Annotated in this window: 110 protein-coding genes and 1 pseudogene (1 of these 111 cut by a window edge); 55 read left to right on the top strand and 56 right to left on the bottom strand. The window is 69.2% G+C overall.

From position 1 onward, the window contains the following. Together hisH and hisB are read right to left on the bottom strand one after the other, a co-directional pair. Nucleotides 1-348: the 5' portion of an imidazole glycerol phosphate synthase subunit HisH gene (gene hisH, locus FFK22_RS09830; RefSeq protein ID WP_138885798.1), read on the bottom strand. 291 nt of this gene lie to the left of the window's left edge; only the first 348 of its 639 coding nucleotides appear in the window; it begins with the start codon at nt 346-348; the stop codon falls past the left edge of the window. 16 nt (nt 349-364) lie between these two features. Beyond that, nucleotides 365-1,024: an imidazoleglycerol-phosphate dehydratase HisB gene (gene hisB, locus FFK22_RS09825; RefSeq protein ID WP_138885799.1), complete on the bottom strand. Its 660-nt coding sequence runs from the start codon at nt 1,022-1,024 to the stop codon at nt 365-367. A 162-nt stretch (nt 1,025-1,186) separates the two neighbouring features. Here hisB and hslV point away from each other — a divergent pair, with 162 nt between their 5' ends. Genes hslV through FFK22_RS09810 form a run of 3 tightly spaced genes read left to right on the top strand, consistent with a single transcriptional unit; the run spans nt 1,187 to nt 3,941 of the window. After that, complete coding sequence (hslV, locus tag FFK22_RS09820; RefSeq protein WP_138885800.1) at nt 1,187-1,735, top strand: ATP-dependent protease subunit HslV; 549 nt, start codon at nt 1,187-1,189, stop codon at nt 1,733-1,735. Nucleotides 1,736-1,781: 46 nt separating this feature from the next. After that, nucleotides 1,782-3,098: an ATP-dependent protease ATPase subunit HslU gene (gene hslU, locus FFK22_RS09815; RefSeq protein WP_138885801.1), complete on the top strand. Its 1,317-nt coding sequence runs from the start codon at nt 1,782-1,784 to the stop codon at nt 3,096-3,098. Nucleotides 3,099-3,119: 21 nt separating this feature from the next. Next, entirely contained in the window at nt 3,120-3,941 is an 822-nt protein-coding gene (locus FFK22_RS09810) for an MBL fold metallo-hydrolase (protein WP_221938500.1), read from the top strand. A gap of 36 nt (nt 3,942-3,977) precedes the next feature. Here the strand turns inward: FFK22_RS09810 and FFK22_RS09805 are convergent, their stop codons facing one another. The 3 genes from FFK22_RS09805 to FFK22_RS09795 form a co-directional block, all read right to left on the bottom strand. Further along, nucleotides 3,978-5,360 carry an esterase-like activity of phytase family protein gene (locus FFK22_RS09805; RefSeq protein WP_138885803.1) on the bottom strand — a complete coding sequence of 461 codons (1,383 nt, stop codon included), beginning with the start codon at nt 5,358-5,360 and terminating at the stop codon, nt 3,978-3,980. An 89-nt stretch (nt 5,361-5,449) separates the two neighbouring features. Then, nucleotides 5,450-5,773, bottom strand: a complete 324-nt coding sequence (locus tag FFK22_RS09800) for a hypothetical protein (RefSeq protein ID WP_138885804.1) — start codon at nt 5,771-5,773, stop codon at nt 5,450-5,452. Between the two features lie 56 nt (nt 5,774-5,829). Beyond that, nucleotides 5,830-6,486 (bottom strand): FMN-dependent NADH-azoreductase, encoded by a 657-nt coding sequence (locus FFK22_RS09795; RefSeq protein ID WP_138885805.1) that lies wholly within the window; start codon nt 6,484-6,486, stop codon nt 5,830-5,832. Between the two features lie 109 nt (nt 6,487-6,595). On the opposite strand from FFK22_RS09795, the gene FFK22_RS09790 reads away from it, so the two are divergent. Both FFK22_RS09790 and FFK22_RS09785 read left to right on the top strand, forming a co-directional pair. Next, nucleotides 6,596-7,486, top strand: coding sequence for a LysR substrate-binding domain-containing protein (locus tag FFK22_RS09790; RefSeq protein WP_138885806.1), 891 nt, complete (start codon nt 6,596-6,598; stop codon nt 7,484-7,486). 65 nt (nt 7,487-7,551) lie between these two features. Beyond that, on the top strand, nt 7,552-7,803 hold the full coding sequence (locus tag FFK22_RS09785; protein WP_138885807.1) for an AbrB/MazE/SpoVT family DNA-binding domain-containing protein: 252 nt from the start codon (nt 7,552-7,554) through the stop codon (nt 7,801-7,803). A 175-nt stretch (nt 7,804-7,978) separates the two neighbouring features. On the opposite strand, the gene FFK22_RS09780 is transcribed toward FFK22_RS09785, so the two are convergent. Further along, nucleotides 7,979-8,353 carry a Smr/MutS family protein gene (locus tag FFK22_RS09780; protein WP_186002396.1) on the bottom strand — a complete coding sequence of 125 codons (375 nt, stop codon included), beginning with the start codon at nt 8,351-8,353 and terminating at the stop codon, nt 7,979-7,981. A 274-nt stretch (nt 8,354-8,627) separates the two neighbouring features. Further along, entirely contained in the window at nt 8,628-9,293 is a 666-nt protein-coding gene (locus FFK22_RS09775; RefSeq protein WP_138885809.1) for a Tim44/TimA family putative adaptor protein, read from the bottom strand. Between the two features lie 202 nt (nt 9,294-9,495). On the opposite strand from FFK22_RS09775, the gene FFK22_RS09770 reads away from it, so the two are divergent. After that, complete coding sequence (locus FFK22_RS09770; protein WP_138885810.1) at nt 9,496-10,020, top strand: FxsA family protein; 525 nt, start codon at nt 9,496-9,498, stop codon at nt 10,018-10,020. 98 nt (nt 10,021-10,118) lie between these two features. Continuing rightward, nucleotides 10,119-10,616: a protein-export chaperone SecB gene (gene secB, locus FFK22_RS09765; RefSeq protein ID WP_138885811.1), complete on the top strand. Its 498-nt coding sequence runs from the start codon at nt 10,119-10,121 to the stop codon at nt 10,614-10,616. Between the two features lie 124 nt (nt 10,617-10,740). Here the strand turns inward: secB and dnaQ are convergent, their stop codons facing one another. The 5 genes from dnaQ to FFK22_RS09740 are packed head-to-tail and all read right to left on the bottom strand — an operon-like array spanning nt 10,741 to nt 14,315. Then, a complete protein-coding gene (gene dnaQ, locus FFK22_RS09760; RefSeq protein WP_138885812.1) occupies nt 10,741-11,418 on the bottom strand; it encodes a DNA polymerase III subunit epsilon in 678 nt (225 codons plus the stop codon). Next, complete coding sequence (gene coaE, locus FFK22_RS09755; RefSeq protein ID WP_138885813.1) at nt 11,418-12,044, bottom strand: dephospho-CoA kinase; 627 nt, start codon at nt 12,042-12,044, stop codon at nt 11,418-11,420. The genes dnaQ and coaE overlap by 1 nt, the downstream gene beginning before the upstream one ends. A 2-nt stretch (nt 12,045-12,046) precedes the next feature. Then, nucleotides 12,047-12,886, bottom strand: a complete 840-nt coding sequence (locus tag FFK22_RS09750) for a shikimate dehydrogenase (RefSeq protein ID WP_138885814.1) — start codon at nt 12,884-12,886, stop codon at nt 12,047-12,049. Next, nucleotides 12,883-13,479: a nucleoside triphosphate pyrophosphatase gene (locus tag FFK22_RS09745; protein ID WP_138885815.1), complete on the bottom strand. Its 597-nt coding sequence runs from the start codon at nt 13,477-13,479 to the stop codon at nt 12,883-12,885. Before FFK22_RS09745 ends, FFK22_RS09750 begins: the two co-directional genes overlap by 4 nt. Next, on the bottom strand, nt 13,476-14,315 hold the full coding sequence (locus FFK22_RS09740) for a pyruvate, water dikinase regulatory protein (protein WP_138885816.1): 840 nt from the start codon (nt 14,313-14,315) through the stop codon (nt 13,476-13,478). The genes FFK22_RS09745 and FFK22_RS09740 overlap by 4 nt, the downstream gene beginning before the upstream one ends. Nucleotides 14,316-14,679: 364 nt before the next feature. Here FFK22_RS09740 and hemE point away from each other — a divergent pair, with 364 nt between their 5' ends. Genes hemE through hemJ form a run of 3 tightly spaced genes read left to right on the top strand, consistent with a single transcriptional unit; the run spans nt 14,680 to nt 17,242 of the window. Next, nucleotides 14,680-15,753, top strand: coding sequence for a uroporphyrinogen decarboxylase (hemE, locus tag FFK22_RS09735; protein WP_138885817.1), 1,074 nt, complete (start codon nt 14,680-14,682; stop codon nt 15,751-15,753). Then, the gene (hemH, locus tag FFK22_RS09730) at nt 15,750-16,787 is read left to right on the top strand and encodes a ferrochelatase (protein ID WP_138885818.1); all 1,038 of its coding nucleotides are present in this window, start codon (nt 15,750-15,752) and stop codon (nt 16,785-16,787) included. Before hemE ends, hemH begins: the two co-directional genes overlap by 4 nt. Before the next feature lie 17 nt (nt 16,788-16,804). Continuing rightward, a complete protein-coding gene (gene hemJ, locus FFK22_RS09725; protein ID WP_138885819.1) occupies nt 16,805-17,242 on the top strand; it encodes a protoporphyrinogen oxidase HemJ in 438 nt (145 codons plus the stop codon). 6 nt (nt 17,243-17,248) lie between these two features. Here hemJ and FFK22_RS09720 read toward each other — a convergent pair whose 3' ends face one another. Continuing rightward, on the bottom strand, nt 17,249-17,554 hold the full coding sequence (locus tag FFK22_RS09720; RefSeq protein ID WP_138885820.1) for a hypothetical protein: 306 nt from the start codon (nt 17,552-17,554) through the stop codon (nt 17,249-17,251). A 400-nt stretch (nt 17,555-17,954) separates the two neighbouring features. Between FFK22_RS09720 and rho the strand changes: the two genes are divergently transcribed. Next, nucleotides 17,955-19,211 carry a transcription termination factor Rho gene (gene rho, locus FFK22_RS09715; protein ID WP_138885821.1) on the top strand — a complete coding sequence of 419 codons (1,257 nt, stop codon included), beginning with the start codon at nt 17,955-17,957 and terminating at the stop codon, nt 19,209-19,211. A gap of 146 nt (nt 19,212-19,357) precedes the next feature. Next, nucleotides 19,358-19,723 (top strand): hypothetical protein, encoded by a 366-nt coding sequence (locus FFK22_RS09710; RefSeq protein WP_138885822.1) that lies wholly within the window; start codon nt 19,358-19,360, stop codon nt 19,721-19,723. 15 nt (nt 19,724-19,738) lie between these two features. On the opposite strand, the gene FFK22_RS09705 is transcribed toward FFK22_RS09710, so the two are convergent. Continuing rightward, nucleotides 19,739-21,340, bottom strand: coding sequence for a DHA2 family efflux MFS transporter permease subunit (locus FFK22_RS09705; RefSeq protein WP_221938499.1), 1,602 nt, complete (start codon nt 21,338-21,340; stop codon nt 19,739-19,741). Next, entirely contained in the window at nt 21,337-22,425 is a 1,089-nt protein-coding gene (locus tag FFK22_RS09700; RefSeq protein WP_138885823.1) for an HlyD family secretion protein, read from the bottom strand. The genes FFK22_RS09705 and FFK22_RS09700 overlap by 4 nt, the downstream gene beginning before the upstream one ends. Nucleotides 22,426-22,571: 146 nt before the next feature. On the opposite strand from FFK22_RS09700, the gene FFK22_RS09695 reads away from it, so the two are divergent. Continuing rightward, nucleotides 22,572-23,225, top strand: coding sequence for a TetR/AcrR family transcriptional regulator (locus FFK22_RS09695; protein ID WP_138885824.1), 654 nt, complete (start codon nt 22,572-22,574; stop codon nt 23,223-23,225). 75 nt (nt 23,226-23,300) lie between these two features. Here the strand turns inward: FFK22_RS09695 and FFK22_RS09690 are convergent, their stop codons facing one another. The 6 genes from FFK22_RS09690 to FFK22_RS09665 form a co-directional block, all read right to left on the bottom strand. Next, a complete protein-coding gene (locus tag FFK22_RS09690; protein WP_138885825.1) occupies nt 23,301-24,578 on the bottom strand; it encodes a hypothetical protein in 1,278 nt (425 codons plus the stop codon). A gap of 53 nt (nt 24,579-24,631) precedes the next feature. Beyond that, nucleotides 24,632-25,738, bottom strand: a complete 1,107-nt coding sequence (locus FFK22_RS09685; protein WP_138885826.1) for a calcium-binding protein — start codon at nt 25,736-25,738, stop codon at nt 24,632-24,634. Nucleotides 25,739-26,005: 267 nt separating this feature from the next. Beyond that, nucleotides 26,006-26,980, bottom strand: a complete 975-nt coding sequence (locus tag FFK22_RS09680) for a quinone oxidoreductase (protein WP_138885827.1) — start codon at nt 26,978-26,980, stop codon at nt 26,006-26,008. Nucleotides 26,981-26,989: 9 nt separating this feature from the next. After that, the gene (locus tag FFK22_RS09675) at nt 26,990-27,685 is read right to left on the bottom strand and encodes a dienelactone hydrolase family protein (protein ID WP_138885828.1); all 696 of its coding nucleotides are present in this window, start codon (nt 27,683-27,685) and stop codon (nt 26,990-26,992) included. Between the two features lie 126 nt (nt 27,686-27,811). Continuing rightward, the gene (locus FFK22_RS09670) at nt 27,812-28,309 is read right to left on the bottom strand and encodes a methylated-DNA--[protein]-cysteine S-methyltransferase (protein WP_138885829.1); all 498 of its coding nucleotides are present in this window, start codon (nt 28,307-28,309) and stop codon (nt 27,812-27,814) included. Then, nucleotides 28,306-30,318 (bottom strand): thioredoxin domain-containing protein, encoded by a 2,013-nt coding sequence (locus tag FFK22_RS09665; protein WP_138885830.1) that lies wholly within the window; start codon nt 30,316-30,318, stop codon nt 28,306-28,308. Before FFK22_RS09665 ends, FFK22_RS09670 begins: the two co-directional genes overlap by 4 nt. 79 nt (nt 30,319-30,397) lie before the next feature. Here FFK22_RS09665 and FFK22_RS09660 point away from each other — a divergent pair, with 79 nt between their 5' ends. Beyond that, a complete protein-coding gene (locus tag FFK22_RS09660) occupies nt 30,398-30,643 on the top strand; it encodes a DUF6489 family protein (protein ID WP_138885831.1) in 246 nt (81 codons plus the stop codon). 49 nt (nt 30,644-30,692) lie between these two features. After that, entirely contained in the window at nt 30,693-32,012 is a 1,320-nt protein-coding gene (gene mnmE / locus FFK22_RS09655) for a tRNA uridine-5-carboxymethylaminomethyl(34) synthesis GTPase MnmE (RefSeq protein WP_138885832.1), read from the top strand. Nucleotides 32,013-32,034: 22 nt separating this feature from the next. Here the strand turns inward: mnmE and FFK22_RS09650 are convergent, their stop codons facing one another. Next, on the bottom strand, nt 32,035-32,556 hold the full coding sequence (locus FFK22_RS09650; protein ID WP_138885833.1) for a hypothetical protein: 522 nt from the start codon (nt 32,554-32,556) through the stop codon (nt 32,035-32,037). A 99-nt stretch (nt 32,557-32,655) separates the two neighbouring features. Here FFK22_RS09650 and mnmG point away from each other — a divergent pair, with 99 nt between their 5' ends. From mnmG to FFK22_RS09630, 4 genes are read left to right on the top strand one after another with little or no spacing between them, the layout of a single operon-like run. Further along, nucleotides 32,656-34,527 (top strand): tRNA uridine-5-carboxymethylaminomethyl(34) synthesis enzyme MnmG, encoded by a 1,872-nt coding sequence (gene mnmG / locus FFK22_RS09645; protein ID WP_138885834.1) that lies wholly within the window; start codon nt 32,656-32,658, stop codon nt 34,525-34,527. Then, nucleotides 34,514-35,113: a 16S rRNA (guanine(527)-N(7))-methyltransferase RsmG gene (gene rsmG, locus FFK22_RS09640; RefSeq protein WP_138885835.1), complete on the top strand. Its 600-nt coding sequence runs from the start codon at nt 34,514-34,516 to the stop codon at nt 35,111-35,113. The genes mnmG and rsmG overlap by 14 nt, the downstream gene beginning before the upstream one ends. 19 nt (nt 35,114-35,132) lie before the next feature. Then, nucleotides 35,133-35,939: a ParA family protein gene (locus FFK22_RS09635; RefSeq protein WP_138885919.1), complete on the top strand. Its 807-nt coding sequence runs from the start codon at nt 35,133-35,135 to the stop codon at nt 35,937-35,939. Beyond that, nucleotides 35,936-36,844 carry a ParB/RepB/Spo0J family partition protein gene (locus tag FFK22_RS09630; RefSeq protein WP_138885836.1) on the top strand — a complete coding sequence of 303 codons (909 nt, stop codon included), beginning with the start codon at nt 35,936-35,938 and terminating at the stop codon, nt 36,842-36,844. The genes FFK22_RS09635 and FFK22_RS09630 overlap by 4 nt, the downstream gene beginning before the upstream one ends. A gap of 153 nt (nt 36,845-36,997) precedes the next feature. Here FFK22_RS09630 and holA read toward each other — a convergent pair whose 3' ends face one another. From holA to FFK22_RS09605, 5 genes are all read right to left on the bottom strand, one after another. After that, entirely contained in the window at nt 36,998-38,023 is a 1,026-nt protein-coding gene (gene holA / locus FFK22_RS09625; protein WP_138885837.1) for a DNA polymerase III subunit delta, read from the bottom strand. Beyond that, nucleotides 38,020-38,523: an LPS assembly lipoprotein LptE gene (gene lptE / locus FFK22_RS09620; RefSeq protein ID WP_138885838.1), complete on the bottom strand. Its 504-nt coding sequence runs from the start codon at nt 38,521-38,523 to the stop codon at nt 38,020-38,022. Before lptE ends, holA begins: the two co-directional genes overlap by 4 nt. Further along, a complete protein-coding gene (leuS, locus tag FFK22_RS09615) occupies nt 38,510-41,089 on the bottom strand; it encodes a leucine--tRNA ligase (RefSeq protein WP_138885839.1) in 2,580 nt (859 codons plus the stop codon). The genes lptE and leuS overlap by 14 nt, the downstream gene beginning before the upstream one ends. Before the next feature lie 103 nt (nt 41,090-41,192). Continuing rightward, nucleotides 41,193-41,735, bottom strand: coding sequence for a DUF3576 domain-containing protein (locus FFK22_RS09610; protein ID WP_138885840.1), 543 nt, complete (start codon nt 41,733-41,735; stop codon nt 41,193-41,195). A 75-nt stretch (nt 41,736-41,810) separates the two neighbouring features. After that, nucleotides 41,811-42,983 (bottom strand): porin, encoded by a 1,173-nt coding sequence (locus FFK22_RS09605; RefSeq protein ID WP_138885841.1) that lies wholly within the window; start codon nt 42,981-42,983, stop codon nt 41,811-41,813. A gap of 483 nt (nt 42,984-43,466) precedes the next feature. Here FFK22_RS09605 and FFK22_RS09600 point away from each other — a divergent pair, with 483 nt between their 5' ends. Next, complete coding sequence (locus FFK22_RS09600; protein ID WP_138885842.1) at nt 43,467-44,165, top strand: YggS family pyridoxal phosphate-dependent enzyme; 699 nt, start codon at nt 43,467-43,469, stop codon at nt 44,163-44,165. Here the strand turns inward: FFK22_RS09600 and FFK22_RS09595 are convergent. After that, nucleotides 44,152-44,652: a L,D-transpeptidase gene (locus tag FFK22_RS09595; protein WP_138885843.1), complete on the bottom strand. Its 501-nt coding sequence runs from the start codon at nt 44,650-44,652 to the stop codon at nt 44,152-44,154. The genes FFK22_RS09600 and FFK22_RS09595 overlap by 14 nt on opposite strands. Nucleotides 44,653-44,706: 54 nt before the next feature. Between FFK22_RS09595 and FFK22_RS09590 the strand changes: the two genes are divergently transcribed. From FFK22_RS09590 to FFK22_RS09580, 3 genes are all read left to right on the top strand, one after another. Beyond that, nucleotides 44,707-45,435 carry a response regulator transcription factor gene (locus FFK22_RS09590; protein ID WP_186002395.1) on the top strand — a complete coding sequence of 243 codons (729 nt, stop codon included), beginning with the start codon at nt 44,707-44,709 and terminating at the stop codon, nt 45,433-45,435. 207 nt (nt 45,436-45,642) lie between these two features. Further along, on the top strand, nt 45,643-46,455 hold the full coding sequence (locus FFK22_RS09585; protein WP_221938498.1) for an MBL fold metallo-hydrolase: 813 nt from the start codon (nt 45,643-45,645) through the stop codon (nt 46,453-46,455). After that, nucleotides 46,452-47,348: a class I SAM-dependent methyltransferase gene (locus tag FFK22_RS09580; protein WP_138885846.1), complete on the top strand. Its 897-nt coding sequence runs from the start codon at nt 46,452-46,454 to the stop codon at nt 47,346-47,348. Before FFK22_RS09585 ends, FFK22_RS09580 begins: the two co-directional genes overlap by 4 nt. A gap of 169 nt (nt 47,349-47,517) precedes the next feature. On the opposite strand, the gene FFK22_RS09575 is transcribed toward FFK22_RS09580, so the two are convergent. The 12 genes from FFK22_RS09575 to FFK22_RS09520 form a co-directional block, all read right to left on the bottom strand. Continuing rightward, nucleotides 47,518-47,817, bottom strand: a complete 300-nt coding sequence (locus FFK22_RS09575) for a DUF1778 domain-containing protein (RefSeq protein ID WP_138885847.1) — start codon at nt 47,815-47,817, stop codon at nt 47,518-47,520. A gap of 69 nt (nt 47,818-47,886) precedes the next feature. Then, nucleotides 47,887-49,059, bottom strand: coding sequence for an ABC transporter permease (locus tag FFK22_RS09570; protein WP_138885848.1), 1,173 nt, complete (start codon nt 49,057-49,059; stop codon nt 47,887-47,889). Next, nucleotides 49,056-50,054 (bottom strand): ABC transporter permease, encoded by a 999-nt coding sequence (locus FFK22_RS09565; protein ID WP_138885849.1) that lies wholly within the window; start codon nt 50,052-50,054, stop codon nt 49,056-49,058. Before FFK22_RS09565 ends, FFK22_RS09570 begins: the two co-directional genes overlap by 4 nt. Nucleotides 50,055-50,091: 37 nt before the next feature. Next, the gene (locus FFK22_RS09560; protein WP_138885850.1) at nt 50,092-51,984 is read right to left on the bottom strand and encodes an ABC transporter substrate-binding protein; all 1,893 of its coding nucleotides are present in this window, start codon (nt 51,982-51,984) and stop codon (nt 50,092-50,094) included. After that, nucleotides 51,981-53,870 (bottom strand): ABC transporter ATP-binding protein, encoded by a 1,890-nt coding sequence (locus tag FFK22_RS09555; RefSeq protein ID WP_221938497.1) that lies wholly within the window; start codon nt 53,868-53,870, stop codon nt 51,981-51,983. Before FFK22_RS09555 ends, FFK22_RS09560 begins: the two co-directional genes overlap by 4 nt. Before the next feature lie 13 nt (nt 53,871-53,883). Further along, nucleotides 53,884-54,435, bottom strand: a complete 552-nt coding sequence (locus FFK22_RS09550) for a hypothetical protein (protein WP_186002394.1) — start codon at nt 54,433-54,435, stop codon at nt 53,884-53,886. Then, complete coding sequence (locus tag FFK22_RS09545; protein WP_138885852.1) at nt 54,432-55,217, bottom strand: polysaccharide deacetylase family protein; 786 nt, start codon at nt 55,215-55,217, stop codon at nt 54,432-54,434. Before FFK22_RS09545 ends, FFK22_RS09550 begins: the two co-directional genes overlap by 4 nt. Before the next feature lie 89 nt (nt 55,218-55,306). After that, nucleotides 55,307-56,458 carry a glycosyltransferase family protein gene (locus FFK22_RS09540; RefSeq protein WP_138885853.1) on the bottom strand — a complete coding sequence of 384 codons (1,152 nt, stop codon included), beginning with the start codon at nt 56,456-56,458 and terminating at the stop codon, nt 55,307-55,309. Beyond that, on the bottom strand, nt 56,455-57,039 hold the full coding sequence (locus tag FFK22_RS09535; protein ID WP_138885854.1) for a histidine phosphatase family protein: 585 nt from the start codon (nt 57,037-57,039) through the stop codon (nt 56,455-56,457). The genes FFK22_RS09540 and FFK22_RS09535 overlap by 4 nt, the downstream gene beginning before the upstream one ends. Further along, nucleotides 57,036-58,142 carry a glycosyltransferase family 4 protein gene (locus FFK22_RS09530; protein ID WP_138885855.1) on the bottom strand — a complete coding sequence of 369 codons (1,107 nt, stop codon included), beginning with the start codon at nt 58,140-58,142 and terminating at the stop codon, nt 57,036-57,038. The genes FFK22_RS09535 and FFK22_RS09530 overlap by 4 nt, the downstream gene beginning before the upstream one ends. After that, on the bottom strand, nt 58,139-59,401 hold the full coding sequence (locus FFK22_RS09525; RefSeq protein WP_138885856.1) for a glycosyltransferase family 4 protein: 1,263 nt from the start codon (nt 59,399-59,401) through the stop codon (nt 58,139-58,141). The genes FFK22_RS09530 and FFK22_RS09525 overlap by 4 nt, the downstream gene beginning before the upstream one ends. Before the next feature lie 7 nt (nt 59,402-59,408). Beyond that, nucleotides 59,409-60,614 (bottom strand): glycosyltransferase family protein, encoded by a 1,206-nt coding sequence (locus FFK22_RS09520; protein ID WP_138885857.1) that lies wholly within the window; start codon nt 60,612-60,614, stop codon nt 59,409-59,411. Between the two features lie 292 nt (nt 60,615-60,906). Between FFK22_RS09520 and FFK22_RS09515 the strand changes: the two genes are divergently transcribed. The 8 genes from FFK22_RS09515 to FFK22_RS09480 all read left to right on the top strand — a co-directional run bounded on the left by FFK22_RS09515 (nt 60,907) and on the right by FFK22_RS09480 (nt 70,373). After that, nucleotides 60,907-63,270: a type VI secretion system Vgr family protein gene (locus FFK22_RS09515; protein WP_138885858.1), complete on the top strand. Its 2,364-nt coding sequence runs from the start codon at nt 60,907-60,909 to the stop codon at nt 63,268-63,270. 3 nt (nt 63,271-63,273) lie between these two features. Next, nucleotides 63,274-64,305 (top strand): DUF4123 domain-containing protein, encoded by a 1,032-nt coding sequence (locus FFK22_RS09510; protein WP_138885859.1) that lies wholly within the window; start codon nt 63,274-63,276, stop codon nt 64,303-64,305. Further along, entirely contained in the window at nt 64,302-65,102 is an 801-nt protein-coding gene (locus tag FFK22_RS42830) for a hypothetical protein (RefSeq protein WP_186002393.1), read from the top strand. The genes FFK22_RS09510 and FFK22_RS42830 overlap by 4 nt, the downstream gene beginning before the upstream one ends. Before the next feature lie 10 nt (nt 65,103-65,112). Next, nucleotides 65,113-65,718 carry a hypothetical protein gene (locus FFK22_RS09500; protein WP_138885860.1) on the top strand — a complete coding sequence of 202 codons (606 nt, stop codon included), beginning with the start codon at nt 65,113-65,115 and terminating at the stop codon, nt 65,716-65,718. A 270-nt stretch (nt 65,719-65,988) separates the two neighbouring features. After that, nucleotides 65,989-66,360 carry a hypothetical protein gene (locus FFK22_RS09495; protein ID WP_138885861.1) on the top strand — a complete coding sequence of 124 codons (372 nt, stop codon included), beginning with the start codon at nt 65,989-65,991 and terminating at the stop codon, nt 66,358-66,360. Between the two features lie 376 nt (nt 66,361-66,736). Continuing rightward, entirely contained in the window at nt 66,737-69,391 is a 2,655-nt protein-coding gene (locus FFK22_RS09490) for an ABC transporter transmembrane domain-containing protein (RefSeq protein ID WP_138885862.1), read from the top strand. Nucleotides 69,392-69,421: 30 nt separating this feature from the next. Continuing rightward, entirely contained in the window at nt 69,422-69,871 is a 450-nt protein-coding gene (locus FFK22_RS09485) for a cyclic nucleotide-binding domain-containing protein (protein ID WP_026873225.1), read from the top strand. 7 nt (nt 69,872-69,878) lie between these two features. Continuing rightward, nucleotides 69,879-70,373 (top strand): class I SAM-dependent methyltransferase, encoded by a 495-nt coding sequence (locus tag FFK22_RS09480; protein WP_138885863.1) that lies wholly within the window; start codon nt 69,879-69,881, stop codon nt 70,371-70,373. Between the two features lie 12 nt (nt 70,374-70,385). Here FFK22_RS09480 and FFK22_RS09475 read toward each other — a convergent pair whose 3' ends face one another. Both FFK22_RS09475 and FFK22_RS09470 read right to left on the bottom strand, forming a co-directional pair. Beyond that, a complete protein-coding gene (locus FFK22_RS09475; protein WP_138885864.1) occupies nt 70,386-71,180 on the bottom strand; it encodes an exodeoxyribonuclease III in 795 nt (264 codons plus the stop codon). A gap of 55 nt (nt 71,181-71,235) precedes the next feature. Beyond that, a complete protein-coding gene (locus FFK22_RS09470; protein WP_138885865.1) occupies nt 71,236-72,531 on the bottom strand; it encodes an MFS transporter in 1,296 nt (431 codons plus the stop codon). Between the two features lie 325 nt (nt 72,532-72,856). Here FFK22_RS09470 and FFK22_RS09465 point away from each other — a divergent pair, with 325 nt between their 5' ends. The 8 genes from FFK22_RS09465 to FFK22_RS09430 all read left to right on the top strand — a co-directional run bounded on the left by FFK22_RS09465 (nt 72,857) and on the right by FFK22_RS09430 (nt 78,658). After that, the gene (locus FFK22_RS09465) at nt 72,857-73,093 is read left to right on the top strand and encodes an AtpZ/AtpI family protein (RefSeq protein ID WP_138885866.1); all 237 of its coding nucleotides are present in this window, start codon (nt 72,857-72,859) and stop codon (nt 73,091-73,093) included. Between the two features lie 3 nt (nt 73,094-73,096). Next, the gene (locus FFK22_RS09460; RefSeq protein WP_138885867.1) at nt 73,097-73,819 is read left to right on the top strand and encodes a F0F1 ATP synthase subunit A; all 723 of its coding nucleotides are present in this window, start codon (nt 73,097-73,099) and stop codon (nt 73,817-73,819) included. 65 nt (nt 73,820-73,884) lie between these two features. Then, entirely contained in the window at nt 73,885-74,109 is a 225-nt protein-coding gene (locus tag FFK22_RS09455; RefSeq protein WP_138885868.1) for a F0F1 ATP synthase subunit C, read from the top strand. 67 nt (nt 74,110-74,176) lie between these two features. Continuing rightward, a complete protein-coding gene (locus tag FFK22_RS09450) occupies nt 74,177-74,668 on the top strand; it encodes a F0F1 ATP synthase subunit B' (protein ID WP_138885869.1) in 492 nt (163 codons plus the stop codon). Then, nucleotides 74,665-75,285 (top strand): F0F1 ATP synthase subunit B, encoded by a 621-nt coding sequence (locus tag FFK22_RS09445; protein ID WP_138885870.1) that lies wholly within the window; start codon nt 74,665-74,667, stop codon nt 75,283-75,285. The genes FFK22_RS09450 and FFK22_RS09445 overlap by 4 nt, the downstream gene beginning before the upstream one ends. Nucleotides 75,286-75,391: 106 nt before the next feature. After that, nucleotides 75,392-77,200 carry a translation elongation factor 4 gene (lepA, locus tag FFK22_RS09440; protein WP_138885871.1) on the top strand — a complete coding sequence of 603 codons (1,809 nt, stop codon included), beginning with the start codon at nt 75,392-75,394 and terminating at the stop codon, nt 77,198-77,200. Between the two features lie 87 nt (nt 77,201-77,287). Beyond that, nucleotides 77,288-77,599 (top strand): hypothetical protein, encoded by a 312-nt coding sequence (locus tag FFK22_RS09435; RefSeq protein WP_138885872.1) that lies wholly within the window; start codon nt 77,288-77,290, stop codon nt 77,597-77,599. Nucleotides 77,600-77,689: 90 nt separating this feature from the next. Beyond that, complete coding sequence (locus FFK22_RS09430; protein ID WP_138885873.1) at nt 77,690-78,658, top strand: MBL fold metallo-hydrolase; 969 nt, start codon at nt 77,690-77,692, stop codon at nt 78,656-78,658. A 176-nt stretch (nt 78,659-78,834) separates the two neighbouring features. Here FFK22_RS09430 and FFK22_RS09425 read toward each other — a convergent pair whose 3' ends face one another. After that, on the bottom strand, nt 78,835-79,257 hold the full coding sequence (locus FFK22_RS09425; RefSeq protein ID WP_138885874.1) for an ester cyclase: 423 nt from the start codon (nt 79,255-79,257) through the stop codon (nt 78,835-78,837). A gap of 233 nt (nt 79,258-79,490) precedes the next feature. Here FFK22_RS09425 and FFK22_RS09420 point away from each other — a divergent pair, with 233 nt between their 5' ends. Then, the gene (locus FFK22_RS09420; protein ID WP_221938496.1) at nt 79,491-80,912 is read left to right on the top strand and encodes an MFS transporter; all 1,422 of its coding nucleotides are present in this window, start codon (nt 79,491-79,493) and stop codon (nt 80,910-80,912) included. Between the two features lie 4 nt (nt 80,913-80,916). Here the strand turns inward: FFK22_RS09420 and FFK22_RS09415 are convergent, their stop codons facing one another. The 4 genes from FFK22_RS09415 to FFK22_RS09400 are packed head-to-tail and all read right to left on the bottom strand — an operon-like array spanning nt 80,917 to nt 84,707. Continuing rightward, nucleotides 80,917-81,987 (bottom strand): sulfate/molybdate ABC transporter ATP-binding protein, encoded by a 1,071-nt coding sequence (locus tag FFK22_RS09415; protein ID WP_138885875.1) that lies wholly within the window; start codon nt 81,985-81,987, stop codon nt 80,917-80,919. Further along, nucleotides 81,987-82,877, bottom strand: a complete 891-nt coding sequence (gene cysW / locus FFK22_RS09410; RefSeq protein ID WP_138885876.1) for a sulfate ABC transporter permease subunit CysW — start codon at nt 82,875-82,877, stop codon at nt 81,987-81,989. The genes FFK22_RS09415 and cysW overlap by 1 nt, the downstream gene beginning before the upstream one ends. Beyond that, nucleotides 82,865-83,668, bottom strand: coding sequence for a sulfate ABC transporter permease subunit CysT (gene cysT / locus FFK22_RS09405; RefSeq protein ID WP_221938495.1), 804 nt, complete (start codon nt 83,666-83,668; stop codon nt 82,865-82,867). Before cysT ends, cysW begins: the two co-directional genes overlap by 13 nt. A 34-nt stretch (nt 83,669-83,702) precedes the next feature. Further along, the gene (locus tag FFK22_RS09400) at nt 83,703-84,707 is read right to left on the bottom strand and encodes a sulfate ABC transporter substrate-binding protein (protein ID WP_306770089.1); all 1,005 of its coding nucleotides are present in this window, start codon (nt 84,705-84,707) and stop codon (nt 83,703-83,705) included. Between the two features lie 296 nt (nt 84,708-85,003). Here FFK22_RS09400 and glpD point away from each other — a divergent pair, with 296 nt between their 5' ends. The 7 genes from glpD (at nt 85,004) to FFK22_RS09365 (ending at nt 92,521) form a co-directional block, all read left to right on the top strand. After that, the gene (gene glpD, locus FFK22_RS09395) at nt 85,004-86,527 is read left to right on the top strand and encodes a glycerol-3-phosphate dehydrogenase (RefSeq protein WP_221938494.1); all 1,524 of its coding nucleotides are present in this window, start codon (nt 85,004-85,006) and stop codon (nt 86,525-86,527) included. After that, on the top strand, nt 86,524-87,606 hold the full coding sequence (locus FFK22_RS09390) for an ABC transporter ATP-binding protein (protein WP_138885879.1): 1,083 nt from the start codon (nt 86,524-86,526) through the stop codon (nt 87,604-87,606). Before glpD ends, FFK22_RS09390 begins: the two co-directional genes overlap by 4 nt. A gap of 4 nt (nt 87,607-87,610) precedes the next feature. Next, entirely contained in the window at nt 87,611-88,696 is a 1,086-nt protein-coding gene (locus tag FFK22_RS09385) for an ABC transporter ATP-binding protein (RefSeq protein WP_138885880.1), read from the top strand. A gap of 3 nt (nt 88,697-88,699) precedes the next feature. Then, entirely contained in the window at nt 88,700-89,572 is an 873-nt protein-coding gene (locus tag FFK22_RS09380) for a carbohydrate ABC transporter permease (RefSeq protein WP_138885881.1), read from the top strand. Next, nucleotides 89,569-90,372, top strand: coding sequence for a carbohydrate ABC transporter permease (locus FFK22_RS09375; protein ID WP_138885882.1), 804 nt, complete (start codon nt 89,569-89,571; stop codon nt 90,370-90,372). The genes FFK22_RS09380 and FFK22_RS09375 overlap by 4 nt, the downstream gene beginning before the upstream one ends. A gap of 10 nt (nt 90,373-90,382) precedes the next feature. Then, the gene (locus tag FFK22_RS09370; RefSeq protein ID WP_138885883.1) at nt 90,383-90,661 is read left to right on the top strand and encodes a DUF2160 domain-containing protein; all 279 of its coding nucleotides are present in this window, start codon (nt 90,383-90,385) and stop codon (nt 90,659-90,661) included. 72 nt (nt 90,662-90,733) lie between these two features. Next, nucleotides 90,734-92,521, top strand: coding sequence for an extracellular solute-binding protein (locus FFK22_RS09365; RefSeq protein ID WP_221938493.1), 1,788 nt, complete (start codon nt 90,734-90,736; stop codon nt 92,519-92,521). A gap of 126 nt (nt 92,522-92,647) precedes the next feature. Here the strand turns inward: FFK22_RS09365 and FFK22_RS09360 are convergent, their stop codons facing one another. Continuing rightward, entirely contained in the window at nt 92,648-94,024 is a 1,377-nt protein-coding gene (locus FFK22_RS09360) for an FAD/NAD(P)-binding protein (protein WP_138885884.1), read from the bottom strand. 152 nt (nt 94,025-94,176) lie between these two features. Between FFK22_RS09360 and FFK22_RS09355 the strand changes: the two genes are divergently transcribed. The 4 genes from FFK22_RS09355 (at nt 94,177) to FFK22_RS09340 (ending at nt 97,538) form a co-directional block, all read left to right on the top strand. Further along, on the top strand, nt 94,177-94,680 hold the full coding sequence (locus tag FFK22_RS09355; RefSeq protein WP_186002392.1) for an OmpA family protein: 504 nt from the start codon (nt 94,177-94,179) through the stop codon (nt 94,678-94,680). A gap of 44 nt (nt 94,681-94,724) precedes the next feature. Beyond that, nucleotides 94,725-95,117: a Co2+/Mg2+ efflux protein ApaG gene (gene apaG, locus FFK22_RS09350; protein ID WP_138885886.1), complete on the top strand. Its 393-nt coding sequence runs from the start codon at nt 94,725-94,727 to the stop codon at nt 95,115-95,117. 91 nt (nt 95,118-95,208) lie between these two features. Next, a complete protein-coding gene (gene folE, locus FFK22_RS09345) occupies nt 95,209-95,847 on the top strand; it encodes a GTP cyclohydrolase I FolE (protein WP_138885887.1) in 639 nt (212 codons plus the stop codon). Nucleotides 95,848-95,930: 83 nt separating this feature from the next. Beyond that, on the top strand, nt 95,931-97,538 hold the full coding sequence (locus FFK22_RS09340) for a site-specific integrase (RefSeq protein WP_138885888.1): 1,608 nt from the start codon (nt 95,931-95,933) through the stop codon (nt 97,536-97,538). A gap of 156 nt (nt 97,539-97,694) precedes the next feature. On the opposite strand, the gene FFK22_RS09335 is transcribed toward FFK22_RS09340, so the two are convergent. The 5 genes from FFK22_RS09335 to FFK22_RS09315 all read right to left on the bottom strand — a co-directional run bounded on the left by FFK22_RS09335 (nt 97,695) and on the right by FFK22_RS09315 (nt 102,272). Beyond that, entirely contained in the window at nt 97,695-98,537 is an 843-nt protein-coding gene (locus tag FFK22_RS09335; protein WP_138885889.1) for a hypothetical protein, read from the bottom strand. A 96-nt stretch (nt 98,538-98,633) separates the two neighbouring features. Then, on the bottom strand, nt 98,634-98,855 hold the full coding sequence (locus tag FFK22_RS09330; protein ID WP_138885890.1) for a hypothetical protein: 222 nt from the start codon (nt 98,853-98,855) through the stop codon (nt 98,634-98,636). 189 nt (nt 98,856-99,044) lie between these two features. Continuing rightward, nucleotides 99,045-99,404 carry a hypothetical protein gene (locus FFK22_RS09325; protein WP_138885891.1) on the bottom strand — a complete coding sequence of 120 codons (360 nt, stop codon included), beginning with the start codon at nt 99,402-99,404 and terminating at the stop codon, nt 99,045-99,047. A 284-nt stretch (nt 99,405-99,688) separates the two neighbouring features. Continuing rightward, nucleotides 99,689-101,032 carry a hypothetical protein gene (locus FFK22_RS09320; RefSeq protein ID WP_138885892.1) on the bottom strand — a complete coding sequence of 448 codons (1,344 nt, stop codon included), beginning with the start codon at nt 101,030-101,032 and terminating at the stop codon, nt 99,689-99,691. 652 nt (nt 101,033-101,684) lie between these two features. Next, a complete protein-coding gene (locus tag FFK22_RS09315) occupies nt 101,685-102,272 on the bottom strand; it encodes a recombinase family protein (protein ID WP_138885893.1) in 588 nt (195 codons plus the stop codon). Nucleotides 102,273-103,345: 1,073 nt separating this feature from the next. On the opposite strand from FFK22_RS09315, the gene FFK22_RS09310 reads away from it, so the two are divergent. Continuing rightward, nucleotides 103,346-103,816 carry a hypothetical protein gene (locus FFK22_RS09310; RefSeq protein WP_138885894.1) on the top strand — a complete coding sequence of 157 codons (471 nt, stop codon included), beginning with the start codon at nt 103,346-103,348 and terminating at the stop codon, nt 103,814-103,816. Between the two features lie 24 nt (nt 103,817-103,840). On the opposite strand, the gene FFK22_RS09305 is transcribed toward FFK22_RS09310, so the two are convergent. Then, nucleotides 103,841-104,293: a hypothetical protein gene (locus FFK22_RS09305; protein ID WP_138885895.1), complete on the bottom strand. Its 453-nt coding sequence runs from the start codon at nt 104,291-104,293 to the stop codon at nt 103,841-103,843. Between the two features lie 588 nt (nt 104,294-104,881). On the opposite strand from FFK22_RS09305, the gene FFK22_RS09300 reads away from it, so the two are divergent. After that, complete coding sequence (locus FFK22_RS09300) at nt 104,882-105,418, top strand: hypothetical protein (protein WP_138885896.1); 537 nt, start codon at nt 104,882-104,884, stop codon at nt 105,416-105,418. Nucleotides 105,419-105,627: 209 nt separating this feature from the next. On the opposite strand, the gene FFK22_RS09295 is transcribed toward FFK22_RS09300, so the two are convergent. Next, a complete protein-coding gene (locus FFK22_RS09295; RefSeq protein WP_138885897.1) occupies nt 105,628-105,825 on the bottom strand; it encodes a hypothetical protein in 198 nt (65 codons plus the stop codon). 324 nt (nt 105,826-106,149) lie between these two features. Between FFK22_RS09295 and FFK22_RS09290 the strand changes: the two genes are divergently transcribed. Continuing rightward, entirely contained in the window at nt 106,150-107,448 is a 1,299-nt protein-coding gene (locus FFK22_RS09290; protein WP_138885898.1) for a hemolysin family protein, read from the top strand. Between the two features lie 154 nt (nt 107,449-107,602). Further along, nucleotides 107,603-107,836 (top strand): type II toxin-antitoxin system Phd/YefM family antitoxin, encoded by a 234-nt coding sequence (locus FFK22_RS09285; protein WP_138885899.1) that lies wholly within the window; start codon nt 107,603-107,605, stop codon nt 107,834-107,836. Nucleotides 107,837-108,003: 167 nt separating this feature from the next. Here FFK22_RS09285 and FFK22_RS09280 read toward each other — a convergent pair. After that, nucleotides 108,004-109,354, bottom strand: a pseudogene (locus FFK22_RS09280) (hypothetical protein); the annotation flags it as partial.

Below are 109,354 nucleotides of genomic sequence, written 5' to 3'. Positions count from 1 at the left end.
CGGCACCACCGCGCCATGGATCCAGTCGAGGCCGAGGAAGTCGCCATGCTCATGGCCGACGCCGGCCATCACCTGCATGCCGACGCAGATGCCGAGGAACGGCACGCCGTCCTGCTTCACCCGCTGGTCCAGCACCTCGCGCAGACCCGGAATCGCGCCCAGCGCCTGGCTGCAGTCGCCGAAGGCGCCGACGCCCGGCAGCACCAGCCGGTCGGCCCGGCGCACCACCTCGGCATCGGCGGTGACGATGATCTCCTGCGCCGCCCCGCGCTCCGCCGCGGCGCGTTCCAGCGCCTTGGCGGCCGAGCGGAGATTGCCGGAGCCGTAGTCGATCACGGCGATGGCCATGGAAAAGGTCCCGGAGCTAGAGGGAACCGCCGAGCGTGCCCTTGGTCGAGGGCACGGCGTCCGGGCGGCGGCTGTCGATGGCGGTGGCGGCCCGCAGGGCCCGCGCCAGCGCCTTGAAGCAGCTTTCGACGATGTGGTGGTTGTTCTCGCCATACAGGTTGGCGACGTGCAGCGTCAGCCCGGCATTCTGGGCGAAGGCGTGGAACCATTCGCGGAACAGCTCGGTGTCCATCTCGCCCAGCTTGTCGCGGGTGAAGCGGACGTCCCACACCAGATAGGGCCGGGCCGAGATGTCGACGGCGACGCGCGACAGCGCCTCGTCCATCGGCACATGCGCCTCGCCGTAGCGCTGGATGCCGCGGCGGTCGCCCAGCGCCTTGGCGAAGGCCTGGCCGAGGGTGATGCCGACATCCTCGGTGGTGTGGTGGAAGTCGATATGGAGGTCGCCCTCGGCCCGCACCGTCAGGTCGAACAGCCCGTGCCGGGCCAGCTGGTCCAGCATGTGGTCGAGGAAGCCGACACCGGTCTGGATGTCGGAGCGGCCGGTGCCGTCGAGATCGACCGTGGCGCTGATCCGCGTCTCGCGGGTGGCGCGATCGACGGTCGCAGAGCGCGGGGGTGCCGAGCGGGCAGGGGCCGGGCTCGTCTGGCTGGGTTTGGCAGGGGTTCCGTCCATGGCCCAGGTGTCTTATCAGGAAGCCCGACGCATCGCCAGCGAAGGAGCCATGCCCGGAGGGCAGGGAACGGTCGCCGAGACTTGATCCCCCCGCCGGATGGCCCAATCTAGGCGGTGCGGGCCGGACGGCCCGTCACAACCCCAGCGTTTCCGGATTCCCGAATGTCGTCTTCCGAGAGTGCCGCCTGGCACGGCACCACCATCCTCGCCGTGCGCAAGAACGGCCATGTCGTCATCGCCGGCGACGGTCAGGTCACCGCCGGCAACACCGTGATGAAGGGCACCGCCCGCAAGGTGCGCCGCCTGGGCGACGGCAGCGTCATCGCCGGCTTCGCCGGGGCGACCGCCGACGCCATGGCCCTGTTCGAGCGGCTCGAGGCCAAGCTGGAGAAGCATCCGGGCCAGTTGGCCCGCGCCTGCGTCGAGCTGGCCAAGGACTGGCGCACCGACCGCTATCTGCGCCGGCTGGAGGCGATGATGGCAGTGTGCGACCGGCAGGTGTCGCTGATCCTGACCGGCACCGGCGACGTGCTGGAGCCGGATGACGGGCTGATCGGCATCGGCTCCGGCGGGCCCTTCGCCCTGGCCGCCGCCCGCGCCTATATGGAGCATCCAGAGCTGGACGCCGAGACCATCGCCCGCAAGGCGATGACGATCGCCGGCGACATCTGCATCTACACCAACCACAACGTCACGCTGGAAAGCCTGTGATCGCGGCCCTGCCGATCACCCGACCCGAGGCCGCGAAGGACCCGACATGACCGACACCGCCAATTTCAGCCCGCGCGAGATCGTCTCCGAGCTCGACCGCTTCATCGTCGGCCAGCACGACGCCAAGCGCGCCGTCGCCATCGCGCTCCGCAACCGCTGGCGCCGCCAGCAGCTGCCCGAGGCGCTGCGCGAGGAGGTGCTGCCGAAGAACATCCTGATGATCGGCCCGACCGGCGTCGGCAAGACCGAGATCGCGCGCCGCCTGGCGAAGCTGGCCAATGCGCCGTTCCTGAAGGTCGAGGCCACCAAGTTCACCGAGGTCGGCTATGTCGGCCGCGATGTCGAGCAGATCATCCGCGACCTGCTGGAGATCGCGATCAAGATGACCCGCGAGACCCTGCGCAAGGAGGTCGCGGCCAAGGCCGAGATCCGCGCCGAAGAGCGGGTGCTGGACGCGCTGGTCGGCGACAACGCCTCGGCCGAGACCCGGCAGAAGTTCCGCAAGATGCTGCGCGAGGGCGCGCTGAACGACCGCGAGATCGAGATCCAGGTCGCCGACACCGGCGGCGGGCTGCCGACCTTCGACATTCCGGGCATGCCGGGCGCCCAGATGGGCATGCTCAACCTCAACGACATGTTCGGCAAGGCCTTCGGCAACCGCACCAAGCCGCGCCGCCTCAGCGTGTCGGAAAGCCACGCCGTGCTGCTGGCCGAGGAATCGGACAAGCTTCTGGACCAGGAGAAGGTGACCGCCGAGGCGATCCACCTGGTCGAGCAGCACGGCATCGTGTTCCTGGACGAGATCGACAAGATCACGGCGCGGTCGGAGCGCGGCGGCGCCGATGTCAGCCGCGAGGGCGTGCAGCGCGACCTGCTGCCGCTGATCGAGGGCACCCAGGTGGCGACCAAATACGGCACGGTGCGCACCGACTACATCCTGTTCATCGCCTCGGGCGCATTCCAGCTGGCCAAGCCGTCCGACCTGCTGCCGGAGCTGCAGGGCCGGCTGCCGATCCGGGTCGAGCTGCAGGCCCTGTCGCGCGACGATTTCCGCCGCATCCTGACCGAGCCGGAGCACAGCCTGGTCAAGCAGTACACGGCGCTGCTGGGCACGGAAGAGGTGACGCTGGACTTCACCGAGGACGCGATCGACGCCCTGGCCGACCTGGCGGCGGAGGTCAACCGCGCGGTCGAGAACATCGGCGCCCGGCGGCTGCACACGGTGTTGGAACGCCTGCTGGACGAGGTCAGCTTCACCGCGTCCGACCGCTCCGGCGAGACGGTGCGGATCGACGCGGCCTATGTCCACGACAAGGTCGGCGCCCTGACGAAGAATGCCGATCTGAGCAAGTTCATCCTATAGCCGCCGCCGAGAGGAATCGACATGTCCGCGAGGCGCTTCGGCCGTTATGACCTGACCGTGCTCCTCGACGGCATCTTCGAGGCCCCCAAATCCGTGCTGATCCATGCCGCCGGCGAAGACGCGCGCCGGCGGCTGATCGACGGCTGGCCCGGCGACAAGATCAGCATCGACGTCAATTGCTACCTGCTGCGGGGCGAGAACGGCGTCTCGCTGATCGATGCCGGGACGGGCGACCATTGGGGGCCGGCTTTGGGCAAGGCGCGCGCGGCCCTGGCAGCGGCCGGGGTGCGCCCGGAAGAGGTCGACCGCGTGCTGCTGACCCATCCGCACGGCGACCACGCCCTCGGCCTGCTCGACGGCGACCAGGCCTGGCTGCCGCGAGCCGAGATCCTGTTCCCGGAAGGGGATTTCGCCTTCTTCAGCGACCCGGCCATCGCCGAGACCTTTCCGCCGGCCCGGCGCGGCAACTTCAAAACCGTCGCCACCCTGGCCCGGGCCTATGACGGCCGTCTTCGCACCATCGCGCCGGGACCGGTCGAGGGCATGCCGGGCGTCGAGGCGGTGCCGCTGCCCGGCCATACGCCCGGGCACAGCGGCTATCTGATCGGCGAAGGCCGGGACGCCTTGCTGATCTGGGCGGATGCCTTCCACCTCGGCGCCGTGCAGGTCGAAGACCCGGATGCCGGCCTCGAATACGACCTCGATCCGGCGCTGGCGGTGCAGAGCCGGCGCTTCCTGCTGAAGCGGGCGGCCGGGCAAGGCTGGCGGGTCACCGGCAGCCATGTCAGCCCGATCGGCCGGATCGAAGCCGGCGACCGGGGCTGGCGCTTCGTCGAGGGCTGAGGCCCCCGCAGGACCACCCGGCGGGGGCCGCCCCTGCTACTTCGCGTTCAGCAGCTCGGTGACCTTGAGCAGCACGAACTCCTCGTCGTCCTGCCGGTCGACCGCGCGGCCGGAGGAGAAGGGCAGGTTGTTGTCGTTGGCGACGATGATGTGGTCGGCATCGACCCGCGCCACGTTCTCGATGGTGACGAAGGGGAAGCTCAGCACCCCGTCATGCCCGCCCTGGCGCGCCTTGTGCTGCGGGTCCTGGAGCGCCAGCAGGTCGATCGAGCCGATCTTGCGCAGCACGCCGTCGGCATCGGCATCCGCCAGGTCGACCAGGAACACCCGCTTCAGCTTGGCCGGGGTGGCGAAGCAGTCCGGCTTCGGCGCGCCCTGGCAGGCCTTGGCCGCGTCGCCCTCGCCCTGGTCGCGCTCGATGATCAGGCCGCGGGTGCCGCCGATCAGGTTGAAATCGCCGATCGAGTTGCCGTTGGCCTCGAGCCGGTACTTCCAGGACTTGCCGGTGAATTTTTTCGATGCGACGTCGAATTCCAGCACCCGGAGTACCTCATGACCCTGGGTGTCGGCCTCCGGCGCGGCCTTGGCCGGGTCCCACAGCCCGCCTTCGAGCAGCGGGTACAGGGTCTTGCCGTCCTCGGACGCCGCCATGCCCTCGAAGCCCTTGCTGCGGCGCGATTCGAAGGCGACCGGGCCGGGGGCGCCGGGCATGGTGATGTAGGGGTTGTCGGGCGAGCGCACCGGCTTGCCGTCGACCACCGTGTCGACCACGGTCAGCACCCGGCCGGTGGCGTCGGTCTCGATCAGGAACGGGCCCAGCTCGTCGCCGAACCAGTAGTGGTCGCCGACCAGCTGCACCGATTCGATGTCGAAATCGGCGCCGGTCAGGTAGCGCTCCTTGGTCGCCTCGGTGACGATGCGGAACGGCACCTTCCGGTCCGGATCGCTCAGGAACAGCGTGTTCAGCACCGACACGCGACCGGCCTGCCAGTCCGGCTTCACCCGGTGCACCATCAGCATCGCGTCCGGCGAGTTCGCCTTGGCGCCGAAGCCGTTGTCGGTGATGACGACGTATTCGCCGTTGCCGACCGGCCGGATCCCGCTGAAGCCCTGCACCGCCTGGCCGACGAAGGGGAACAGCACCCCGGTCTCGCGCACGGCGTCCTTGGCTCCGGTGGCGCCCATGACGCTGAACGGCCGGTCGATCCGGGCCAGCGTCGGGCCGGCGAACTTGGCCGAGGTGGCGAACATCGCCGGCGCATCGGCCGGCGGCGCGGCGAAGGTCATCGCCGGCAGCACGGCATGGCCTTCCAGCACCGCCGGATAGGTCTGCGGCGCCGGGTCGTCGCCCGCCAGGGCGCCGGCGGCGGACAGGGTCAGGACAAGCAAGGAAACGGCGACACTGCGGAACGGAAGCATGGGACCCCCTCTCGGACGAAACGCGGCGGGAGAGTGGGGACGGCCGATGACGGCCGGATGACGGCTGTGTGAAAGTCTCGGGTCGTCCGCTATGGGCCGGCTACCGCCGCGACAAGGGCGCTGAGATGCGCCTCGAGGTAGCTCGAAGCGGCGTCCAGCGTGGGCGCCGGGCCGGGCAAAGCGGGCACGAGGCGCTCGACCGCCATCCACTCCTCGGCATCGGCGGGCCGGGCCTGCAGGAACACCTGTCCCCGGTCCCGGACAATGCGCAGGCAGGCTATCGGCGAAAAGGCATCGACATACCCGTCGCCGAAGCTCTGCGGATCGTCCCGCCCCGCCACCCAACGGAATCCGGCGCCTTCCAGCACGGTGCCGAGACGGTGTCGGGCCTCGGTGCTGAAAGATGCTGTCATCGATGTCCGGGCGGATGAGGGCGGCGCTTCAGCTCAGCGCCCCCGGGCCCGTGTCGTCAAGCTGCGACGGCCTCGTCGGTCATTCGCGCCACCAGCCGGTCGATCTCGGCTTCCGCCGCCTGCAGCGACTGTCGGATCCGTTCATCGGCAAATTCGTCGTATTCCGCCGCGATCGACACCGCGTCGGTGATGCCGATGTAGCGGAACACGGTCTGTAGATGCGGCTCGACATGGTTGATCCCGGCCAGCCTTTCGCCTGGCTCGTAGCCCCAGTCGCCGCGGGCGCCGAGCGTCACCAGCCGCTTGCCGGACAGCATCGGCCAGTAGGGCTCACCTTGCCGGCTGCGGTCGAAGCCGAAGGTGCGGCCGACCCGGACGATGTTGTCGACCCAGGCCTTCATCTGCGCCGGCAGGCCGAAATTGTACATCGGCACCCCGGCGACGATCAGGTCGGCGCGCTCCAGCTCGTCCACCAGCGCGTCGCTGACCGTCAGCGTGGCGCGCATCTCCGGCGTCCGCCGTTCCGGCCGGGTGAAGGCGGCGGCGATCCAGTCCTCGGTCACCGGCGGCGGCGGTTCGAGGCCGACATCGCGGCGGATCACCGTGTCATGCGGCCGGCGGGCCAGCCAGGCCTCGACGAAGCGGGCCGACAGGCGGCGGGTGTGCGAGCGGCCGAGGCGGGCGCTGGAATCGATGTGCAGGATCGTCGTCATGGCTGAGCTCCAGAAGGTCTCTGGCCCAGGAGATGTGCGCTTTCCGGCTGGCCGACAAAGGCAAATCCCTCATCTTATGGCTGAGGTGAACTCATCCGTCTGGACCGCCATGCGCCGCCTGCCCCCGCTCGCCGCCCTGCGCGCCTTCGAGGCCGCCGCCCGCCATCTCAGCTTCAAGCGCGCCGCCGAGGAGCTGCTGGTGACCCCGACGGCCGTGAGCCATCAGATCCGCCTGCTGGAGGAGACGATGGGGCTGCGGCTGTTCGAGCGGCGGACCCGGCAGGTGGTGATGACCGAGGCGGCGCAGCGCCTGTACCCGGTGCTGCGCGACGGCTTCGACGCCTTCGCCCGCAGCATCGACGGGCTGTCGGCCAAGGCCCGGCCGAGCATCGTGACCCTCACGGCCACCCGCGCCTTCACCGCCCGCCTGCTGGTGCCTCGCGTCGCATCGTTCCAGGAACGGCGGCCGGACGTCACCCTGCGCCTGCTGGCGGCGGACGAGCCGGTGGATCTGGCCGCTGGCACCGCCGACCTGGCCGTCCGCTATGGCGGCGGCGTGTATCCCGGGCTGCGGTCCGAGCCGCTGGGCACCGACCGGCTGGCACCGGTGGCGCATCCCGCGCTGGGGCTGACGGCGCCGGAGCAGCTGGCACAGCATCGCCTAGTGCATTTCGAGTGGCGCGTGCCGCATCCGGAGAAGCCGTCCTGGCCGCGCTGGTTCGCTGCCGCCGGCCTGCCGGAGCGCAGCGCCTCGGCCCTGCATTGCACCGATGAGAGCCACGCCATCCAGGCGGTCGCGGCCGGCGCCGGCGTCGGCCTGCTGAGCCTGACCCTGGTGGCGGCGGAGTTGGCGGCCGGGACGCTGGTCCAACCCTTCGGCCCGGCGATCGAAGGCATGGGCTTCCACCTCGTCCGCCGCCCTGGCCTCGAGGACGAGGCGGTAACGGCGGTTCGGGAGTGGATCCTGGCGGAGTTCGGGACGATCAGTCGTCCAGGCTGAGCGTCGGCTTGCCGCCGAACACGACCAGCGCGATGCTTTCCGCCACAGTCGTTCGGGTAGGCGCCATGAAGTCGGCCAAAGCCAAAGTGTCCGCATCCGGCCAGATGACTATCCCGCTGGAACTGCGGAACGCTGTCGGCCTCGAGCACGGCGGCGATGTCCTGCTTGAACTCGACGGCCGTGACATCCGGATCCGGACGGTCGCGGAGGCAGTCGCTCAGGCTCAGGCTCTCACCCGGCGGCTGCTCGGCGATCGGGCGGGAGCGTCTGTGGATGACTTCCTGGCCGAGCGACGGAGCGAAGCCGAGCGGGAATGACACCAGTGGCCTTTGAGATCGGCTCTTCGGTTCTGTTTTCTGTCATGGCGAGCCCCGAAGGGGCGTGGCCATCCAGCGACACCGGCCCTGGCACGGCGCTGCGCGCCTCGCCATGACGGGTTAATGTTTCAGGCCGCTGACATGATATCGGCTCGTACCCGCCGATACGAGCCGCCTACCCCTCGCGCCGGCGCTTGAGCACAACATAGAGCGCGCCGGAGCCGCCGTCGCGGGGATGGGCCGGGGTGATCGCCAGGATCTTGTCGCGCAGCGGCGGCTCGTTCAGCCACAGCGGCACATTGGCGCGCAGCACGCTGTCGCCGTTCGAGAAGCTGCCCTTGCCGGTGATCACCAGGAGCGTCTTCTTGCCCGCCCGCTGGGCCGAGGCGACGAAGCCGATCAGCGCATCATGCGCCTCGACCTGGCGCATGCCGTGCAGGTCGAGCCGGCCCTCGATCTCCTGCTTGCCGCGGCGCAGCCGGTCGGCGCGGTGGCCATCGATGCCGGTCAGGTCGCCGGAGTGCAGGCGCTTCGGCGCGGCCGCCGGCACGGTCGGCTTCGGCGTCGCGGCAGGCCGCTGGCCCGGCGGGGCCGGGCGCGGCGGGGGAGGGGAGGGGGCTTCAGGCGGAGGCGGGGGGGATGATGCCGCGTCGGTCGGCCGCAACGGCGCGACATCCTGCGTCACGAGACGCCAGAGGCGGCGCTCTTCCTCGCTCGGTTTGCGGGTCTTGGCCATGCCGGATCAGCGGTCGGCATCCTCGGCCGAACGGCCGCGGCCCGGACAGGGCCGGGCCGGACGGGTCAGGAGCGACGGCATCGGCGGGTCAGTGGGATTCGCGGGTCTCGACCAGCGCCCAGTTCGGGTCGGTGGCGCGAGTGTTGCGGGCGAAGGTCCAGATGTCGGTGACCTCGACCGTCTGGTCCGGGCTGCCCTCGATCACCTTGCCCTCGGCGTCGCGCAGCGCGCTCTTCTGCCGCGAGGCGAGGCGGACGGTGACATAGGCGGTGCGGCCGTCCATCCGGGCGTCGATGATCTCGGCGCGGTCGACCGACTCCACCGTCTCCTCCAGCGTGTGGCCGGCGGCCAGGCGGTCGCGGATCGCGCCGCTGAACTCGTCATACAGCTCGTCGGACAGGAGCGGGCGCAGCGTCGCCGTGTCGCCGCGGGCGAAGGCCTCGACGATCATCTTGAAGGCGCCGCGGGCACCGCCGACGAAACTGCTCTCGCTGAAGCTGCGATCGGCGATCTTGATCTGGGTCAGCCCGCTGGCGGGGCCGGAGTCGCCGTTGCCGGCGGCGCGCGGCCGCTCGGGCATGGTCACGACGTTGTCGGGCGAGCGGGGCTCGGGCCGCGTCGGCTGCTGGGCCATCGGGTTCGGCCGCCGCTGCTCCGTCCCCGTCCGCCGGCCGAGCACGCTGCGCAGCCGCAGAATCAGGAACCCGGCGATCACCGCCAGAACCAGGATATCGAGGAAAGAGCCTTCGCCCATCGCTCCCTACACTTGTCGCGCGCCCAAGCCGGCGCCGAATGCATCGCTCTGGACCCGGGCGCCGCGCGACACTACCTCTTGGTCGGCCCGTCCGGATGAAGCAAACACTCGGCGGACAGCCGTCCGGGCCAGGATGCGCGGTCAGGAACGACGCCTGCCCCCGACAGATAGGCTGCCGACCCCCAAACGGCAAGGGAAACCGATGCCCCTTCTCGCCCTGCTGCTTCTTGTCCCGCTTCTCGCCGAGATCGCGATGTTCATCGTGGTCGGCCGCTGGATCGGCGTGCTCGCAACCCTGGCGCTGTTCATCGCCATCGGCGTGATCGGCTCGCTGCTGCTGAAGCGGCAGGGGATGCGGGCCCTGCGCGAGATGCAGACGGCGCTGGCCCGCGGCGAGCCGCCGGCCGAGCCGGTGGCCCATGCCGCCCTGCTGGTGCTGGCCGCGCTGCTGCTGATCTTTCCCGGCTTCCTCAGCGACCTGATGGCGCTGCCGCTGCTGCTGCCGCCGGTGCGGCGCATGCTGATCCGCTGGCTCGGCGTCCAGGCCAAGCGGCGCGGCGGCTTCACCGTCTGGCCCGGCGGCCGCGGGCCTGGAGGCGGCGGCACGGTGATCGACGCCGACTACACCGAGGTGAAGCCCGAGGGCGGCCGCGACCCGTCGCTGCCGCGGATCGAGGAATCGCGCTGGCGCGGCCCGGATGACGGGGACGGCCGCGGGCCGCCCTGACGGGCCGCCCTCCCCGGTTGTGGCCGCCACGGGTTCCGTGCTAGCGAGACCCCTCTTTACGCCGGCCAGCCGAGCCAGAGTTTCCAGGGAGAGCTTTCATGTCGGACGTCAACCAGCAGCCGGACGCCGCCGAGCAGTTGCAGCCCTCGCTGCAGATCTCGGCGCAATACGTCAAGGACCTGTCCTTCGAGAACCCGAACGCGCCGCGCAGCCTGACCCAGCAGGCGACGCCGCCGCAGGTCACGGTCAATGTCGACGTCCGCACCCAGCAACTGGCCGAGAACGCCTTCGAGGTGGTGCTGCACATCAAGGCCGAGGCCAAGACCGGCGACGCCGCCACCTTCCTGTGCGAGCTGAGCTATGGCGGCGTGGTCGCCCTGGCCAACGTGACCAAGGAGCAGACGGCGCCGCTGCTGCTGATCGAGGCGCCGCGCCTGCTGTTCCCGTTCGCCCGGTCGGTGATCGCCGAGGCGACCCGCAACGGCGGCTTCCCGCCGCTCTTGATCCAGCCGATCGACTTCACCGAGCTGTTCCGCCGCCAGCTGGCCGCCCTGCGCGCCCGCTCCGAGGCCGAGGGCCAGCCGAGCGTGAACTGAGGGTTTCCGCCCTCTCTGTCTGTCATTGCCGGGCTTGACCCGGCAATCCAGAAGGTCTCGACAGTCTCTGGATGCCCGGGTCATGCCCGGGCATGACATTTTTGGGGTGGCGAAACGAGCCCTCTCAGCCTTCCTTCAGCCACAGCGGGTCGGTCAGGCCCTGGATGAAGGCGAGGTGGGCGGCCAGCTCCTCCGCCGTCGGCGCATGCGGCCGGGCCGGGCGGGCGACGCGTTCGACCACCACCGTGGTCTCGGTGATCTCGACCGTCGTGGTGATGGCCAGGCCCGGCTCGCGGCCGCCGCACATCTCCAGCCAGACCTCGGCCAGCAGCTGGGCGTCGAGCAGCGCCCCGTGCAGGGTGCGGCCGGAATTGTCGATGCCGAAGCGGCGGCACAGCGCGTCGAGCGAGGCCTGGGCGCCGGGCCAGCGCCGCCGGGCCAGCGCCACGGTGTCGATCGACCGCGCCATCGGGATCGGCGGCAGGCCGAGCCGCCCGAGCTCCGCATTCAGGAAGCCCATGTCGAATTCGGCGTTGTGGATCACCAGCTTGGCGTCGCCGATGAAGTCCAGGAAATCGCCCACCACCTCGGCGAAGACCGGCTTGTCGGCCAGGAATTCGTCGGTCAGGCCGTGGATCCGCTGGGCCTCCATCGGCACCAGCCGCTCGGGGTTGATGTAGACATGATGGTGCCGGCCGGTCGGCACGTGATTGATCATCTCGACCCCGCCGATCTCGACCAGGCGGTCGCCGCCCATCGCATGCAGGCCGGTGGTTTCGGTGTCCAGGACGATCTCGCGCATCACACCACCTTCAATGAGGGCCGCCAGCGCCGCCCCGGCCGGGCCAGCACCCGCCGCCGCAGCGCCCGCAGGGCCAGTCGCGTCGGCCGGCGGCCGAGGCCGGTCGGCACCACCTGATCCGCCCGCCGCCGCTTCTCGCGGTCGGGCATCTGCGCCGCCAGGATGGCGGCGAATTTCTCACGCGTCATGCCCGGCCGGGCCAGCACCCGCTGGCGCTGCAGCAGCCGCGGCGCGCTGACCACGGCGACGGCGTCGCAGAAGCGCTCGCCGCCGGTCTCGAACAACAGCGGGATGTCCAGCACCACCAGCCGGTCGCCGCGCCGCCCGGCCTGCTGCAGGAAGCGGCGCATGCGGCGGCGCACCAGCGGGTGCAGGATCGCCTCGAGCCGGCGCAGCGCCTCCGGCTTGCCGAAGACCAGCGCGCCCAGCGCCTTGCGGTCGACCGCGCCGTCGCGCACCGCCTCCGGGAAGGCCTGCGCCACCGCCGGCACCGCCGCGCCGCCCCGGCGCAGCAGGTCGTGCACCGCGGCGTCGGCGTCGTGCACGGCGATGCCGTCGTGCCGGAACATCGCAGCCGCGGTCGACTTGCCCATGCCGATCGAGCCGGTCAGGCCCAGGATCCTCACGGTCAGGCCCCCAGCACGGCCGCCCGCAGCGCGGCATCGACCACCGGCGCCACCCCGAACCAGGCCTCGAAGCCCGGCCGCGCCTGGTGCAGCAGCATGCCGACGCCGTCGACCACCGGGTTGCCGCGAGCGCGCGCGGCGGCCAGCAGCGGCGTCTCCAGCGGCACATAGACGATGTCGTTGACCAGCGCAACCACCGGCAGCGCGTCGAGCGACAGGTCCAGCGCCGGCCGGCCGACCATGCCCTCGGTCGTGGTGTTGACCAGCAGCGCGGCGCCGTCCAGCGCCGCGGCCCGGTCGGCCCAGTCGACCACGGTGACGGGCCCGCCGAGCTCCGCCGCCAGGGTCTCGGCCCGCGCCCGGGTGCGGTTGGCCAGGCGGATCTCCGGCGCGCCGGCATCGGCGAGGGCGACGATCACCGCCCGCGCCGCGCCGCCGGCGCCGATCACCACCGCCGGCCCAGCGCCCGCCGACCACGCGGGCGCGCCCGCCTGGAGGTTGGCCAGGAAGCCGAAGCCGTCGGTGTTGGTGCCGAACAGGCTGCCATCCTCGCGCACCACGATGGTGTTGACCGCGGCGATGCGCCGGGCCAGCGGGTCGAGCTCGTCGACCAGCGCCATCGCCGCCTCCTTGTGCGGCACGGTGACGTTGCAGCCGCGGTAGCCGAGGGCGGTCAGGCCCCGCAGAGCCGCCTCCAGGCGCTCCGGCGCTACCGCCATCGGCACATAGGCGCCGTCGATCCGGTAGCGGGCCAGCCAGTGGCCATGCAACTGCGGCGAACGGGAATGCCCGACCGGCCAGCCGATCACCCCGGCCAGGCGGCCCTTCGCGGTCAAGCTCACGACGGCAGCACCCCATGGTCGCGCAGGAAGCCGAGCAGCGGCAGCAGCGGCAGGCCCAGCACGGTGAAATGGTCGCCCTCGACCCTGGCGAAGAGCTGCGCCCCGCGACCCTCCAGCTGGTAGCCGCCGACGGATGACAGCGCCGCGTCGCCGACAGCATCGAGATAGGCCTCGAGGAAGACGTGGCTGAACGACCGCATGGTCAGCTTCGCCGTGTCGGTCGCGTGCCAGACCCTCTGGCCGTCGCGCACCGCCACCGCAGTCGAGGTCAGGGTGTGGGTGCGGCTGCGCAGCGCCAACAGCTGGTCGCGGGCCGCCGCCCGGTTGGCCGGCTTGTCGTACCAGACGCCCTCGCAATCCAGCATCTGGTCGGCGCCGATGACGAGCGCGCCGGGGTGGCGCCGCGACGCCCGCTGCGCCTTCAACACCGCCAGCGCCTCGGCCACGTCGGCCGGGGACGCGCCCTCGGCCCGCATCGACGCCTTGACCTCGCCTTCGTCGATCGCCGCCGGGCTGACGGTGACGGCGACACCGGCGGCCTCGAGCATCGCCCGCCGCGTGGCGCTGCCGGAGGCCAGGACCACTGCGCTCATGCCCCGGGAATCCCCGCGCTGCGCCCGCGCCTGGCCAGCAGCGACAGGATCTCTGCCGCCGTCTCCTCGATGGCGCGGCGGGTGACATCGAGCACCGGCCAGCGGTGCTTGGCGAAATAGCGCCGCGCCTCCGCCACCTCCGACCGCACCTGCTCGGGGTCGACATAGTCGGTGGTCTGGGCCTGGTTCAGCATCTGCATGCGGTTGCGGCGCAGTTGGATCAGCCGTTCCGGGTCCTTGGTCAGCCCGACGATCAGCGGCCGGCTGACCCGGTGCAGGTCTTCCGGCAGCGGCAGGCCAGGGACGAAGGGCACATTCGCCGCCTTCACCCCGCGATTGGCCAGATAAAGGCAGGTCGGGGTCTTCGAGGTGCGGGACACGCCGACCAGGATGACGTCGGCCTGGTGGAAGTCGACCGTCAGATGGCCGTCATCATGCGCCAGCGCGTAATCCATCGCCTCGATGCGGTGGAAATAGGCCGCGTCCATCGCGTGCTGCCGGCCCGGCCGGCCGTGGCCGGCCATGCCGAGCTGCTGCGCCAGCGCCGCCATGATCGGATCGAGCACCGAGATGCAGGGCACGCCGAGCGTGCCGCACACATCCATCAGCCGGTGGCGCAGCCCGTCATCGACCAGAGTGAAGACGACGACGCCGGGATGGTCGCGGATCTCCTCGACCACCATGTCGAGCTGCCGGTTGGTCCGCACCAGGTTCCAGAAATGCTCGATCGGCTCGGCGCCTTCGAACTGCGCGAGGCAGGCCCGCGCGACGCTATGAATGGTGTCGCCGGTCGAGTCCGAAACGAGATGTAGGTGGAACGTCTTCGTCTGCGCCATGCCTCCGTTGTATCCCGGAGGCATGGGGATTGTCTGTGGGCAAATTCGGGATGAACGCCGGATTCACGAGGCTTGACGCGATCTGCGCCCGGACCGCGGGTGAGTCGTCGACTCTTCCATGCGGCTGGGGACGAGAGTCCCGGCCTCGACAAGGCGGCGGCGAGCCCGGACGATGCGACCCCGAGTCCTCCCGGCCGTTATGGACAGGGGCGTTGGCGAGGGTGTAGCGAGTCGGGCGCGTCTTCCCCGCTTTCCACAGGGAGACGCGGGCCGGCCGGCAAACCCTGTGGATGGATTGTGGAAGAGTCACAATCCCCGTTATCCACAGGGATTCACTACATCCTCTAAACAAGGATTCCCTTTTATGGATAAGGATGGGCAGAGCCGGGAAGAACCGTCCGCGCCGCCGGCGAAGCCGTTCCTGCGCGCTCTGGCCGGCGAGACCCTGGCCCGGCCGCCGATCTGGCTGATGCGCCAGGCCGGGCGCTATCTGCCCGAGTACCGCGCCGTCCGCGCCGGGGCCGGCAGCTTTCTCGACCTCTGCTACAATCCGGAACTGGCCGCCGAGGTGACGCTGCAGCCGATCCGCCGCTACGGGCTGGACGCGGCGATCCTGTTCTCGGACATCCTGGTGGTGCCGCACGCGCTGGGCCAGGCGTTGGACTATGTCGAGGGCGAGGGCCCGAAGCTGGAGCCGGTGACCGACGCGGCCGGCATCGCCCGCCTGTCCGCCGGCCGGCTGCACGAGGTGCTGGGACCGGTCTACGAGACCGTCGGGCGGGTGGCGGCGGCCCTGCCGGCCGAGACCGCCCTGATCGGCTTCGCGGGCGCGCCCTGGACCGTCGCGACCTATATGGTCGAGGGCGGCGGCAGCAAGGAATACGGCGTGGTCAAGCGCCTGGCCTATGGCGAGCCGGAGACCTTCGGCCAGCTGGTCGACCTGCTGGTCGAGGCCACCACCGCCTATCTGCTGCGCCAGATCGCGGCCGGGGCCGAGGTGGTGCAGCTGTTCGACAGCTGGGCCGGGGTGCTGCCGGAGGCGGAGTTCGAGCGCTGGGTGATCGCGCCGACCAGACGCATCGTCGACGCGGTACGAGCCGGGGCGCCCGGGGTGCCGATCATCGGCTTCCCGCGTGGCGCCGGGCTGCTGTATGAGCGCTACCTGGCCGGCACCGGGGTCGACGCGGTCGGGCTGGACACCACCGTGCCGCCGCGCTGGGCGGCGCGGGCGCTGCAGCCCAAGGTGGCCGTGCAGGGCAATCTCGACCCGGTCCTCCTGCTGACCGGTGGCGAGCCGATGCTGCGCGCCGCCGACGCGATCGTGGATGCCCTCGGCCACGGTCCCTTCGTGTTCAACCTCGGCCACGGCGTGCTGCAGAAGACGCCGCCGGAGCATGTCGCCGCCCTGGTCCGGCATCTGCGCGGGGACCGGGGATGAGCCGCCGGATCGCCGTCGTCCTGTTCAACCTGGGCGGCCCCGACAATCCGGACGCAATCCGGCCCTTCCTGTTCAACCTGTTCGCCGACCCGGCAATCATCCGCATCCCGAACCCGGCCCGAGTGATCCTGGCCTGGGCGATCGCCAGGAAGCGGACCCGCCTGGCCAAGGACATCTATGCCGAGATCGGCGGCGGCTCGCCGCTGCTGCCGAACACCGAGGCGCAGGCGCGGGCGCTGGAGGAGGCCCTGGCCGATCTCGGCGAGGTGAAGGCCTTCATCGCCATGCGCTACTGGCACCCGATGAGCCAGGAGACGGCGATGCTGGTGAAGGATTTCGCCCCGGACGAGGTGATCCTGCTGCCGCTGTATCCGCAGTTTTCGACCACGACGACGGCCTCGTCGGCCCGGATGTGGCGCGATGCCTGCAAGATCGCCCGGCTGGACGCGCCGACGCGGATGGTCTGCTGCTACCCGACCGAGGATCGTTTCATCGCCACCATGGCCGCCGGGCTGCGTACCGCGCATGAGGAGGCGGCGCGCTGCGGCCGGCCGCGGGTGCTGTTCTCGGCCCACGGCCTGCCGGAGAAGATCGTCAAGGCTGGCGACCCCTATCAGTGGCAGTGCGAGCGCACCGCCGCGGCCCTGGCCAAGGCCTCCGGCATCGCCGATCTCGACTGGGTCTCGACCTATCAGAGCCGGGTCGGCCGGCTGAAATGGATCGAGCCGTCGACCGAGGCGGTGATCCACGAGGCCGCCCATGCGAAGCGGCCGATCGTGGTGGTGCCGATCGCCTTCGTCTCCGAGCATTCCGAGACGCTGGTCGAGCTCGACATCGAATACCGCAAGCTGGCTGACGAATCGGGCGCGCCGTGCTACCTGCGGGTGCCGACCGTCGGCGCCGAGGAAGGCTTCATCGCCGGCCTGGCCGACCTGGTGCGGGCCGGGCATCGCCGGGGGACGGCGTGCGAGGCTGGGGATGGCGGCCGGATCTGCCCGGCGGCGTTCTCGGGGTGTCCCAGCAAGGCGGCTTAGAGCGAGGACCAAACCGAATGGCGGCTCTCTACCTCTGGATCAAGGCGCTGCACGTTTTCTTCGTGATCTCGTGGATGGCGGGGATGCTGTACCTGCCGCGGCTGTTTGTCTACCACTCCCAGACCACGCCGGGCACGCCGGAATACGAGCGCTTCGGGGTGATGGAGCGGCGGCTGATGCGCGGCATCATGCTGCCCTCGGCGGTGCTGACCTGGGTGTTCGGCATCACCATGCTGTGGCTGACCGACTGGGCCTTCTTCGCCGAGGGCTGGCTGCATGTGAAGCTGACGGGGGTTGTCATCCTGACCGTGCTGCACCACATGTGCATCCGCTGGCGCCGCGGTTTCGCCGAGGGCCGCAACCCCCATAGCGAGCGCTTCTACCGCATCGTCAACGAGGTGCCGGCGCTGCTGCTCTTCATCATCCTGGTCATGGTGATCGTGCGGCCGTTCTGACGGTGGTCAGTATAGCTTGCCGAACCAGCTGGTGATGTCGAAGAAGATCGACCGGCGCTTCCCGGCGGCATCAGCCAGATCCAGCTGGTCGTAGACCCGGCTCCCTGGATTGACCAGCGCCTGGCCGCAAACCGCCCATCCGGGCAGGTGCCGAGCGACATAGACGTATTCGGCATTGACGCCGGTCGGCTCGGTGAGAGCGCCCTCGATGACGATCGCCGTCTCCAGCCGGTCCCCTTGGCCGCCGGAGTATCGATAGTCACCGGGCTGGTCGCGCGGCGTGCGGCATTCGGCGGGTCTCAGGCTCGCCACGACGTCTCTGGGTTGCGGCGAGCCGTTCACAGTGATCGTCGGCGCTGCTGGCTTCGGCTGTGACGTGTTGCAGCCGCCCAGGCCAAGCGTGGCCGCGACCGCCAGAACGACGGCATTCCTCATCGGCAATCCCCCTCCTGAAAATGAATCGACTATGTCCTGTCCCCTGAAAGATCCTCCCGCGTCTGCCCCGGCGGCGCAATATGCCGCCGGACGCGGCAGCACGATTGACTTGCGGCAAGTCATTCGATAACCATCTGCTGTTCTCAGCGGTCATCCGGGGCTCATTCGAAGCGCCGGCGCGGTCGAGCCCTTCGTGCCGTGGACCGAGGCTTCCAGCGAGACACCTATCCAAAGACGCCGCGCCGCCGGCGATCTGTCCACGCCCATCAGGGTCCCCATGCATCTGCAAGAACTGAAAGAGAAGACTCCCAGCGAGCTTCTCGCCTATGCCGAAGAACTTGAGGTCGAAAACGCGAGCATGCTGCGCAAGCAGGACATGATGTTCGCCATCCTCAAGCAGCTGGCTGAAAACGACGTCGCTATTTTTGGATCCGGCGTGCTCGAAGTGCTGTCCGACGGGTTCGGCTTCCTGCGCTCCCCGGAATCGAATTACCTGCCGGGACCGGACGACATCTATGTGTCGCCGCAGCAGATCCGCCGCTTCGGCGTGCGCACCGGCGACACCATCGAGGGCGAGATCCGCGCCCCGAAGGAAAACGAGCACTATTTCGCGCTCACCAAGGTCAACAAGATCAATTTCGAGGAGCCGGACAACGTCCGGCACCGGGTCACCTTCGACAACCTGACTCCGCTCTATCCCGACGAAGCGTTGCGGATGGAGCTGATCGATCCGACCAAGAAGAACGTCACCGGCCGGATCATCGATCTGGTCTCGCCCCTCGGCAAGGGCCAGCGCGCCCTGATCGTGGCGCCGCCGCGCACCGGCAAGACGGTGATGCTGCAGAACATCGCCAACTCGATCGCCGAGAACCACCCGGACGCCTTCCTGATCGTGCTGCTGATCGATGAGCGGCCGGAGGAAGTGACCGACATGGACCGGTCGGTGAAGGGCGAGGTCATCTCCTCGACCTTCGACGAGCCGGCCACGCGCCACGTCCAGGTGGCCGAGATGGTGATCGAGAAGGCCAAGCGCCTGGTCGAGCACAAGAAGGATGTGGTCATCCTGCTCGATTCGATCACCCGCCTGGCGCGCGCCTACAACACTGTGGTGCCGTCCTCGGGCAAGGTGCTGACCGGTGGTGTCGACGCCAATGCGCTGCAGCGGCCGAAGCGCTTCTTCGGCGCCGCCCGCAACATCGAGGAAGGCGGCAGCCTGACCATCATCGCCACCGCGCTGATCGACACCGGCAGCCGGATGGACGAGGTGATCTTCGAAGAGTTCAAGGGCACCGGCAACTCCGAGATCATCCTCGACCGCAAGCTGTCCGACCGCCGCACCTTCCCGTCGATCGACATCGGCAAGTCCGGCACCCGCAAGGAAGAGCTGCTGGTCGACAAGGGCACCATGTCGAAGATGTGGGTGCTGCGCCGCATCCTGATGCCGATGGGCCCGACGGATGCGATGGAATTCCTGATGGACAAGCTGAAGCACAGCAAGTCGAACGCGGATTTCTTCGAGAGCATGAATCAGTAACGCATCCTGCCAGGGATGACGGACGGGCCGCCGGTCGCAGGACCGGCGGCCCGTGCCGTTTCAGGGCAGCGCTGCGGTCCGGCCCGGTTGACCGGGCGCGCGCGCAACACCATTTCGCTGGCGAAACCAGCCTGTGGGGGATCGGCATGGCCAAGCTTCGTCCTAGCTTCGCATTCATCCTGGCGCTGTCGGGCTGCGCCGGCCTGGTCCCGCCCTCGGCGACGCCCGATCCGGCCCTGGCCGAGAAGGTCCGCAGCTTGATGGGAAACGACGCCTGCTCCGGCCCCGTCGCCGGCGCACTTGCGGCTTACCACCTCACAGCCGGCGGCATCTCCAGCATCGAGATCGCGCCGTTCACGCCCGGCTCTCCGACCGAGTACAGCCTGGCGGCGCGCCAGGCCTGGGTTAAGCAGCCCGGCCAGCCGGGCGCGATCGTGGTCCAGTACGACCCGCTGAGCTGTCGGATCGCCCAGGTCTATGCCCGAAACGGGGCGACGCTGCCGCCGGTCTGAGGCCCGAGCGCCGCCTCAGTGACCGCCACCCCCACCGCTGCCGGGGGCCGGCTTCGGCGCGCGCAAGAGCGGCATCAGCAGCAGCCCGGCATAGAACAACAGCGCCATCAGCAGGAAGCAGTCGGCGAAGGTCAGCACCTGCGCCTGCTTCAGCACCATGTTGTCCAGCATCTTCACCGCGGCGAGATCGGGGTTGCCGAGGCCGGCCGCGGTGAACATCTGGCTGAAATTGTCGACCGTCGCCTGCACCTGCGGGTTGGTCAGGGTGACGTGCTCGGCGATGCGCGAGCCGTGCAGCGCCGCCCGGTCGATCATCACCGTGTTGATCCCGGCCAGGCCGAACGCGCCGCCCATGTTGCGCATCAGGTTGTAGAGGCCGGATGCGTTCTTGATCTTGTCGGGCGGCAGGGTGCCGAGGGCCAGCGTGTTGATCGGCAGGAACAGCAGCATCAGCGACATGCCGCGGATCGCCTGCGGCCAGAACAGCTCCCAGAAGCTCCAATCGGCGGTGATCCAGGTCATCAGATAGACCCCAGTGCCGAAGGCGACGAGGCCGATGCCCAGCATCAGCCGCAGGTCCAGCTTCTTCGACAGCATGCCGGCCAGCGGCGCCGAGATGAACTGGAACACGCCGGTGACGAACATGATCTCGCCGATCTGCAGGCTGTTCAGGCCGCGGACCCGGGCGAGGAACAGGGGCACGATGTAGACCGCGCCGTACAGGCCGACGCCGATGATCAGGCTGAACATGCAGCCGAGCGAGAAGTTGCGGTCGGCGAAGGCGCGCAGGTCGACGATCGGGTTCCGCGCGCTCAGCACCCGGGCGAAGAAGCCGAGCCCGGCCAGCGTGCCGATCACGGCGAAGGTGAAGATCGACTGGTCCTCGAACCAGTCCCAGCGCGGCCCCTCCTCGAACACATATTCGAGGCTGCCGAGGAACAGCGCCATCAGCGCCAGCCCGGCGAAGTCGAAGCCCTTCAGCAGCTCGAGATTCGGCTTGTCGAACTTGACCAGGAACCACACCCCGGTGGTCACCAGCACGCCCGGCACGAGGTTGATCAGGAACAGCCAGTGCCAGGAGAAGGCCTGGGTCAGGTAGCCGCCGAGCGTCGGGCCGATGGTCGGCGCCATGGTCGCCACCAGGCCGATCAGCACCGAGATTCCGGCCCGCCGCTCCGGCGGGAACAGGATGAAGGAGGCGGCGAAGACGGTCGGGATCATCGCCCCGCCGAGGAAGCCCTGCAGCGCCCGGAACACGATCATCGATTCGATGTTCCAGGCCACCGCGCAGGCCAGGCTGGCGAGGGTGAAGCTGGCCGCCGAGATGACGTAGAGGATGCGGGTCGACAGCAGGCGGGAGAGGAACCCCGACAGCGGGATCATCACCACCTCGGCGATCAGATAGGCGGTCTGCACCCAGCTGATCTCGTCCGGGCTGGCCGCGAGCCCGGCCTGGATCTCGCTGATCGAGCTGGAGACGATCTGGATGTCCAGGATCGCCATGAACATGCCGACGACCATGGTGAAGAAGCCGATGGTCTCGCGCGTGCCGGCGCCGGCGCGCTTCGGCGCCGCCGGGGCGGGCGCCGGCAGCGCGTCGGCGGTGGTGGTGCTCACCGCCGGAACTCGGCGGCCATGGCGGCGCCGAAGATGCCGCTGGCCAGCAGCGGGCCGGTGCCTTCCTCGCGGGTGTCGACGGCGACGCCGACCGACAGGCCGGGCCGCAGCAGGCCGCTCAGCTCGCTGCCGGGCGGAACGGCGATGCGCACCGGCACGCGCTGCACGATCTTGGTGAAATTGCCGGTCGCGTTCTCCGGCGGCAGCAGGCTGAACTCGGCGCCGCTGGCCGGGGCGAAGCTCTCGACCTTGCCGGTCAGCGACTTGCCCGGGAAGGCGTCGACCGACAGCGTCACCGTCTGGCCGACCCGCATCTCGGCCAGCTGCGTCTCCTTGAAATTGGCGACGACATAGACGTTGGGCAGCGGCACGACGGACATCAGCTGGGTGCCGGCCTTGACGTACTGGCCGACCTCGACCCCCTTGTTGCCGACGACGCCGTCGACCGGGGCATGGATCACGGTGCGGTCGAGGCTGATCTGGGCTAGGTCGACCGAGGCGGTCAGCCGCTCGATCTGGGCCTGGGCCTGGCGGTGCGAGGCCTGCAGGATCGCGGTCTGGCCCTGCTGGTTGGTCAGCGCCGCCTGGGCGCTGGCCAGCGCCGCGTCGGCGCGCTTGTGCTCGGTGTCGGCGGTCTCGAAGGCCTGCTGGCTGCCGTTGCGGGTGTCCCACAGCCGGCGCGCCCGCTCCAGGTCGTTGCCGGTCTGGGCCAGGGTCGCGGCCGCCTGGTCGACGCTGGCCTTGGCCTGGGCGATCATCGAATCCTGCAGCGCCAGCTGCTGCTCGATCGAGGCCAGCGTCGCAGCTTGAGCCGACAGCTCCGCCTTCGCCTGCGCCAGCTGGGCGCGGTAGTCGCGGTCGTCGATGCGGACCAGCGGGTCGCCGGCCTTGACCATCTGGTTGTCGGTGACCAGCACCGCCACCACCGAACCCTCGACCTGCGGGCTGAGCGCGGCGGTGTCGCTCTGCACATAGGCGTTGTCGGTGGTCTCGAAGAACCGGTCGACGGTCCACCACCGGTAGCCGAACGTGCCGGCGGCGGCGATGGCGGCCAGGGCCGCAACGACGATGATGGGCTTGCGCATGGGGGCAACCGGGAGGGGGATGAACTGAACCGTTCAGTCTTGTTGCCGAAAATTGCTGTTCGGCGTATCTCTTGTCAAGACGAAACTGAACGGTTCAGTTTAGCTCAACCTTGTCGTATCCCCGACCTTGCCGTATCCATGGACCGATGACCTGCCCGTTCACAGAGACGCTTCCGCCGCCAGCCGCCGCCAGCCGGAAGCCGGATCAGATCCTGAAGGCGGCGTATGCCGTTTTCCTGGAACAGGGCTACGGCACGGCCAGCATGGATGCGATCGCGCGTGAGGCCGGCGTGTCCAAGGCCACGCTCTACGCCCATTTCGCCAGCAAGGAAGAGCTGTTCACGGCGATCGTCGGTACCGCCTGCCGGGCCTTCGAGCGGCTGGCCGCGATGTCGCCGCCGCCGGACGACCTGCGGGCCGCGCTGATGGACGCCGGCGGCACGCTGCTGCGCTTCATCCTGAACCCGGACGTGATCAAGGTGTACCGCAACGTGCTGGCCGAGGCGGGCCGCTTCCCGGAGCTCGGCCGGGCGATGTACGAGGCCGGGCCGGGCCAGGGCAAGGCGCATCTGACGACCTTCTTCGCCGCCGCCAATGCCCGCGGCGTGCTGGCGGTGCCGGACCCGGAGCTGGCGGCCGAGCAGTTCGGCGCCATGATCCTCGGCCACATGAAGATGCGCATGGAGCTCGGCATCGAGATGCCGAGCGAGGAGCGGATCGAGCGCGGCCTCCGAAGCGGCGTCGACGCCTTCCTCCGCGCCTACGCTGCGCCGGCGGCGCCGGCGGCGCCGACGCCCTGACCGGCCTTCGGCAGGCCGGGTAAGGACATCGGACACCGCCGGCCGCTTCGAGCGGCGGGACCGACGTTCAGCCGGTCAGAGGCCGGACGGCTTTATCGCGCAGTCGTAGGCGCCCGGTGTCCGCGAAGCGATGGCTTTGGTCAGGCCGCCGGCCGTCCGCGGGCCCAGAACCAGGCAGACCCGGTATTCGATGATCCGGTTCTGCGGGAAGCCGTTGAACGGCACCGACTGGACGCCGTCATACACGGAAGCGAGGCTGGTGCCGTAATAGGGCGTCGAACCCCAGGCCATCTTCTCGGACACTGTGGTGCCGTTGGGATTGTCATAGGGCAGCTCGTATTGCGACGACTGGTACGGCCATTCGTAGTCGCAGGGCAGCTTCTGCGTCTGGAAGGGGCAGCCATTGCCGCCATTGTATGTCGCCGAGGTCTTGCCGCGCCCTTCGGAATAGCCGTCGCGCAGGGCGGACATCGAATAGGGCGTCGGCTCGAACAGCCCCATCTCGAACTGGCCGGCCAGCAGGGCCGAGAACCGCGCGCCCGTGTTGGTCTCGGTCCATGTCCAGGCTGAGTTCCGGGTCAGCGGGTCGGTGGTCGTGGTGAATTTGTAGCGATCCGCCCACATCACCTGGCGGATGGGGTTGCTGCCGCCGTCGAAGTTCAGCTTTCCGTAGGGGCCGCGCAGGTCGAAGCTGACCCGGTCGGCGCCCGGCAGGGGCGCGAGGCTGACCCGCGTCACGATCAGCGGCCAGTTGGCCCCGTCCTGGAAGTACCAGGTGATCGTGACCGGCAGGTCGTAGCGCTTGAACAGCGCCGGGCTGGTGCCGAGCGGCGGGCTGTCCTCGCCGGTGTCGGGATCGATGCCGTTCGGGGCGATGGTGCCGTATTTCGGATAGGTCGTCTTGTATTCGACGATGACGCGATTCCTCGTGCTCGGCACGATCCGGCCAGCGACCGCGAAGCCGAGGCCCAGCGGCGAATCATCGGCTCCGAAGATCTTGTTGGCGATCGGCGCTTCCGTGCCGTCGGAGAATTTCCGGTAGCGCTCATGGGCCACGAAATAGCCGAAGCCGTCTCCGGCACTGCTGGCATTGACGGTCATCGTGGTGGGGACGCCGTTCAGCAGATAGGGATATGTCATCTGGACCGCATAGCCGCCATTGCCCGGGTTGCCGTTGCCCTGGCGCTTGAGCGAGGCGGTGCGTATCCCGCCATCCGAACCGCGCCATGTGACCCGGTCGACGGCCACGCCGTTGACGGTTGCCGACTGGCTCTGTGCTGCCTCTGCCGGCGGCATGCTCAGAACGAGGGTTGCGATCAGGCCGGCGGCTGCGGTTTTGAGACCCTGGCTCATGTCTGTTCTCCGATGCGGATCGAGAGTTGGGGTCGCTCTCTCGCGCCAGGGCGCTAGAGGACGAAGTCGGCGGCGACGAGGCTGAGGCTGCCGGTGAGGGTGATGTGGAAGTCCGAGACGCCGTCGCCGTTGACGTCGCCGGCGATGGTGGTGATGCCGGGGCTGGTGACGGCGGCGCGCAGCTCGCCGGCATGGTGGCCGAACAGGCCGGAGCCGATGAAGCTGAAGGCCTGGTTGCCCGCCGCGCCGGTGTTGGCGTCGATCCCCGACAGGTCGATCTTGTCGCCCTGCGCCCGGTTGAAGTCGGTGATCCGGTCGGCATTGGCCCCGACCACGCTGTCGCCGATGGCGGTGAACTGGAAGCGGTCCGCCCCGGCGCCGCCGGTGAGGGTGTCCTTGCCGGCCCGGCCGACGAGAAGGTCGTTGCCGTTCCACCCCTGCAGGACATTGGCGCCGGCATTGCCGTAGAGCTGGTCCCACCCCTGGCTGCCGGAGAGGTTCTCGATGCCGGACAGGGTATCGCCCTGGGCCTCGCCGCCGCTGCCGAGCCCGCTGGCCAGGCTGACCACGACCCCGGTGGCGCCGGTATAGTAGCTGGCGGTGTCGATGCCGGCGCCGCCGTCGATCGCATCCGCCCCGGCGCCGCCACGGAGCACGTCGCTGCCGTCACCGCCGTCAAGCTGATCCGCCCCGGCGGCTCCGGCCAGCGTGTCGTTGCCGGCGTAGCCGAACAGCTGGTCGCTGCCCGCCGCGCCGGTGACGATGTCGTTCCCGCTTCCGCCGGTGTAGACCAGCGCTTCGAAATTCGAGGAGCTGATCGAGCCATCGCTGCTCGCCCCGTTCAGCGTAAAGGTGAGCTGAAGGCCGGAGCCGGCGAAATCCACGATCAGGGTGTCGGCCCCGGCCCCGCCATCGGCGACGTCGACGCTGGCCGGGTCGCTGAATGTCCGGGTGACGGTGACCAGATCGTCGCCGCCACCACCGCTCAGGGTGTTGCTGCCGCCGCCGCCATAGAGTTCGTCATTGCCGTCGCCGCCGTAGAGCTCGTCGTCGCCGCCGTTGCCAAGGAGCACGTCATTGCCCCCGAGACCATCGATCCGGTCGTTCTCGTCATTGCCGGGCAAGACATCGTCATTCGCGGTGCCGTTGATGATCGCCATGGGCTTGCCTCATGAGCTGATGGACGGGACGGGCTTCTGCCGGGCGCGAAAGTGCGGCCGGGACTGTCTTGTCTCCGGTGGGCGAGCGCAGCAGCGCTCCGTTTGGAACCCGGCCGGTCAGATCGCTGTACCCCGTCTTCGCTGCGGCTGGGCACGCCCATATGGGAGGGACAGGGAAAAATTCCGACGCTGGCAAAAAAAGGGCCGGATGGCGATATCCGCCACCCGGCCCCAGCCCTGCGTCTTTCCGAATTCGGATTTGCTGCGCTACGGCAGCAGCACCGTCGACCCTGTGGTCTTCCGCGCTTCCAGGTCGCGATGGGCCTGGGCGGCTTCGCGCAGCGGGTAGGTCTGGGCGATCGAGATCTTCACCGCGCCCTTGGCCACCACGTCGAACAGCTCCGCTGCCGCCGCCTCGTATTCCGGCCTCGTGGCGATGTAGCTGCCCAGCGTCGGCCGGGTCAGGTACAGCGAGCCCTTCTGCGACAGCACCAGCGGGCTGATCGGCGCCACCGGGCCGGAGGCGTTGCCGAAGGTCACCATCATGCCGCGCGGCGACAGGCAGTCGAGCGAGCCCTCGAAGGTGGTCTTGCCGACGCCGTCATAGACCACCGGCACGCCCTTGCCGCCGGTGATGGCGCGGACGCGGGAGACGAAATCCTCGGTCGAATAGTCGATCACATGGTCGCAGCCGGCGGCCCGGGCCAGCGCCACCTTCTCAGGCCCGCCGGCGGTGCCGATCACCGTGGCGCCGAGATGCTTGGCCCATTGCGCGGCGATCTGCCCGACGCCGCCGGCGGCGGCGTGGAACAGGATGGTCTGGCCCGGCTGGACCGGGAAGGTGCGGCGCAGCAGGTACCAGGCGGTCAGCCCCTTCAGCAGGATCGCGGCGGCGGTGCGGTCGGTGACGCCGTCCGGGATCCTCACCACCTTGTCGGCCGGGATCACCCGCTCCTCGGCATACCCGCCGGTTGGGCCGTTGCCGTAGCCGACGCGGTCGCCGGGCTTGAAGCCGGCGACGTCCGGGCCGACCGCGACGACCTCCCCGGCCGCCTCCTGGCCCAGCACCAGCGGCAGCTGCGACTTGTAGAGCCCGTCGCGGATATAGGTGTCGATGTAGTTCAGCCCGATCGCGGTGTGGCGGATCCGGATCTCGCCGGGGCCGGGCGCCGGCACGTCGACCGGCTCCCAGCGCATCACTTCCGGGCCGCCGTTCTCATGGATGCGGATGGCGTGGACCATAAGGGCTCCTCAGCCGAGATGGGTTGTCAGGAAGGCGGCGGTGCGGTCGTTCGCCAGCGTGGCGCCGGCCGCGTCGTAATGCTCGCCGCCGACGCGGGCGAAGGCATGGTCGAGGCCGGGATAGGCGTGCACCGTGACCGTCGGCAGCGACGCCATCCGGGCGCGGATCTGGTCCTGGGCCTCGGGCGGCACGAAGCGGTCCTTCTCGGCGATGTGCAGCATCAGCGGCCGGGTGATGGCGCTGGCCTCCCCCAGCAGCTTGTCGATGCCGACGCCGTAATAGCTGACGGCGCAGTCGGCGTCGGAGCGGGTGGCCATCAGGAAGGCCAGGCGGCCGCCCAGGCAATAGCCCAGCGCGCCGGCGCGGCCGGAGCATTCCGGCAGGTCGCGCAGCGCGGCCAACGAGGCGATCAGGTCCTCGACGCCGGCGGTCTCGTTGAAGCCGTTGAACAGGGCGAAGGCCTTGTCCCACTCCGCCTGCGACTTGTCGGTGATGTCGACGCCCGGCTCCTGCCGCCAGAACAGGTCGGGGCACAGGGCGACATAGCCCTGGGCGGCGAGGTCGTCGCAGACCTGCCGCATCACCGCGTTGACGCCGAAGATCTCCTGGATCACCAGGATGCCCGGCCCCGAGCCCGAGGCCGGCCGCGCCAGATATGCGTTGAAGCGGCCGCCATCGGCAGCGGTGATGGTGACTGTCGCCATGGAGTCGCTCTCCCTCGAGCGTTGCGGTGGACGAAGCAATCGAAGCAAACGGGGTGGACGATACCCGGAGCCCGGCGCGCTTGTCACGGCGGCCGAACACCCCGGTCGCGCGGCCCTTGGATCAATTCAATTCTCCGAGAATTTTCCCGGATACCCCTCGAAGGCCAGCAGCCGGCGCTTGCGTTCCAGGCCGGAGGTGCTGCCGTAGCCGCCGAGGGTGCCGCCGGCGCCGATCACGCGGTGGCAGGGCACCAGCAGCACCAGGTCGTTGCGGCCGCAGGCCTGCCCGACGGCGCGCGGGCCGCTGTTCAGGATATGGGCCACCCCGCCATAGGACGCCGCCTCGCCATAGGGGATGTCGATCACCGCCTGCCGCACCCGCGCCTGGAACGGGCTGGCGGCCGGCGCCATCGGCAGGTCGAAGCGGCGGCGCTTGCCGGCGAAATACTCCTCGATCTGCCGGATCGCCTTGCGCAGCAGCTTGTCCGTCGGCGGCGCCTCGTCGGACGGATCCTGGACATGGTCGACCGCGGCGATAACGCCGCCGGCGACGGTGATCCGCACCGGCCCGACCGGGGTGTCGATGGTGCAAGTGGCCCGGTCGGCGGGCGGCCGGCGGGTCATGGCCCGATCAGCTCCAGCAACGCCTGCGGTGCGGTGACCGGCGCCTGGCACACCGGCCCACGGCACACATAGGCGGTCGGCTGACCGTCCAGCATCGCCTTGCCGGCGGCGGGATGATCGTCCGGCAACGCCACGCCGGGGTCGAGTCGCAGCAGCATCCGGCCGGGCAGCGACCGGGCGTGCACCGTCCGCAGCAGCGCCTGCGTGGCGGGGTCGTCCTTGGGGCCGATGACCACGATCTGCAGTGGCGCCATCCGGTCCTCGGCCCGGTTCAGCCAGGTGGCGAGCGGGATGAAGTTGCGCTGCAGCTCGCCGGTGAAGGCCGCGATCAGGGAATTGGCGCGCAAAGCGTACAGTCGGTCTCCGGTCAGGTGATGCAGCCGCGTCAGCACCCCGAGCATGGTGCCGTTGCCGGACGGCACCGCGGCGTCGTACGCGCTCTTGGTGCGTACGATCAGGGCCTCGCCGTCATCCGCGGTCAGGAAGTACCCGCCGCGGCCGCCATCCCAGAAATGGGTGTCGAGCACCGCGGTCCAGCGCCGGGCGTGGTCGAGATAGGAGGCCTCCTCCGTCGCCTCGTGGAGCGCCAGCGCCGCCGCCGCCATGTCGGCGTAATCCTCGAGCAGCCCTGGCGCGGTGGCCTTGCCGCGGCGCCAGGCATGCGCGAGACGATCGCTCTGCCCGAGCTGCCGGACCACGGCGGCGAAGGCGGTTTCGGCCAATCGGATCCACGCCGGCCGGTCGAAGGCCTCGGCCGCGCGGGCCAGCGCCGCGATCATCAGCCCGTTCCAGTCGGCCAGCACCTTGTCGTCCCAGCCGGGCCGTACGCGTACGGCCCTGCGGTCGAGAAGTACGGCGCGGTCTTCCGCCAGCGCCGCCTCGGTGTCGGCGTCTCGCCAGGCCGGGTCGTGGCGGCGGTTGAGGATGGTCTTGCCTTCCCAATTGCCGCCCGGCGTGATGTCGTATGCCTGCTTGAACGCGGCCGAACGCTCTCCGAGTACGGCGTCGATCTCAGCCTCGCTCCAGACGTAGAAGCGGCCCTCCTCACCCTCGCTGTCGGCGTCGAGCGTCGCGGCGAAGGCGCCGCCCTCGGCGATCATCTCGCGCTCGATCCAGGCGATCGTCTCCTCGACCCGCACGGCGTATAGCGGGTCGCGGGTCTCCTGCCAGGCGAGGGTCAGCAGGTCGATCAGCTGGGCGTTGTCGTACAGCATCTTCTCGAAATGCGGCGCCAGCCACTCCTCGTCGGTGGAATAGCGGGCAAAGCCGCCGCCGAGATGGTCGTAGATGCCGCCCTGGCTCAGCGCCGTCAGGGTCCGCAGCACCGCGTCGCGCCAAGCCGGCTGCTGCGACCGAAGCCAGCCGCGCCACAACAGCTCCAGGAGTCCCGGTTGCGGAAATTTCGGGGCGCCGCGCAACCCGCCCCAGACCGGGTCGAACTGCCCGGCCAGCTGCTTCGCCACCTGGTCGAGCACCTCCAGGCTCAGCCCGGCACCGGGCTGGTTCTCGGATTGCTTGGCCAGCGCCTCGGCCAGGGCGGCGACATTGCTGGTCACCTTCTCCGGCTCGTTGGCATAGGCGGCGGACAAAGCGCGCAGCACGTCGGTGAAGCCGGGCCGGCCCCAGCGGCTGGTCGGGGGGAAATAGGTGCCGCCCCAGAACGGCGCGCCGTCCGGGGTCAGGAACATGGTCAGCGGCCAGCCGCCCTGCTGGCCGAGCATCGCCAGCGCCGACTGGTAGATGGTGTCGACATCCGGCCGCTCCTCGCGGTCGACCTTGATCGACACGAACAGCTCGTTCATCACCGCGGCGATGGCGGGATCCTCGAAGCTCTCATGCGCCATGACATGGCACCAGTGGCAGGCGGCGTAACCGACCGACAGCAGCACCGGCTTGTTCTCGGCCCGGGCGCGGGCGAAGGCCTCCGGCCCCCAGGCCTGCCAGTCCACCGGATTGTCGGCGTGCTGCAGCAGATAGGGGCTGGTCTCCTCGGCGAGGCGGTTGGGCATCTCGATATCCCGGTTTGTGTTGGCGCCGCGACCAGCGGCTATACTGTTCTCGACACGATAACGCCGCCGGAGGATCCCGATGAAGGTTTCGATCGATATCGAATGCACGCCGGAGGAAGCCCGCGCCTTCTTCGGCCTGCCGGATGTCGGCCCGATGCAGCAGGCCCTGCTGAAGGATCTGGAGGACCGGATGCGCGCCAACCTGGCGGCGATGGAGCCCGAGGCGATGCTGAAGACCTGGCTGCCGGCCAGCATCGAAGGCTTCGAGACGCTGCAACGCGCCTTCTGGCAGGGCATGACCGGCGGCAAGGGAGGCAAGTCCTGAGCGTGCGTGTTTCACGTGAAACACCGGCCGGAGCCTCAGGCCCCGCTCGATGACTCCCCGCGAGACCATCTTCGCGCCGGCGACCCCCGCCGGGCGCGGCGGCGTGGCGGTGCTGCGCATCTCCGGCCCCGGCGCGGGGCCGGCGCTGCAGGCGCTGACCGGGCGTCCCCTACCCGCCCCTCGCGCCGCAGCGCTCGCCGAGCTGCGCGACCCGGCCGACGGCGCGCCGCTCGACCGCGGCCTCATGCTCTGGTTCCCGGGTCCGGCCAGCTACACGGGCGAGGACGTCGTCGAGCTGCACCTGCATGGCGGCCGGGCAGTGACCCGCGGCGTGGTCGAGGCATTGTCCCGGATCCGGGGGCTGCGCCCGGCCGAGCCGGGCGAGTTCACCCGGCGCGCCTTCCTGGCCGGCAAGCTCGACCTGACCGAGGCCGAGGCGGTGGCCGACCTGGTCGACGCCGAGACCCGGGCGCAGCGTCTGCAGGCCCTGCGCCAGCTCGGCGGTGCCCTCGGTGCGCTCTATGAGGGCTGGCGCTCCGCCTTGATGCGGGCCTTGGCGATGACCGAGGCGGCGCTCGACTTTCCGGATGAGGGCCTGCCGCCGGACCTGGCGGCGGAGGCCGAGCGGATCGTGGCCGAGGTGTCGGCCGCGATCGCCGCCCATCTCGACGATGCCGGCCGCGGCGAGCGGCTGCGCGAGGGTGTCCACATCGCCATCCTCGGCCCGGTCAATGCCGGCAAGTCCAGCCTGCTCAACGCCCTGGCCCGGCGCGACGCCGCCATCGTCTCCGACCGGCCGGGCACGACGCGGGACGTGGTCGAGGTCGCGCTCGACCTGCGCGGCTTTCCCGTGGTGCTGGCCGACACGGCCGGGCTGCGCGAGACGGCCGACGAGATCGAGGCGGAGGGCATCCGCCGATCCCACCGCCGCGCCGCCGAGGCCGATCTGCGCCTGGTCATCCGCGACGCCGTCGAGCCGATGCCTGCCGACCCGGCGCTCGGTCCGGGGCCGGACACGATTCGCGTGCTCAACAAGATCGACCGCACGCCCGATGCGCTGCGCGCCGAGGACGAGATCGCCCTCTCCGTCAGGACCGGCGCCGGCCTCGACCGGCTGCTCGATGTCCTTGCCGAGGCGGTGGAGCGGCGGCTGACCGGCGACGGCTCCCCCGCCCTCACCCGCGCCCGCCACCGCGCGGCGCTGGAAGATGCGCGCGAGGCCCTCGCCAGGGTTCCGTCTGCGCCGCTGCCGGAGCTGGCGGCGGAGGATCTGCGCCTGGCCCTGCGCGCCATCGGCCGCATCACCGGCCGGGTCGATGTCGAGGACATGCTCGACCTGCTGTTCGGCAGCTTCTGCATCGGCAAGTGAGATGTTTCACGTGGAACATCGCTCAGTCGAAGCGGCCCAGTACCGCGTCGGCCAGTGATCGGCCGGATGAAGTCCGTCCGGCGCTGAGCAGGAGCGCGAGGTTGCTGGCCTCCGCCACGGTCATCGAGCCGCTGATCTGGACCCGGCCGCCTAGGATCGGCTCGCGGATGATCGGGGCCGTGATCAGCGCTTCGTCCACCAGCACGGCCAGGATCCGGCCGACATTGTCGGTGGTGGCCCGAGCCAGGCGATCGCGCCCGGCGGGGGTTAGCGTCAGCTCGACGACCGGGGCCGCTGAGACCGGATCGGTGCGGGCCGTGGCCGAGGCGATGTCGGGGGTCGACAGCACGGCGTCGGGATGCAGGTAGAGCACCCGGCCGCCACCGTCCACTTGGCTCAAGCCCGGCGCCGGCTCGGTTTCGGCGAAGCGCAGCTGCACATCTGGCGGGGAAGCTCGGACGGCTGGGGCCCGCTCGATCGGGGTCGTCAGCGCAGTCGCCAGAACGGCTACGGTGGCGGCCAGGGTGGAGACAATGGAGAGCACGCGACCACATCCTCCTCGGCCGCGATGTTTCACGTGAAACACCGGGTTTCGTGAGCCTGCATTTGACCCTGCCGTCCCGCCTCCGTAAAGTCCGCCGCCATGGAACAGTATGATGTCATTGTGGTCGGCGGCGGCCATGCCGGATGCGAGGCGGCCTCGGCCGCGGCGCGGTTCGGCGCGCGTACGGCGCTGGTCACCCAGCGGCTCGACTCGATCGGCGAGATGTCCTGCAACCCGGCCATCGGCGGCCTGGGCAAGGGCCATCTGGTGCGCGAGATCGACGCGCTGGACGGCGTCATGGGCCGGGTGATCGACCGCGCCGGCATCCAGTTCCGCATCCTCAACCGCAGCAAGGGGCCGGCCGTGCGCGGCCCCCGCGCCCAGGCCGACCGCAAGCTGTACCGTCAGGCGATGCAGGCGGTTCTGGCCGAGCAGTCGGATCTCGATCTCGTCGCCGGCTCGGTCGAGGACCTGGCCTTCGATTCGGCCGGAGCCGTCTCCGGCGTGGTTCTGGCCGACGGCCGCACCCTGGCCGCCGGAGCCGTGGTGCTGACCACCGGCACCTTCCTCAACGGGCTGATCCATATCGGCGAGGAGCAGCGGCCGGCCGGAAGGGTCGGCGACGCGCCGTCGATCGGCCTGGCCGCGACGCTGCACCGGCTCGGCCTCACCCTCGGCCGGCTGAAGACCGGCACGCCGCCGCGGCTCGACGGCCGCACCATCGACTGGGCGGCGCTGGAGGAGCAGAAGGGCGATGATCCGCCGGTGCCCTTCTCCGACCTCACCGACCGGATCACGGTGCCGCAGGTCTCCTGCTTCATCACCTACACGACGCCGGCGGCGCATGCGCTGATTCGCGCCAATCTGCACCGGGCGCCGATGTATTCCGGGCAGATCGACAGCGTCGGCCCGCGCTACTGCCCGTCGATCGAGGACAAGGTGGTGCGCTTCGCCGACAAGGAGCGGCACCAGATCTTCCTGGAGCCGGAGGGGCTGGACGACCCGACGGTCTATCCGAACGGCATCTCCACCTCCCTGCCCCGCGACGTGCAGGAAGGGCTGGTGCGCGGCATCCCGGGGCTGGAGCAGGCCGTCATCCTGCGTCCCGGCTATGCCATCGAATACGATTTCGTCGATCCCCGGCAGCTCGACCGGTCGCTGATGCTGCGGGCGGCGCCGCGGCTGTTCCTGGCGGGGCAGATCAACGGCACCACCGGCTATGAGGAGGCGGCGGCCCAGGGGCTGATGGCCGGGCTGAACGCCGCCCGGGCCGTGGCCGGCAACGACCCGCTGCTGCTCGACCGGGCCGAGGCCTATACCGGCGTGATGATCGACGACCTGGTCACCCGCGGTGCGCCCGAGCCCTATCGCATGTTCACCTCGCGCGCCGAGTACCGGCTGGTGCTGCGCGCCGACAATGCCGACCAGCGCCTGACCGCCCGCGGCATCGCCGCCGGCTGCGTCGGGGCCGAGCGGCAGGCGCTGTTCGCCCGCAAGGCGGCGGCGCTGGACGCGGCGCGGCAACGGATCCGGGCCCTGTCCCTGACCCCGACCGAGGCGCGGCGCCACGGCCTGGCGGTCAACCAGGACGGCGTGCGCCGCGACGGCATGGACCTGCTGCGCTACCCCGCGATCGATCTGGCCGCCCTCGCCCGGATCTGGCCGGAGCTGGCGGAGTGGCCGGAGGCGGTGGCGGAGCAGGTCGAGACCGAGGCGAAATACGCCGGCTATCTCGACCGGCAGGAGGCCGACATACGCGCCTTCCGCCGTGACGAGGGGCTGGCCTTGCCGGCGGAGCTGGATTTCGATGCGATCGGCAGCCTGTCGAACGAGATCCGCCTGATCCTGAAGCGGTCGCGGCCGCCGACGCTCGGCGCCGCAGCCCGGCTGCCGGGCGTGACCCCGGCGGCGCTGGTCGCCCTGCTGAAGCACGTCCGGCGCGATTCGGAGGACCGGCGTGCCATCGCTTGAGGCCGCCTTCCCGCCGCACCCGGATCTCCCGGAAAAGCTCGACCGCTACGAGGCGCTACTGCGGAAGTGGCAAGGGGCGATCAACCTGGTCGCACCCTCGACCCTGCCCGAGGTGCGGCGCCGGCATTTCGAGGATTCGCTGCAGCTGGTGCCGCTGATCCCGGCCGGCGCCAGGACGCTGGTCGATCTCGGCAGCGGCGCCGGCTTCCCGGGGCTGGTGCTGGCGCTGGCGACCGGGCTGGAGACGCATCTGGTCGAGAGCGACCAGCGCAAGGCCGAGTTCCTGCGCGCTGTTTCACGTGAAACACGGGCGCCGGTGACGGTGCATGCCAGGCGGATCGAGCAGGTGCCGCCCTTCCCCGCCGATGTGGTCACCGCCCGGGCGCTGGCCGCCCTGCCCGTGCTGCTCGACCATGCCGCCCGATTCGCCGGCCCGCACACCGTCGCGATCTTCCCGAAGGGCCGCGGCGCCGAGGCCGAATTGACCGCCTTGCCGCCATCGCCGAAGATGACCATAGACCTCCATCCGAGCCGGACCGATCCCGACGCCGTGCTCATCCGCATCGAGGGGTTCGCCCGTGGCTGACGACGCCCAGCTGACAACCATGACTCCGGTGGCCGACACGCCCCGCCTCACCCGCACCATCGCCATCGCCAACCAGAAGGGCGGTGTCGGCAAGACCACCACGGCGATCAACCTGGCCACCGCGCTGGCCGCCGTGCGCAAGCGCGTGCTGGCGATCGACCTCGACCCGCAGGGCAACGCCTCCACCGGCCTCGGCCTGCCGCGGGCGAAGCGCGGCGTCGGCTCCTACGACCTGCTGTTCGGCACCACCAGCGTCGCCGATTCGGCGGTGGCCACCGAGGTGCCGGGGCTGGACCTGATCCCGGCCTCGGTCGACCTCGCCGGCGCCGAGGTCCAGCTGGTCGAGGCGGTGCGGCGCGAATACCGGCTGCGCAGCGCCCTCAGGCCCCATGCCGACAGCTACGACTATGTGCTGATCGACTGCCCGCCCTCGCTCGGCCTCCTCACCCTCAACGCGCTGACCGCGGCCGATGCCGTGCTGGTGCCGCTGCAATGCGAATTCTATGCGCTGGAGGGGCTCAGCCACCTGATGCGGACGATCGAGCGCGTCCGCAAGGCCTTCAACCCGGCGCTCGAGATGCAGGGAATCGTGCTGACCATGTATGACCGGCGCAACAACCTCTCCGACATGGTGGCGCGCGACGTGCGCCAGCATCTCGGGGCCAAGGTGTATGAGACGGTGATCCCGCGGAACGTCCGCGTCTCCGAGGCGCCGTCGCATGGCAAGCCGGTCCTGGTCTACGACCTCGCCTCCTCCGGCGCCCAGGCCTATGTCCATCTCGCCGCCGAGATGCTGAAGCGCGAAGAGCAGAGGAGCGCGGCATGAGCGCAACCGAGAACAGCCATCGCCGCCGCCCCAGCCTGGGCCGCGGCCTCGACGCCCTGTTCGGCGAGGCCGAGGAGGCCGATATCGCCGCCGCCAGCGCCGGCGGCGAGCCGCGGGCGCCGCGCAGCCTGCCGGTCGAGTTCCTGAGCCCCGGCCCGTTCCAGCCGCGGCGGAAGTTCGACGAGGGCGAAATGGACCGGCTGGTCGAGTCGATCCGCACCCAGGGCGTGCTGCAGCCGATCCTGGTGCGGCCGGTCGAGGGCAAGGCCGACCGCTACCACATCATCGCCGGCGAGCGCCGCTGGCGGGCGGCGCAGAAGGCCAAGCTGCACGAGGTCCCGGTGGTGGTCCGGCCGATGTCGGACCGCGAGGCGCTGCAGATCGCGATCATCGAGAACGTCCAGCGCCAGGACCTGACGGCGCTGGAGGAGGCCGAGGGCTATCAGCGGCTGATCGCCGATTTCAGCCTGACCCAGGAGGATGTGGCCCAGGCGGTGGGCAAGAGCCGCAGCCACATCGCCAACACGCTGCGGCTGCTCGACCTGCCGGACACGGTGCTGGCCCAACTGCAGGAAGGGCTGCTGACGGCGGGCCATGCCCGGGCGCTGCTGGGCTGCCCGGACCCGGAGGCGGCGGCGCGGACGGTGATCGCCAAGGGGCTGAACGTCCGCCAGACCGAGCAGCTGGCCCGCGACGCCCGCGATCAGCCCCCTGCCCCGTCCCGGCCGGCGGTGCGCGACCCGAACATCGTGGCGATGGAGCAGGACATCGAGACCCGGCTGGGCTTCAAGGTGAAGATCGACACCCGCGACAACACCAGCGGCACGGTCCACATCCAGTACAGCAACCTCGACCAGTTCGGCGCCCTGCTGATGCGGCTGCGCGGCACGAAGGAGAAGTGGTAGGGGCGGCGGCGCGGTCACGCCGCGCCCTCGCCCATTGTCACGCCCGGGCTTGACCCGGGCATCCAGGAGCTGTCGAGACCCTCTGGATTGCCGGGTCAAGCCCGGCAATGACAGAAACGGGGTGCCGGAAGCAATATAACTATCTGAAATCGTTCAGTTTTTTCGTGCCACGGCCCGGGCGATGCGCAGCAGCGTCGCGGCGCAGATGGTCTCCGGCGGGCGGCCGGTGCGCTTGCATTCGGCCTCGGCGTCGATCAGCCGGCGCAGCGCCTCACCGATCTGGGCTTGGTTCCAGCGCCGGACCTGGGTGCGCATCGCCGGCTTGGCCTTGAAGAACACCGGCGGCCGCAGCGCCGCCATGGCCGCATCCGGCGCGTCGCCGCTGTCGATCATCACCGCCAGCTGGTGCAGCCGCAGGAAGTGGCGCTGCACCGCGCGCAATATTCCGATGGCCTCGCCGCCCTCGGACAGCAGCCGGTTGAGCGCGCGGTCGAGGCCCGGCAGGTCGCCATCGGCCACCGCCATGGCCAGGTCGTCCAGCGACCGCTCGGTGGCGTCGCCGATGCAGGCGCGCACCGCCTCGACATCGACGCGCCCGCCCTCGCCCGCATAGGCGATCAGCTTCTCGATCTCGCGCCGGGCGATCTGGCGGTCGCCGACCAGCGATGCGGCCAGCAGGTGCTCGGCCTCGCCATCGGCCGAGACCTTCGCCTCGGCCAGCAGGCGATGGATGAAGCGGCCGATCGCCTCCTCATCCGGCATGTAGCAGGCGATGGCCGCGGCTCCGTCGGCCGCCTCCGCCAGCTTGCGCAGGGCCGATCGCGGCGTCAGCTCGTCGGCCTCCAGCACGATCAGCGTGTCGGTCTCGCCGCCCTGCAGCGCGGCCTCCAGCGCCGGCGCCACCGCATCGGTCGCATCGCGCACCCGCACCAGGCGCCGGCCGCCGATCAGCGACAGGGCGAAGACCTCGTCGACCAGCCGGGACGGGTCCCGGCCAATCTCGGCCGCTGCCAGCTCGGCGACGCGGAACGGGTCGGTCGGCGGGTCGATCACGCCGCGGGCGAGCGTGTCGGCATAGTCGCGCACGGCGCCGGCATCCGGGCCGTACAGCAGCACCGCGCGGATGCCGGGATCGGGCCGCCGGACGAAGCTGTCGATCCGGTTCGGCGGCAGCTTCACGGATGCCGGTCGAAATAGAGCGCGAGGCGGGTGCGGATGTCCTCGCCGAGCGACCGCAGCGCCCGCTCGCGGGCATCGCGCTCGCCGACCAGGGTGGTGTATTGGTCGGCTAGGATGTTGTAGCTGGTGATCTCGCTGGCCGAGTCGGAGAAGACCGGCTGGCCGGTCTTGCGGTCGGTCAGCACGAAGCTCGCCGTCATCGTCAGGTTCCGACGGGTCGTGGTCAGGTCGCTGATCAGGTTCACGTCCTGCTGCGATTCGGCGAGGGTGACGCCGAGGTCATAGGCCGGCTGGGCCGGCCTGCCCTGCGGATTCAGGCTGCGGATCAGCTCGGTGCGCAGGATCTGGCCCGACCGGTCGCCGATGACGCCGACATTGACCTGCCCCAGCCGGTCGGACATCGCCGTGCCGACCGAGTTGGTGCCGTAGAGCGGCTTGAGACCACAGGCGCCGAGCGCGAGGATCAGGAGCAGCGGTGCTGCGAGTCTAGCCCACGACATTGACGATCCTGTTCGCGACGACGATGACCTTGCGGACGGTGCGGCCCTCGAGCGCGCGGGCGACGTTGGCGTCGGCCAGCGCGGCCTCGCGTGCCGTCGCCTCGTCCGCGTCGCGCGGCAGCAGGATGGTGGCGCGCAGCTTGCCGTTGACCTGGACCGCGACCGTGGCGGTGTCGTCGACCAGCAGCGCCGGATCGGCCTTCGGCCAGGGCGCGTCGGCCAGGAGCCCGTCATGGCCCAGATGCTGCCACAGCGCCTCGCCGACATGCGGCACCATCGGGCCGATCAGCCGGATCACGCCGTCGAAGGCCTCGCGGAGCGCCCAGGCCTCGCCCTGCCCTGTCCCGTCGATCTTGCCGACCAGGTTGGTCAGCTCGCGGATGCGGGCCACGGCCTTGTTGAAGTGGAAGCGCTCCAGATCGTCGCCCACGCCGGCGATGGTCTTGTGCAGCGCCCGGCGCAGCCCTTCAGCCGCGGGGCTGAAGCCGTTCGGCGGCGGCGACCCGGCCGCGGGCAGCGCCACCGGGGCCTCGGTGACCAGCCGCCACAGCTGCTGCAGATAGCGCCAGGCGCCCTCGATGCCGGCCTCGGTCCATTCCATGTCGCGGTCCGGCGGGCTGTCGGACAGGATGAACAGCCGCGCCGCATCGGCGCCGTAGGTGTCGATGATCACCTGCGGGTCGACCGTGTTGCGCTTGGACTTCGACATCTTCTCGATGCGGCCGGCCGTGACCGGCGCGCCGCCAGCCAGGGTCGTCCAGACGCCCTGGTCGTCGCGGCTGACCTCGGTCGGGTACAGCCAGGCGCCCTGGGCGTCGCGATAGGTCTGGTGCGTGACCATGCCCTGGGTGAACAGCCCGGCGAAGGGCTCGTCGATCCCCAGATAGCCGCAGCGCTTCAGCGCCCGGACGAAGAAGCGCGAATACAGCAGGTGCAGCACCGCATGCTCGATGCCGCCGACATACTGGTCGACGGGCAGCCAGCGGTCGACCGCGGCGCGATCGAAGGCGCCCTTGGCCCGCGGCGAGCAGAAGCGCGCGAAGTACCAGGAGGATTCGAAGAAGGTGTCGAAGGTGTCGGTCTCGCGCCGGGCCTCCCCGCCGCAGCTCGGGCAGGCGACGTGCTTCCAGGTCGGGTGCCGGTCCAGCGGGTTGCCCGGCTGGTCGAAGGTCACATCCTCCGGCAGGGTCACCGGCAACTGGTCCTCCGGCACCGGCACGATGCCGCAATGCTCGCAATGGATGATCGGGATCGGGCAGCCCCAGTAGCGCTGGCGCGACACGCCCCAGTCGCGCAGCCGGTAGCGCACCGTCCCCTCGCCCGCCTGGCGCTGCTGCAGGGCGGCGATGGCGATGTCCTTGGCCTCGTCCACCGACACCGGCCGATCGGGCGTCAGCGGGCCCAGATCGTAGGCGTAGACGCCGTCGGACGTGACCATTGCCTCGGCCATGGTCGCGCCGTCGGGCCGGTCCGCCCCGGTCGGCCACAGCACCGGAATGATCGGCAGGCCGTAGGCGCGGGCGAAGTCGAAATCGCGCTGGTCATGCGCCGGGCAGCCGAAGATGGCGCCGGTGCCGTATTCCATCAGCACGAAATTGGCGACGTAGACCGGGACGGTGACATTCGGGTCCAGCGGGTGGACGGCGCGCACGCCGGTGTCGATGCCGCGCTTCTCCTGAGTCTCGATCGCCGCCTCGCTGGTGCCGCTGCGGCGGCATTCGGCGACGAACTCGGCCACGGCCGGGCTGGCGCGGCCGATCTCCTCGGCCAGCGGGTGGTCGGGCGACACGGCGCAGAAGCTGGCGCCGAACAGCGTGTCCGGCCGGGTGGTGAAGATTTCCAGCCCGTCGCTGCGGCCCTGCAGCGGGAAGGTGACGCGGGCGCCGACCGACCGGCCGATCCAGTTCTCCTGCATCAGCCGCACGCGCTCGGGCCAACGCTCCAGCGTCGGCAGCGCCGCCAGCAGGTCGTCGGCATATTCCGTGATGCGCAGGAACCACTGGTTCAGGCGGCGCCGCTCGACCGGGGCGCCGGAGCGCCAGCCGCGGCCGTCGATCACCTGCTCATTGGCCAGGACGGTGTTCTCGACCGGGTCCCAGTTGACCCAGGAGTCCTTGCGGTAGGCCAGGCCGGCCGCGAGGAAGTCCAGGAACATCTTCTGTTCGTGGCGGTAGTAGTCGGGATGGCAGGTCGCGATCTCGCGATCCCAGTCCAGCGACAGGCCCATCGACTGCAGCTGGCTGCGCATCGCCGCGATGTTCTCATAGGTCCAGGCGGCCGGATGGGCGCCGCGCTCGATCGCCGCGTTCTCCGCCGGCAGGCCGAAGGCGTCCCAGCCCATCGGGTGCAGCACGTCGAAGCCCAGCGCCCGGCGATGCCGCGCCACCACGTCGCCCAGCGTGTAGTTGCGGACATGGCCCATATGGATGCGCCCCGACGGATAGGGGAACATCTCCAGCACGTAGTATTTCGGCCGGTCGCCGAGCGTCTCGAGCCGGAAGGTGCCGCGCTCCCGCCACACGGCCTGCCACTGCGCTTCGGTCTCTCGGTGGTTGTAGCGGGACATTTCGGTCTCTGTGCCTGCGAACCCAGGCATTTACAGGGAAAGGGCGCCGGGGATCAATCCCGCGGCGCCCTGCGATCCAAAACCCGTCAGCCGCGTCCCGGCGTTACTGGGCCGCGTCTGTCTGCAGGCCGGTGATGCGCAGCTGCCGCGCCTTGGTCAGGATGGTGTCCTCGAGCGCGCTCGCCATGGTCGTCGGCGCCGCGGCATCGGCCCAGCCGCCCCGGCCCTGGACCTGGCGGAACACGCTGACCCGGACGCCGTCGGAGCGCAGCTCACGGCCGAGGATGTAGACGTTCAGCTTGTAGCGCTCGCCGGGCGCGTTCGGCGCCGTGTACCAGTCGGTGACGATGGTGCCGCCGAACGGGTCGGCGCTGCTGATCGGCATGAAGGACACGGTGTCGAGGCTGGCGCGCCACAGATAGGCATTGACGCCGAGCACCGCGCCCTCGCCAAGATCCTGCTTCTTGTCGGCGCCGGCGCCGAAGGTCAGGCCGCCCGAGCCGAAGATGCTCTGATTGTCCGGCGGCGTCCGCTCGCGGGACGGGCCCAGCTCCGGGCTGGGGCCGACCTTGATGCCCTCGTCGGAGGAGCAGGCGGCGAGCGACAGGGCAACCGTCGCCAGGGCGATCAGAACTCTCGGCGGCATGGGCGGGGCCAGATAGAAAAAGGGAGCGGCATGATAGCCGCTCCCCTCTCGAAGGCTAGCTTTTTATCGGTTCGATCAGAACGCGACCGAGACGCCGGTCAGGAACGTCGCCTGTTCCCAGGAGTCTGAGCTGTTGACGACGACTCCATTAATCTCCTGCTTGCGGAAGTTCTGGATCTCGTAGACCACCTCGGCGTAGGTGTTCAGGCCCGGCGCCAGGGTGTAGTTCACAGTCGCGGCCGCGACGTGGTTGTCCTTCAGGTCGAAGAGGTCGCTACCGCCCGTGCCGGACAGGTCGTTGTTCTTGGCGGCCCAGGTGTAGGCATAGCCGAGACCGAAGTTCAGCGCACCCATGCTGTAGCCGAGGCCGAAACCGATGGTGTCGAAGTTCTTATCGGTCGCGCCCGCGCCGAAGCCGCTCGGGGTGCCGACCCAGACGAGGCTGCCGACGATGCCACCGAAGCCGACCTGGCCGCCCGCGCTGTAGGTCTCGAGGTCCCAATGGTTGTCGATACCGTTGGCATAGGCGGCGGTGCCACGGACCTTGACGCTGGTGCCGTCGAACTCGCCCTCGTAGCCGATGCCGCCGCTGATGGCGTTCTCGTAGACCTGGCCGCCGTTGAACAGGTCGTCCCGGCCCTGGGTGCCGTTGCTGAGGTTTTTCTCGTCCGAGATCACCGGAGTGAAGCCGACCGCGAAGACGAAGCCGCCGATGCTCGGCGACGAGTACTTGACGCTGGTGCTCTTATCCAGGCCCGAATGGTAGGTCGGGTCGAGCGAGAAGAAGTCACCACCGCCGTAGCGGTAGTTGCCGTCCAGGTTGTCGCCGTAGCCGCCCTGCGAGTTCAGAATGTCGTCGGGCGCGAAGAAGTAGCCGAAGTCACCGGCAACCTGCGGCGAATCGCCCAGGGTGACCGTGCCGAACTCGCCCTTCAAATAGACATACTGGCGGTCGACCGTGACGTCCTGGCGCCGGTTGACGTTGTTCATACGGATGCGGGCGCCGTATTCGAGGCCGGAATCCGTGACGTTCTTGATGTCGAACTGCAGACGGCCGTTCGAGTTGAAATCATACTCGCGGTCGCGGCCGTCGTCGCTCGAGCCGATGATCAGGCCGGCTTCCCAAGCGACGAAGCCGCTGATCTTCATCTCGAGGCCGGACGTCACCGCCTTGTCTTCCGCCAGCGCCGGCATCGCGACCAGCGCGGCAGCGGCCAGCGCCGTCCCACCCAGCAGAATCTTCTTCATTCCTACCTCCTAACGCGGCCGAGCGGCCGGATGTCCCTTAGATGTCCCCTCGAAGACGACACCACAGCCAGGGTGCGAATGGCGTCGATCTGCAGGTTATACGGGGCAGCCATGCCACCCGACAATCCGCAAGTTGCACAGAAGTCACAAAAGCTCGGACGTGTGGTTCCATTGCAACATGCGATGGGAACGGTCCCGCCGGACTCGCGGCGGGTCGTCCGCGACCGGCGGTATGCTTGGCAAATCGGGAGCGGCCGAACGATGATCCGGTGGCGGCAGGAGACAGCCCGCGGCGTGCGGCGCCCGGCCGCAGGCGTTGCAAAGCCGCATCGTTGTGCCGGATTGTCGCAGTATGACGGCCATCACACCTGCGGGACTCCGCGGTCCGCCCCGGCCGGCGACCGCCGCCGCCGTCGGCAACACCGGGCCGAACCCGCGCCGCGGGCGTTGCAATCCGGCATCGTTGTGCCGGATTCTGGCGGCATGACGACCATCACACTCGCCGAGGCGATCGCCTCGCTCCGATCGCGGATCGAGGCCGCCGCCCGGGCCGCCGGCCGCGACCCCGCCGCGGTCACCCTCGTCGCCGTTTCCAAGGTCCAGCCGGAGGACCGCATCGAGGCTGCCCTCGCCGCCGGCCAGCGGGTGTTCGGCGAGAACCGGGTGCAGGAGGCGCAGGGCCGCTGGGCCGGGCGCCGCGCCGCCTGGCCGGACCTGCAGCTGCGGCTGGTCGGGCCGCTGCAGACCAACAAGGCCAAGGATGCGGTGCGGCTGTTCGACGTGATCGAGACGGTCGACCGCCCGAAGCTGGCGCGCGCCCTGGCCGAGGCGATGGCGGCGACCGGGCGCAGGCTCGACTGCCTGCTCCAGGTCAACACCGGCGAGGAGCCGCAGAAGGCCGGCGTGATCCCGCGCGAGACCGAGGATCTCTACCGCCTGTGCACCGAGGAGTGCGGCCTGGCGGTGCGCGGCCTGATGTGCATCCCGCCGGTGGAGGAGCCGCCGGCGCTGCATTTCGCGCTGCTGGCCGACCTGGCCGGGCGGCTCGGCCTGCCGGTGCTGAGCATGGGGATGAGCGACGATTTCGAGACCGCGGTGCGCTACGGCGCCACTCATGTCCGGGTCGGCACTGCCCTGTTCGGCACCCGGATCGCGCCGCCGCCCCGGACTACGGCTGCCTGATCACCAGCGAATCGCCGGGCGCGGCGGCGGCCAAGAGCTCGAGCAGATCGGCCCGGGCGAGGGCGACGCAGCCCTCGGTCGGGCCCCAATCCGGCCGGGCGAGGTGGACGAACACGGCGCTGCCGAGGCCGGCGACCGGCGGGTCGTCGTTGTGGCCGATCACGATCACCAGGTCGTACAGCGCATCGTCCCGCCACATCCGCTCGTGCCGGGCCGGGTGCGGCAGGCGGACCGGGCGGTTATAGGCCGGGTCGGCGGGGTCGTCGCACCAGCCGTCCCCGGGTGCGATCGCGGCGCAGGGCAGGGCGGTCGCAGGGGCCGGGCCGCGGTCCGGCCGGTACAGCGCCCGGCGCAGCGGGAACCGCCCGGTCGGCGTCGCCCCGTCGCCCTCGCGCTTGTCCGGCCGCACGCCGCCCTTGCCCAGGGCGCAGCTCCTTCGGCCGGCGCCCCAGTCGATCCATCCCTCCGCCGAAACCACCACCTCCACCGCTTCGCCTCCTCTCGGTCGCCAATGCCGGCGGTCGTGCTAGATTGCCGACCCATGGCCATCGCATCCGACACGCCTGACGCCAGGAAACGGCTTCTTCTCGCCTGCGGCAACAGCGCGCTGCGCGCGCTGCTGGGCGAGCAGTTCGCGGCATCGTCCGATTTCGCCGCCACGGCGGTGGCGGAAGCGGCGGCGGCCGAGGCGGCGGTGGCCGGCGGCGATTTCGCCGCCGCGATCATCGACGACGCGATCGTCGACGATGGGGGAGCCGAGCCGGGGCCGGAGACGCTGTGCGGCCGGCTGCGCGACTCCGGCCTGGCCGGGCCGATCCTGGCGATCGGCGACCGGGCCGAGCGCTTCGCCGACGCCGATGCGACGCTGCGCCCCCCGATCCGGATCGGCGTCCTGCTGACCAGCCTGCGCGCCGCCCTGGCCCGGCGCGGCCAGGCCCGGCCGGACCCCGATCTCGGCCCCTACCGTTTCGACCCCACCGGCCTGCGCCTGATCCACACGGCCGACGGGCGGGAGATCCGGCTGACCGCCAAGGAGGCGGCGATCCTGCGCCATCTGCGCCGGCACGGTGGCACCACCGTGCCGCGCGACGCCCTGCTCGATGCCGTTTGGGGCTATGCCTCCGGGGTCGCCACCCACACGGTGGAGACCCATATCTATCGTCTGCGGCGCAAGATCGAGGCCGACCCGGCGCGGCCGGCGCTGCTGCTGACCGTCCCCGGCGGCTATGCCCTGGGCGGGCAGGAGCCGGGCGAGGAGAAAGGGCCGTGACTTGGGCGATACATCCTGTGACGGGCGACACAGACACCGGCTCCCGGCCGTGTTTCATCATCAATATGTCGAAAAGACCTTTTTTCTCGACTCATGCGACTCGGTGCGCGACAGTTTCCTCCGCCGGCGTCCTCGGACGTGACGGATGGTTTCCCGCGCGCCGAGAGTCAGACTGACGCGCCTATGGCGAAGACGACGAGCGACCTTATGCTCCGGTTCTGGGGTGTTCGCGGCAGCATCGCCTGCCCGGCCTCCTGCAACATGCGCTACGGCGGGAACACGAGCTGTATCGAGATCCGGCGCGGCGACGACCTCCTGGTCATCGACGGCGGCACCGGCCTGCGCGACCTCGGCCACCGGCTGATGGAGGAGGGGCGGCCGGATGTCGACGTGTTCTTCACCCACACCCATTGGGACCATGTCTGCGGCGTGCCGTTCTTCAAGCCGGCCTATGCCAAGGGCCGCAAGGTGCGGTTTTGGGCCGGCCACCTGAAACCGCAGAACAAATCGATCTATTCGGTGTTGTGCGAGACGATGATGGCGCCGCTGTTCCCGGTGCCGATCGGCGTCTTCCAGGACTGCGAGTATCACGATTTCGACTGCGGCACCCCGATGGAGCCCTTCCCGGGCATCACGCTCAACACCTGCTGGCTCAACCACCCGAACCTCGCCTGCGGCTATCGCATCGATGTCGGGGGCAAGAGCATCTGCATCATCACCGACACCGAGCACCGGCCGGACGGGGTGGACCAGGTCATCGCCGATTTCGTTCGCGGCGCCGACATCATGGTGTATGACGCCATGTTCACGGATGAGGAGTATCCGAGATTTGTCGGCTGGGGCCATTCGACCTGGCAGGAGGCGCTCCGCCTCGCGGATGCCGCCGATGTCGGCCGGGTCGTGCTGTTCCACCACGATCCCAATCACGATGACGCGTTCCTGGACCGGATCGCGGATGCCGCCGACCGCCGGCGTCCCGGCACGCTGGTCGCGCACGAAGGCATGACGTTGCACCCTTGAGCTCGCACACCGTCCCCCCTGATTTCGGCCGCCGCCTGCGACGCTGGCGCCTGGGCCTCGCCACCCTGTTCGGCCGCCAGCCGAAGGGTTTCTTCATCCCCTGCAGCTACGCCGACGAGGTGCCGGACACGCTCCTGCCTTATGCCGGGCACGAGGCGTTGTTCCGCGCCTCCGAGCCGGTGTTCCAGGCCGTGCTCGACGTCATCGAAGGCTATCGCGACGGCCTGCTGGCGATCGGCGCGACCGAGCGCGAATCGCCGCCGCCGCAGCCGCGCTGGAACCAGGGCTGGTTCGCCCGGCTGGACGCCGCCGCGGCCTATGCCATGGTGCGGGCGCGGCAACCGGCGCGGATCGTCGAGGTCGGCTCCGGCCATTCCACCCGCTTCATGATCCGGGCGGCGGTCGATGGCGACCTGGCGCTGGAGTTCACCGCCATCGACCCCGCCCCGCGGGCCAGCATCGCCGACCTCGGCATCACCCATCTCGAGCAGACGGTGCAGGAGGCCGGGACCGAGCCGTATCGCGACCTGGCCGAAGGCGACATCCTGTTCATCGATTCGAGCCACATCGCCATGCCCGGCACCGATGTGGACTTCCTGGTCAACCAGGTGCTGCCCTGCCTGGCGCCCGGGGTGCTGGTGCATATCCACGACATCTGCCTGCCCGATCCCTATCCCGACGCATGGGGCTGGCGCGGCTACAACGAGCAGCAGCTCGTGGCGGCGCTCTTGACCGGCGGCGGCTTCAAGCCGGTCTTCGCCAGCCACTACGCGGCGACGCGGATGGCCGAGGCGGTGTCGCGCACCGTGATCGGCCAGCTGCCGCTGCGCGACGGCACGCCCGAGACCAGCCTGTGGCTGGAGAAGGCCTCACAGCCGCTGGCGTATCTGTAGGCTTCGACACGGTCTCTCCGGCCCTTTTTCGTCATGGCGAGGCGCGCAGCGCCGTGGCCATCCAGAGGCCGGTGCCGCTGGATGGCCACGCCCCTTCGGGGCTCGCCATGACGGATCAATAGTTCCAGGTCAAAGCGGTCGGCTGTTCGGGGACCGAGAGCGGCAAGGCTCAGCGCTTCTTCGCGGTGTCCGGCTTCCACGGATCGGGACGCCTCGCCAGCTCCACCATCTCCGGCACCGGGCGCGCGGGAGCCGACAGGACCGCCATGAAATCCTCGAAGCCCGCTGGGCTCATGCGGATCAGCCGGCTCTCCGTCAGCACATCCTCGGCGGCGCGAAGGGCTGCGTCGCGCACGAAGCCCGTATGCGACTGGCCGCGCACGCCGGCAGCCCGATCGATGATCGCGATGTCGGCCTCGGGGAGGCGCATCGAAATATGATGGTCCTTGCGGTCGGCGTTGCTGGCCATCGGGATCTCCCGTCAGAACGATAGCCCCGCCGTAGTGCAAATTGCGATATGGCTGTTCGAAGGGCCATCCTACCGGTACGGGTCCGCGGCGTCGCGCAGGCCGTCGCCGAAGAACTGGAAGGCCAGCACCACGATGATCACCGGCAGCACCGGCATCAGCAGCCAGGGGTAGAGCGCGACGACGTTGATGTTCTGCGCCTCGTTCAGCAGCACGCCCCAGCTGGTGACCGGGGGCCTGAGGCCGAGATTGAGGAAGCTCAGCGCCGTCTCGCCGAGGATCATCCCCGGGATGGTCAGGGTGGCCGAGGCGATCAGGTGGCTCATGAAGCTCGGCAGCAGATGGCGGAAGATGATCCGCCGCGGCCGCGCGCCCATCAGCTGGGCGGCGACGCAGAAATCCTCCTCACGCAAGGCCAGCAGCTTCGACCGCACCGATCGCGCCAGCCCGGTCCATTCCACCAGGCCGAGGATGATGGTGATGCCCAGGAACACCAGGATCGGGCTCCAGGTCACCGGCAGCGACGCCGACAGCGCCATCCACAGCGGCAGCTGCGGGAAGCTCTGGATCACCTCGATCAGCCGGTTGACGACATTGTCGACCCAGCCGCCGTAATAGCCGGCCAGGCCGCCGATGGTGATGCCCAGGATGAAGCTGACGGTGATGCCGATCAGCCCGACGGTCAGCGAGATCCGGGCGCCGTAGAGGATGCGGCTGAGCATGTCGCGGCCCAGCCGGTCGGTGCCGAGCAGGAAGAAGGTGCCGCGTTCGGGCGGGCAGACCAGGTGCAGATCGGCCTCGAACATCCCCCAGAACCGGTAGCTGTCCCCGCTGCAGAAGAAGCGCAGCGGCTGCGGCCGCGACCGGTCCTCGGTGTAGACCCGCCGCATCGAATCCATGTCGAGCGAGTATTGGTAGCCGTAGACATAAGGGCCGACGAAGCTGCCCTCGTGGAAGAACCGCACCTGCTGCGGCGGCGCGTAGATGTGCCCGGTGTGGCGGCTGTCCAGCCCATAGGGCGCCAGGAATTCGCTGACCAGGATCGAGAGATAGGCCAGCAGCAGCACCACGCCGGAGATCGCGGCCAGGCGGTGGCGCTTCAGCTTCCACCACATGATCCGCCACTGCGAGGCCAGGAAGTAGCGCTCCTGCTGCGGCGTCAGCGGCGCCTCGAGATAGGGGTCCCAGGGCGCCGGGTTGACGTAGTGCCGGGGCTCGCGCGGGGGCAGGCTGGCGTCGCTCATTTCACGGCCCCTCCCGACAGGCGGATGCGGGGATCGAGCATCGCCAGCGCCAGGTCCGAGACCAGCGTGCCGATCACCGTCAGCACCGCCATCCACAGCACGAAGGAGCCGGCGAGGTACATGTCCTGGCTCTGCAGCGCCGACAGCAGCAGCGGGCCGGCAGTCGGCAGGCTCAGCACCACCGAGACGATGGTGGCGCCGGAGATCAGGTGCGGCAGGATGTTGCCGATATCGGCGATGAACGGGTTCAGCGCCATGCGCAGCGGGTATTTCAGCAGCGCCCGGCGCCGCCTCATGCCCTTGGCCAGGGCGGTGACGTAGTACTGCTTCTGCAGCTCGTCCAGCAGGTTGGCGCGCAGCCGCCGGATCATCGCCGCGGTGCCGGAGGTGCCGATCACGATCACCGGCACCCAGAGATGTTCGAGTATCGATGCGAATCTGGCCCAGCTCATCGGCTGGTCCACGAATTTCGGGTCCATCAGCCCGCCGATCGAGATGCCGAACCATTGGTTGGCCAGGTACAGCAGCACCAGCGCCAGCAGGAAGTTCGGCGTGGCCAGGCCGAGAAAGCCCAGGAAGGTCAGGCCGTAGTCGCCGATGCTGTACTGGTGGGTCGCCGAATAGATGCCGATCGGGAACGACACCAGCCAGATGAAGATCGTGGTGGCGATGGTCAGCAGGATGGTCAGGAACATGCGGTCGCCGACCACCGAGGTCACCGGCAGGTTGTACTCGAACGACCAGCCGAAATCGCCGCGCAGGCAGTTGCCCAGCCAGGACAGGTATTGCTGCAGGAAAGGCTGGTCGAAGCCGTAGGTCTCCCGCATGAACTGCAGCTGGTTCGGGTCCATCGACTGGCCGCGGCTGCGCAGCTCGTTGACCATGGTGGTCAGGTAGTCGCCGGGCGGCGCCTGGATGATGGCGAAGCTGATGAAGCTGATCGCGAGCAGGGTCGGGATCATCACCAGGATGCGCCGGGCGATGTAGCTCAGCATGTCATCCTCGCCCGTGGAGCCATGGCCGTCCCCGTCGTCATGGGTCCACCCAGAAGGTATCGGGGTGGTAGATGCCGAAATGCGCGCCCGGGTCCCAGGACAGGATCCCCTTCTCCGGCACGTTGTGCAGCCGGTTCTTGACCACGATCGGGGCCAGCACCCCCTGCACCGTGCCGATCGAGGTCACCTGGTCGGCCTGGATCCGGACCATCTCGCGGATGATGGCGTCGCGGCGGCCCATGTCGGCGGTGGTGCGCCATTCGTCGTACAGCGCCATCAGCCGCTCGGCGAAGGGCTCGTCGACCTTCTCGCCGGCGGTGCCGCGGGTCTGCACATACTGGCCCCATTTCGGATATTGCAGCCAGTTCTGGTCGACCGGCGCCAGCCCCGACGGCACCGTCGTCGGCGTGACCAGGGCGTTGTCGATGCCGGTCCACACCGACATCACCGTGTCGCCGGAGAAGATCCGCTGCAGGAACACGTCGCGCTGCGACTGGGCGGTGAAGAGGGCGACGCCGATCTTGGCCCAGCTGTCCCGGATCAGCTGCAGGATGTCGGCCTCGAGGCTGCGCTCGCCATTGCTCTCGACCACGATCTCCAGCCGGCGGCCGTTCGGCATCAGCCGGATGCCGTCGCTGTCGCGCTTGGACAGGCCGGCCTCGTCCAGCAGGGCGTTGGCCTTGTCGAGGTCGAACTGGGTCCATTCCGTCGCCAGTGCGGCATCGTAGAAGGGCGATTCCGGCAGCACCGTGTTCTGGCTCGGCCGGGCCAGGCCGAAGAACACCACCTGGTTGATCTCGTCGCGGTTGATCGCCAGCGATAGGGCGCGGCGGAAGCGGACATCGCGGTTCAGCGCCCGCCAGTCCTTGTCGTTGCAGTTCAGGTTCGGATACAGCGCCACCTCGGACCCCAGCGCCGTGGTCCACAGCCGCACCTTGTACTGGCCGTTGGCCTGGCCGGCCTTGAGGGCGCTGATGTCGTCGAAGCGCAGGCCGCGCTGCTGCAGGTCGGCGTCGCCGGCGCCGGCCTTGGCCGGGATCAGCGAGCCCTCGACCACGTTGACGATGACGCGGTCGAGATAGGGCAGTTGCCGGCCCTGGCTGTCGATGCGGTGGTAATAAGGGTTGCGGACGAAGACGAAGCGCTCGGACGGCGCCTTGGTGGTGTTGATCCAGGGCTCCAGCACCGGCAGGTCGGGATTGGCCGAATCGATCAGCTTGCCGCGCAGGTTGAACAGCGCCACCCAGTTCCGCATCTTGGCATCATGGACCAGGGCCTCCAGGGCTTTGGGGTCGGCGTATTTCTTGTGGAACTGCTTCAGGTAGTGCGCCGGCGCGAACAGGTACAGGGGCGCCGGGCCGGCCAGGGCCGGCAGGAACTCCGGGTTCGGCTTGGACCAGGAGAAGCGGACGGTCACCGCGTCCGGATACTCGACCTTCGGCGCCTCGCCGTCGACCAGCAGCCTTGTGTCCGGGCCGTAGGGCGACAGCTCCTTGTCGAGCTCCATATCCTCCCAGGAGAAGCGGAAGTCGTCGCTGGTGAAGGGCTGGCCGTCGGACCATCTGTGGCCGGGCCGCAGATGCAGGGTGAACACCTTCTCGCCATCGACATCGACCGACTGCAGGATGTCCGGATGCAGCTTGAAGTCGGTGCCGTAGCCGACCAGCCGGGCATAGCCGTAGGTGTTCATGATCCGGATGTCGCGGGCCCGGGAAGCCATCCAGGCGATCTCGCCGCCCGACCGTCCCGGCTCCTTGCCCTCCGCCGCCATGTCGACCACGGACGGCACCTGCGGCACGCGCTGCGCCACCGGCGGCAGCTTGCCGGCCGCGACGTCCTGCTCGTAGATCGGCGTCTCGACCAACGCCGGGCCGGCCCAAGCGGGCAGGGCCAGGAGGAGGATCGCAAGCAGGCTGAGCCAACGAGTCATGACGCCACCAGCTCCAACACCGGGGCTTCGGTGGCGCGGACGAAATGGCCCTTGTCGACCTCGACCAGCCGGCCCGGCTTGTCCGGCCCCAGGGTGAACGGCGCCGGCCATGCCCCGGGGTCGGAGGCGCGGCCGCCCATCAGCGCCGCGAAATCGAGCCGCCGCGACGGGTCGGGGGCCGGCACGGCGGCCAGCAGCGCCTGGGTGTAGGGGTGCACCGGCCGGGCGAACAGCGAGGCGCGCGGCGCCATCTCCACCACCCGGCCGCGGCACATCACCATGATCCGGTCGGCGATATAGTCGACCACGGCGAGGTTGTGGCTGATGAACAGATAGGTCAGGCCCAGCCGGGCTTTCAGGTCCTTCAGCAGGTTCAGGATCTGGGCCTGGATCGAGACGTCGAGGGCCGAGACCGGCTCGTCGCAGATCACCAGGTCGGGGCGCAGCGCCAGCGCCCGGGCGATGCCGATGCGCTGCCGCTGGCCGCCGGAGAAGCTATGCGGGTAGCGCTGCAGGTGGCGGATGTCGAGGCCGACCAGTTCCATCAGCTCCTTGGCGATCGCCTTGCGCTTGGCCGGGGTGCCGATGCCGTGGATCGTCAAGGGCTCGGTCAGGATATCGAACACCGTCATCCGCGGGTTCAGCGAGCTGAACGGGTCCTGGAAGATGAACTGCATGCGCGGGCGGAAGGCCTTCAGGTCCTCGCCCTCCAGCGCCAGCACGTCGACCGGCTTGCCGTGGTCGTTGAAGCGGATGCTGCCGTCATCCGGGCTCAGGGCCCGCATCAGGATCTTCGACAGGGTGGTCTTGCCGCAGCCGGATTCACCGACCAGGCCCACGCATTCGCCGCGGCGGATGGCGAAGGAGACGTCGTCGACCGCCTTGATCCGCTCCTCCCGGCCGCCGCCGAACAGGCTGCTGTTGCGGATGGCGAAGGTCTTCGACACGCCCTCGACCGTCAGCAGCGGGCCGGCGGCCTCGGCTTCCTCGGTCCAGGCCCGCTTGCTGGTCCCCATCATGTGGCCGTCGGCCTGCCGGATCTCGCGGATCGGCACCAGCCGCTCATGCCCCATGTCGAAGCGCGGCACCGCCCGCAGCAGCGCCTTCAGGTACGGATGGCCGGGATTGGTGAAGATCGGGCCGAGCGGGCCGGATTCCATCACCTCGCCGCGATACATCACCACCACCTCGTCGGCGATGTTGGCGACGATGCCGAGGTCGTGGGTGATGATCATGATCGCCATCCCCAGCTCGGCCTGCAGGTCCTGCATCAGCTTCAGGATCTGGGCCTGGATGGTGACGTCGAGCGCGGTGGTCGGCTCGTCGGCGATCAGCAAAGCGGGGCGGCAGACCAGCGCCATGGCGATCATGGCGCGCTGGCGCAGGCCGCCCGACAGCTCGAACGGGTAGGTCTTCAGCGCCCGGGAGGGGTTCGGGAAGCCGACCAGCCGCAGCATCTCGCGGGCCAGGTCGCGTGCCTCGGCCGGGCCGACCGGCCGATGCAGCCGCACCGCCTCGACGATCTGGTTGCCGACCGTGTGCAGCGGCGACAGCGAGGTCATCGGCTCCTGGAAGATCATCGAGATCCGGCCGCCGCGGATGTCGCGGTACTCCGGGCTTTCCTGCGGCAGCTTGGCCAGGTCGACGACCGTGCCCGGCGTGTCCGGGTCGCTGAACAGGATCTTGCCGCCGGTAACCCGGCCGTTGCTGGGCAGGATGCCCATCACCGACTGCGCCAGCACCGACTTGCCGGAGCCGCTTTCGCCGACCACGGCGACGGTCTTGCCGGCCGGCACGCGCAGCGACACGCCGCGCACGGCCTCCAGCGTGCCGCCGGGCACGGCGAAGCCGATCCGCAGATCGTCCAGGCGCAGGATGTCGGTCACCGCGGCGGACCCCTCATTCCTTGGGCCCATCGGGTGCCGCCCCTTCGGCCGCGGGGCGCACGCCCCAGCGCTCGGCCAGCCCGGCCTGGGGCGCGACGACGCCCAGCGACATCAGGTTGGCCTGGCTCGAATCGTCGATGCCCAGCGTCCGGGCGAGGGCCGCGTCATGCGCCTGGGTCACGATCTCGTCGAAGCCGCTGATGGTCGATTCGACCCTGAGGCGCCGGCCGCCGGCGCGCAGGTCCAGCTGCATCCAGCCGCGCTGGCGGTCGCGCCGGACCGAGAAGTAGCGCAGCCGGAAGCCGGACAGGTCGCGCCAGGCGATGCGGATACCGAGCGGGCCGTGGGCGACGATGCCCTGGTCGTCGACCTCGATCACGCTGCGGTGCCGCAGCCAGGTGCGCAGCAGGAAGGCCAGGAACACCAGCGCCGCGGCGCCGAAGGCGACGGCGACGATCCAGTGCATCGGCAGCAGGATCAGCGGCAGCGCCGTCAGCGCCAGCCCGGCCGCGCCGCGCACATAGTCGCCCCCCAGCTCGGCCATGTCGTAGCGGTGGGCGGTCATGTCCGGGCTCCGAACAGGCTGTCGGGGTCCGGCCAGGTCACGGCCGGATGCCGCGCCAGCGTCGAGAGCAGGCCGTCGAGAAAGATCCATCCTTCGTCGTCATGTGCCAAGTGGTGGGTCAGGAGGCCGGTCGGCTCCGCCGGGTCGGCGGCGCCGCCGCGGCGCTCGGCCAGATGGCGCAGGATCGGCGCCAGCGCCCGGTCGATGCCGGCGAAGCCGCGGCCGCCGCGCCAGTCGATCGGATCGGCATGGGTGTTGAGCTGCGCCGCGCCCGCCGCCGCGTCACGGGCGCCGAAGCCGGACAGAATGTTGAGGCCCACCTCACCCAGCCGGGCGCGGATCTGCGGTCCTATACGGTTCCAGGGCGGCGCCAGCACCGGGCGGAAGCGGTCGCCGAACAGCGCCTCCAGCCTCTCCCGGCCGGCGGTGAGCTCGGCCAGGACGGTTTCGGTCGGCCGATGATCGCCCAGCTCGGCGGTCTTCTCGCCGGCCGGCGCATGCGACCGGTGCGCCCAGCCATGCTGGATCGCCACCGCCGGCGTGCCGGCCAGGCGGTCGGCCAGTGCCGGCTCGGCCCCGGCGGGGATGACGGCCAGCGCGACCCAGCGGCCGTGGCGCGCGGCCAGGGCCAGCAGCCGGTCCAGCGCCGGGCCTGGCGCCACGGCGTCGTCGTCGCGCCACCAGAAGCTGGCATGGCGGCCGAGCGCGGCCCACCGGTCCAGCTCGGCCCGCAGCTCGGTCCAGGAATCGGGCAGGGCAGGGGGCTGGGTCGGTACGGGCATGGATCGGAATGGCTCGGGTGAAAGCGGCACTATAGCCGCAGGCCGCAGCCGGGCTGCAAGCCCTGCATCCTCCGGCTCCTCCATCCTCCTCATGCGGCGCTCCGGCTCGAAGCGGCGTCGCACAGGAGGATCGCCGCGGTCCGGGCACCGTCCAGGGCCAACGCCGCGCGCGGCGGCGGGGGCGCGGCCATGGCGTCGTCCACCGCGCGGGCCAGCCGCTCCGGCGTCAGCCCCGCCTCCGGCACCACGAGGCAGTGACCGCGGGCGGCCAAAAGGTCCGCCCGCCGGGTCTGCTCGGTCTCGCCGGCGGCGGCGAAGGGCACGAACACGGCGCGGCAGCCGGCCCGCATCACATCCATCACCGTGTTGTAGCCGGCCTGGCTGACCGACAGGCGGCAGCGCGCCAGCAGGCTGGGGAAATCCGGCCGCGCCGGCTCGACGATCACGCCGTCCGGCGCCGCGGCGGTCAGCTCCGCGACGGTGCCGGCGGGCAGGTCCGGCCCGGTCAGCAGCCGCCAGCGCGTCCGGTTCTGGCCGGACAGGGCGCGGGCGGCGAGGGCGGCGCGCAGCAACTCGGCGCCGACGGCGCCGCCGCCGACCGAGACGACCACCTCGTCGACGCCGTCGCCCGGCGGCGCCTCGCGGGTCGAGGGCGCGCCGACATAGCCGGTGTAGCGGATCAGCCCTGCCACCCGCGGGGCCGGCGGGAAGCTGGCCTCGAACGGGATCACCGCCGGGTCGCCATGCACCAGCACGAGGTCGAACAGGGCCAGCGCAGTGTCGGCCATGGCCTCGACCTTGGCCCGGTCCTTCTTGTCCACCAGGATGTCGCGGACCGAGCAGGCAATCAGCGGCCGGGGGCTGGCGCGGCGTGCGATCTCCAGCATCGGCACCAGCTCGAAGGCGAAGGCGCGGCGGCCGAAGGGGAAGGTCTCGACCAGCAGGATGTCGGGCTTCACCCGCGCCAGCAGGGCCAGCAGGTCGGCCGCGCGGCGCTTCTTCCAGCCGGTGTCGATCGGCCGTTCCTCGGCGTCGAGCAGGGTGCGGAAGCCGGTATCGGCCGACCGCACCGGCGGCAACGGCACCACCTCGGCGCCGCCCCAGTCGGTGCCGGGAACATCGAAGCCGCCCTGGGCCACGGTCACGGCGAAGCCGGCCTCGGTCAGGGCGCGGGCGATCGCCGCGGCCCGCCGGACATGGCCGATGCCGAGCAGATGCTGAACGTGGAACAGAACCTTCATGCTGCCAAAACGATGTTCAGCCGCTCGATCACCGGCGCCCCCGAATCGTCCAGCCGGAACAGGTGTGCGCAGCCCCACTGCAGCCCGTCCGGCGCCTCGCCGATCATGGTCCAATCGGCGGCGCAGGCATAGAGCGCCAGGATGACGCCGCGATGACAAACGGCCACGGTGTCGCGCCCCGCGGCGGCCAGCCGCAGCAGCAGCGGCGCCAGCCGGGCCTGCAACTCGCGGTAGGATTCGCCGTCCGGGGCCCGGAAATCCAGGCCCAGCGCCTCGCGCCGGGCCAGCTCGTCCGGGTCGATCCGGGTCTTGTCGGACAGGCGCAGGCCTTCCCAGCCGCCCCAGTCCAGCTCGGTCAGCGCCGGTTCCGGCACCGGGTCGAGGCCCAGCAGCCGCGCCGTCTCCTGGGCGCGAGACAGCGGGCTGGCCAGCGCCTGCCAGCCGGCGGTCCAGTCCGGCAGGCGCCACTGCGCCGCGGCCGCCCGCCCGGCCTCCGACAGCGGGATGTCGGCCCGCCCCTGGAGGCGGCGCCCGGCGTTCCAGTCGGTCGGCGCATGGCGCAGGACGAGCAGGCGGGTCATGCCGGCGCCTGCCTGGCGGCGACCCGCGCCAGGGTGCGGTCGAGGATCGCGGCGGCAGCGGCTATGTTGTGCCGGGCCAGGATGTTGGCGCGGGCGGCCTCGCCCATCGCCCGGCGGCGGGCCGGGTCGTCCAGCAGGGTCGCGACGGCCTCGGCGAAGGCGCCGGCATCGTCCGGCGGCACAAGCAACCCGGTCTCGCCGTCACGCAGAATCTCGGCCACGCCGCCGCCTTTCCCCCCAGCGGCCCCGGCCACCGCCGGCAGGCCGGCGGCCTGGGCTTCCAGCAGCGCCATGCCGAAGGCCTCGTTGATCGCGGGCCAGACGAAGAGATCGGCCCCGGCCAGCAGCTCCGGCATCGATTCGGGCGGCAGCGCGCCGCGGAACACGGTGCGGGCGGGATCGTAGAGCGGCTCGATCCGCGGCCGGGCCGGGCCGTCGCCGACCACGGTCAGGCTCCAGCGCCGGCCGCCGAGCCGCCGCAGGGCGTCTGCGAGCAGGGCATAGGACCGCTCCTTGTCGCCCTCCCGCATCATGCCGATGGCGATCAGCCGAGCCGGGTCGGCCGGCTGGCCGGTGATTGCGGCGAAAGGCGCGGCGTCGAGGAAGGGCGGCAGGCGGACGATCCGCTCCGCCGGCACCAGGGCGGACAGGCCGGCCGCGTCGCGGTCGCTGAAGGTGACCAGCGCCGCGGCCCGGCGGATCGCGGCTTCCGCGGCCCGGTGCCCGGCCGCCCAGGGGCCTTCGGCCCGCCGCGGCGCATGCGAGGCCTCGGCCGCGACATAGGGGATGCCGAGAGCCGCGGCCACCGGCGGCCCGAGCCAGTCCGGCGCCTTGTGGTACAGGTGGTAGGTGAACCAGAGATCGGGCCGGTCGGCCGCGCGCCAGCGCCGGACCAGCCGGTCGGCGATGCGGCCGCCCAGCGCCTCGATCCGGGCCGGCCTGGCCGGGTCCAGCCCCGGATCCCAGCTGCGCAGCCGGCTGGCGACGCCGACCTCGTGCCCGCCGCGCCGCAGCGCCTCGATCAACAGCCGCGCCATGCGCCGGTCGCCGGACGGCACCGGGTGGCCCGGCGGCTTCATCGGCGCGTAGAACGCGACCTTCATCCGGGTTGCGGCCCGGGCGCTGGCAATCCGAAGCGGCGGGCCAGCTTGGCCAGGCCGATGGCGAAGCCGAAGTCGCGCCGCACCCGCGCGGCGCCGGCGGCGCCCAGCTTGGCGCGGCGGGCGGGATCGGTGATCAGCCCGGACAGCGCATCGGCCGCCGCCGCCACGTCGTCCGGCGGCACCAGGATCCCGGTCTCGCCATTGAGGATCAGCTCCGGGATCGCCGAGACCGAGGTGGCGAGGCAGCACAGGCCGGTGGCCTGCGCCTCCATCAGCACGTTCGGCAGTCCGTCGCGGTCGCCGTCGGCGGCGACCCGCGCGGTCAGCACGAACAGGTCGGAATCGAGCAGCGCCGCCACCACCGCATCCTGGGCCAGGGCACCGCGCCATTCGATCCGGTCGGCGAGGCCCAGCCGCTTGGCCTGAGCCCGCAGCTCCGACAGCAGCGCGCCGCCGCCGATATGGGTCCAGTGCCAGGCCTGGCCGGGCGGCAGCGCCGCGAAAGCGTCGAGCAGCCGGTCGAAGCCCTTCTTCTCGACCGCGCGGCCGACCGAGATCAGCCGCACCGGGTCGGCCGCATCGCGGCCGTCGCGGCGCGGCCGGGCGATCGGGTCGGGGAAGCGCCCGAAATCGAGGCCGTGATGCACCAGCGACACCCGCGCCGGCTGCGGCGCTAGCTTGGCCAGATAGGCGTGGTTCACCGCGGTGCAGGTGGCGGCCCAGCGGACCTCGGCCAGCTTCTCGCGCAGCTCCCACTCCGGCGTCGTCCAGATGTCCTTGGCGTGCGCCGAGACGCTCCAGGGCAGCCCGCGGATCAGCGCCGCGTAGCGGCCGACCGAGGCCGGCGTGTGCAGGTAGTGGACATAGATCCAGGACGTCTCCGGCGGCAGCTCCTGCGCCAGCACGCAGGCCTGGCCGAAACGGCGCCAGCGATTCGGCGTCGGGTCGCGCCGGTAGTCGCGGCGGAAGGCGGCATAGGCGGCGGCATAGCCCGGCTGGCGCCGGGCCCAGTCGCGCGCCGCCGCCACCCGCGGCTGCTCCTGGTACAGATATTCCGGCAGGTACAGGACCGGCGCGGTGATCCGGCGGTTCAGGTCGTGCGCCTTGGTGTCGGTCGGGTGGCGCAGCGACACGATCAGCTGGCGCTGGCCGAGCTGCTGCAGGCCCAGGATTTCCTGGGCGATGAAGGTCTCCGACAGCCGCGGATAGCCCTTCACCACGATGGCGGTCAGGCCGTCGCTCTGCGCTCTCTCGGTCATGCTGGGCTCAGGCTGTCGCGCGGATCGAGGAGGCGGGCGGGTCGATGGCGTCCATCGCCAGCCGGTCGACGGCGTCAAGCCCGTCGAGCAGCCCGGGGATGAACCGGGTCGAGGGCAGCGGCTGGTCGGGCAGCGCCCGCAGCGCCTGCACCATCACCGCCGGATCCCCCGGCCCGTCCTGGTCGAGCATGCTGACCAGGCCGAGCTCGGCGGCGCGCGAGGCCCGGATATGCTGCTCCAGCCGCGGCCGCACCCGGGGCACCAGCAGCGCCCGCTTGTCGAAGGACAGGATCTCGCAGAAGGTGTTGTAGCCGCCCATGGCGACCACGCCGGCGGCGCGGATCATCAGATGCTCGATCCGGGCGTCGAAGGTGATGACCTCGACATCGTCCAGCCTGGCGGCACGGGCCATGAACTCGGCCTGGCGCTCGCGCTGCATGAACGGGCCCAGCACGATCAACGCGGCGCAGGGCATGGTGCGGTCCAGCTCATAGGCCGACAGCACCCAGTCGACCAGGTCCTCGCCGTCGCCGCCGCCGCCGGGGGTGACCAGGATGTAGGGCTCGCGCAGGGACACCGAATCGGCCGGCACGTTGGTCGGCGCCCGCCGGCGCAGATAGCCGGTATAGGTCATGCGGGCGCGCACCGAATCGGGCAGCTCGATGTCCTCCAGCGGGTCGCAGATCTCCGGCAGGCCGTAGATCCACAGCTGGTCGTACAGGCTCTCCAGCGCCGGGACGACGTTCTTGCGCTCCCATTCCGGGGCCAGCAGCGACGGCTCGTCCATCACGTCGCGCAGGCCCAGCACGGTGCGGGTGCCGCGGTCGCGCAGCATCTCCAGCGTCTGCTTGACCTCGCCGCGCAGGCCCAGCGGCTCCTTGTCGACGATGAACAGGTCGGGGTCGAAGATCGCCGCGGTGTGCTCGATGATCGAGGCGCGCATCGCCAGCGTCTCCTCGATGTCGATGTGCAGCGACAGCGAGGTGTAGTCGCCGTTGCGCAGCTTGATCACGCCGGGGATGCGGACGAAGTCGACCCGGCTGCGGAAGTCGAAGCTGCCGATGATCGGCGAGCCGGACAGGATCATCACCGACAGGTCGCTGTGCCGCGCCACCAGGGCATGGGCGATGGTGCGGCAGCGGCGCAGATGGCCGAGGCCGAAGCTGTCGTGGCTGTAGATCAGGATTCTGGCCTGAGCGGTACGCTTCGCCATGCAGCCTTGTCACCTGGCACCGGAACGGGCACGCGGGCGACCCTTGCCGCCCGGCGCGCTTTTAGCACGAAGGCTTCCGACCCGTCATCCGCGACGCCGATCTGGCGGTTCTCGGGAGCCGGGCAGGATCAGTGTTCGGAGAGCCAGGACGATTTTCAATCTTCCTCGCGAATTTTAACCAAATCGAGATGGCCACGGGCGCCGCCGCGGCTATGATGCGGTTCGCTGGGAAGCGAGTCCCAGATCGGGGCGAACGGTCTCGGCTGGGATGGATTCGCGAGAAGATCTGCCCATGGCGCCTTACGACTATGTCGGATCACTGACCCAGGCCGGCCGCCTCCTGGCGGTCCGGACGCCCCTCGGGGACGACGTCTTCCTGCTCGAGGCGATGGAGGGGACGGAGGAGGTCTGCGAGCTCTTCTCCTTCCGGCTGCGGGTCCGGTCGAAGCGGACGGACGTCAAGCCCGACGAGCTGGTCGGCCGGCCGGTCTCCTGGAGCGTGGAGCTGCCCGGCGGGGCGCGGCGGTGGTGGTCCGGCGTGGTCGGCGGGCTGGAGGTCGGGCACCCGATCGGCGACGGCCTGCGCAGCTACACCCTGGTCGCGCATCCCTGGCTCTGGCTGTTCGGCCATACCAGCGACTGCCGCATCTTCCAGGACCGCACCACGCTTCAGATCCTGGAGACGATCTTCGCGGAGGCCGGCATCCGCGACCATGATTTCGGCCCCGTCACCGGGCCGAAGGCGGTGCGGCCTTACTGCGTGCAGTACAACGAGACCGACCTCGCCTTCATCTTCCGGCTGCTGGAGGAAGAAGGCTGGGCCTGGTGGTTCCGGCACGAGGCGGAGCCGGACGGGTCCGGGGCGCGGCAGGTGCTGGTGGTGTCGGACGGCGCCCATGCCTGGACCCCGGGGGAAGAGGAGGAGATCCGCTACACCTCGACCGGCATCGACCTTAACGACGTCAAGGCCTGGACCCGGCGCTACGCCTTCAAGCCCGGGCGGGTTGCCGAGGCGGAGTGGAACTTCGAGACGCCGGCGGGGCCGGTGCTGCGGGACCAGCCTTCGACGGCGCCGATCGGGAGCAGCGAGCCGTTCGAGATGTACCGCTGGGGCGGCCGGTTCCTGGACAAGGGCCGGGCCGACCACGTGACCCGGCGGCGGATCGAGACGCATGAGGCCGGGTTCGAGACGATCGAGGCCACCAGCGGCAACCGGCGGCTGCATCCGGGCCAGCGCTTCCGCCTGTTCGGCCACCCGCTGCCGGAGGAGAATGCGGACTACGCGGTGACCGCGGTGCGGCACCGGGCGGTGGACACGACCTATGTCGGGGCCGGCGGGCAGTCGCCGCCGACCTACGACAACACGTTCACGGCGGTGCCGGCGAAGACGCGCTGGGTGCCGCAGCAGAAGACGCCGCAGCCGCGGATCGACGGGGTGCAGTCGGCGACGGTGGTCGGCCCGCCGGGCGAGGAGATCTTCACCGACCAGTATGGCCGCATCCAGGTGCGCTTCCCTTGGGACCGGCGGGCCCGCGGCCAGGACGGCGACTCGTGCTGGCTGCGGGTGTCGCAGCCATGGGGCGGCAGAAGCTGGGGGGCCCAGACGATCCCGCGCATCGGCATGGAGGTGCTGGTCGCCTATTACGAGGGCGACCCGGACAAGCCGATGGTGGTCGGCATCGTGCCGAACCCGGACACCTATGTCCCCTATGCGCTGCCGGACAACAAGACGAAGACCGTGCTGCGGTCGAACACGCATAAGGGCACGGGCTTCAACGAGCTCTCCTTCGAGGACGATGTCGGCCGGGAAAACCTGTTCCTGCATGCCCAGAAGGACCGCACCGAGCGGGTGCTGAACAACCGCACCAAGCGGGTGGATGTGAACGAGGTGGCCTCGGTCGGCGCCAACCGGGCGGTGGAGGTGGGCGGCAACCAGAAGCACGAGATCGGCGGCTCGATGAACCTGACGGTCGGCGGCACGGGAGCTGGGGCGCTGGGCCTGCTCGGGCCGGTGGCTGGCCTGGCGGGCCAGACGGCGGGCCTCTTACAGCAGGCCGGGCAGATCGCGGGCGGCGGCGCCGGTCTCGGCGTCTTCGCCACGACGCTGGCCTCCTCGGCGCTCGGCTTCCTCGGCATGACCGGGCTCACGAGCCGCGAGGGCGTGGTCTCCGGTCCCAATCCGCGCGACGACCAGGGCGCGAACCTCGCCGCCTCCGGCGCCGGGGTCGGAACGGACGCCGGCTCGCTGTTCCCGCTATCCGGGATCATGAACACCGTGGTCGGCAGCTTCAAATCCGACACCGTCGGCATCGCCCGGGTCGAGCAGGTCGGCAGCGCCAAGGTCACCAATGTGGGGCAGGCATATGTCGTCGACGTCGGCACCGAAATGCGCACCAAGGTGGGCAAGCGCTACAACATCGTGTCCGGCGAGACATATCACGGCGAGGCAAAGGTCTGGGAGATTTACGCCGACGACAAGATCCTGTTGTCCGCACCCGGCGGATACATCGAGATCGACAAGACAGGCATTCGAATACGCGGTCTGAGAGTCGACATCGAAGGCAATCAGATCAATTTCGCGCGTGGAGGCCCCGGTGAAGGCGCGCAATGCCTGAGAAAGATGGCTCAGTCCGCCACGCCGTTCGTCAAGGGCTGACACATGGCCAATCCAATCAAACTGCGGGAACGCCTCCTGCAAGCCCAAGGTCCGATGTTCGCCGTATTGGACGGCGCTCAGTTTGAGGACCTGCCCACCGGCCTGCTCAATGGCAGCTTTGTTCACAAGCCTCTCTATCGCTTTAGCGCTGCCGATCGTGCCCGCGCCCGGACAGCACCGCAGCTCGTCTGGCTTGATCGCGACCAGGCAGCCACATCTCGTCTCGACACGCCCACCGTCGAGAGCAAGGCGGATGCAGCGGTTCTAGACCGGCTCCTCGATCTCATCGCCGAGCGCGCAGCGGCTGTGTTTTGGCAGTGCCCGGCAGGGGGTGATGCCCTCTACCGGCACCTGCGCACCATCAACAAGATACTATTTCCGCGTGATGCGGAGATCGATCACGGCAAAGCCTACGAGGCCGACCCGCTGAAGGCGGCCGACGACAATGCCGATACAGCTCTTGGCGCGAAAGACACTCACGAATGGGTCGTGTTTCGGCACGCCGACGCCAATGTAATGGTGCAGGTGCTTCCTGCGTTGGATTCGGTGCAGTTTGCTCGGCTGTTCGGGCCGGCGGACATGCTGCTCTTCACTCCCGATGAGGATTGGGGTGGCGGTGCAAAGCTGGTGCACAGGCCCAACGAACTGCCGAACCCGTCTTCGGGCCCTTTGAGGCTCCACACGCAGACCGTCAAGCGGATCGAACACCGCAGGCTGCTCGCGTCACGCGCGCGCCGGGCACGATATCTGCGCGACACCTGCAAGGCGGAAACCAGGGGCACGACCGACGAGGCCGTGGCCGAGCACATTCGTGTCAGCGAAGAGACCGGCACGCAGCTTGGCCTCGTCTCGGAGGCGGCCCACTGCCGTTGGGCCTTCATCATGTGCAAGACCAACGGGAGAATCCTGCAGTCCCGCGAGGCCCTTGGCTACATCGCCCACGATGGGGACTCGCCCGACGACCAGGTGAAGCGATTCATGCTCGGGATCGCGGACGGGCTCAAGCGGCGGTCACAAGGAGGGCTCCGGCCTTGAGCGGCTTCTTCGAAAGCTTCCTCGGACAATCGGGGTTCCTCCTGGGTGGTGCAGGCGGGCTTGTCGGTGGTGCAGCTCTCGGAGGAGCCGGCGGGGGGGTCGGCGGCGGCGTTGCCGGGTCCATCGTGCCCGGCCCAGGCACGGCCGCGGGGGCAATCGGCGGCGCCGGTTATGGAGCGTGGGTCGGTGGGGCCGCGGGTGCTGTAGGCGGCGCAGCCGCCGGCTATGGGGCTGGCACCGCGGCGGGTGGGTGGATTGATCAGACCGGACCGGGGCAATGGGTCAATCAGCAGGTCCAAGATTTCCAGGATTGGGTGTACGGCGATCAGGCCGCCGACAAGGCGAAAGTCGATGCCGCCTCCGTTACCTGCGCCACCTGTGCCAAGAACCCCTGTGCCGAACTCGCATGCGGCGTTCCAGGCTCACGCTATCGTGGAGGTGCCTATGGATGCGTCGGGCAGGCGGAGAACAAGACTGGTGGTCCCGGCGACATTCACGCTCACCATATGCCGGCGAAAAAGTACTCTCCTTTGAACCCGGCTGTCGGGCCCGCCGTTCAAATTGACAAGGCTGATCATTACGCCACTGCCTCATATGGGCGTAAAGTAGATGGCCCGGAGTATGCACTGCAACGCGCTATGCTCGCGCGCGGCCAAGTTATGCAGGCTTTGCTGGTGGACGTGGCGCAATTGAAGGCCGTTGCAGCCGGCACTGGAGATCCCACAAAATACGACGAAGGGATCAATCAGATGCTTGCCTACGCAACCTGCTTGAAACGACACGGCATCATCCAGTAGGGGAATAACAATGGCAGATAATTGGACGATCAAGCCGCGAGAGGGGCTCGGATTGCTCATATTTGGGCTGGACCCTAATGAGGTTGCCGCACTGGCTCATATATACGGCTCGGCAAAAATTGCCGTTACCGGTCAAGACAGATCAAAAGCGTTGGAGGATACAATCGCGCAATTTAGTGAGCATTTTTCTGAAGAAGATATTGCGGCAGTCAGAAAGGCTTTTGAGGAAAGTGACTCTGCTTCATCACAAACTGACGTTCTAGGAGAGGATGGTCCGGTTCTCGATTATTCGAAGAATCGCCTTAATTTAATACAGGCGCGTCCCAACGCCAAGATAAACTTCCATGACCAATTTGTTTTCCAAATGAGCACACGCGACGTGATAATACTCTTTGAGCATGCTAATGGGGCACCCGGCAGATATGCATCTACCGGAGTAGATTTTAGCAATATCGCCGTCTATCTGGAGTCATTCAGTTTTGTAAGTAATGGATCTGTGTACTCGATTCCGAATACAGATGAACGCCTGATTGACCGGGTTATCGCACTGAGGGAGGAACCTTACATCCCGACAGAAGTGCCGCCGGGGGGATGGATAACGCATTCGTTCCTCTAAGATTCTTGTGATCCGGGGTTGAGGAGCGGCCGCTGGAACCAGTCGGAGCATGCAATGTCGGAACGGCCGATTGCACTCGTCGGCCGTTGTCACGTCTGCCCGGCGATCGAACCCGGCCGAGGCGCCAGGCGCCGCAAGCTTAGAAGGAACCTGAACGAGGCAACGCCCCGGGGACGCACGGCGATCAGGCCGATGCTTGGTCCTGGGCCACTCGGGAGCCGCCGACCCAGCCGTCTCCGGGAAGCTGAACACGTCAAGTGAGGGTTGGTGATGAAGATCGATGAGACATCGCGGGAAGCGATCGAGGCGGAGCTGGAACGGGCCAACCGCGGCCTTTGGCTGAAACTGGTTTCCGAGGTCCACTATCACGGAGACGAGGTCTATTTTTGGTTCTTGATTGCCGATCGCCAGCACCTATCCGATGCATACAATACGATTTCCAAAATACTATTGTTGCATGTTGACAATTACGATGAGGCTGAATTCAATATTTCCTTCAATCAGAAGAAGGAAGGAAAGAGCATCTTGTGGGACAGCATTTCCAACGAGGAATTGCGGTCGAGAGTATTGCGCCGGGGATTGGGAAGTGATCCCATCTCGCGCCCTTTGCGAGACCGGGACATCTTCGGCCCAAATACCTAGAAGCTGCGTGACTGGCTCTCCAACCTCGATCGAACGGACTCTCGGTGGGGATATCAATGCCAGGCTCGCAGGGCTGACTCCGGTCGCATCGCCACGATTCGGAACAGACCCTGAAGATGCCTTGCGGTGTCCTGACCACGGTCGAAGTGCCGTGCAGGGACGCCCGGCGCGCGCGAGTGGAACCCGCGATCGCCGACCGTGATCCGACCTGGCCATCACCGCGGTCATCGCGAGCCGGCCGAATCACCGGTCCCGGCGGCCTCGCTGACTTGGCCCGCCAGCCCGACTGGGCCGTGACCGTCGTCACATGCTTTGCGCCGTCGAAAGTTCACGCTATGGTCCAGCCCGTGCCCGGCGAGGCTGGACCTGGATCGCGATGGATTCCAATATCTTCAAGTTCATCTTGCGGCACAGCAGCCGCGAGCAGATCTATATCCTCATCGTCACGCTGATTTCGTTTCCTTTTGTCTATTATTCGTTGGATCTGCCGAAGCAGATCGTCAACGGCGCCATCGACGACAAGCATGCGGGCGATTTCCCGAAGACGGTCTTCGGCTTCCATTTCGACCGGATCGAATACCTTCTGCTGCTGTCATTCCTGTTCCTGGCGCTGGTGTTCATCAACGGCGGCTTCAAGCTCTACATCAACATCTACAAGGGCAAGCTGGGCGAGCGCATGCTGCGCCGGCTGCGCTATGAGCTGTACTGCCGGATCCTGCGCTTCCCGCTGCCGCATTTCCGCAAGACCTCGCAGGGCGAGATGATCCCGATGATCACCTCGGAGGTCGAGCCGCTGGGCGGCTTCATCGGCGATGCCTTCGTGCAGCCGATCTGGTCGACCGGGACGCTCTTGGTCTACATCTACTTCATCTTCGTCCAGGACCCGATCCTGGGAGCGGCGGCGGTGTCGCTGTACCCGCTGCAGGGCTGGCTGATCCCACGGCTGCAGAAGCGGGTGAACCAGCTGGGCAAGGAGCGGGTGCGCACCGTGCGCAAGCTGGCCGACCGCATCGGCGAATCCGTCTCCGGCATCACCGACATGCATGCCAACGACGCCACCGCCGTGCATCTGGCGGATTTCTCCGACCGGCTGGGGACGATCTACGACATCCGGTTCGAGATCTACAACCGCAAGTTCTTCATCAAGTTCCTGAACAACTTCATCAACCAGCTGACGCCGTTCTTCTTCTATTCGATCGGCGGCTGGCTGGTTATCCGCGGCGACATCCAGCTCGGCGCGCTGGTGGCGGTGCTCGCCGCCTACAAGGACCTGGCTTCGCCGTGGAAGGACCTGCTCGACTACTACCAGTCCCAGGCCGACACCCGGATCAAGTACGAGCAGGTGGTGGAGCAGTTCCAGCCGCCCGAGCTGCTGCCGGCCGAGCGCATCACCGGCGACGAGGTGATCGAGGGGCCGCTGCCGAAGGAGCTCAGCTTCTCCGCCGTCGCGCTGGTCGACGACAGCGGCATGACCGTGATCGAGGGGCTGACCGCCACCTTCCCCACCGACGGCCATGTCGCCGTGGTCGGCGCCGGGGTCGGCAAGGACGAGCTGATGCTGATGATGGCGCGGCTGATCGCGCCGACCAGCGGCAAGATCCGGCTCGGCGAGCACGATTACGAGACGCTGGGCGAGGCGGTGATCGGCCGCCGCATCGCCTATGTCGGCGCGCACAGCTACATGTTCACCGGCACGCTGCGCCAGAACCTGTATTACGGGCTGTGCCACCGGCCGCTGCGCGAGGCCCAATACGACGACGACGCGGCGAAGCGCCGCCGGGCGCGGCGGGCGTCGGAGGCGCAGGTGGCCGGCAACACCGATTTCGACATCAACGCCGACTGGATCGACTATCAGGCGGCGGGGGTGGACGGGCCGGAGGCGCTGCAGGACAAGGCGCTGGAGATCCTGCAGGCGGTCGACATGGAGCAGGACGTCTACCGCATCGGGCTGAACGGCACGATCGATGCGGACAAGGCGCCCGAGATCGCCGACCGGGTGCTGGCGGCGCGCGTGTCGGTGCGCAAGACCCTGGCCGAGACCGATCTCGGCGACCTGGTCGAGCTGTACGATTCCGACCGATTCAACAGCTCCGCCTCGGTGGCCGAGAACCTGCTGTTCGGCACCCCGGTGGGCCCGGTCTTCGCCTATGACGCGCTGGCCGAGAACGAGTATGTGCTGTCGGTGCTGGAGCGCACCGGCCTGATGGAGGAGTTCATCCAGGTCGGCGCCCAGATGGCCGAGACCATGGTCGAGCTGTTCGCCGACCTGCCGCCCGGCCACGAGTTCTTCGAGCAGTTCAGCTTCATCGGGTCGGAGGACCTGCCGGAATTCCAGCCGATCGTGATGCGGGCGAAGAAGGAGGGCACCGCGGCGTTGCGGCCGGCCGACCGGACCCGCCTCTTGTCGCTGCCGTTCAAGCTGGTGCCGTCCCGCCACCGCCTGGGCGTGTTCGAGGCCGACCTGCAGCAGCGGCTGCTCGAGGCCCGCAAGGTGTTCGCGGCCGAGCTGCCGGGGGATCTGCGCCCGCATATCGAGTTCTTCGACGCCGAGCGGTTCAACGAGGCGGCGTCGCTGCAGGACAACATCCTGTTCGGCAAGATCCGCTATGGTCGGCCGGACGCGGCGGAGCGAGTGCAGACCCTGATCCAGACCGTGGTCGACGAAGTCGACCTGCGCGACAGCGTGATCGCGGTCGGGCTCGACTTCTCGGTCGGCGTCGCCGGCAGCCGGCTGAACGCGGTGCAGCGGCAGAAGGTCGGGCTCGGCCGGGCGCTGCTCAAGAACGCCGACCTGCTGCTGCTGAACGAGGCCAGCTCGGCGCTCGACGGGGTGGCGCAGAGCCGGGTCCATCGCTCGATCCGCGAGCTGCGCAACGGCCGCGGCTTGATCTGGGGCGTGCATCGGCCCAGCATGGCGCGGGAGTTCGCCGACATCGTCGTGGTGCGGCATGGCCGCATCGTCGAGCGCGGCGACTACCAGACGCTGAACCGCAACGGCAGCGCACTGCACGAATTGCTGGAAGCGGAGTAGAATGCGAACAGGGAGTCGGAGGACAGATCGGTGAGCCTTGCGGAAGAAGTCGAGTTGCTGAAGCGGATCCCGCTTTTCGCCAATATCGACACGTCGAAGCTGAAGCTGCTGGCCTTCACCAGCGAGCGCGTCCGCTTCCCCGCGGGGCAGGTGCTGTGCCGGCAGGGGGAGATCGGCCGTGCCGCCTTCATCATCATCGACGGTGAGGCCGACGTGATCGTCGACGCCGAGACCGGACCCCTGACCGTGGCCTCGGTCGGCCGCAACGACTTCGTCGGCGAGATCGCCATCCTGTGCGACGTGCCGCGCACCGCCACGGTGCAGGCCCGCACCGACGTCACCGCCCTCGTCATCGCCAAGGACCAGTTCTTCCGCATGATCACCGAGTTCCCGCAGATGGCGATCGAGATCATGCGCGTGCTGGCGCTGCGCCTCGAACGGACCACCAAGGAAGCGGCGCGCGCCCGCCAGACGGCCTGATCGGATCGTGAGCCGCCTCGACAGTTTCATCCGCCGGATGCAGGCCCAGCGCACCTGCCTCGACTGGGCCGCGCGCGCCATCGCCGGCCTGCCCGGCGACGTCATGGAGCTCGGCCTCGGCAACGGCCGCACCTACGATCATCTGCGCGAGCAGCTGCCGGACCGTGCGATCTGGGTGTTCGACCGCCACGTCGCCGCCCATCCCGACTGCATTCCGCCGCCCGACCGCATGGTGCTGGGCGAGGTGCTGGAGACCATGCCGGGCTTCGCCGCGGCGCATCGCGGCGGCATGGTGCTGATCCACGCCGATCTCGGCACCGGCGACGACGGCGCCAATCGGGCGCTGGCAGCGGCGCTGGTCCCGCTCCTGGTCCCGCTGCTGGCGCCGGGCGGCGTGGTCGTGGCCAATATCGGCTTCGCCGGGACGGGGTGGGAGGAACTGCCCGAGCCCGACGACGTCTCGCCCGGGCGGTACTACCTGTACCGGCGGCCGGCCCAATAGGCCGGCCTGCCTTCACACGTCGACGTCGATCACTACCGGCACGTGGTCGCTCGGCTTCGGCTCCCAGCCGCGGGCCTCGCGCAGGGTGCGGTGGGCCTTCAGGCCCCCGGCCAGAGGCGGGGTGACCCAGATGTGGTCCAGGCGCCGGCCGCGGTCGGACAGCTGCCAGTCGGCGGCGCGATAGCTCCACCACGTGTACAGCTTCTGGTCCGGCGGCACGAAGGTGCGGGCACTGTCGATCCAGCCGAGCGTCGACTGCATCGCCGCCAGCTTCTCGACCTCGATCGGGGTGTGGCTGACCACGTCCAGCAGCTGTTTGTGCGACCAGACGTCGTGCTCCAGCGGCGCGATGTTCAGGTCGCCGACCAGGATCATCTTCTGGTCCCGGGTCCGGTTCCCGGACCACCAGGCCGTCATCTCGTCCAGGAACTGCAACTTGTGGGCGAACTTCTCGTTCACCGCCGGGTCCGGGATGTCGCCGCCGGCCGGGATGTACAGGTTGTGCACCTCGAGGCCGTCCGGCAGGCGGATGGCGATGTGGCGGCAATCCTCCTTGCCGCACCAGTGCCGGATCTCGTGGCTCTCGAAGGGCAGCCGCGAGATCACGGCGACGCCGTTGTAGCCCTTCATGCCGGCGATCGCGATGTGGCGATAGCCGAGGTCGACGAAGGGCTGGTGCGGGAAGTGGTGATCCGGGGTCTTGGTCTCCTGCAGGCAGATGATGTCGGCCGCGGTCTCGTCGATCAGGCGCAGCACCAGCTCCTGGCGCAGGCGGACGGAGTTGATGTTCCAGGTGGCGATGCGCATGGGCCCTCTCTGCGATACGGCCCGCGACCCTAGAGCAGTTCCGGCCGGGAAGGAATCACCGGCTCTGCGGGGCAGGGACGTCCTCGCAGTCGTCGTAGCCCGGCTCGCACTCCACCTCGTCCTCGGGGCGGATGCGAGGGTCCAGCTCGGCCGGGGCGGGGCTCGAGCCGGCGGCCAGGCCGACAAACTGCTCGGCCTCCTCCGCCGCGACCCGGCCGCGGCAGGCCATGCGCCACAGCACGAAGGCGGCGAAGGCCCCGACCAGCAGCGCGACATAGACGAACAGCGCATCGGGCCCGAACCGCTCCATCGCCATGGTCGCCGCCAAAGGCCCGGCGGCGGAGCCGACCGACCACAGGATCAAGAGCGTCCCGGCCAGCGGCACATAGTCCGTCGGCTTGGCGTGGTCGTTGGCATGGGCGACCGACAGCGGGTAGATCGCCTCGGCCATGCCGCCCCATAGCGCGAACAGTGCGATCAGCAGGCCGAAACTGCCCGATCCAGCGGCGATGCTGCCGACCGCGGCGACGATGGTGCAGGCGGCGGCGGCCAGGATCACCCAGCGCCGGTCGATCCGGTCCGACAGCCAGCCGAGCGGCCATTGGCACAACAGGCCGCCGATCTGGGTCGCCGCCATCAGCGTCGCGATCTCGGCGGTGGAGAAGCCGCGATGCACGCCCCAGACCGGGGCCACGCCCTGCAGCGTCGCCGCCACCAGCCCGACCACGACGCAGCCGACGGCGCCGACCGGCGAGTTGCGATAGGCCTTGCCCAGGATCGGGCGGATGCGGTGCGGCACGCTGGGGTGGCGCGACCGGGTCAGGGTCACCGGGATCAGCGCCAGGGTGAAGGCGGCCGAGGCCAGCACGAACGGCAGCACGTCGCGGGTGTCGACCACGGTCAGCAGGGCCTGGCCGGCGCCCAGCGCCAGCATCACCACGACGACGTAGCTGGTCAGGATGCGGCCGCGCAGATGCCGCGGCGTCAGCTCGTTCAGCCAGCTCTCGGTGATCATGAACAGCCCGGCGGAGCAGAAGCCCATGGCCAGGCGCAGCAGGATCCAGCCGGGCAGGCCGACGGTCCAGGGCAGCGCGAGCCCGGCCAGACAGGAGGCGGCGGCGAAGGCGGAGAAGGCGCGGATATGGCCGACCAGCCGGATCACCCGGCCGACCACCAGGCAGCCGGCCAGGAAGCCGACGGCGCTGGCCGCGACCACCAGCCCGACGCGGTCGGCCGATAGCCCGGCCTCGGTCAGCCGGATCGGCACCAGCGTGGCGAAGACGCCCTGGCCGAGCGAGACGATGGTGATGCCGGCGAGGATCGCCGCGACGGCCAGAAGCGGGCTGAGCATGATCGACTCTAGCCTGCCGAAGCGGGCCGCTGCCAGCGCCGCCGGAGCCGATCCGGGCGCCGGGCCGGACGCCGGTCGCGAATGCCGCGGCGCGGGCCGGTTTTGTCGCCTTGACGGGACCCTGGAGCGTCACTAAGGTGCGCGCCGCTTGAGGTGGGGGTGGCCGCCGCCCGAAAGGGTGTCCGACAAAGTGTCTCAGAACGACCAGAACCCGCTGCCGCCTTCGGATTTCGACCGTCGCCTCAGAGAGGCGAAGGCGAAGCTGCCGGGGGCGGGGCGCGAGGCGAAGGGCGGAGATGATGGGCGCGATGTCGGCCGTGCTGGCATGGCCGCCGGCTTCCGCATCGCAGTCGAGCTGCTCGCTGCGATCGTGGTCGGCGCCGGAATCGGCTGGGGTCTCGACCAATGGCTCGGCACACGGCCCTGGTTGTTGATTCTGTTCTTCATCCTGGGTGCGGTGGCCGGCTTGATGAATGTCTACCGGACCGGCATGGAGCTGGACCGGGCGGCGAAAGCGAAGCGGGTCGCTGAGCAGGCGGAGCGCAACCGGGGCGGGAGATAAGGCGTGGCATCGCCAACCGAGCAATTCCAGATCGAAAAGATCCTGCACGTCGACATCGGCGGCCTGGATCTCTCCTTCACCAACTCGTCGCTGTTCATGGTGATCGCCGCGGCCGTCGCGTCGGCGGTGCTGTTCCTCGGCGGCAGCCGTGGGGCTCTGGTCCCGGGCCGGCTGCAATCCTTCGCGGAGATGTTGTACGAGCTTGTCGCCAACATGATACGCGACAATGCCGGCAAGGAAGGGTTGAAGTACTTCCCCTTCATCTTCACGCTGTTCATCTTCATCCTGTTCGGCAACGTGATCGGGATCATTCCCGGCACCTTCACCTTCACCAGCCACATCATCGTCACCTTCGCCCTGGCCTTCGTGGTCTTCCTGGGCGTGACGGTGATCGGCTTCGCGCGGCACGGCGCCGGCTACCTGCGGATGTTCTTCCCGCATGGCGCGCCCCTGTGGACCGCGGTGATCCTGGTGCCGGTCGAGCTGATCTCCTACCTGTCGCGGCCAATCAGCCTCTCCGTCCGACTGTTCGCCAACATGACGGTCGGCCACGTGCTGCTGAAGGTCATCGGCGGCTTCGTCATCGCGCTCGGGATCGGCGGCATCGTGCCCTTCGCCTTCCTGATCCCGCTGACGATGCTCGAGCTCTTCATCGCCGTGCTGCAGGCCTACATCTTCGCCATTCTCAGCTGCGTCTACCTGCACGACGCGCTGCACCTCCACTGACGGATCGCGAGGTCGCGAACCGTTCCGGTCCAACCATCCAGACCCCATCCACGAAGGAAGAGAAAATGGAAGTCGAAGCTGCAAAGTTCATCGGCGCGGGCCTCGCTGCCATCGGCATGATCGGCGCCGGCATCGGCGTGGGCAACGTGTGGGCCAGCTACATCGGCGCGCTCGCCCGCAACCCGGCCGCCAAGGAAGAGATCGGCGCCAGCATCTGGATCGGCTTCGCCGTGACGGAAGCCATCGCGCTGTTCGCGCTGATCGTCGCGCTGATCGCACTGTTCGCCTGACGATCTCGCTGCCTAACGTCATGGGCCGGCCGCAGCCTTAGCGGCCCGGCCCGGCAGGGGGAGTCGGATGCCACAGTTCAATCCCGAGTGGTTTGCGTCGCAGCTGTTCTGGCTCGCGATCGTCTTCATCGCTCTGTACTGGGTCTTGTCGCGTCGGCTGCTGCCGCGGCTGGCCGAGACCATCGACCAGCGCGCCGCGAAGATCGCCGGCGACCTGGAGCGGGCCGAGGCTGCGCGCGGCGAGACCGAGGCGGTGGCCCAGGCCTATGAGGCCGCGCTGGCCAAGGCTCGCGGCGAGGCCCAGGCCGCCGTCGCCGCCGCGAATCAGCAGATCGCGGAGCTGACGGCGCGCCGCCAGGCCGCCTTCGCCGCCGAGCTCGCGTCGCGGACCGCCGAGGCCGAGGCCCGGATCGGCAAGATCCGTGCCGACCTCAAGGCCGATGCCCGCGACATCGCCGCCGAGGTGGCCGGCGTGCTGGCCGCCAAGCTGACCGGCGCTGCGCCGGACCAGGCCGCGGTGACCGCCGCGGTCGACGGTGCGCTGGGAGGGGCCCGATGAGCGTTCTCGACACCATCGCGAATCAGCTCTTCATCGGCGCGGCCTACGCCCAGGACGCGGCCCATACCGACGCGGCGGCGGCCCACACCGAGGCCAATCTCGAGCATGTGGAGCATGCCGAGGCGGACACGCACGGCGCGGTCGAGCTGGTTCTCGCCGCGGCGCTGCTGGTGCTGGTCGTGCTGCTGGCGGTCAAGGCCCGCGGCGCCATCCTCGGCGTGCTGGACAAGCGCACCGACCGGATCCGCGAGGACCTGGCCGAGGCCGAGCGGCTGCGCAGCGAGGCCGAAGGCCATCTCGCCCAGGCCCAGGCCCGCCAGCGTGAAGCGGCGGCCGAGGCCGCGGCGATCATCGAGCGCGCCAAGCACGATGCCCAGCGCCATCGCGAGAAGGCGGCGGTGGACATCGAGGAGGCGATGAAGCGACGCGAGGCCATGGCGCTCGAGCGCATCGCCCAGGCCGAGGCCCAGGCGCTGGCCGAGGTGCGGTCGACCGCGGTCAACGTCGCCGTCTCGGCGGCCCGCGACCTGGTCGGCCGGCAGATCGCCGCCGACCCGGCCAAGGGTTCGGCGCTGCTCGACGACGCGATCGCGGATCTCGGCGGCAAGCTGCACTGATCCCAGCCTTATCACCGACACGGACGGGCCCGGTTTCGACCGGGCCCTTTCGCTTTGGGCCCGCTGCCCTTATGGTCCGGGCCGATCACGTCTCCAGGCACATCCGATGAGCTCTCCCCAGGACCATATCCGCAACTTCTCGATCATCGCCCATATCGACCACGGCAAATCGACCCTGGCCGACCGGCTGATCGAGCGCTGCGGCGGCATCGAGCAGCGCGAGATGAAGGCGCAGCTCCTGGATTCGATGGACATCGAGCGGGAGCGCGGCATCACCATCAAGGCGCAGACCGTGCGCCTTGGCTACACCGCCAGGAACGGCGAGGCCTATCAGCTGAACCTGATGGACACGCCCGGCCATGTCGACTTCGCCTATGAGGTCAGCCGGTCGCTCGCCGCCTGCGAGGGCTCGCTGCTGATCGTCGACGCCTCGCAGGGCGTCGAGGCGCAGACCCTGGCGAATGTCTACCAGGCGATCGACGCCAACCACGAGGTGGTGCCGGTCCTCAACAAGATCGACCTGCCGGCGGCGGAGCCAGAGCGCATCCGCCAGCAGATCGAGGACGTGATCGGCATCGACGCCTCCGAGGCGGTGCTGATCTCGGCCAAGACCGGCATCGGCATCGACGACGTGCTCGAGGCGATCGTCCACCGCCTGCCGCCGCCGAAGCACGCCGACCCCGAGGCGCCGCTGAAGGCGCTGCTGATCGACAGCTGGTACGACCCCTATCTCGGCGTCGTCATCCTGGTGCGGGTGGTCGAGGGCACGCTGAAGGTCGGCCAGAAGGTCCGCTTCATGGCGACGGGTGCTGCGCGTGAGCTGGACCGCGTCGGCTACTTCACGCCGAAGGCGGTGCAGGTGCGCGAGCTCGGCCCCGGCGAGGTCGGCTTCATCACCGCCGGCATCAAGGAGATCGCCGAGACCAAGGTCGGCGACACCATCACCGAGGACCGCCGCCCCGCCGCGGCGCCGCTGCCCGGCTTCAAGCCCTCCGTCCCCGTGGTCTGGTGCGGCCTGTTCCCGACCGACGCCAATGATTTCGAGCGGCTGCGCGACAGCCTGGGCAAGCTGGCCCTGAACGACGCCAGCTTCCATTTCGAGGCCGAGACTTCGGCCGCGCTGGGCTTCGGCTTCCGCTGCGGCTTCCTGGGCCTCTTGCACCTGGAGATCATCCAGGAGCGGCTGGAGCGCGAGTTCGATCTCGACCTGATCACCACCGCGCCGTCGGTGGTCTACAAGCTGCACATGACCGACGGCTCGGTCATGGACCTGCACAACCCGTCCGACATGCCGGACGTGATGAAGATCGACCGGATCGAGGAACCCTGGATCAAGGCCACGATCATGCTGCCGGACGAGTATCTCGGCGGCGTGCTGCAGCTGTGCACCGAGCGGCGCGGCGAGCAGGTCGAGCTGACCTATGTCGGCGGCCGGGCGATGCTGGTCTACCGCCTGCCGCTGAACGAGGTGGTGTTCGACTTCTACGACCGGCTGAAGTCGATCAGCCGTGGCTATGCCAGCTTCGACTACCAGATCGATTCGTACCGCGAGGGCGACCTGGTGAAGCTGTCGATCCTGGTCAACCAGGAGCCGGTCGACGCCCTGGCCATGATCGTCCACCGCAGCCAGGCCGACCGTCGCGGCCGGCACCTGTGCGAGCGGCTGAAGGACCTGATCCCGAAGCAGCTGTTCAAGATCGCCATCCAGGCGGCGATCGGCGGCAAGGTGATCGCCCGCGAATCGCTGGCGGCGCTGCGCAAGGACGTGCTGGCCAAATGCTATGGCGGCGACATCAGCCGCAAGCGCAAGCTCCTGGACAAGCAGAAGGAAGGCAAGAAGCGGATGCGCCAGTTCGGCGAGGTCGAAATCCCGCAGAGCGCCTTCATCGCCGCCCTGAAGATGGGCGACCAGTAAGGGCCGGACACGGAACCGTTCTGCCGCCCCGCTGTTGCATTCAGGCATCCCTCGCGATGCCTGTCGCAACTTCCGGGAGGGCCCGTCATGGCGACCGAGATCGAGCCGGTGATCGTCTATGAGGAGGATGGGCGGCAGAAGCTGTTCAGCCGCGCCGACGCGCTGGTGGACTGGCTCGGCGCCCTGTTCCAGACCGTCTCCGACGACCGCAGCCTCGAGCATGAGCGGGCCGGGATGAAGCGCGAGGAGCTGCTCGGCGAGATCGACGCGCTGCTGGCCGCCCTCAAATCCGACATCGCCGCCGGCAAGCCGCGGATCAGCCCGGCGACACGGACCGAGGCGGCAGGGCTCGTGGCCGCCTTCCGCACGGTGCATCCGCCGACCGGCAAGCTTCCCTGATTCGTCGCCGCTTCGTTTCCGCTGCGTTCGCGCTGCGTTTCGGTTAGCCTCTCCGGGTCCGGTCCATCGCGACTCACCCGGAGACCTGCCATGCCGTTCGACCGCCGCCGTTTCCTGGCCTCGGCCCTCGCCGCCGCCCCGGTCCTGCCGCTGCTCGGCGCCCTGCCGCGCCCCGCTCTGGCCCGGGCCGTGCCCGCCGCCGGGCCGGTCCCCGGCCTCTATCGCTTCAAGGTCGGCGCCTTCGAGGTCACCAGCATCAATGACGGGATGCTGAGCCTCACGCTCGACCAGTTCCCCGCCGCCGACCACGCCGGGGCCGAGGCGCTGCTGCAGCGCGCCTTCCACACGCCCGCGGGCATCCCGACCGCGGTCAATGCCTATCTGGTCAACACCGGCGACCGGCTGGTGCTGATCGACACCGGCACCGCCACGGCGATGGGTCCGTCGCTCGGCAAGGTCGGCACCAACCTCAAGGCCGCCGGAATCGACCCCGCCGATGTCGACCTGGTGGTGCTGACCCATATGCATCCGGACCACGCCAACGGCCTGATCGACCCCGCCGGCGCCGCCGTCTTCGGCAAGGCGGAGCTGGCGGTGGCCGAGGTGGAATACGCCTTCTGGACCGATGACGGCATCCTGTCCCAGGCCCCGGCCGGGGTGCAGCCCTTCTTCCACATGGCCCGGGCGGCGGCGAAGCCCTATGCCGGCCGCCTCAGCCGCTTCGGCACGGAGGCCGAGATCGTGCCCGGCATCCGCGTCCTGGCCGCGCCGGGCCACACCCCCGGCCACAGCATGGTCGAGGTGACGTCCGGCACCGACCGGCTGCTGATCTGGGGCGACATCGTGCATGCCGCGTCGCTGCAATTCGCCAAGCCGGACTGGGCGATCAACTTCGACGTCGACCAGCAGGCCGCGATCGCCAGCCGCAAGCGGGTGCTGGACCAAGTCGCTGCCGACCGGGTGCTGATCGCCGGCGCGCATCTGGCCTTCCCCGGCATCGGCCATGTCGGCCGGGCCGCCGAGGGCTACGAGTTCGTGCCCGCCTTCTGGCAGTCCTGAGGGATTATCCCAGCGGTCAAAATATTGACTCGTCATCCCGTGCGCGCTGCGGCGCGAAGTGCCGCTGCGCAGACACGGGATCTCCGCGCGATCCCGAAGAGATCCCGTGTCTGCAGCGCATCATTGCATGCTGCGCTGCGCACGGGATGACGGGTCGTTCTTTATGATGCCCGGTATTACAGCATCGCCGCCGGGTCCAGCTCGCGCGGGAGGTGGCCCAGCTGCTGCAGCAGGCCGAGCTTGTCCCAGGCGTCCCAGATCCGCGTCGCCCGGCCGCCCTCGAAATGGGCGAAGGACAGGCCGCCGATGTCGACCGGCAGCGGCCCCTCCGGGCCGACCGCGGATCCCCGGGCCCGCCAGCGCAGCGCCACGCGGTCGTCGGCGGCCAGCACCTCCTCGACCGAGAAGGCGATGTCCGGGATCGCCTGCTGCAGCTTGGCGACGAGCTGCTTCATCTCGTCGCGCGACCGGCCGGCGCCGCTGTGCAGGTCGGTTGCGTCGCAGCCCTCGCACAGGATCTCGTCCGCCACCTCCAGCCGCCGCTCGTTCCAGACCTCCTGGAACCAGCGGCGGACCAGCATCTCGTTCGGATGCATCATGCCCTCCCCGGGATTCCGTCCCGCCGCCAGTGTAACGCCGGCGGGGCTTGGCCGGCCCGGCGGTTCCGTCAGGGCCCGGCCGGACCACCCGCGCCCGGATCATGGCTGCGACCGATTGCATCGTCCCGGCTGATACGCCGTTACGGCATTGGTCGCCGCCGCAGCAGCCCACGATGATGCGCCCGCCGGAGGGGGCTGCCGCCGATCCGGAAGGTGCCGACATGGATGCGACAATGACGAAGCCCGCGCGTGCCGCGCCGGTGGTGCACCCGGACGGGCTGCCGGTGCCGCGCCGCTATGGCGCGATGCTGACCATGTCGATCGCCATCGCCATGTCGGTGCTGGACATCGCCATCGCCAACACCGCCCTGCCGACCATCGCCGCCGACCTGCAGGCCAGCCCGGCCGCCTCGGTCTGGGTGGTCAACGCCTATCAGCTGGCGCTGGTGATCTCGCTGCTGCCGCTGGCGGCGCTGGGCGAGATCATCGGCTACCGCACCATCTATATCGGCGGGCTGGTGCTGTTCACCGTCGCCTCGGTGGTCTGCGCCATGGCCTGGTCGCTGCCCAGCCTGACGGCGGCCCGCGTGCTGCAGGGCTTCGGTGCCAGCGGCATCATGAGCGTGAACGCGGCGTTGATCCGCTTCATCTACCCGACCCGGCTGCTGGGCCGCGGCATCGGCTTCAACACGTTGATCGTCGCCATCTTCTCGGCCCTCGGCCCGACGGTCGCCGCCGGCATCCTGGCCGTCGCCTCCTGGCAATGGCTGTTCGCGATCAACCTGCCGCTCGGCCTGGTCGCCCTGGCCGTGGCGATGCCGACCCTGCCGCACACCGCCCGCTCGGGCCATCGCTTCGATGCGGTCAGCGCGATGCTGAACGCCGGCGCCTTCGGCCTGCTGATCATCGCCGTCGGCGAGGCCGCGCATCAGGCCTCGGTGCTTGAGGTCGGGCTGGAGCTGGCCGCGGCCCTGGCCTTCGGCGGGCTGCTGCTGCGCCGGCAGGCGGCGCATCCGGCGCCGATGCTGCCGCTCGACCTGTTCCGGCGGCCGATCTTCGCCCTGTCGGCGCTGACCGCCGCCTGCTCCTTCGCCACCCAGGGCCTGGCCTTCGTGGCGCTGCCCTTCTACTTCCAGACCGTGCTCGGCCGCAGCGAGGTCGAGACCGGCCTGTTGATGACGCCCTGGCCGCTGGTGGTGGCGGTGATGGCGCCGATCGCCGGCCGGCTGTCGGACCGTTACTCCGCCGGCAGCCTGGGCGGCATCGGCCTGGCCATCCTGTGCGCCGGCATGGCGCTGCTGGCCCTGCTGCCGCCGGACCCCAGCGTGCCGGACATCTGCTGGCGCATGGCGCTCTGCGGCTGGGGCTTCGGCTTCTTCCAGGCGCCGAACCAGAAGGCGCTGCTGGCGGCCGCCCCGCCGCACCGCGCCGGCGGCGCCAGCGGCATCGTCGCCCAGGCCCGCCTGCTGGGCCAGACCGTCGGCGCCGCGCTGGTGGCGCTGTGCTTCAGCCTGGCCGGCAGCGGCGGCCCCGTGCTGGGCCTGGCGGTGGGCGCCGGCTTCGCCGGCCTGGCCAGCATCGCCAGCTTCCTGCGCCTGATGCATGACGACCCCAGCCGCCGGCCGCAGCGGGTCGACTCCGTGGATTTCGACTGAGGCCCTACCGCTCCGCCGCGAACACGAAGGGCGGCGGCAGGCGCAACGCCAGCGGGTCGCCGACCGACAGCGCCGGCAGGTCCGGGCTGTAGCGGTCGGCCTCGATCCGGATCGGGTCGGCGGACAGCGGCGTCTCCGCCTCCACCGTCACCGTGGTGGCGCTGTGCAGCACCCGCCGGGCGGTTCCGGCGACGAGACCATCGCCCGACGTGCCGGCCGGCAGCAGCCGGATGGCGCGCGGGCGGATGTCGGCGACGGCCCTGCTGCCGACCGCGAGGCCGCTGGTGTCGGCCGGTAGGCGCAGGCCGGCGACCTCCACCACATTCGCCGCCGCCACCGTGCAGGGCAGCCGGTTGACGTCGCCGAGGAAGCTGGAGACGAAGGCGGTGGCGGGGCTGTCGACCAGCGCCGCCGGGTTGCCCTGCTGTTCGATCCGCCCGTCGCGCATCACCACCACCTGGTCGGCCAGCTCCAGCGCCTCCTCCTGGTCATGGGTGACGAACAGGCTGGTCAGGCCGGTGCGGTCGTGCAGCTCGCGCAGCCACACCCGCAGCTCCTTCCGCACCTTGGCGTCGAGGGCGCCGAACGGCTCGTCCAGCAGAAGCAATTTGGGCTCGATCGCCAGCGCCCGGGCCAGCGCGACTCTCTGGCGCTGGCCGCCGGACAGTTGGCGCGGATAGCGGCGCGACAGCCCGGGCAGCTGCACCAGCTCCAGCAGCTCCTCGACTCGGCGGTGGATCTCAGCCTTGTCCGGGCGGGTGGCGCCGGGCCGCACCTGCAGGCCGAAGGCGATGTTGCCGAACACGGTCATGTGCCGGAACAGGGCGTAGTGCTGGAACACGAAGCCGATGCGGCGCTGGCGCGGCTTGACCGCGGCGATGTCGGCGCCGTCGACCAGAATCTGCCCCTCATCCGCCCGCTCCAGCCCCGCCACGATGCGCAGCAGCGTGGTCTTGCCCGAGCCGGACGGGCCGAGCAGGGCGACGAAGGCGCGGTCCGGCACCTCCAGCTCGATGCCGTTGAGCGCATAGACCGGGCCGAAGCGCCTGGTCAGGCCTTGGATGGCGATCGGCATCAGCTCTCCGCGGGCTCCGTGCGGTCCGACCGGAACCGCCATTCGAGCAGGGTCTTCAGCACCAGCGTCACCAGCGCCAGTCCGGCCAGCAGCGAGGCCACGGCGAAGGCGCCGACGAAATTATACTCGTTGTAGAGGATCTCGACCTGCAGCGGCATGGTGTTGGTCTGGCCGCGGATATGGCCGGAGACGACCGAGACGGCGCCGAACTCGCCCATCGCCCGGGCGTTGCATAGCAGCACGCCGTACAAGAGCGCCCATTTGACGTTGGGCAGCGTCACCCGCAGGAAGGTCTGCCAGCCGCTGGCGCCCAGCAGCACCGCCGCCTCCTCCTCGTCGGTGCCCTGCTCCTGCATCAGCGGGATCAGCTCGCGCGCCACGAAGGGCAGGGTGACGAAGATGGTGGCGATCACCAGGCCGGTGACGGTGAAGATCACCCGGATGCCGTGCGCCTCCAGGAACGGGCCGAACCAGCCATTCGCCCCGAACAGCAGCACATAGATCAGGCCCGAGATCACCGGCGAGACCGAGAAGGGCAGGTCGACGAAGGTGGTCAGCAGGCTCTTGCCCGGGAACTCGAACTTGGCGATCGCCCAGGCGGTGGCCAGGCCGAACACGGTGTTCAGCGGCACGGCGATGGCGGCGACGGTCAGGGTCAGGCGGATCGCCGCCAGCGAATCGTCGCTGCCGATGCCCTCGAGATAGGCGTCGATGCCGCGGCGCATCGCCTCGGTCAGCACCACCGCCAGCGGCAGCACCAGGAACACGCCGAGGAAGATCACGGCGATGGCGATCAGCGCCAGGCGGATGCCGGCCGGCTCCTCCCACGGCCGCTCGGTTGGCTTCAGCCGGGTGCGCGCGGCCGCGAGCGTGCGGGTCAGTCCGCCCATTTGCGGCTCCAGCGCTGCAGCAGGTTGATCACCAGGATGATGACGAAGGCGGCGGCCAGCATCACCGCGCCGATCGTCGCGGCGCCGGCATAATCGTACTCCTCCAGCCGGATCACGATCAGCAGCGGCGCGATCTCCGATATGCCCGGGATGTTGCCGGCGATGAAGATGACCGAGCCGTATTCGCCGACCGCGCGGGCGAAGGCCAGGATGAAGCCGGTCAGGATCGCCGGCGACAAGAGCGGCAGCACCACCCGGCACACCACCTGCCAGCGCCGGGCGCCGAGCGTGGCGGCCGCCTCCTCGATCTCGCGGTCGAGGTCTTCCAGCACCGGCTCGACCGTGCGCACCACGAAGGGCAGGCCGATGAAGACCAGGGCGATGAAGATGCCGGGCGGTCCGAAGGCGGCCTTGATGCCGAGCTGCATCAAGGGCCCGCCGAGCCAGCCCTTGGGCGAGTACAGCGCGGCCAGCGCGATGCCGGCCACCGCCGTCGGCAGGGCGAAGGGCAGGTCGATCAGCGCGTTCATCAGCGGCCGGCCCCAGAAGCGGTAGCGCGTCACCACCCAGGCCACCAGCGTGCCGAACACGACGTTCACCGCCGCCGCCGCCAGCGCCAGGCCGAAGCTGACCTTGAGCGCCGCCAGGGTGCGCGGCGAGGACACCACGCGCCAGACGCCGTCGACCCCGAGCTCCCAGGGCCGAATCACCAGCGCCGCCAGCGGCAGCAGCACCAGCAGCGCGAGATAGGTGAGGGAAAAGCCCAGGGTCAGCCCGAATCCCGGCAGCACGCCGACATGGCGCGATGCCGGGGGCGGGCTTTCCCTAGCCCTTTCGGTAGATCTGATCGAAGGTGCCGCCATCCGAGAAATGTGCCTTTTGGGCCTTCTGCCAGCCACCGAAGAGATCGTCGATGGTGAACAGGTTCACGGCCGGGAAGCTATCCTTGTATTTCGCCGCCACCTCCGGCGACCGCGGCCGGTAGAAGTTCTTGGCGGCGAGCTCCTGCCCTTCGGGCGAATACAGGAATTCGAGATAGGCCTGGGCCACGGCGCGGGTGCCGCGGGCGTCGACCACCTTGTCGACCACCGCGACCGTCGGCTCGGCCAGGATCGAGACTGACGGCACGACGATGTCGAACTCGTCGGGGCCCAGCTCCTTGACCGCCAGAAAGGCCTCGTTCTCCCAGGCGATCAGCACGTCGCCGATGCCACGCTGGACGAAGGTGGTGGTCGAGCCGCGGGCGCCGGTGTCCAGCACCGGGACATTGGCGTAGATCTTCTGCACGAAGTCCTGGGCCGTCTGGTCGTTGCCGCCGGGCTGCTTCAGCGCATAGCCCCAGGCGGCGAGATAGTTCCAGCGCGCCCCGCCCGAGGTCTTCGGGTTCGGGGTGATCACCTGGACCCCCTCCTTGGCCAGGTCCGGCCAGTCCTTGATCCCCAACGGGTTGCCCTTGCGCACCAGGAACACGATGGTCGAGGTGTAGGGCGCGCTGTTGTCCGGCAGGCGCTTCTGCCAGGCCTTGTCGATCAGCCCCTTGTTGGCGATCGCGTCGACGTCATAGGCCAGCGCCAGGGTGACGACATCGGCCTGCAGCCCGTCGATCACCGAGCGCGCCTGCGCGCCCGACCCGCCATGCGAGGCCTCGATGGTCAGGGTGTCGCCGGACTTCGCCTTCCACTGCTCGGCGAAGCCGGCGTTGACCTGCTTGTACAGCTCGCGCGTCGGGTCGTAGGACACGTTGAGCAGCTTGATGTCGGCCGCATGCGCCGTGGCCGCAGCCAGCGCGATGGCCGCCGCGGCCAGCAGCCGAGTGGTCATGATCCGCATGACTCGACCTCCGATGTTCGGTTGGTTGGTGGTGTGGCGGCGTCGCGCACAGTAAGGCGGGGAACCTCGATGAACGCAATCTCTATTTCACATAAAATATTCTCAAACTTGTGTATTTTACATGGGTGACAAGATAATACGATGAGCGTCTGCCTTCGCTTTCGCACATGCGAACATCCGGCGGGATAAGATACTGCGTGTCCGCCGCGAATTCCGATTGCATCGGAACGGGACCGCAGGCAGATTTTCGTTTGCGAAGATCGAAAGCGGCGCAGCCGCAAACAAAGGCAGGAAACGTGGCTGAGGTGCTGTACGACCTCCTGGTCATCGGCGGTGGCGTCAACGGCGTCGGCATCGCCCGCGATGCGGCCGGGCGCGGCCTGTCCGTCCTGCTGTGCGAGAAGGCCGACCTGGCCGGCGCCACCTCCTCGGCCTCGACCAAGCTGATCCATGGCGGGCTGCGCTATCTCGAATATTACGAGTTCCGCCTGGTCCGCGAGGCGCTGATGGAGCGCGAGGTGCTGCTGCGTGCGGCGCCGCACATCATCTGGCCGCTGCGATTCGTGCTGCCGCACGACCGGTCGATGCGGCCGGCCTGGATGGTGCGGCTCGGCCTGTTCCTGTACGACCATCTCGGCGGCCGCAAGCTGCTGCCGGCCAGCCACGGGCTGAAGCTGCGCGGCGGCGCCATCGGCCGGGTGCTGCGGCCGCATCTGACGCGCGGTTTCGAATATTCCGACTGCTGGGTCGACGATGCCCGCATGGTGGCGCTGGCGGCGCTGGACGCGAAGGAGCGCGGCGCCGAGATCCTGACCCGCACCGAATGCGTCGCGGCGAAGCGCGAAAACGGCCGCTGGTCGGCGACCCTGCGCGCCGCCGACGGGACGGAGCGGCAGGTCGCGGCGCGCGGCCTGGTCAATGCCGGCGGCCCCTGGGTCAAGCATGTGCTGAACGACACGGTCGGCCTGCCCGGCGCCTCCAGCGTGCGGCTGGTCAAGGGCAGCCACATCGTGGTGCCGCGGCTCTATGACGGGCCCGAGGCCTTCATCCTGCAGAATGCCGACCGGCGCATCGTCTTCGTCATCCCCTATGAGGGCAAGTTCTCGCTGATCGGCACCACCGACCTCGACTACCAGGGCGACCCGGCCGGCGTCGGCATCACGCCGGAGGAGACGGCCTATCTGTGCGAGGCGGTCGGCCGCTGCTTCGCCGCCGGCCCGACCCCGGACGATGTGGTCTGGAGCTATGCCGGCGTGCGGCCGCTCTACGATGACGGCTCATCCAGCGCATCCGAGGCGACGCGCGACTACGTGCTGGAGCTGGATGCGCCGGAAGGCCAGGCGCCGGCCCTGTCGGTGTTCGGCGGCAAGATCACCACCTTCCGCCGCCTGTCCGAGCATGCGCTGGAGAAGCTGGCGCCGGTCATGGGCATCAAGGGCGCACCCTGGACCGCGTCGGCCCCGCTGCCCGGCGGCGACATCCCGGACGCCGATTTCGAGGGCTTCCTGGCCAAGCTGCGCGCCGCTCGGCCCTGGCTGCCGGAACCGCTGGCCCGCCGCCTGGCCCGCGCCTATGGCACAAGGGTCGACCGGCTGCTGGGAGAGGCTCGGAGCCTGGAGGATCTCGGCCGCGACTTCGGCGCCGGGCTGACCGAGGCCGAGCTCGACTACCTGGCCGACCAGGAATGGGCGCGCACCGCCGAGGACGTGCTGTGGCGCCGGTCCAAGCTGGGGCTGCACATCCCGGCCGAGGCGCATGGCTTGGTCGACGAGTGGCTCAGGGCCCGCAACTCCCGTCCCGAGGAAAGGGCCGCATCGTGACGCTCGTGCTCGAAAGCGTGACCCGGGAGGTCGGGGCGGAGACACACATCCATCCGCTCGACCTGGCGCTGGAGCCCGGCACGCTGACCGTGCTGCTGGGCCGCACCCAGGCCGGCAAGACCACGCTGATGCGGCTGATGGCGGGGCTGGAGCGGCCGAGCCGCGGCCGCGTCATGGTCGACGGCCGCGATGTCACCGGCACCTCGGTGCGGAACCGCGACGTCGCCATGGTCTACCAGCAATTCATCAACTACCCGTCGAAGACGGTCTACGACAACATCGCCTCGCCGCTGCGCCTCAAGGGCCTGGGCCGGGCCGAGGTCGACCGCCGGGTGCGCGAGACCGCGGCGATGCTGCGGATCGACCGGTTCCTGACCCGGCTGCCGGGCGAGCTGTCGGGCGGCCAGCAGCAGCGCACCGCGATCGCCCGCGCCCTGGTCAAGGATGCCGGGCTGCTGCTGCTGGACGAGCCGCTGGTCAATCTCGACTACAAGCTGCGCGAGGAGTTGCGGGCCGAGCTGTCGGAGATCTTCCGCCGCGGCAAGGCGATCGTGGTCTACGCCACCACCGAGCCGGCCGAGGCGCTGATCCTGGGCGGCCGCACCGCGGTGCTGGATGAAGGCCGGCTGCTGCAGGCCGGGCCGACGGTCGAGGTGTTCCAGCACCCGGCCTCGACCCGGGTGGCCGAGGCGTTCAGCGATCCGCCGATGAATCTCGGCCCCGCCGAGGTGGCGGATGGCGCCCTGCGCCTGACCGAGGGCGTCGCCGTGCCGCTGGCCGGGCACCTGGAAGGGCTGGCAGCCGGGCCCTGCACCGTGGGCGTGCGGCCAGGCCATCTCCGCCTCGGCTCCGGCGGGCCGGGTGAGGCCTCGGTGACGACCCGGGTCGAGCTGGCCGAGATCAGCGGCTCCGAGACCTATGTCCATTTCCATTTCGGCGACCGGCCCTGGGTGGCGCAGCAGACCGGGGTGCACAAGCACCCGCTGGGCGAGCCGCTGACCGTCGCGATCGATCCCGCCCGGATCTACGTCTTCGACCCGGCCGGGCGTCTCGCCGCCGCGCCGGCCCGGACCAGGTGAATTAATGGCCCGCATCGACCTCAAGGCCCTGGCGCACAGCTACAAGCCGAACCCGACGGATCCGGCGGATTATGCGCTGCGGCCGATGGACATGGTCTGGCAGAGCGGCCGCGCCTATGCCCTGCTAGGGCCCTCCGGCTGCGGCAAGACCACGCTGCTCAACATCATCTCCGGCCTGGTGACGCCGAGCCAGGGCCAGATCCTGTTCGACGGCCGCGACGTTACCCAGGCGTCGCCGGAGCAGCGCAACATCGCCCAGGTGTTCCAGTTCCCGGTGGTCTACGACACCATGACGGTGGCCGAGAACCTGGCCTTCCCCTTACGCAACCGCAAGCTGCCGAAGCCGGAGATCGAGGCCCGCGTCGCCGAGGTGGCGGCGATGCTGGAGCTGACGCCGGTCTTGAAGCGCCGGGCCCGCGGCCTGGACGCCGACCAGAAGCAGAAGATCTCGCTCGGCCGCGGCCTGGTGCGCAAGGACGTCGCCGCCATCCTGTTCGACGAGCCGCTAACCGTCATCGACCCGCATCTGAAGTGGCAGCTCCGGCGCAAGCTGAAGGAGGTGCACGAGCAGGTGCGGACCAGCCTGATCTACGTCACCCACGACCAGCTCGAGGCGCTGACCTTCGCCGACGAGGTGATCGTGATGTATGACGGCCAGGTGGTGCAGCTCGGCACCCCGCAGGCGCTGTTCGAGCGCCCGGCCCACACCTTCGTCGGCTACTTCATCGGCAGCCCCGGCATTAACCTCTTGGCCTGCGTCGTGGACCAGGGCGACGCGGTGATCGACGGCGGCCGCATCCCGCTGTCGGGATCGGCCCGGCAGGGGGCGGAGGCGTTCCTGGCCGGCGGCGCCGGCAAGCTCGAGCTCGGCATCCGGCCGGAGTTCCTGGAGATCGCCGACAGCGGCATCCCGGCCACCGTGACCGGGGTCGAGGATCTCGGCACCTATCTGATCGTCACGCTCCGCCTCGGCGCCGCGATGGTGAAGGCCAAGCTGGCCGAGGGGCGCGGCGTCCCGGCCGGCACCGTGCATCTGCGCTTCCCGCCGGATCGCACCCTTCTCTATGCCGATGGCAGGCTGGTGGGCTGACCCATGGACAAGACCCCGAACAACGCCGCCTGGTTTCTGGTCGTCCCGGTCGTGCTGCTGGTCGCGTTCAGCGCCATCATCCCGCTGATGACGGTCGTGAACTATTCGGTGCAGGACATCTTCGGCCCCGGCCAGGGCGTCTTCGTCGGCACCGAATGGTTCGAGCAGGTGCTGCAGGACGACCGGCTGCAGGCGGCGCTGGGCCGGCAGCTGATCTTCAGCTTCTGCGTGCTGGCGATCGAGATCCCGCTCGGCGTGCTGGTGGCGCTGTGCATGCCTGCGCGGGGCTGGGCCGTGTCCGTCACCCTCGTCGTGCTGGCGCTGCCGCTGCTGATTCCGTGGAACGTGGTCGGCACCATCTGGCAGATCTTCGCCCGGCCGGACATCGGCCTGGCCGGCGTGCTGATCAACCGCCTCGGCCTCGACTACAACTACACCGGCGACCCGTTCGACGCCTGGATCACCGTGCTGGTGATGGACGTCTGGCACTGGACCTCGCTGGTGGCGCTCCTGGGCTATGCCGGCCTGCGCTCGATCCCGGACGCCTTCTACCAGGCGGCGCGGATCGACGGCGCCTCGCGCTGGGCGGTGTTCCGCTACATCCAGCTGCCGAAGATGATGGGCGTGCTGCTGATCGCGGTGCTGCTGCGCTTCATGGACAGCTTCATGATCTACACCGAGCCCTTCGTCCTGACCGGCGGCGGCCCCGGCAACGCCACCACCTTCCTGAGCCAGGAGCTGACCAAGATGGCGGTCGGCCAGTTCGACCTCGGACCGGCGGCGGCATTCTCGATCATCTACTTCCTGATCATCCTCCTGTTCTCGTGGCTGTTCTACACGGTCATCACCAATCTCGGGAAAGGCGACGCGTCATGAGCCCGCGCACCCGCGCCGTCATCCTGATCCTGTACATGGTCTTCCTGCTGCTGCCGATCTACTGGCTGGTCAGCATGTCGCTGAAGGAGAACCAGGAGATCCTGTCCGGCTTCACCCTGTTCCCGAACAAGGTGACCGTCGCCAACTACGCCACCATCCTGACCGACCCGTCCTGGTACTGGGGCTACCTCAACTCGATCAGCTACGTGCTGATGAACATGGTGCTCTCGGTGCTGGTGGCGCTGCCCGCGGCCTACGCCTTCAGCCGGTACCGCTTCATCGGCGACACCCACATGTTCTTCTGGCTGCTGTCGAACCGGATGTCGCCGCCGGCGGTGTTCCTGCTGCCCTTCTTCCAGCTGTATTCCGCGATCGGCCTGACCGACACGACCTATGCCGTGGCGCTGGCGCATTGCCTGTTCAACGTGCCGCTGGCGGTGTGGATCCTGGAAGGCTTCATGTCCGGCGTGCCGAAGGAGATCGACGAGACCGCCTATATCGACGGCTACTCCTTCCCGCGCTTCTTCCTGACCATCTTCGTGCCGCTGATCCGCGGCGGCATCGGCGTCACCGCCTTCTTCTGCTTCATGTTCTCCTGGGTCGAGCTGCTGCTGGCGCGCACCCTGACCTCGGTCAATGCCAAGCCGATCGCCGCCACCATGACGCGCACGGTCAGCGCGTCCGGCATGGACTGGTCGCTGCTGGCCGCCGCCGGCGTGCTGACCATCGTGCCCGGCGCGATCGTGATCTGGTTCGTCCGCAACTACATCGCCAAGGGCTTCGCCCTGGGCCGGGTGTGAGGAGACAGCCATGACCCTCGACTGGATGGTGTGGACGGCGCCGACCGCCTGGTTTTTCTGCGGCATCGCGGCCCTGCTGGTCGCCATGACGGCGTGGCAGCTGGCGTCGCCGTCGGTGCCGCGGCGCGGCTTGCTTCCCTTGACGACAACCCGCGGCGACCGGCTGTTCATCGGCCTGCTCGGCGCCGCCTACATCCATCTCGCCTGGGTCGGGCTGGCCGCGGGCAGCCTCTGGTACGGCTTCGCGATCGCCGTGGTGTGGATGATCGCGGTGATGCGGTTCGGATGATTTTGTCCGGGCCGGCCCCGGCCTCCGGGGCAGGAAGTGCTGTTTCAACAGACGTAGAGACGGGGAGAGACCATGACCAAGATGCTGCACGGGCCGGGCGGGTTCCCGGTCCATCGCCGTGACCTGCTGCGCGGCGCCTCCGCGCTCGGCGCCGCCATCGCGGTGCCGGGCTTCGCCCGCCGGGCCTTCGCCCAGGGCGCCGAACAGCTCACGGCCAACGCCAAGAAATGGATCGACACCGAATTCCAGCCTTCGACCTTGTCCAAGGACGAGCAGCTGAAGGAGATGGAGTTCTTCATCAAGGCCGCCGAGCCGTTCCGCGGCATGGACATCAATGTGGTGTCGGAGACGATCACCACCCATGAGTACGAGTCGAAGACGCTGGCCCGCGCCTTCTCCGAGATCACCGGCATCAACCTGAAGCATGACCTGATTCAGGAAGGCGACGTGATCGAGAAGCTGCAGACGCAGATGCAGTCGGGCCAGAACATCTATGACGCCTACGTCAACGACAGCGACCTGATCGGCACGCATTTCCGCTACGGCCAGGCCATCCCGCTGTCCGACTTCATGTCCGGCGACGGCAAGGACTTCACCCTGCCGACGCTCGACGTCGACGACTTCATGGGCAAGAGCTTCACCACCGGTCCCGACGGCAAGCTGTACCAGATCCCGGACCAGCAGTTCGCCAACCTGTACTGGTTCCGCTACGACTGGTTCACCGATCCGAAGCTGCAGGAGCAGTTCAAGGCCGCCTATGGCTACGACCTGGGCGTGCCGGTGAACTGGTCGGCCTATGAGGACATCGCCGATTTCTTCACCAACAAGGTGAAGGAGATCAACGGCGTCCGCGTCTGGGGCCATATGGACTACGGCAAGAAGGACCCGTCGCTGGGCTGGCGCTTCACCGACGCCTGGCTGTCGATGGCCGGCGCCGGCGACAAGGGCATCCCGAACGGCCTGCCGGTCGACGAATGGGGCTTGCGGGTGGAAGGCTGCCGCCCGGCCGGCTCCAGCGTCACCCGCGGCGGCGACACCAACGGCCCGGCCGCGGTGTACGCGCTGACCAAGTACATCGAGTGGCTGAAGAAGTACGCCCCGCCCGAGGCGGCCGGCATGACCTTCTCCGAGGCCGGTCCGGTGCCAGGCCAGGGCAACATCGCCCAGCAGATCTTCTGGTACACCGCCTTCACCGCCGACCTGGCCAAGCCCGGCCTGCCGGTGGTGAACGAGGACGGCACGCCGAAATGGCGCATGGCGCCCTCGCCGCACGGCCCGTATTGGGAAGAGGGGATGAAGCTGGGCTACCAGGATTGCGGCTCCTGGACCCTGATGAAGAGCACGCCGAAGGAGCGGCAGCAGGCGGCCTGGCTGTACGCCCAGTTCTGCATCTGCAAATCGACCTCGCTGAAGAAGCTGCAGGTCGGCCTGACCCCGATCCGCGACAGCGACATCCGGTCCAAGGCGATGGACGAGATGGCGCCGAAGCTGGGCGGGCTGGTCGAGTTCTACCGCAGCCCCGCGCGGGTGGCGTGGACTCCCACTGGCACCAACGTTCCCGACTATCCGCGGCTGGCGCAGCTGTGGTGGCAGAACGTGGCCGAGGCGGTGACCGGCGAGGTCACGCCGCAGCAGGCGATGGACAACCTGGCCAAGCAGCAGGACCAGGTGCTGGCGCGGCTGGAGCGGGCCGGCAATCTCGGCGATTGCGGGCCGAAGCTGAACGAGGAGAAGACCGCCCAGGAGTGGTTCGACGCCGCCGGCGCGCCGAAGCCGAAGCTGGAGAACGAGAAGGAGAAGGGCCAGACCGTGGCCTATGACAGCCTGCTGCAGGCCTGGAAGGAAGGGAAGGTGCGGTAAAGCACCGCTCTCCGCCTTCCCCTTTGACTGTCATTGCCGGGCTTGACCCGGCAATCCAGGAATCGTCGAGATCCTCTGGATGCCCGGGTCAAGCCCGGGCATGGCAGTTTTAGGGGAGGCGCCCTCCTAAATCCCCGGATCGAAGCCGGGCTTGGCGGGGGGCGGGACCGTATCGCCGGCCAGGATCGCCGCCGCCACCTCGGCGCATTGCTTGCGGATGTCGGGCACGGCCGTGATCTCCCAGAACGCGCCGCGGGTCGGCGGCCCCAGCGCGTAAAGCCGCGGCGAGGGCTGGCCGTCATGGCCGATCAGCCGGCCCCCGGCATCGACGTCGAGGCCGAGCCGCAGCCGGTCCGGCCGCACAGCACCACCGGCGAGCAGCGAGCGCAGCAGCGGATCGTCGGTCCGCGCCGGGTCGGTCTCCGGCCCGCTGGCCAGGACCAGGCGGCAGATGTCGCGGGTCTCGTCGGCCGTGCCACCGCGCCGCCGCAGCGTCACCGACAGCCCGTCCGGCATCGGCGTCACCGTGCGCAGCCGCCCGGCCAGGACCTGCAGCTGGCCCGAGGCGATCATCGCCCCGACCCGGTCGGCGATGGCCGGCGCCACCCGGTGCCGGTGCACGTCCCACCAGGGCCGCAGATGGCGCAGGAAGCGCCCCGCCTCCACCTCGTCCCAGCCCCGCCACAGCGCCTGGGTGAAGGGCCGCAGCCCGTCGATCACGGCGCGCCAGTCGCCGCCCGCCGCCTCCGCCTCGCGGCACAGGCCGCGAATCCGGCGCAGCGCCGCCAGCGCCGGCCGGCCGACGAACTCCGCCGGGTCGAGCGCCGCCGGCTTGCTGGCGACGTCGCGATGCGGCCGCGGCAGCAGCCCGCGCCGCGACAGCGCCAGGACGCGGCCGCGATGCTCTTGCGCCGCCAGGCCGGCGGCGATGTCGATCATGGTCAGGCCGGTGCCGAGGATCAGCACCGTCTCGTCCGGCCGGATCGAGGGCAGGCAGGCGTCCTCCGGCCCGACCAGGATCCGTCCGGGCGTGTCCGGCAGCGCCACCGGGGCCGAGGGCGGCGCGTTGCCGGTGCACAGCGCCGCGATGTCGGCCGGCTCGGTGCGGCCGGAGGCGAGGCGCACCGTCACCCCATCGGCATGCCGGTCCAGCCCCACCGCGGCGTCCGCCAGCATGGTCAGCCCGCCGGGGAAGTCGCGCCCGGCGGCGGCCAGGGTCTCGCCGAGATAGTCGCCGTAGAAGCGGCGCGGCAGGTAGGGCTCCTCGCCGCCATGCGCCCGGGCCCAGCTCTGGAAATCCTCCGGCTGGTCCGGGAAGGCGCTCATATTGGCGGTCCGCACGTTCAGCAGATGCGCCGGATGCGGCGTGCCGTAGGCCATGCCGCGGCCGGGCGGGCCGCCGCGCTCGATCAGCACGACCTTCGCCGCCCCGGCCGAGCGGCGCAGGAGCTGGACCGCGAGCAGGCAGCCGGTGAACCCGGCCCCGATGATGGCGATGCGCATGATCCCCTTGGCGCTGCTTCGACGGCGGGCATGGTAGCCACCTCGATCCGCTCCGGCCACCGCCGGATCGAAGCGAGCCGGTGATGCCGCCTCGCCGCCGCCATCGTGCGGCCCTATGCTGCCGGCGGGACGAGGATGGGACGAAGGGGACGATGCGGATCGTTGCGGTGCTGATGTGCGTGGCCCTGGCAGGCCTGGCGGCGGGGTGCGTGCCGTCGCGCGAGACGGTCGAGCTGCCCGATTCGGTGCCGGTGGACCGGGCGCTGTCGGCCGATATCCGCTATGTCTTCTTCCTGCCCGGCAAGGTCGGGCTGGTCCCGGATGGCGCCGCCGCCGTCGCCGCCGCGGTGGTCGAGGACGCCCGGCGCCGCGCCCAGGGGCCGGCGCCGCGCCTGATCGTCACCGGCCATGTCGATGCCGGCGGCGACCCGGCGGCCGCCCAGCGCCTGTCCCTGCGGCGGGCCAGGCTGGTGGCGGCGCGGCTGCGGGCGGCCGGGATCGCGCCGGGGCGGATCACGGTCGCCGGCGCCGGCGCGGCCGATCCGCTGCTGCCGGCACCGGCAGGGCAGGCGGAGCCGGCCAATGACCGGGTCGAGATCGGATTCGAATCGCAGGCCGTGTCGCGATTGGACGCGACGCCGCAGCGTCCCATATAGTCTGATGTCCATGGCGCGACAGCGCCCGCCAGCGGATCGACGAGATGTACACTGCGGAAACACGGGCGATCGAGGTGTCGGTCGAGCCAACCTATCTCGAGGACCAATCCTCGCCCGACGAGCATCACTACGTCTGGGCCTATCATGTCCGCATCGTCAATCACGGGCGCGAGCGGGTGCAGCTGCGCAGCCGCTACTGGCGGATCACCGATGAATTCGGCCGGGTGCAGGAGGTTCGCGGCCCCGGCGTCGTCGGCGTCGAGCCGGTGATCGAGCCGGGCAAGGCGTTCCAGTACACCAGCGGTGCGCCGATCGCGACGCCGTCCGGCATCATGGTCGGCACCTATCAGATGGAGACCGCGTCGGGCGAGCGTTTCGACGTGGCGATCCCCGCCTTTTCGCTGGACAGCCCGCATCGGACGATCCGATTGAATTGACGTGACAGACCAAAGTCCTAGATCCCGGACGGCTCCCGGCCGCAACCTGGACCAGCACCGTCAACGACAACCGCCCGGAGAAGCCGGCATCATGACCCGCAACCCCTTCACCCCAGTGGCGGCCAACGTCGCAGCCCAGCCTGCGCGCGCGGTGGAGCATCGCCCGAGCCGGTCCGAGGCCGAGGACGCGGTGCGCGTGCTGCTGCGCTGGGCCGGCGAGGACATCGCGCGCGAAGGGCTGCGCGACACGCCGAAGCGGGTGGTGAAGGCCTATGAGGAATTCTTTCGCGGCTACGATCAGGATCCGGTCGATCTCCTGTCCCGGACCTTCGACGAGGTCGAGGGCTATGACGAGATGGTGCTGCTGCGCGACATCGACTTCGAGTCGCATTGTGAGCACCACATGGTGCCGATCATCGGCAAGGCGCATGTCGCCTATCTGCCGGACCGGCGGGTGATCGGCATCTCGAAGCTGGCGCGGGTGGTCGATGCCTATGCCAAGCGGCTGCAGATCCAGGAGCGGCTGACGGCGCAGATCGCCGGTGCGATCGACCAGGTGCTGAAGCCGCGCGGCGTGGCGGTGATGGTGTCGTCGCAACACCACTGCATGACCACGCGCGGCGTGCACAAGCACGGCACCCAGATGGTGACCAGCTATATGACCGGCGCCTTCCGCGACGATTCCCAGCTGCGGCGCGAGTTCCAGATGATGATTGGAATGCCGGTCTGATCCGCCGCAGAAAGCCTCGAAAGAGGCGGTTTCCCTAGGCTTTCGACTTCACGTCTGTCCCCCTGAGGAGTACCACCGGGGGCATGAACGACGTGGCCAGACATACCCGACTGAAGCGCCGAGGGTCAACGTATTGGTTCAAGGCGAAGGTGCCGAAAGACCTTCAGGGCCGGGGGCGGTTCGTCACCGGCAAGGGCACGCCGAAGACGGACGAGGCATTCAGCCTCCGCACCCGAGACCCTGATGCTGCCCGCCGTGCGGTCGTTGAGGCGTCCCTGAGGTTCGACCAGGAGTGCGACCAGCTTCGCCGGGAGCTTGCCGCCCATGCTGGCCCTGTCGCTCTCCCTGAACGGCCCCTGAACGGGGCTCCGGTTTCGCTGTCCTATCGGCAGTGCGTCGCGCTGTCCGGTCGCTGGCTCCGCGAGATGCTGGCTGTCTACGAGGCACACCCCGACAACGAGGAGGGCAACGCCCTCGGCCTCGATCTCCTCGCCGATGCGGTCGCGGATAGCACGACCGAACAGCATGTCGGGCCGTTCCTCGATCGGCTGCTGTCGGATGAAGGCATCACCGTGGACAAGCCCACCCGCCGGCTGCTGGTCGGGGAGATGGTCAAGGCTCTGGCAGACCATCTGCGGACAGCGACGCGACAGGACGGCGGCGACTTCTCGCCCGCAGGGGGCCTCGAACGGTTCCCTGAATGGGAGCCGCCAGGGAAACCTGCCACAGCCCCGACCGGGGGGCCTGTGGTGACCGCCGATGCGGTCCTGAAGGGCTGGCAGGCGGACCAGCGTCCCGAGCCCCAGACGTTCGACCAGTTCAAGACGACGGTCGAGGCCTTCGCCGCCCATATCGCTCCCCGCCACCTCGGACAGGCGACCAGGGACGACGTGGTCTCTTGGAAGACCGGCCTGCAGGCGGCGGGGCGAAAGCCCTCGACCATCGGCACCTACATGACCAGGGTGAAGACCGTACTGACCCATGCGGTGGGCGAAGGGTTGATCCCAGGCAACCCGTTTGCTGGCGTCCGCAAGCCCGCCGCAAAGGCGAAGAAGGGCACCGGCCGCCGTCCTTTCACCGATGCTGAAGCGGTCACCCTCTTGACCGCTGCCCGATCCCGTCCGGGCTACCTGCGCTGGGTGCCTTGGCTCATGGCGTTCACCGGTGCCAGGGTCTCGGAGGTCTCCCAGCCCATGGTCTCCGATCTGCGGGAACAAGATGGCGTCCACTACCTCGTCGTGACCGAAGACCAGAGCGAGGGTGAGGAGGCAACCCCCAGCGGCGCAGCCGTCAGGAGCCTGAAGACCGAGGCATCTCACCGTCGTCTTCCGATCCACCCCAAGTTGATCGCTGAAGGCTTCCTCGCCTACGCCGAAGGGCTCCCGAAGGACGGCGCCTTGTTCCCCGATATCGGCCTTGATCGGTACGGCCGGCGCGGCTCCATCGCGGCCAACACGCTGCGCCACTGGGTCGAGCGGATGGGCATCGACGATCCCCGCATCGCGCCGAACCACTCATGGCGTCACCGCATGAAGGATCTGCTTCGCAACAGCGGCGCACCTCCGGACGTCCAAGACGCCATCCTCGGCCACGAGGCGGGCCGGAATGCTGGCGACGGCTACGGCCTGGGCTTCGCCGTAAAGGTGCTGCATGACCAACTGTGCCGGATCGCGGTGCCTGAGGGCCTGTAGCGCCGGAATGGGGCCAGGGGGGAAGCGGTGGTCAACACCATCTCCTCCCAACCGGCCTCCCGCAGTTCCCCCAAATTCCTCTTGAGGTAACCCTTCATCTGATGAGGGGAGGTGCCCGCACAGCACCCCCAGTTTTAACCTGGGGGTATCCGCTCGTCACCTGAAGGGCAACTGAGCGGGATCGACAGTGGCCCTGGGCGGTTGAAGGCAAGGTGCTTGCACTGAGTGGTCGCCGCTGGGGATCGGCTGGGCAGGGGTGCCTATCCGATTGGTGCCCTTCTCCTCCTTCACCGGCTTGGGCGGCCGACCGGTGGCCGGGTCAAGCCCATGCTCTGCGCAGTATGCCGCCTTCTCCGCTCGGGCCTGTCGCATGGCCTCCGCTTCAGCCTGCTGCCGGTTCCTGCCGGCTGCCACCTGGGCAGCAATCCACGCCTGCCAGCGGTCGTAACGGGCCACTGCCTCGGCCCTGAAGGCTGCTGCAGCGGCATCCTCCCGCGCCCTCTCCGCTGCCCTCGCCTGCTTTCGAGCTTGGCCCTTCGCAGTGGATGCCCATGCCTGCTTCCGCATGACACCCGTCCGAGCGTCACCCTCGCCACGGGCGTTGACCGTCTTCAGCGAGATGTTACAGCGCCGAAGGTCGAGCGATCCGCCGGGGCCGTAGACCACCCGACCACGGGAGCCGGCCTTGAGGATCAGCCGAGCGACAGCGACCATGCCGTTGCCGTGCCAGACCTTCACCGCAGGCTTCCTGCCGGGGCCGCTGCCGGTGTCGTTCCTGACCCACAAGGGCGAGATGCCGGCCTGTATCAGCACCTCGTAGTCTTCGCGGTCCACGAGGGCGCGCTCGTCGGTGCCTGCCAGCGGCACCATTACGGTGCCCTTACCGGCATCTTCGGGGGCAGCGTCGGTGACGTTCCGGCGGCGGGAGGGGGCAGCGGAGGCCTGCCGCTGGTGCTCCTCCTGCGGGAGGTATCCGACCTGGGTGTGGTCGAGGTTCATGGCGTGTCTCCTGTCCGCGCTCATTGGCGCGATGGTGGGGTGATGGGGGTGTGCAGGGGCGCGATAGGAAAGGCGCTCTGGTCCGGGGATACCGATCTACTCGGCAGCCTCACGAAGGCCGTCCTGGGCGCTACGCGGCCCGGCGAATGGCTCAAATCTGCTGTAGCGAGGGATGCCGTTCCCGGTCTCCTCGCGGATGGTCAGCAGGGCGTAGCGGTGGACGGACTTGATCCGCATGCCGTAGCCGGTCCCATCCCAGGTGTAGGCCGGGCTGTCCGGGTAGCCGGCGGCGACCAGCTTCCGGCAAAGGGCGTTCAAGTCGTGGTCCTCGATCCCCCAAGCCCGATGGAGGGAGCGGGGGCGGTGGTGGCGTGCGATGTCAATGCGCAGTAGCGCCATGGTGTCGTGGTCCTTCTTCAATACGAAACCCGCCTCGGGGATGCCGGGCGGGCTGCGGGTGGTGGTGGGCGTGGCGGGCCGCGCTAGGACGGCCGTTCGTGTTCTGGGCTACGCAGGTGGCGGCGGTGGCAGATCGCCCGTCCTGGGCGCTGCCGGGCCACGGGAAAGGGCATCCTGCATCGCCTCCCCCCAGGCGCCCTCAACGGCCTCTGCGAAGGCATCGTAGAAACGCCCGTCTTCGGTCTCGGGGCCAAGCGCCGGCCGGTCGGACAGTTCCCAGGCCACGGCCGTACCGGCGCCAATGGTCCCATCCGACAGGATCTCGGCCAGGGCCTTGACGGTGATCGTGATCGCGCCGGGGAGGGTGGTCGTGCGGGTCACCTCGGCGGTGCTGTGAACGGGCGCGCTGGTGGGCCTGCTCCCCTGCCAGCGGTGAAACTCGCCCCGGTTGCGGAGGCTGATGGGCATGGTGTTGATCCTTTGGAGGCTCGGCAGAGGCCGGCAAGGTGGCGGTGGGTGGGCATGAAGAAGCCCGCCGAGCCATTGCCGGGCGGGCTGTATACGGACTGGATGGGCTGAAACCCGCAGAGAACTGCGAGAAATTACGATCCCCGTAGTAGGGTGGCCGTGAAGGTATAGGCACCATCCCCTGTGTCACTGCTGGAAGGTGTGACCGAAGGGAAGGAGTAGAGGCGCCAGCCTCCATACGGTGCTGATCGAAGGGAGACTGATGATGATCTTCTCCCCAGGGCTCACTCTCGCTTCACCTGGATGGGCAGCCGGGTGATCTCCCTGAACGTCTCCCGCATCACCACCTCGACGGCATCTGCGGTGGACCTGGGGACGATGACAGCATCATGGATGGGCAGTGCCGTGATGCCCATGGCCTGCAGCTTCAGCAGCACAGCCACGAGGATGTCGCTCTCGGTGCGCTGGGCCTGATGACCAAGGCCCCGGTAGAGCAGCGGTCGCAGCCCCGGATGGGCCAGTTCAATGGCCGTGAGCATCGCCCTGATGGTCAACCCTTCGGGGAACAGCTCTGGGCAGCCATCGGGCGGTCGTTTCATCGGCTTGCCGTTGCCCTCGTAGAAGGAGGCAGCGGCCAACAGCTTCTTCACGCCATCCCGATGCTGTCCGTCGAGCATCGGGAGGCTGTAAAGGTCTCCCGCTGGGGGTACCTGACCGGCCATGCCGTAGAGGATGCGTGGTCCGATCTGGCCGTAGTCGAGGGTGATGGTCTCCTCCCCGTCGAGGCGGATCGCCTTCCGCTCCTCCCTGGTCATCGGCTGCCAGAAGCCCCCGAACAGCCGTCCGCCTGACTGGAATGTCGAGCGGTTGAAGCAGCGGCGCATCCTGCGAAGGCTTGGGTCTACACGACCTGCGCCAGGGTGCTCCCGGAGGACAGTGATGTCGGCCCGCGACAGCCACGTGTTGATGCTCCGTACCTCGTCCCGGAGGCGATCGGTCTCGGCATCGTCGGTGTAGTCGACCAGCTTCCCACGGTCCCAGAAGGAGGCGTCGGGTGCCCTGAGCAAGACGACTTCAGCGGTGGGACACAAGCCTAGGTCGTGGAAGCCGATCCCTGGGAAGGCGGCCTCCTCCAACAGGGCGATCAGCGCCTGTCCGGGCCGGATGATGGACAGCGTACCCTTGCCGTGATCGGTCCCCCAGGCGCCCACTTCGAGGGACGCGAGGGCCACGTCGGGCCGGGCCATGACAGCGATGATGTCGCGCAGGGTCACGCCCAGCCAGGACGGCACGTAGCGGGCAGAGCGGCGACCGAGGGCATCGCGGCTCAGCGACAGCCGCAGCCCAGCGGGCAGCCAGACGCCATCACCATCAGCGACTTCCTCTCCTCCGGTCTCCAGCCAGCGGTAGGCCAGATCGGCGACCAGGGCGGCGACCAGGGACCGGAATGTGTTTCGATCAGCGGGCCGGCGGGCGCGCTTCCGCAACCGGTGCTTCTCCTCCTCCGCCTCAATCAGGGCGCAACAGGTGTCTGCCAGGGCACGGGAAGGGGCCGTGATGGGCAGACGATACGGTTCGAACAGGCGGGTGCGCGTAGCGGCGTCCTCGCCCCAGAGTGGCTTGGGCATGGGTGGTCTCCTCGGCGAGCCACTCAGGGCGGGCCGGTTAGGTGGTTGATGAAGGTGGGCGTTGGGGGCCGTTGGGTGGCGTGACGGGGAAGGGCGCCGCTCCCCCTCCTCCTGCGAAAACTCCGTCCAGACACCCCGTGAGACAGGGAACATCGTGGAGCTTCGCGGCGGTGGCGGCGGCATCCCGCCCCCGACCATCAACGGCCGAGGGCGGTGCCATCACCACCACGTGAGAGGATCGCCATGCGACACAGCCGCAGGACCAGCCCGCCGGAGACGGAGCGACCGTCCCTTGGGGCATAAGTCCCACCTAATCGATCGACGCTTCCGGGAGGATAAGTGTCGGGTAATTCCAGCCGGAAGGCGAATTCTCTAGTTCTTTGATGGGCTTAGCTGAGATCGCTGAGGAGCATGCTCAGTGCCTCTGCGCAGGCCAGGGGGCCGCTGCGGTCGAAGCCCATCCGGGGCCTCTGTCCAGTGCCCTTGACGGGCGCGCGATGGCCCCAGAGCCCCACAACGAGAAACCCGCGTAGCCCGCAGGGCGAGCCTCGGCGCGATCCTCACGGGGACCAGCCGCTAGCTTCGCGAGCTACAGGGCTGGGCAGGGGGCATAAGTGTCCGGCATTCGCGAGCTTCAGCGAGCTTCAGGGCCTCAGGCCGCGTCCCTGCACCGCATGATGGTCTGGCGGCTCGTCCCGTACTCCCTGGCCAGGGCCGCCACCGCCGCGCCCTCAGTGAGCTTCTGAGCGATCTCCTTCCGGGTCACCTCGGTGAGCCCGTGGGGCCGCCCCAGCGTCTTCCCTTCGGCCTTGGCCCGGACCAATCCCGCCTGCGTCCGCTCGATCAGTAGATCACGCTCGAACTCGGCCACGGCGGCAATCACTCCCATGGTCATCTTCCCGGCCGGGCTGGTCAGATCGACACCACCGAGGGCTAGGCAGTGGACCTTGACGCCGATCCCCGCCAGCCGCTCGACCGTGGCCCGGACATCCATCGCGTTCCGGCCGAGGCGGTCCAGCTTGGTGACCACCAGGACATCCCCAGCCTCCAGCCGGTCGACCAGCTTGGCGAAGCCGGGCCGCTCGAATGCGCTGGTGCTGCCCGACACGGTCTCGGCCACCATGCGGCGGGGCTGGACGTTGAAGCCGGCAGCCTCGATCTCCTGGCGCTGGTTCTCGGTGGTCTGGTCCGTGGTCGAGACCCGGAGATAGGCGAAGGTCCGGGTGGTGGTCGCGGTCATGGTCGATCCCCCTGGGGTGTCCGTAAAGGTGCCTCAGGATATGGACATGCCCAGAATCGTGTCAAGTCTACTTTACGGACAGGGCTGGAGGAGGTGTCCGAAACCGGTCGATTGTGAACAGGCAGCCTGAAGCGGCAGCCCTCGGCCCCGCGGCTCGTCACGGCCCGAACATGAGGCGACCCGCCATGTGGTGGGGTCACTGGCGGGTCGCTGAGGATGTGTGCACAATTAATTTGTCAGGCGATTGTAACATATTGAAACAAAACTGGGGCACTGCCTGAAAGGATGACCCGGCCGGTACAGCGCGCGGGGATCATCCCCTCGGCTCAAGTGTCCGGGCGGCCACCGCGAGCCAGGGTGGGCAGCCGCCAGGGCAGCAGCAGGAGCAGCGGCGAGGGTGCCCCGGACAGGCGGCAGCAGGCTGGCCTAGGCTGTGAGGTAGCGGCGGGCAAGAGCGGCCGACCTAGGCGCTTCCGTGACGCTTGGTGGCCCATGGCCACTGGGGCAACGGGCCTTCCCGGATGGATGGACCGTGCCTTGGCTCGGCCGTGGCCGGCCTCTTGCTCCCTTCACGGGCACCGAGCGAGCCCGCGCGGGGCCATGAGGTCCGCAGTGGCCGACCTCTTCCCAGGGCGCTGGACGCGCCCCCCTACGGGGGGAAGCCCGCCCTTCTCTATATGTTCGATGCCCCCTCGAATTTTTTTCCAGTTTCCATCCGGGCACCTTGAGGGTCTCCGGAGGTGCGGTGGCAGTTTAAAGTGGCCTCTTCTCAATCGGTGCAAGTATCTGTGGGGTGCGGTCGGCATGTGTGCTATCCGCCACATCAGTAACGAAATGTTGTGGATAACACACATAGTCGAATATATTGAAAATTGTCGTGAGCTGTATTATATTGCGGCCCGCCGCTCGCCCTCAGGCGAAGAACATCCAAGGAGCATCGGCATGGGCCACCTCCATCTCAGCATCACCGTCGGCATCGGTGGTGAGCGCTTGACCCGCTTCGTCGTGGCGGTGGTGGTGCTACTGCTGCTGTTCTGGGCGCTATGACCCCGGATCTCGCAGAGGGCCGCGCCATGGAAACCATCGTTCCCCAGCTTCGTCGCACCGCTTGGCACGAGGCGGGGCATGTCGTTGCCGCCCACCTGATGGGGTGGACGCTGGGCGCCGCGCGGATCAGCCCTGACGACTGGTCCGGATCGACGGAGGCAGCGCCACCGGCCTGCGTGACCCTTCGGGACCATCTTGTGATGCTCCACGCGGGCGACCTGGGGGCGAACCTGTCGGAGATCGAAGCCCAGGGCGACGACATGGCTGCGGCGAGAGACTGGAGGAAGATCCATGACGAACTGGAGGCGGCCTTCCCCGACGATAATGAGGCCCAGGTCGGAGAGTGGCGGGCAGCGGAGAAGATCGCTCGCGACCTTCTGAACCGGCACCGGCCCGCCGTGGAGCGCATCGCCGAAGCCCTCCTGAGGTCCCCCGCCCATGCCCTGAGCGGGGATCAGATCGCGGCCCTTCTCGTGGCCCCTACAGGGGATCTCTAGGCTCCCGCCGCGCGCTGCTGTGCTTCACTGGACACAGTTCTGGACCGCGTAGGCGCACTGTTCGCCTCGCGTGAGAAGTCCCCCGGTAGGGCCAGCGTAGTTCACCGCCGAGACCTGTCCCCCGATCATCACCACGTTGACGACGCAATAGCGGGCTCGGGTAGAACTGGAGCCGAAGCTGTTGGTGGTGGCGAACCCGGTGGCGACCCCGGACGAGTAAGCCATTGCGCTCGCGGTCGTGGTCGAGGTGCCTGCGGCGAAGGTATCGGTGCGGCCTCCGGAGCCATAGGTCCACACCTCGGTGCTGCCTTCGGCCAGCCGCGCTGCCGGCACACCCATGCACGCAAGCACGCGCTCTCGCGACATCCCGACCATCTGCTTCTGCGCAGTGGATGCGGTCTCGGCTCGCTGTATCGAGCACGACGCTACAAGGGTCACCGCCGCGAGGACGGCTGAGGCCTGCCAATTGGTCTTCATGACAATCACCTGAACAATGGCTGATCCAAACGTATTCAGCTAAGCGCGCGCCGCTGGGCATTTGCAAGTGTTTTGAGGGTGTTAAGGGGCGGCCTTCAGGGCGCGGTTGCTCGTGCTCCTCCCGGCTGTGACATGAAGGGCGCGCAAGTCTGCGGCTCATGGAAAATAACCACCGTTTCTTCACTGGGTATTCACTGGCCTATCGCGTGGGTTATCCACAAAGAGAGCAAATTTTCCAATTTAAATACTTGTTTTTGACTTATCATGCCGGCTCTATGAAGTGGGTGGCGCGATCGTGCGACGCCTGGATTGGCACTTAGCCGCAACGCAAGGGCATCATGAAGATCACCATCGAAATCGCGCTCAAGCACATGGTCGTCATCCTCCTGCTTCTGTCCCTGGTCTGGGCGTGAAGCTGCCTCTCGACGGCACCATCCGGGGCAGCCCCACCGGGGCCGTTCGGATCGCCCGTGATCGCTGGGGCTTCCCTACCGCCTCATGCTCGGTGTCGCGTACAGTCACCCAGTCGTGGCCTTGGGGAGGGGCGCCAGCATGGGCGGTGGGGATCTACCTGGATGGGCATCCGAGTTGCTGTCCGCGCTCGTTTCTGGCGGGATCGGCATTCTGGGTGTGTGGGTCGGGGCGCGTGTTGCGCACGGGAGCCAGCGGGAGCTTGCGGAGCGGGACCGGGAAGAGAACCGCAGGGGGCTTGCAGCGGCCCTGGCAGCAGAACTGGAAGGCTACTTCGCCATCGTCCACCGGAGGGGCCATGTGGAGAGGGCGCAGCGCATCAGAAGGCAGCTTGCAATCGATGGTGTTCCAATCGGGGGCTGGTTGCGGGCCGATGAGGGGCCGCTTGATCCGTTTCCCATTGCTCAGGCCCGCATGGCGGATATCGGCATTCTCGGCCCCGTGGCGTCCGATCTCGCTCGGCTCTACACCTGGATTGCTGGTGTTCGTACGACGCTGATAGAGGTCGAGCGGGGCAGGTTCGATGCACTGGCGCCAGACGGAAAGCTGGAACTAGTCGAGGAGGAGCTTCAAGTCTGGGCCGAAGCCCAGGCCATGGCGGACCAATTGCTCCCGAAGCTCCGCGCCATTGCCACCGAGCCAAAGCAGGGGTGAGGCTGAAACACAACGGCGCCCCGTGAGGGACGCCGCCGGTGCTCGTCTAGCACTTGATGGGCTTTGCTACGGCCCTGACCTCCTCGGGGGCTCGGCCTGTGGGCTGCGCGCCGCTGCGACGCATAGCGACACGATCAGGCACCCGACGCCGGTCCCGAGGAACAGCCCCAGCACGAACGCCAGGGCCATTGGAGCGATGCCGCCTGCGATCACTTGGCAGCCTCCACGGTGGCGGGGGCGGCCTTGGCCAACGGATGGGGCGGGAAGCAGGTCAATGCGAACGCGGCGCAGGACCGGCAGGCTCGGGAGAAGGCCCGATCGCCGCCATGGGCGAGGCACGGTACGGTAGCCGTGGTCGCCTCGGTGACGGTGGTTTCCTGGGCGGTGGCGGCGCTGTGGTCAGTCATGGTCGCAACTCCTGTACTGGCCCTCTCACGGGCCTCTTGCGGGTTGCCTTCCATGCCCTCCGGGTGTACCACCGGGTGGGGACCGACGATGTCGGGAACCTAGGATTTCTGCGGCTCTCCGGTTGACCCGCCATTCCAGATGATGATCGGGATGCCGGTGTAACCGGCCCTGATCCGGGCAGATTTGCCCCCCGCCGACCATCGCTCCGCCGAATATTATCGGCATGACGGTGGACGCGGGGGCGCCCGACCCTGTATCTCAGCCGGCATTATGCCTGCTTCCCACAGCGAAGAGACGGACGAACCTCCGTCTAGCGGCCGCCGATGATCGTCGAACTCGTCATCGTCGTGGCTCTCATCCTGATCAACGCCTTTTTCGCGATGTCGGAACTGGCCTTGGTCTCCGCCCGCCGCGCCCGGCTGCAGGGCATGGCCGAACAGGGCCATCGCGGCGCCCGCGCCGCCCTCGCCTTGGCCGAGGACCCCAATCGCCTGCTGTCGACCGTGCAGGTCGGCATCACCCTGATCGGCATCTTCGCCGGCGCCTTCGGCGGCGCCACCCTGTCGGTGCCGCTGCGCGACTGGCTGGTCACCCTGCCCGGGATGGCCCCCTGGGCCGACGAGCTGTCCTTCGCCCTGGTGGTGGTCGCCATCACCTATTTCTCGCTGATCATCGGCGAGCTGGTGCCGAAGCGGATCGCGCTGAACCATGCCGAAGCCATCGCCGCCCGCGTCGCCCGGCCGATGCAGATGGTGGCGGCGGTCGGCGCCCCGATCGTCTGGCTGCTGCAGCGCTCGACCGAGCTGGTGCTGCGCCTGCTCGGCGTCTCCGCCGTCCCCGCCCAGACGGTGACGGAGGAGGAGGTGAAGACACTGATCGCCGAGGGCACCGAGGCCGGCGTCTTCGTCGAGGCCGAGCGCGAGATGATCGACGGCGTGCTGCGCCTGGCCGACCGGTCGGTGCGGTCGATCATGACACCGCGGCACGAGATGGTCTGGGTCGACCTCGAGGACAGCCCGGACGAGATCCGCAGGACCATCGCCGAAAGCGGCTGCAGCCGCTTCCCGGTGGCACGCGGCTCGCTGGACGAGCTCGAGGGCGTGATCCAGACCAAGGACCTGCTCGACCGCATGCTCGGCGGCGGCCCGTTCGACGTGGCCGAGACCATGCGGCCGCCGCTGGTGGTGCCAGACGGCACCCCGGCGCTGAAGCTGCTGACCACCTTCCGCAGCGCGCCGATCCACCTCGCCGTGGTGGTCGACGAATACGGCAGCGTCGAAGGGCTGGTGACGCCGAGCGACATCCTGGCGGCGATCGCCGGCGAGGTGGCCGACCTGACCGACATCGCCGGCGGCTACTCGATCGTCCGGCGCGACGACGGCAGCTGGCTGGTCGACGCCATGATCCCGATCGACGAGGTCGAGCGCCTGCTGCGCCTGCGCGGCCTGCGTTCGGAGGACGGCGACTACCAGACCCTGGCCGGCTTCGTGCTCTGGCACCTCGGCCACCTGCCGAAGGTGGCGGAGAGCTTCACCGAGAACGGCGTGCGCTACGAGGTCATCGACCTCGACGGCAACCGCATCGACAAGGTGCTGGTGCGGGTGGACCAGACGGAGCCGTAAGGCTTTCGGAACCCCTTTGTCATTGCCGGGCCTGACCCGGCAATCCAGAAGGTCTCGACATCGTCTGGATGCCCGGGTCAAGCCCGGGCATGACAGGAATGGACGAACGTGGTCCTCTGTAAGCCCCGCCGAGCATCAGCCGATGGAGCATCCGATGCAGGTGACCGTCGCTGTAGCCAAAGCCCGGCTGTCCAAGCTCATCGACGCTACATTGTCCGGCGAGGAGGTGGTGATCGCCAGGCGAGGCCGGCCGGTGGCCAAGCTGGTCCCGATTCCGCACCGGAAGTTCCGCATCGGCCTGCTGTCGGACCAGCTCAGCGGTCCGGTGCCGGACTTCTTCGAGCCGCTCGACGAGAACGACCTCTCAGCCTGGGAAGGCGGCAGGTAACATCGGCAGCCTTGAGATCGATTCTCCGGTTCTTTCCCGTCATGGCGAGGCGCGCAGCGCCGTGGCCATCCAGGAGGCCGGCGCCGCTGGATGGCCACGCCCCTTCAGGGCTCGCCATGACGGTCAATATTTCGGGCCGTTGGTTATAACGGCAACATCGACCGACCTCAGACCGCCAGCTCCTGCTGGTGCGGCTGGGAGTGGCGGATGGCCTGTTCCAGGTCGACCGAGACCAGCTGGCTCACGCCCCGCTCGATCATGGTGACGCCGTAGAGCCGGTTCACCCGGGCCATGGTCATGCGGTGGTGGGTGATGATCAGGAAGCGGGTGCGGCCGCCCTCCGCCAGCTCGGTCAGAAGTGTGCACAACCGGTCGACATTGGCGTCGTCGAGCGGCGCGTCGACCTCGTCCAGCACGCAGATCGGCGCCGGGTTGGTCAGGAACACGGCGAAGATCAGCGCCGCCGCCGTCAGCGCCTGCTCGCCGCCCGACAGCAGCGACAGGTGCTGCAGCTTCTTGCCCGGCGGGCTGGCGAAGATCTCCAGCCCCGCCTCCAGCGGGTCCTCGGTGTCGGTCAGGGACAGCTGCGCCTTGCCGCCGCCGAACAGCCGGGTGAACAGCGCCCGGAAATGGCCGTCGACCACGTCGAAGCTGGCCACCAGCCGCTCCCGCGCCTCGCGGTTCAGCGAGGCGATGCCCTGGCGCAGCTTGGCGATGGCGGCAGTCAGGTCCTCCTTCTCCGCCGACAGCCGGGTGTGCTGCGATTCGATCTCGACGATCTCGACCTCGGCCCGCAGGTTGACCGGCCCCATGCCCTCGCGCTCGCGGTTCAGCCGGTCGAGCCTGCGGGTGATGTCCTCCTGATCGGGCAGCGGCGCGTCCGGTGTCAGCCCGGCCAGGCCGGCCACCGCCTCGGGCGCGCAGTCCAGACGCTCGGCGATGCGGCTGCGCAGGCCTTCGACTGCGGTCTGGCCCGCGACCACAGCCGCCTCGCCGCGCACCCGGGCCTCGCGCGATTCGGCCAAAGCGGATTCGGCGGCGCGCAGGGCGCGGTCCGCGGCCTCCTGGCGCTGCTCGCCGACCGCCAGCGCATCGGCGGCCATGCGGCGGCGGCGCTCGGCCTCGTCGATCCGGCCTATCAGGGCCTCGCGCCGGGCGGCGATCTCGGCCGGCCTTGCGTCCAGCTCCAGCAGCGTCGCCTGCGATTCCTCGAGGCGCGCCTCCAGCTCGGCCAGCCGGTCGGCGCTGCCCCTCGCGCGGCTGTCCCAGCCCTGCACCTCGCTCTCGATCGCGCGCAGCCGCCCGCGCCGGCCGCCGGCCTCGCGCTGCAGCCGCTCCAGCGCCGATTGCCGGGCGCCCAGCCCGGACCGCGCCTCGGCCAGGGCCGAGCGGATCTCGCTCACGGCGCGGCGCTGGGCCTCGCCGTCGGGCAGCGCCGCGATCTCGGCCGCCACCTCCTCGCGCTCGCGCATCGACTCGTCGCGGTCGAACTGCATGCCTTCGACGACTTCGAGCTCG

The sequence above is a fragment of the Mycobacterium sp. KBS0706 genome, assembly GCF_005938675.2.
In the GTDB taxonomy this organism is placed as follows: Bacteria; Pseudomonadota; Alphaproteobacteria; order DSM-16000; family Inquilinaceae; genus Inquilinus.
This window is presented reverse-complemented; position numbering and strand designations above follow the sequence as displayed.

What these genes read in the sequence shown, in the direction of transcription:
- hemE (WP_138885817.1), top strand. Translation starts at nt 14,680, where the DNA reads ATGGATAAGGATGGGCAGAGCCGGGAAGAACCGTCCGCGCCGCCGGCG.
- FFK22_RS09695 (WP_138885824.1), top strand. Translation starts at nt 22,572, where the DNA reads ATGACCTGCCCGTTCACAGAGACGCTTCCGCCGCCAGCCGCCGCCAGC.
- FFK22_RS09495 (WP_138885861.1), top strand. Translation starts at nt 65,989, where the DNA reads ATGAAGATCGATGAGACATCGCGGGAAGCGATCGAGGCGGAGCTGGAA.
- rho (WP_138885821.1), top strand. Translation starts at nt 17,955, where the DNA reads ATGCATCTGCAAGAACTGAAAGAGAAGACTCCCAGCGAGCTTCTCGCC.
- FFK22_RS09425 (WP_138885874.1), bottom strand. Translation starts at nt 79,257, where the DNA reads ATGATGCATCCGAACGAGATGCTGGTCCGCCGCTGGTTCCAGGAGGTC.
- FFK22_RS09290 (WP_138885898.1), top strand. Translation starts at nt 106,150, where the DNA reads ATGATCGTCGAACTCGTCATCGTCGTGGCTCTCATCCTGATCAACGCC.
- FFK22_RS09810 (WP_221938500.1), top strand. Translation starts at nt 3,120, where the DNA reads ATGTCCGCGAGGCGCTTCGGCCGTTATGACCTGACCGTGCTCCTCGAC.
- FFK22_RS09575 (WP_138885847.1), bottom strand. Translation starts at nt 47,817, where the DNA reads ATGGCCAGCAACGCCGACCGCAAGGACCATCATATTTCGATGCGCCTC.
- FFK22_RS09670 (WP_138885829.1), bottom strand. Translation starts at nt 28,309, where the DNA reads ATGACCCGCCGGCCGCCCGCCGACCGGGCCACTTGCACCATCGACACC.
- FFK22_RS09570 (WP_138885848.1), bottom strand. Translation starts at nt 49,059, where the DNA reads ATGAGCGACGCCAGCCTGCCCCCGCGCGAGCCCCGGCACTACGTCAAC.
- FFK22_RS09795 (WP_138885805.1), bottom strand. Translation starts at nt 6,486, where the DNA reads ATGACGACGATCCTGCACATCGATTCCAGCGCCCGCCTCGGCCGCTCG.
- FFK22_RS09710 (WP_138885822.1), top strand. Translation starts at nt 19,358, where the DNA reads ATGGCCAAGCTTCGTCCTAGCTTCGCATTCATCCTGGCGCTGTCGGGC.
- secB (WP_138885811.1), top strand. Translation starts at nt 10,119, where the DNA reads ATGTCGGACGTCAACCAGCAGCCGGACGCCGCCGAGCAGTTGCAGCCC.
- FFK22_RS09630 (WP_138885836.1), top strand. Translation starts at nt 35,936, where the DNA reads ATGAGCGCAACCGAGAACAGCCATCGCCGCCGCCCCAGCCTGGGCCGC.
- FFK22_RS09515 (WP_138885858.1), top strand. Translation starts at nt 60,907, where the DNA reads ATGGCGCCTTACGACTATGTCGGATCACTGACCCAGGCCGGCCGCCTC.
- hemH (WP_138885818.1), top strand. Translation starts at nt 15,750, where the DNA reads ATGAGCCGCCGGATCGCCGTCGTCCTGTTCAACCTGGGCGGCCCCGAC.
- FFK22_RS09685 (WP_138885826.1), bottom strand. Translation starts at nt 25,738, where the DNA reads ATGGCGATCATCAACGGCACCGCGAATGACGATGTCTTGCCCGGCAAT.
- FFK22_RS09420 (WP_221938496.1), top strand. Translation starts at nt 79,491, where the DNA reads ATGACGAAGCCCGCGCGTGCCGCGCCGGTGGTGCACCCGGACGGGCTG.
- cysW (WP_138885876.1), bottom strand. Translation starts at nt 82,877, where the DNA reads ATGGGCGGACTGACCCGCACGCTCGCGGCCGCGCGCACCCGGCTGAAG.
- FFK22_RS09455 (WP_138885868.1), top strand. Translation starts at nt 73,885, where the DNA reads ATGGAAGTCGAAGCTGCAAAGTTCATCGGCGCGGGCCTCGCTGCCATC.
- FFK22_RS09600 (WP_138885842.1), top strand. Translation starts at nt 43,467, where the DNA reads ATGACGACCATCACACTCGCCGAGGCGATCGCCTCGCTCCGATCGCGG.
- FFK22_RS09690 (WP_138885825.1), bottom strand. Translation starts at nt 24,578, where the DNA reads ATGAGCCAGGGTCTCAAAACCGCAGCCGCCGGCCTGATCGCAACCCTC.
- FFK22_RS09635 (WP_138885919.1), top strand. Translation starts at nt 35,133, where the DNA reads ATGACTCCGGTGGCCGACACGCCCCGCCTCACCCGCACCATCGCCATC.
- FFK22_RS09675 (WP_138885828.1), bottom strand. Translation starts at nt 27,685, where the DNA reads ATGGCGACAGTCACCATCACCGCTGCCGATGGCGGCCGCTTCAACGCA.
- FFK22_RS09385 (WP_138885880.1), top strand. Translation starts at nt 87,611, where the DNA reads ATGGCCCGCATCGACCTCAAGGCCCTGGCGCACAGCTACAAGCCGAAC.
- mnmG (WP_138885834.1), top strand. Translation starts at nt 32,656, where the DNA reads ATGGAACAGTATGATGTCATTGTGGTCGGCGGCGGCCATGCCGGATGC.
- hisB (WP_138885799.1), bottom strand. Translation starts at nt 1,024, where the DNA reads ATGGACGGAACCCCTGCCAAACCCAGCCAGACGAGCCCGGCCCCTGCC.
- FFK22_RS09545 (WP_138885852.1), bottom strand. Translation starts at nt 55,217, where the DNA reads ATGCCCGTACCGACCCAGCCCCCTGCCCTGCCCGATTCCTGGACCGAG.
- FFK22_RS09430 (WP_138885873.1), top strand. Translation starts at nt 77,690, where the DNA reads ATGCCGTTCGACCGCCGCCGTTTCCTGGCCTCGGCCCTCGCCGCCGCC.
- FFK22_RS09525 (WP_138885856.1), bottom strand. Translation starts at nt 59,401, where the DNA reads ATGACCGAGAGAGCGCAGAGCGACGGCCTGACCGCCATCGTGGTGAAG.
- FFK22_RS09320 (WP_138885892.1), bottom strand. Translation starts at nt 101,032, where the DNA reads ATGCCCAAGCCACTCTGGGGCGAGGACGCCGCTACGCGCACCCGCCTG.
- FFK22_RS09465 (WP_138885866.1), top strand. Translation starts at nt 72,857, where the DNA reads ATGGCCGCCGGCTTCCGCATCGCAGTCGAGCTGCTCGCTGCGATCGTG.
- FFK22_RS09295 (WP_138885897.1), bottom strand. Translation starts at nt 105,825, where the DNA reads ATGACTGACCACAGCGCCGCCACCGCCCAGGAAACCACCGTCACCGAG.
- FFK22_RS09310 (WP_138885894.1), top strand. Translation starts at nt 103,346, where the DNA reads ATGGAAACCATCGTTCCCCAGCTTCGTCGCACCGCTTGGCACGAGGCG.
- FFK22_RS09315 (WP_138885893.1), bottom strand. Translation starts at nt 102,272, where the DNA reads ATGACCGCGACCACCACCCGGACCTTCGCCTATCTCCGGGTCTCGACC.
- FFK22_RS09285 (WP_138885899.1), top strand. Translation starts at nt 107,603, where the DNA reads ATGCAGGTGACCGTCGCTGTAGCCAAAGCCCGGCTGTCCAAGCTCATC.
- FFK22_RS09550 (WP_186002394.1), bottom strand. Translation starts at nt 54,435, where the DNA reads ATGACCGCCCACCGCTACGACATGGCCGAGCTGGGGGGCGACTATGTG.
- FFK22_RS09365 (WP_221938493.1), top strand. Translation starts at nt 90,734, where the DNA reads ATGACCAAGATGCTGCACGGGCCGGGCGGGTTCCCGGTCCATCGCCGT.
- FFK22_RS09565 (WP_138885849.1), bottom strand. Translation starts at nt 50,054, where the DNA reads ATGCTGAGCTACATCGCCCGGCGCATCCTGGTGATGATCCCGACCCTG.
- FFK22_RS09605 (WP_138885841.1), bottom strand. Translation starts at nt 42,983, where the DNA reads ATGAAGAAGATTCTGCTGGGTGGGACGGCGCTGGCCGCTGCCGCGCTG.
- FFK22_RS09560 (WP_138885850.1), bottom strand. Translation starts at nt 51,984, where the DNA reads ATGACTCGTTGGCTCAGCCTGCTTGCGATCCTCCTCCTGGCCCTGCCC.
- FFK22_RS09355 (WP_186002392.1), top strand. Translation starts at nt 94,177, where the DNA reads ATGCGGATCGTTGCGGTGCTGATGTGCGTGGCCCTGGCAGGCCTGGCG.
- hemJ (WP_138885819.1), top strand. Translation starts at nt 16,805, where the DNA reads ATGGCGGCTCTCTACCTCTGGATCAAGGCGCTGCACGTTTTCTTCGTG.
- FFK22_RS09490 (WP_138885862.1), top strand. Translation starts at nt 66,737, where the DNA reads ATGGATTCCAATATCTTCAAGTTCATCTTGCGGCACAGCAGCCGCGAG.
- FFK22_RS09680 (WP_138885827.1), bottom strand. Translation starts at nt 26,980, where the DNA reads ATGGTCCACGCCATCCGCATCCATGAGAACGGCGGCCCGGAAGTGATG.
- FFK22_RS09510 (WP_138885859.1), top strand. Translation starts at nt 63,274, where the DNA reads ATGGCCAATCCAATCAAACTGCGGGAACGCCTCCTGCAAGCCCAAGGT.
- FFK22_RS09325 (WP_138885891.1), bottom strand. Translation starts at nt 99,404, where the DNA reads ATGCCCATCAGCCTCCGCAACCGGGGCGAGTTTCACCGCTGGCAGGGG.
- FFK22_RS09470 (WP_138885865.1), bottom strand. Translation starts at nt 72,531, where the DNA reads ATGCTCAGCCCGCTTCTGGCCGTCGCGGCGATCCTCGCCGGCATCACC.
- hslV (WP_138885800.1), top strand. Translation starts at nt 1,187, where the DNA reads ATGTCGTCTTCCGAGAGTGCCGCCTGGCACGGCACCACCATCCTCGCC.
- FFK22_RS09435 (WP_138885872.1), top strand. Translation starts at nt 77,288, where the DNA reads ATGGCGACCGAGATCGAGCCGGTGATCGTCTATGAGGAGGATGGGCGG.
- FFK22_RS09415 (WP_138885875.1), bottom strand. Translation starts at nt 81,987, where the DNA reads ATGCCGATCGCCATCCAAGGCCTGACCAGGCGCTTCGGCCCGGTCTAT.
- FFK22_RS09770 (WP_138885810.1), top strand. Translation starts at nt 9,496, where the DNA reads ATGCCCCTTCTCGCCCTGCTGCTTCTTGTCCCGCTTCTCGCCGAGATC.
- apaG (WP_138885886.1), top strand. Translation starts at nt 94,725, where the DNA reads ATGTACACTGCGGAAACACGGGCGATCGAGGTGTCGGTCGAGCCAACC.
- dnaQ (WP_138885812.1), bottom strand. Translation starts at nt 11,418, where the DNA reads ATGCGCGAGATCGTCCTGGACACCGAAACCACCGGCCTGCATGCGATG.
- FFK22_RS09375 (WP_138885882.1), top strand. Translation starts at nt 89,569, where the DNA reads ATGAGCCCGCGCACCCGCGCCGTCATCCTGATCCTGTACATGGTCTTC.
- FFK22_RS09445 (WP_138885870.1), top strand. Translation starts at nt 74,665, where the DNA reads ATGAGCGTTCTCGACACCATCGCGAATCAGCTCTTCATCGGCGCGGCC.
- FFK22_RS09775 (WP_138885809.1), bottom strand. Translation starts at nt 9,293, where the DNA reads ATGGGCGAAGGCTCTTTCCTCGATATCCTGGTTCTGGCGGTGATCGCC.
- FFK22_RS09785 (WP_138885807.1), top strand. Translation starts at nt 7,552, where the DNA reads ATGAAGTCGGCCAAAGCCAAAGTGTCCGCATCCGGCCAGATGACTATC.
- FFK22_RS09665 (WP_138885830.1), bottom strand. Translation starts at nt 30,318, where the DNA reads ATGCCCAACCGCCTCGCCGAGGAGACCAGCCCCTATCTGCTGCAGCAC.
- FFK22_RS09335 (WP_138885889.1), bottom strand. Translation starts at nt 98,537, where the DNA reads ATGAACCTCGACCACACCCAGGTCGGATACCTCCCGCAGGAGGAGCAC.
- FFK22_RS09305 (WP_138885895.1), bottom strand. Translation starts at nt 104,293, where the DNA reads ATGAAGACCAATTGGCAGGCCTCAGCCGTCCTCGCGGCGGTGACCCTT.
- FFK22_RS09360 (WP_138885884.1), bottom strand. Translation starts at nt 94,024, where the DNA reads ATGCGCATCGCCATCATCGGGGCCGGGTTCACCGGCTGCCTGCTCGCG.
- FFK22_RS09805 (WP_138885803.1), bottom strand. Translation starts at nt 5,360, where the DNA reads ATGCTTCCGTTCCGCAGTGTCGCCGTTTCCTTGCTTGTCCTGACCCTG.
- FFK22_RS09660 (WP_138885831.1), top strand. Translation starts at nt 30,398, where the DNA reads ATGAAGGTTTCGATCGATATCGAATGCACGCCGGAGGAAGCCCGCGCC.
- FFK22_RS09540 (WP_138885853.1), bottom strand. Translation starts at nt 56,458, where the DNA reads ATGAAGGTTCTGTTCCACGTTCAGCATCTGCTCGGCATCGGCCATGTC.
- FFK22_RS09740 (WP_138885816.1), bottom strand. Translation starts at nt 14,315, where the DNA reads ATGGCGCAGACGAAGACGTTCCACCTACATCTCGTTTCGGACTCGACC.
- FFK22_RS09380 (WP_138885881.1), top strand. Translation starts at nt 88,700, where the DNA reads ATGGACAAGACCCCGAACAACGCCGCCTGGTTTCTGGTCGTCCCGGTC.
- FFK22_RS09800 (WP_138885804.1), bottom strand. Translation starts at nt 5,773, where the DNA reads ATGACAGCATCTTTCAGCACCGAGGCCCGACACCGTCTCGGCACCGTG.
- FFK22_RS09745 (WP_138885815.1), bottom strand. Translation starts at nt 13,479, where the DNA reads ATGAGCGCAGTGGTCCTGGCCTCCGGCAGCGCCACGCGGCGGGCGATG.
- FFK22_RS09700 (WP_138885823.1), bottom strand. Translation starts at nt 22,425, where the DNA reads ATGCGCAAGCCCATCATCGTCGTTGCGGCCCTGGCCGCCATCGCCGCC.
- FFK22_RS09790 (WP_138885806.1), top strand. Translation starts at nt 6,596, where the DNA reads ATGCGCCGCCTGCCCCCGCTCGCCGCCCTGCGCGCCTTCGAGGCCGCC.
- lepA (WP_138885871.1), top strand. Translation starts at nt 75,392, where the DNA reads ATGAGCTCTCCCCAGGACCATATCCGCAACTTCTCGATCATCGCCCAT.
- FFK22_RS09610 (WP_138885840.1), bottom strand. Translation starts at nt 41,735, where the DNA reads ATGCCGCCGAGAGTTCTGATCGCCCTGGCGACGGTTGCCCTGTCGCTC.
- lptE (WP_138885838.1), bottom strand. Translation starts at nt 38,523, where the DNA reads ATGTCGTGGGCTAGACTCGCAGCACCGCTGCTCCTGATCCTCGCGCTC.
- FFK22_RS09585 (WP_221938498.1), top strand. Translation starts at nt 45,643, where the DNA reads ATGCTCCGGTTCTGGGGTGTTCGCGGCAGCATCGCCTGCCCGGCCTCC.
- FFK22_RS09340 (WP_138885888.1), top strand. Translation starts at nt 95,931, where the DNA reads ATGAACGACGTGGCCAGACATACCCGACTGAAGCGCCGAGGGTCAACG.
- FFK22_RS09530 (WP_138885855.1), bottom strand. Translation starts at nt 58,142, where the DNA reads ATGAAGGTCGCGTTCTACGCGCCGATGAAGCCGCCGGGCCACCCGGTG.
- leuS (WP_138885839.1), bottom strand. Translation starts at nt 41,089, where the DNA reads ATGTCCCGCTACAACCACCGAGAGACCGAAGCGCAGTGGCAGGCCGTG.
- FFK22_RS09520 (WP_138885857.1), bottom strand. Translation starts at nt 60,614, where the DNA reads ATGGCGAAGCGTACCGCTCAGGCCAGAATCCTGATCTACAGCCACGAC.
- hslU (WP_138885801.1), top strand. Translation starts at nt 1,782, where the DNA reads ATGACCGACACCGCCAATTTCAGCCCGCGCGAGATCGTCTCCGAGCTC.
- FFK22_RS09500 (WP_138885860.1), top strand. Translation starts at nt 65,113, where the DNA reads ATGGCAGATAATTGGACGATCAAGCCGCGAGAGGGGCTCGGATTGCTC.
- folE (WP_138885887.1), top strand. Translation starts at nt 95,209, where the DNA reads ATGACCCGCAACCCCTTCACCCCAGTGGCGGCCAACGTCGCAGCCCAG.
- FFK22_RS09450 (WP_138885869.1), top strand. Translation starts at nt 74,177, where the DNA reads ATGCCACAGTTCAATCCCGAGTGGTTTGCGTCGCAGCTGTTCTGGCTC.
- FFK22_RS09370 (WP_138885883.1), top strand. Translation starts at nt 90,383, where the DNA reads ATGACCCTCGACTGGATGGTGTGGACGGCGCCGACCGCCTGGTTTTTC.
- FFK22_RS09535 (WP_138885854.1), bottom strand. Translation starts at nt 57,039, where the DNA reads ATGACCCGCCTGCTCGTCCTGCGCCATGCGCCGACCGACTGGAACGCC.
- FFK22_RS09590 (WP_186002395.1), top strand. Translation starts at nt 44,707, where the DNA reads ATGGCCATCGCATCCGACACGCCTGACGCCAGGAAACGGCTTCTTCTC.
- FFK22_RS09475 (WP_138885864.1), bottom strand. Translation starts at nt 71,180, where the DNA reads ATGCGCATCGCCACCTGGAACATCAACTCCGTCCGCCTGCGCCAGGAG.
- mnmE (WP_138885832.1), top strand. Translation starts at nt 30,693, where the DNA reads ATGACTCCCCGCGAGACCATCTTCGCGCCGGCGACCCCCGCCGGGCGC.
- FFK22_RS09400 (WP_306770089.1), bottom strand. Translation starts at nt 84,707, where the DNA reads ATGCGGATCATGACCACTCGGCTGCTGGCCGCGGCGGCCATCGCGCTG.